This is a genomic window from Xanthobacter cornucopiae (genome assembly GCF_043195065.2).
In the GTDB taxonomy this organism is placed as follows: domain Bacteria; phylum Pseudomonadota; class Alphaproteobacteria; order Rhizobiales; family Xanthobacteraceae; genus Xanthobacter.
Map to the genome: position 1 here is coordinate 3,876,641 of NZ_CM195531.1, position 115,343 is coordinate 3,991,983.

General features: G+C 70.0%; 96 protein-coding genes and 1 tRNA gene (1 of these 97 cut by a window edge). 56 read left to right on the forward strand and 41 right to left on the reverse strand.

What is annotated here, in order from left to right:
• Positions 1-178: 178 nt before the first annotated feature.
• Positions 179-1,945 (reverse strand): methyl-accepting chemotaxis protein, encoded by a 1,767-nt coding sequence (locus tag V5F53_RS17050; RefSeq protein ID WP_393996199.1) that lies wholly within the window; start codon positions 1,943-1,945, stop codon positions 179-181.
• Positions 1,946-2,173: 228 nt separating this feature from the next.
• On the opposite strand from V5F53_RS17050, the gene V5F53_RS17055 reads away from it, so the two are divergent.
• Together V5F53_RS17055 and hemN are read left to right on the forward strand one after the other, a co-directional pair.
• Positions 2,174-5,803: an NfrA family protein gene (locus V5F53_RS17055; RefSeq protein WP_509212513.1), complete on the forward strand. Its 3,630-nt coding sequence runs from the start codon at positions 2,174-2,176 to the stop codon at positions 5,801-5,803.
• A gap of 165 nt (positions 5,804-5,968) precedes the next feature.
• The gene (hemN, locus tag V5F53_RS17060) at positions 5,969-7,411 is read left to right on the forward strand and encodes an oxygen-independent coproporphyrinogen III oxidase (RefSeq protein ID WP_393996197.1); all 1,443 of its coding nucleotides are present in this window, start codon (positions 5,969-5,971) and stop codon (positions 7,409-7,411) included.
• Positions 7,412-7,513: 102 nt separating this feature from the next.
• Here hemN and V5F53_RS17065 read toward each other — a convergent pair whose 3' ends face one another.
• Positions 7,514-8,212, reverse strand: coding sequence for a helix-turn-helix domain-containing protein (locus tag V5F53_RS17065; protein ID WP_393996196.1), 699 nt, complete (start codon positions 8,210-8,212; stop codon positions 7,514-7,516).
• 239 nt (positions 8,213-8,451) lie between these two features.
• Here V5F53_RS17065 and V5F53_RS17070 point away from each other — a divergent pair, with 239 nt between their 5' ends.
• The 5 genes from V5F53_RS17070 (at position 8,452) to V5F53_RS17090 (ending at position 15,646) form a co-directional block, all read left to right on the forward strand.
• Complete coding sequence (locus V5F53_RS17070; protein WP_393996195.1) at positions 8,452-9,957, forward strand: sensor histidine kinase; 1,506 nt, start codon at positions 8,452-8,454, stop codon at positions 9,955-9,957.
• Entirely contained in the window at positions 9,950-10,591 is a 642-nt protein-coding gene (gene fixJ, locus V5F53_RS17075; RefSeq protein WP_393996194.1) for a response regulator FixJ, read from the forward strand. The genes V5F53_RS17070 and fixJ overlap by 8 nt, the downstream gene beginning before the upstream one ends.
• A gap of 88 nt (positions 10,592-10,679) precedes the next feature.
• Positions 10,680-11,252, forward strand: a complete 573-nt coding sequence (locus V5F53_RS17080; protein ID WP_393996193.1) for a response regulator transcription factor — start codon at positions 10,680-10,682, stop codon at positions 11,250-11,252.
• Positions 11,253-11,444: 192 nt separating this feature from the next.
• Positions 11,445-14,111 carry a bifunctional acetate--CoA ligase family protein/GNAT family N-acetyltransferase gene (locus V5F53_RS17085; RefSeq protein ID WP_393996192.1) on the forward strand — a complete coding sequence of 889 codons (2,667 nt, stop codon included), beginning with the start codon at positions 11,445-11,447 and terminating at the stop codon, positions 14,109-14,111.
• Between the two features lie 200 nt (positions 14,112-14,311).
• Positions 14,312-15,646 carry a putative bifunctional diguanylate cyclase/phosphodiesterase gene (locus tag V5F53_RS17090; RefSeq protein ID WP_393996191.1) on the forward strand — a complete coding sequence of 445 codons (1,335 nt, stop codon included), beginning with the start codon at positions 14,312-14,314 and terminating at the stop codon, positions 15,644-15,646.
• A 115-nt stretch (positions 15,647-15,761) separates the two neighbouring features.
• Here V5F53_RS17090 and lysA read toward each other — a convergent pair whose 3' ends face one another.
• Positions 15,762-17,030, reverse strand: a complete 1,269-nt coding sequence (lysA, locus tag V5F53_RS17095; protein ID WP_393996190.1) for a diaminopimelate decarboxylase — start codon at positions 17,028-17,030, stop codon at positions 15,762-15,764.
• A 142-nt stretch (positions 17,031-17,172) separates the two neighbouring features.
• Complete coding sequence (gene lptM / locus V5F53_RS17100; protein WP_509212517.1) at positions 17,173-17,487, reverse strand: LPS translocon maturation chaperone LptM; 315 nt, start codon at positions 17,485-17,487, stop codon at positions 17,173-17,175.
• A gap of 324 nt (positions 17,488-17,811) precedes the next feature.
• Here lptM and V5F53_RS17105 point away from each other — a divergent pair, with 324 nt between their 5' ends.
• A complete protein-coding gene (locus V5F53_RS17105) occupies positions 17,812-19,062 on the forward strand; it encodes an MFS transporter (protein WP_393996188.1) in 1,251 nt (416 codons plus the stop codon).
• 456 nt (positions 19,063-19,518) lie between these two features.
• Here V5F53_RS17105 and V5F53_RS17110 read toward each other — a convergent pair whose 3' ends face one another.
• Both V5F53_RS17110 and ssuD read right to left on the reverse strand, forming a co-directional pair.
• Positions 19,519-20,979 (reverse strand): FAD/NAD(P)-binding protein, encoded by a 1,461-nt coding sequence (locus tag V5F53_RS17110; protein ID WP_393996187.1) that lies wholly within the window; start codon positions 20,977-20,979, stop codon positions 19,519-19,521.
• A gap of 120 nt (positions 20,980-21,099) precedes the next feature.
• Entirely contained in the window at positions 21,100-22,290 is a 1,191-nt protein-coding gene (gene ssuD, locus V5F53_RS17115; protein ID WP_393996186.1) for an FMNH2-dependent alkanesulfonate monooxygenase, read from the reverse strand.
• A 368-nt stretch (positions 22,291-22,658) separates the two neighbouring features.
• Between ssuD and V5F53_RS17120 the strand changes: the two genes are divergently transcribed.
• The 13 genes from V5F53_RS17120 (at position 22,659) to nadC (ending at position 37,090) form a co-directional block, all read left to right on the forward strand.
• Complete coding sequence (locus V5F53_RS17120) at positions 22,659-23,246, forward strand: flavin reductase family protein (protein WP_393996185.1); 588 nt, start codon at positions 22,659-22,661, stop codon at positions 23,244-23,246.
• A gap of 28 nt (positions 23,247-23,274) precedes the next feature.
• On the forward strand, positions 23,275-24,231 hold the full coding sequence (locus V5F53_RS17125) for a sulfonate ABC transporter substrate-binding protein (RefSeq protein WP_393996184.1): 957 nt from the start codon (positions 23,275-23,277) through the stop codon (positions 24,229-24,231).
• On the forward strand, positions 24,228-25,118 hold the full coding sequence (locus V5F53_RS17130) for an ABC transporter permease subunit (RefSeq protein WP_393996183.1): 891 nt from the start codon (positions 24,228-24,230) through the stop codon (positions 25,116-25,118). Before V5F53_RS17125 ends, V5F53_RS17130 begins: the two co-directional genes overlap by 4 nt.
• A complete protein-coding gene (locus V5F53_RS17135) occupies positions 25,118-25,912 on the forward strand; it encodes an ATP-binding cassette domain-containing protein (RefSeq protein WP_393996182.1) in 795 nt (264 codons plus the stop codon). The genes V5F53_RS17130 and V5F53_RS17135 overlap by 1 nt, the downstream gene beginning before the upstream one ends.
• Before the next feature lie 114 nt (positions 25,913-26,026).
• The gene (gene arsC / locus V5F53_RS17140) at positions 26,027-26,389 is read left to right on the forward strand and encodes an arsenate reductase (glutaredoxin) (protein ID WP_393996181.1); all 363 of its coding nucleotides are present in this window, start codon (positions 26,027-26,029) and stop codon (positions 26,387-26,389) included.
• A gap of 173 nt (positions 26,390-26,562) precedes the next feature.
• Positions 26,563-30,090 (forward strand): response regulator, encoded by a 3,528-nt coding sequence (locus V5F53_RS17145; protein ID WP_393996180.1) that lies wholly within the window; start codon positions 26,563-26,565, stop codon positions 30,088-30,090.
• Entirely contained in the window at positions 30,087-30,929 is an 843-nt protein-coding gene (locus tag V5F53_RS17150) for a CheR family methyltransferase (RefSeq protein WP_393996179.1), read from the forward strand. Before V5F53_RS17145 ends, V5F53_RS17150 begins: the two co-directional genes overlap by 4 nt.
• A 4-nt stretch (positions 30,930-30,933) precedes the next feature.
• Positions 30,934-31,497 (forward strand): chemotaxis protein CheB, encoded by a 564-nt coding sequence (locus V5F53_RS17155; RefSeq protein ID WP_393996178.1) that lies wholly within the window; start codon positions 30,934-30,936, stop codon positions 31,495-31,497.
• Positions 31,494-32,525 carry a diguanylate cyclase domain-containing protein gene (locus V5F53_RS17160; protein WP_393996177.1) on the forward strand — a complete coding sequence of 344 codons (1,032 nt, stop codon included), beginning with the start codon at positions 31,494-31,496 and terminating at the stop codon, positions 32,523-32,525. Before V5F53_RS17155 ends, V5F53_RS17160 begins: the two co-directional genes overlap by 4 nt.
• Positions 32,526-32,594: 69 nt before the next feature.
• Positions 32,595-33,539, forward strand: coding sequence for an NUDIX hydrolase (locus tag V5F53_RS17165; protein WP_393996176.1), 945 nt, complete (start codon positions 32,595-32,597; stop codon positions 33,537-33,539).
• 83 nt (positions 33,540-33,622) lie between these two features.
• Positions 33,623-34,609 carry a quinolinate synthase NadA gene (gene nadA, locus V5F53_RS17170; RefSeq protein WP_393996273.1) on the forward strand — a complete coding sequence of 329 codons (987 nt, stop codon included), beginning with the start codon at positions 33,623-33,625 and terminating at the stop codon, positions 34,607-34,609.
• Positions 34,606-36,156: an L-aspartate oxidase gene (locus tag V5F53_RS17175; protein ID WP_393996175.1), complete on the forward strand. Its 1,551-nt coding sequence runs from the start codon at positions 34,606-34,608 to the stop codon at positions 36,154-36,156. Before nadA ends, V5F53_RS17175 begins: the two co-directional genes overlap by 4 nt.
• Positions 36,157-36,238: 82 nt before the next feature.
• Positions 36,239-37,090, forward strand: a complete 852-nt coding sequence (nadC, locus tag V5F53_RS17180; protein ID WP_393996272.1) for a carboxylating nicotinate-nucleotide diphosphorylase — start codon at positions 36,239-36,241, stop codon at positions 37,088-37,090.
• Positions 37,091-37,326: 236 nt separating this feature from the next.
• Here the strand turns inward: nadC and V5F53_RS17185 are convergent, their stop codons facing one another.
• Entirely contained in the window at positions 37,327-37,776 is a 450-nt protein-coding gene (locus V5F53_RS17185) for a MarR family transcriptional regulator (protein WP_509212523.1), read from the reverse strand.
• A gap of 264 nt (positions 37,777-38,040) precedes the next feature.
• Here V5F53_RS17185 and V5F53_RS17190 point away from each other — a divergent pair, with 264 nt between their 5' ends.
• The 3 genes from V5F53_RS17190 (at position 38,041) to V5F53_RS17200 (ending at position 41,932) form a co-directional block, all read left to right on the forward strand.
• Positions 38,041-39,342, forward strand: a complete 1,302-nt coding sequence (locus tag V5F53_RS17190) for a cytochrome c peroxidase (protein WP_509212525.1) — start codon at positions 38,041-38,043, stop codon at positions 39,340-39,342.
• Between the two features lie 179 nt (positions 39,343-39,521).
• Positions 39,522-39,986, forward strand: coding sequence for a MarR family winged helix-turn-helix transcriptional regulator (locus tag V5F53_RS17195; protein ID WP_393996172.1), 465 nt, complete (start codon positions 39,522-39,524; stop codon positions 39,984-39,986).
• Positions 39,986-41,932, forward strand: coding sequence for an FUSC family protein (locus V5F53_RS17200; RefSeq protein WP_393996171.1), 1,947 nt, complete (start codon positions 39,986-39,988; stop codon positions 41,930-41,932). The genes V5F53_RS17195 and V5F53_RS17200 overlap by 1 nt, the downstream gene beginning before the upstream one ends.
• Before the next feature lie 48 nt (positions 41,933-41,980).
• Here the strand turns inward: V5F53_RS17200 and recR are convergent, their stop codons facing one another.
• On the reverse strand, positions 41,981-42,586 hold the full coding sequence (gene recR, locus V5F53_RS17205; RefSeq protein WP_393996170.1) for a recombination mediator RecR: 606 nt from the start codon (positions 42,584-42,586) through the stop codon (positions 41,981-41,983).
• 703 nt (positions 42,587-43,289) lie between these two features.
• Here recR and V5F53_RS17210 point away from each other — a divergent pair.
• A complete protein-coding gene (locus V5F53_RS17210) occupies positions 43,290-43,799 on the forward strand; it encodes a MucR family transcriptional regulator (protein ID WP_509212528.1) in 510 nt (169 codons plus the stop codon).
• 699 nt (positions 43,800-44,498) lie between these two features.
• On the opposite strand, the gene V5F53_RS17215 is transcribed toward V5F53_RS17210, so the two are convergent.
• From V5F53_RS17215 to V5F53_RS17260, 10 genes are all read right to left on the reverse strand, one after another.
• On the reverse strand, positions 44,499-45,401 hold the full coding sequence (locus V5F53_RS17215; RefSeq protein ID WP_393996271.1) for a ParB/RepB/Spo0J family partition protein: 903 nt from the start codon (positions 45,399-45,401) through the stop codon (positions 44,499-44,501).
• Positions 45,402-45,433: 32 nt separating this feature from the next.
• On the reverse strand, positions 45,434-46,273 hold the full coding sequence (locus V5F53_RS17220) for a ParA family protein (RefSeq protein ID WP_393996168.1): 840 nt from the start codon (positions 46,271-46,273) through the stop codon (positions 45,434-45,436).
• A gap of 49 nt (positions 46,274-46,322) precedes the next feature.
• Complete coding sequence (gene rsmG, locus V5F53_RS17225; RefSeq protein WP_393996167.1) at positions 46,323-47,036, reverse strand: 16S rRNA (guanine(527)-N(7))-methyltransferase RsmG; 714 nt, start codon at positions 47,034-47,036, stop codon at positions 46,323-46,325.
• 21 nt (positions 47,037-47,057) lie between these two features.
• Positions 47,058-49,004 (reverse strand): tRNA uridine-5-carboxymethylaminomethyl(34) synthesis enzyme MnmG, encoded by a 1,947-nt coding sequence (gene mnmG / locus V5F53_RS17230; protein ID WP_393996166.1) that lies wholly within the window; start codon positions 49,002-49,004, stop codon positions 47,058-47,060.
• Positions 49,005-49,136: 132 nt separating this feature from the next.
• Positions 49,137-50,435, reverse strand: coding sequence for a tRNA uridine-5-carboxymethylaminomethyl(34) synthesis GTPase MnmE (gene mnmE / locus V5F53_RS17235; protein ID WP_393996165.1), 1,299 nt, complete (start codon positions 50,433-50,435; stop codon positions 49,137-49,139).
• A gap of 596 nt (positions 50,436-51,031) precedes the next feature.
• Positions 51,032-51,772, reverse strand: a complete 741-nt coding sequence (dnaQ, locus tag V5F53_RS17240) for a DNA polymerase III subunit epsilon (RefSeq protein ID WP_393996164.1) — start codon at positions 51,770-51,772, stop codon at positions 51,032-51,034.
• A gap of 13 nt (positions 51,773-51,785) precedes the next feature.
• Complete coding sequence (gene coaE / locus V5F53_RS17245; protein ID WP_393996163.1) at positions 51,786-52,397, reverse strand: dephospho-CoA kinase; 612 nt, start codon at positions 52,395-52,397, stop codon at positions 51,786-51,788.
• A gap of 4 nt (positions 52,398-52,401) precedes the next feature.
• Positions 52,402-53,250 carry a shikimate dehydrogenase gene (locus tag V5F53_RS17250; protein ID WP_393996162.1) on the reverse strand — a complete coding sequence of 283 codons (849 nt, stop codon included), beginning with the start codon at positions 53,248-53,250 and terminating at the stop codon, positions 52,402-52,404.
• Positions 53,247-53,861, reverse strand: a complete 615-nt coding sequence (locus V5F53_RS17255) for a Maf family protein (protein ID WP_393996161.1) — start codon at positions 53,859-53,861, stop codon at positions 53,247-53,249. The genes V5F53_RS17250 and V5F53_RS17255 overlap by 4 nt, the downstream gene beginning before the upstream one ends.
• Positions 53,862-53,865: 4 nt before the next feature.
• Positions 53,866-54,729, reverse strand: a complete 864-nt coding sequence (locus tag V5F53_RS17260; RefSeq protein WP_393996270.1) for a pyruvate, water dikinase regulatory protein — start codon at positions 54,727-54,729, stop codon at positions 53,866-53,868.
• Positions 54,730-55,056: 327 nt separating this feature from the next.
• Between V5F53_RS17260 and hemE the strand changes: the two genes are divergently transcribed.
• From hemE to V5F53_RS17305, 9 genes are all read left to right on the forward strand, one after another.
• Positions 55,057-56,103, forward strand: coding sequence for a uroporphyrinogen decarboxylase (gene hemE, locus V5F53_RS17265; RefSeq protein WP_393996160.1), 1,047 nt, complete (start codon positions 55,057-55,059; stop codon positions 56,101-56,103).
• A 26-nt stretch (positions 56,104-56,129) separates the two neighbouring features.
• The gene (gene hemJ, locus V5F53_RS17270; protein WP_393996159.1) at positions 56,130-56,555 is read left to right on the forward strand and encodes a protoporphyrinogen oxidase HemJ; all 426 of its coding nucleotides are present in this window, start codon (positions 56,130-56,132) and stop codon (positions 56,553-56,555) included.
• A gap of 257 nt (positions 56,556-56,812) precedes the next feature.
• Positions 56,813-58,081 carry a transcription termination factor Rho gene (gene rho, locus V5F53_RS17275; RefSeq protein ID WP_393996158.1) on the forward strand — a complete coding sequence of 423 codons (1,269 nt, stop codon included), beginning with the start codon at positions 56,813-56,815 and terminating at the stop codon, positions 58,079-58,081.
• Positions 58,082-58,243: 162 nt separating this feature from the next.
• Positions 58,244-58,807 (forward strand): NifU family protein, encoded by a 564-nt coding sequence (locus V5F53_RS17280; protein ID WP_393996157.1) that lies wholly within the window; start codon positions 58,244-58,246, stop codon positions 58,805-58,807.
• Positions 58,808-58,947: 140 nt separating this feature from the next.
• Positions 58,948-59,631 carry a tRNA (adenosine(37)-N6)-threonylcarbamoyltransferase complex dimerization subunit type 1 TsaB gene (gene tsaB / locus V5F53_RS17285; protein WP_393996156.1) on the forward strand — a complete coding sequence of 228 codons (684 nt, stop codon included), beginning with the start codon at positions 58,948-58,950 and terminating at the stop codon, positions 59,629-59,631.
• Positions 59,628-60,116, forward strand: a complete 489-nt coding sequence (locus V5F53_RS17290) for a GNAT family N-acetyltransferase (protein ID WP_393996155.1) — start codon at positions 59,628-59,630, stop codon at positions 60,114-60,116. Before tsaB ends, V5F53_RS17290 begins: the two co-directional genes overlap by 4 nt.
• Positions 60,117-60,267: 151 nt before the next feature.
• A complete protein-coding gene (locus tag V5F53_RS17295) occupies positions 60,268-60,648 on the forward strand; it encodes a Fur family transcriptional regulator (RefSeq protein WP_393996269.1) in 381 nt (126 codons plus the stop codon).
• Between the two features lie 20 nt (positions 60,649-60,668).
• A complete protein-coding gene (gene olsA, locus V5F53_RS17300) occupies positions 60,669-61,601 on the forward strand; it encodes a lyso-ornithine lipid O-acyltransferase (RefSeq protein WP_393996154.1) in 933 nt (310 codons plus the stop codon).
• A 35-nt stretch (positions 61,602-61,636) separates the two neighbouring features.
• A complete protein-coding gene (locus tag V5F53_RS17305) occupies positions 61,637-62,503 on the forward strand; it encodes a Rossmann-fold NAD(P)-binding domain-containing protein (protein ID WP_393996153.1) in 867 nt (288 codons plus the stop codon).
• Positions 62,504-62,569: 66 nt separating this feature from the next.
• On the opposite strand, the gene trmB is transcribed toward V5F53_RS17305, so the two are convergent.
• The 11 genes from trmB to V5F53_RS17360 all read right to left on the reverse strand — a co-directional run bounded on the left by trmB (position 62,570) and on the right by V5F53_RS17360 (position 74,411).
• On the reverse strand, positions 62,570-63,280 hold the full coding sequence (gene trmB / locus V5F53_RS17310; protein ID WP_393996152.1) for a tRNA (guanine(46)-N(7))-methyltransferase TrmB: 711 nt from the start codon (positions 63,278-63,280) through the stop codon (positions 62,570-62,572).
• 199 nt (positions 63,281-63,479) lie between these two features.
• The gene (metK, locus tag V5F53_RS17315; RefSeq protein WP_393996151.1) at positions 63,480-64,673 is read right to left on the reverse strand and encodes a methionine adenosyltransferase; all 1,194 of its coding nucleotides are present in this window, start codon (positions 64,671-64,673) and stop codon (positions 63,480-63,482) included.
• Between the two features lie 105 nt (positions 64,674-64,778).
• Positions 64,779-65,186: a helix-turn-helix domain-containing protein gene (locus V5F53_RS17320; protein WP_393996150.1), complete on the reverse strand. Its 408-nt coding sequence runs from the start codon at positions 65,184-65,186 to the stop codon at positions 64,779-64,781.
• Positions 65,187-65,284: 98 nt separating this feature from the next.
• Complete coding sequence (lnt, locus tag V5F53_RS17325; RefSeq protein ID WP_393996149.1) at positions 65,285-66,931, reverse strand: apolipoprotein N-acyltransferase; 1,647 nt, start codon at positions 66,929-66,931, stop codon at positions 65,285-65,287.
• A gap of 132 nt (positions 66,932-67,063) precedes the next feature.
• Positions 67,064-68,038 (reverse strand): hemolysin family protein, encoded by a 975-nt coding sequence (locus tag V5F53_RS17330; protein WP_393996148.1) that lies wholly within the window; start codon positions 68,036-68,038, stop codon positions 67,064-67,066.
• Between the two features lie 15 nt (positions 68,039-68,053).
• Positions 68,054-68,581 (reverse strand): rRNA maturation RNase YbeY, encoded by a 528-nt coding sequence (gene ybeY / locus V5F53_RS17335; protein WP_393996147.1) that lies wholly within the window; start codon positions 68,579-68,581, stop codon positions 68,054-68,056.
• Between the two features lie 2 nt (positions 68,582-68,583).
• A complete protein-coding gene (locus V5F53_RS17340) occupies positions 68,584-69,561 on the reverse strand; it encodes a PhoH family protein (RefSeq protein ID WP_393996268.1) in 978 nt (325 codons plus the stop codon).
• 150 nt (positions 69,562-69,711) lie between these two features.
• Complete coding sequence (gene miaB / locus V5F53_RS17345; RefSeq protein ID WP_393996146.1) at positions 69,712-71,106, reverse strand: tRNA (N6-isopentenyl adenosine(37)-C2)-methylthiotransferase MiaB; 1,395 nt, start codon at positions 71,104-71,106, stop codon at positions 69,712-69,714.
• Between the two features lie 162 nt (positions 71,107-71,268).
• Entirely contained in the window at positions 71,269-72,294 is a 1,026-nt protein-coding gene (gene cobT / locus V5F53_RS17350) for a nicotinate-nucleotide--dimethylbenzimidazole phosphoribosyltransferase (RefSeq protein WP_393996145.1), read from the reverse strand.
• A gap of 116 nt (positions 72,295-72,410) precedes the next feature.
• Positions 72,411-73,040: a PadR family transcriptional regulator gene (locus V5F53_RS17355; protein ID WP_393996144.1), complete on the reverse strand. Its 630-nt coding sequence runs from the start codon at positions 73,038-73,040 to the stop codon at positions 72,411-72,413.
• 243 nt (positions 73,041-73,283) lie between these two features.
• Positions 73,284-74,411 carry a DUF2778 domain-containing protein gene (locus tag V5F53_RS17360; protein ID WP_393996143.1) on the reverse strand — a complete coding sequence of 376 codons (1,128 nt, stop codon included), beginning with the start codon at positions 74,409-74,411 and terminating at the stop codon, positions 73,284-73,286.
• A gap of 963 nt (positions 74,412-75,374) precedes the next feature.
• On the opposite strand from V5F53_RS17360, the gene V5F53_RS17365 reads away from it, so the two are divergent.
• From V5F53_RS17365 to V5F53_RS17395, 7 genes are all read left to right on the forward strand, one after another.
• Positions 75,375-76,295 (forward strand): AAA family ATPase, encoded by a 921-nt coding sequence (locus V5F53_RS17365; RefSeq protein WP_393996267.1) that lies wholly within the window; start codon positions 75,375-75,377, stop codon positions 76,293-76,295.
• A gap of 11 nt (positions 76,296-76,306) precedes the next feature.
• Positions 76,307-77,284 (forward strand): DUF58 domain-containing protein, encoded by a 978-nt coding sequence (locus V5F53_RS17370; protein WP_393996142.1) that lies wholly within the window; start codon positions 76,307-76,309, stop codon positions 77,282-77,284.
• On the forward strand, positions 77,284-77,793 hold the full coding sequence (locus V5F53_RS17375; RefSeq protein ID WP_393996141.1) for a DUF4381 domain-containing protein: 510 nt from the start codon (positions 77,284-77,286) through the stop codon (positions 77,791-77,793). Before V5F53_RS17370 ends, V5F53_RS17375 begins: the two co-directional genes overlap by 1 nt.
• The gene (locus V5F53_RS17380; RefSeq protein WP_393996140.1) at positions 77,790-78,830 is read left to right on the forward strand and encodes a vWA domain-containing protein; all 1,041 of its coding nucleotides are present in this window, start codon (positions 77,790-77,792) and stop codon (positions 78,828-78,830) included. Before V5F53_RS17375 ends, V5F53_RS17380 begins: the two co-directional genes overlap by 4 nt.
• The gene (locus V5F53_RS17385) at positions 78,827-80,935 is read left to right on the forward strand and encodes a VWA domain-containing protein (RefSeq protein WP_393996139.1); all 2,109 of its coding nucleotides are present in this window, start codon (positions 78,827-78,829) and stop codon (positions 80,933-80,935) included. The genes V5F53_RS17380 and V5F53_RS17385 overlap by 4 nt, the downstream gene beginning before the upstream one ends.
• Complete coding sequence (locus V5F53_RS17390; protein WP_393996138.1) at positions 80,922-82,730, forward strand: BatD family protein; 1,809 nt, start codon at positions 80,922-80,924, stop codon at positions 82,728-82,730. Before V5F53_RS17385 ends, V5F53_RS17390 begins: the two co-directional genes overlap by 14 nt.
• Before the next feature lie 319 nt (positions 82,731-83,049).
• Entirely contained in the window at positions 83,050-83,364 is a 315-nt protein-coding gene (locus V5F53_RS17395; protein ID WP_393996137.1) for a hypothetical protein, read from the forward strand.
• A gap of 54 nt (positions 83,365-83,418) precedes the next feature.
• Here V5F53_RS17395 and V5F53_RS17400 read toward each other — a convergent pair whose 3' ends face one another.
• The 5 genes from V5F53_RS17400 to fabI form a co-directional block, all read right to left on the reverse strand.
• The gene (locus V5F53_RS17400) at positions 83,419-84,108 is read right to left on the reverse strand and encodes a 3-oxoacid CoA-transferase subunit B (RefSeq protein ID WP_393996136.1); all 690 of its coding nucleotides are present in this window, start codon (positions 84,106-84,108) and stop codon (positions 83,419-83,421) included.
• Positions 84,108-84,761: a CoA transferase subunit A gene (locus tag V5F53_RS17405; RefSeq protein WP_393996135.1), complete on the reverse strand. Its 654-nt coding sequence runs from the start codon at positions 84,759-84,761 to the stop codon at positions 84,108-84,110. The genes V5F53_RS17400 and V5F53_RS17405 overlap by 1 nt, the downstream gene beginning before the upstream one ends.
• Before the next feature lie 158 nt (positions 84,762-84,919).
• Entirely contained in the window at positions 84,920-86,128 is a 1,209-nt protein-coding gene (locus tag V5F53_RS17410) for an acetate/propionate family kinase (protein WP_393996134.1), read from the reverse strand.
• A gap of 2 nt (positions 86,129-86,130) precedes the next feature.
• Entirely contained in the window at positions 86,131-87,534 is a 1,404-nt protein-coding gene (locus tag V5F53_RS17415) for a bifunctional enoyl-CoA hydratase/phosphate acetyltransferase (protein ID WP_509213015.1), read from the reverse strand.
• Positions 87,535-87,618: 84 nt separating this feature from the next.
• Entirely contained in the window at positions 87,619-88,383 is a 765-nt protein-coding gene (gene fabI, locus V5F53_RS17420; RefSeq protein ID WP_393996132.1) for an enoyl-ACP reductase FabI, read from the reverse strand.
• Between the two features lie 304 nt (positions 88,384-88,687).
• Here fabI and V5F53_RS17425 point away from each other — a divergent pair, with 304 nt between their 5' ends.
• From V5F53_RS17425 to V5F53_RS17480, 12 genes are all read left to right on the forward strand, one after another.
• A complete protein-coding gene (locus tag V5F53_RS17425; protein ID WP_393996131.1) occupies positions 88,688-89,455 on the forward strand; it encodes an SDR family NAD(P)-dependent oxidoreductase in 768 nt (255 codons plus the stop codon).
• Positions 89,456-89,706: 251 nt separating this feature from the next.
• A complete protein-coding gene (locus V5F53_RS17430) occupies positions 89,707-90,696 on the forward strand; it encodes a tripartite tricarboxylate transporter substrate binding protein BugD (RefSeq protein WP_393996130.1) in 990 nt (329 codons plus the stop codon).
• Positions 90,697-90,872: 176 nt separating this feature from the next.
• Positions 90,873-91,334, forward strand: a complete 462-nt coding sequence (locus V5F53_RS17435) for a tripartite tricarboxylate transporter TctB family protein (RefSeq protein WP_393996129.1) — start codon at positions 90,873-90,875, stop codon at positions 91,332-91,334.
• A 12-nt stretch (positions 91,335-91,346) separates the two neighbouring features.
• Entirely contained in the window at positions 91,347-92,846 is a 1,500-nt protein-coding gene (locus tag V5F53_RS17440; RefSeq protein ID WP_393996128.1) for a tripartite tricarboxylate transporter permease, read from the forward strand.
• A 132-nt stretch (positions 92,847-92,978) separates the two neighbouring features.
• A tRNA-Lys gene (locus tag V5F53_RS17445) sits at positions 92,979-93,054 on the forward strand.
• A gap of 585 nt (positions 93,055-93,639) precedes the next feature.
• On the forward strand, positions 93,640-95,610 hold the full coding sequence (locus tag V5F53_RS17450) for a methyl-accepting chemotaxis protein (RefSeq protein ID WP_509212538.1): 1,971 nt from the start codon (positions 93,640-93,642) through the stop codon (positions 95,608-95,610).
• A gap of 224 nt (positions 95,611-95,834) precedes the next feature.
• Positions 95,835-96,740: an AEC family transporter gene (locus tag V5F53_RS17455; protein WP_393996126.1), complete on the forward strand. Its 906-nt coding sequence runs from the start codon at positions 95,835-95,837 to the stop codon at positions 96,738-96,740.
• A 162-nt stretch (positions 96,741-96,902) separates the two neighbouring features.
• Positions 96,903-97,598, forward strand: a complete 696-nt coding sequence (locus tag V5F53_RS17460) for a GntR family transcriptional regulator (RefSeq protein WP_393996125.1) — start codon at positions 96,903-96,905, stop codon at positions 97,596-97,598.
• A 168-nt stretch (positions 97,599-97,766) separates the two neighbouring features.
• Positions 97,767-99,383: an ABC transporter substrate-binding protein gene (locus tag V5F53_RS17465; protein WP_393996124.1), complete on the forward strand. Its 1,617-nt coding sequence runs from the start codon at positions 97,767-97,769 to the stop codon at positions 99,381-99,383.
• A 109-nt stretch (positions 99,384-99,492) separates the two neighbouring features.
• Positions 99,493-100,518: an ABC transporter permease gene (locus V5F53_RS17470; protein WP_393996123.1), complete on the forward strand. Its 1,026-nt coding sequence runs from the start codon at positions 99,493-99,495 to the stop codon at positions 100,516-100,518.
• Positions 100,515-101,426: an ABC transporter permease gene (locus V5F53_RS17475; RefSeq protein ID WP_393996122.1), complete on the forward strand. Its 912-nt coding sequence runs from the start codon at positions 100,515-100,517 to the stop codon at positions 101,424-101,426. Before V5F53_RS17470 ends, V5F53_RS17475 begins: the two co-directional genes overlap by 4 nt.
• A gap of 11 nt (positions 101,427-101,437) precedes the next feature.
• Entirely contained in the window at positions 101,438-103,168 is a 1,731-nt protein-coding gene (locus tag V5F53_RS17480; protein ID WP_393996121.1) for a dipeptide ABC transporter ATP-binding protein, read from the forward strand.
• Positions 103,169-103,190: 22 nt separating this feature from the next.
• On the opposite strand, the gene V5F53_RS17485 is transcribed toward V5F53_RS17480, so the two are convergent.
• The 7 genes from V5F53_RS17485 to V5F53_RS17515 form a co-directional block, all read right to left on the reverse strand.
• The gene (locus V5F53_RS17485; protein WP_393996120.1) at positions 103,191-105,038 is read right to left on the reverse strand and encodes an aminopeptidase P family protein; all 1,848 of its coding nucleotides are present in this window, start codon (positions 105,036-105,038) and stop codon (positions 103,191-103,193) included.
• A gap of 143 nt (positions 105,039-105,181) precedes the next feature.
• On the reverse strand, positions 105,182-106,225 hold the full coding sequence (locus V5F53_RS17490) for a hydantoinase/oxoprolinase family protein (protein WP_393996119.1): 1,044 nt from the start codon (positions 106,223-106,225) through the stop codon (positions 105,182-105,184).
• Positions 106,222-107,187 carry an ATP-grasp domain-containing protein gene (locus V5F53_RS17495; protein ID WP_393996118.1) on the reverse strand — a complete coding sequence of 322 codons (966 nt, stop codon included), beginning with the start codon at positions 107,185-107,187 and terminating at the stop codon, positions 106,222-106,224. Before V5F53_RS17495 ends, V5F53_RS17490 begins: the two co-directional genes overlap by 4 nt.
• 10 nt (positions 107,188-107,197) lie before the next feature.
• Positions 107,198-108,112, reverse strand: a complete 915-nt coding sequence (locus tag V5F53_RS17500; protein ID WP_393996117.1) for a RimK family alpha-L-glutamate ligase — start codon at positions 108,110-108,112, stop codon at positions 107,198-107,200.
• A 9-nt stretch (positions 108,113-108,121) separates the two neighbouring features.
• The gene (gene mch / locus V5F53_RS17505; RefSeq protein ID WP_393996116.1) at positions 108,122-109,111 is read right to left on the reverse strand and encodes a methenyltetrahydromethanopterin cyclohydrolase; all 990 of its coding nucleotides are present in this window, start codon (positions 109,109-109,111) and stop codon (positions 108,122-108,124) included.
• A 163-nt stretch (positions 109,112-109,274) separates the two neighbouring features.
• Positions 109,275-110,168 carry a methylene-tetrahydromethanopterin dehydrogenase N-terminal domain-containing protein gene (locus V5F53_RS17510; RefSeq protein WP_393996115.1) on the reverse strand — a complete coding sequence of 298 codons (894 nt, stop codon included), beginning with the start codon at positions 110,166-110,168 and terminating at the stop codon, positions 109,275-109,277.
• Positions 110,169-110,522: 354 nt separating this feature from the next.
• Entirely contained in the window at positions 110,523-112,964 is a 2,442-nt protein-coding gene (locus tag V5F53_RS17515) for a TonB-dependent receptor (protein ID WP_393996114.1), read from the reverse strand.
• A 432-nt stretch (positions 112,965-113,396) separates the two neighbouring features.
• On the opposite strand from V5F53_RS17515, the gene V5F53_RS17520 reads away from it, so the two are divergent.
• The 3 genes in view from V5F53_RS17520 to V5F53_RS17530 are tightly spaced (each overlapping or abutting the next) and all read left to right on the forward strand, a layout consistent with a single transcriptional unit that may run on beyond the window.
• Positions 113,397-114,404: an ABC transporter substrate-binding protein gene (locus tag V5F53_RS17520; RefSeq protein WP_393996113.1), complete on the forward strand. Its 1,008-nt coding sequence runs from the start codon at positions 113,397-113,399 to the stop codon at positions 114,402-114,404.
• Positions 114,401-115,165: an ABC transporter permease gene (locus V5F53_RS17525; RefSeq protein WP_393996112.1), complete on the forward strand. Its 765-nt coding sequence runs from the start codon at positions 114,401-114,403 to the stop codon at positions 115,163-115,165. Before V5F53_RS17520 ends, V5F53_RS17525 begins: the two co-directional genes overlap by 4 nt.
• Positions 115,134-115,343 carry the 5' portion of an ABC transporter ATP-binding protein gene (locus V5F53_RS17530; protein WP_393996111.1) on the forward strand. 555 nt of this gene lie beyond the right edge of the window, so the window shows 210 of its 765 coding nt (coding positions 1-210); the start codon lies at positions 115,134-115,136; the stop codon falls past the right edge of the window. The genes V5F53_RS17525 and V5F53_RS17530 overlap by 32 nt, the downstream gene beginning before the upstream one ends.

Below are 115,343 nucleotides of genomic sequence, written 5' to 3' on the forward strand. Positions count from 1 at the left end.
AGGCAGAAGGCGAACGATCCGTGGACCCTGCCCGCGCCCCTGACGCCGCCCGCCCGCCCCGGACCGGCCCGCGCCGGCCCGCGCCGGGAGTTGCATGGCCTCCGGCGCGGACAGGGGGGAGCGGGGCCGCCGCTCCCCCCCTGTCCGCACCGGTCCTGAAGGCGGGGCGCCCCCGGCGTCAGGCCGTGCGCACGCAGTCGAGGAACGTGTTCACTGAGCCGCCCAGGCGATGGGCGCGCTCGGCGAGGTCTGCCGCCAGCGCCCGCACTTCATCCACATGGGCGCCGTTGGAGGCCACCGAGGACCGCACCCCGCCCACGGAGCTGGACACGGTCTGCGCGCCGTCCGCCGCCCGGCTCATGCCATGGGCGATGTCGCTGCTGGCCTCGCCCTGGCTCTGGGCGGCTTCCGCCACCTCGCGGGCGAGCGCGTTCATGCGCCGGATCACCGCGCCGATCCCCTCGATGGCCCGGGCCGTGCCGCGGCTGGCGTCCTGGACCGCGCGGATCTGCTCGGTCACCTGGTCGGTGGCACGGGAAGTCTGCTCGGCCAGCGCCTTCACCTCGTTCGCCACCACCGCGAACCCCCGGCCGGTGTCGCCGGCGCGGGCCGCCTCGATGGTGGCGTTGAGCGCCAGCAGGTTGGTCTGCCGGGCGATGGAGGCGATGACGCCGATCACGTCGCCGATGGTGCTGACCGCCTGCACCAGCTGTTCGGCCGCAAGGCCGGTCTGCTCGGTTTCGGTGAGCGCCTCGGCGGCGATGTCGCTGGTGACGCGGCTGCGCTCGCCGATCTCGCGGGCGCCGCCGGAGAGCTTGGCGGCGTTCTCGGCAATGGAGTCCACCGCCTCCGCCGCCGCCGCGGCGGCGCCGGAAGCCACGCCCGCCTCAGCCGTGGTGGCCTGCGACGCCTCGGCCATGGCGCGGGCGGCGGCGGTCATCTTCTCCGCCGCCTCACGCACCGCGCTCATCATCAGCGCGGCATCGCCCTCGAAGCTGCGGGCGGCCGCGGCGAGACGATCGCCGCGCTCACGCTCCGCCTCCGCCCGGAGCTGCAGCTCGGCATCCGCCTCCCGCTTCTGGAGCAGGGCGCCGCGCAACACGGCGATGCTGCCGGCCATCTCGCCGATCTCGTCGCGCTGGGTGGTGAAGGGGATGCCTTCCGCCAGATCGTTTCCGGCCAGCGCGGCCATGGCACGCTTGAGCCGGTGCAACGGCCGCTGGATCTGCGTCGCCGACACCCAGATGGCAGCGGCGAGCACCAGGACCAGACCGGCGGCGGGCACCACGATGAGCGCCACCTGGGCTTGCGCGCTCGATACCCGCTGCTCCGCCCGGCTGCGATCGAGCCCCACCACCACGTCGCGCCCGAGGGCCTCGATGGCGGCGATCATCCGCTCCCGGCTCTGGATGGTGGGCTCCTCGCTGGCCTGCAGCAATGCCGCCTGCGGCGAGATGGTGAGGCCAAGCTGGGCGGTATCGTTCTGATAGGCGATGAATTCATTGATCTGGTTTTGCAGGCGCAGTTTCTGCACCGGGTCCAGCGCATCGCCGATGGCGGCGAAGAACGGTGCCCGGGCGGCCTCGATCGCCTGGAGCGCGGCGTCCAGCCCTTCCAGCTTGGCCCGGGCATTGGCCTTGTCGCTGGCGGTGTAGAGCGCGTTCGCCCGCACCACCGCGTGCTCGATGGCGCGGGCCAGGGTCTCGGCCTGGAGCGCCCCCTTCCACACCGCCTCCACCTTCTCCCCACGCCGCTGCTCGGCGGCGATCTCGAAATAGCCGAACGCGGAAACCGCCACCGTCAGCAGCGCCAGCAGCGCCAGCACGATGCCGAGCTTCAGCCCGAGGGTGCGGCGCGGCAGCAGCCGGCGCAGCGACAGCCCGTCCGGAATCGCAAGAAAGAAGGGCCGCAACACGGGCAGCCCCGGAGCCGAGATGTCGGTCATGGCTTGACGTCCTACAAAGGAGGTATTCCCGCCACCTGCCCCCCATTGTCTTACAGGCGTGTGTCTTGCCGGCTCACCAGCCCGGGAAGGGCCGTGCGCGCTGCGTCCCCCGGCGCCGCGAAACCGTGAAGGATGAGTAAACAGAGACGCCAATTTTTACTTTACATTAACTTTCGAATACTTGTTAAGGTTAACTGCTGTTTAAGTAATGTCCACGATGATGGCGTCATGACCACCGCCATCCATCTCCCCCCTGCCGCCACCTCCGCTCCCTGCCGGGAAGGCTTGAGGCTTCGAAGGCGCGTCGCCTCGGGCATGATGCTGGCCGTGTCGGTCAGCGCCCTGACCCTCGGCGCGGCCGGCGGCGCAGATGCTCAGCCATCGGGCTCCTCGGTTCTGGGCGCGCCGGCTCCGGCGGCGGCGACGCCGGCGCCCAGCACCGCAGCGCCCGGCGCGGTGAACCCGGTGGCCGCGCCGTTCCAGCCGACGCCGCCCCAGGCCGCCACCGGCCCGGGCCAGGAGCCGGTGCCGCCCGCCCTCACCGGCGCCGCCTGGAACACGGCGAATCAAGCTTACCAGGCGTTTCAGCAGAAGAATTTCGCCCGCGCCGCCTATCTCGCCCGCGAGGTGCTGCGGCTGCGCCCGGATTCGCCGCAGATGTGGATCTTGCTGATGGATGCCCTCGAGGCCGAGGGCAAGCTCTCCGAAGCGCTGGCGGCGGGCAATGAGGCGGTGGCGGCGGGCGTCAACGACCAATCGCTGCGCGGCCGGCTGAAGGCCCAGAGCAAGGTGCTGGCGCAGGCCCCCTCGCTGGCCGCGAACAAGGCGCTGGAGGCCAACGACCCGGCCCGCGCCGCCGAAGAAGCGCGCCGCGCCATCATCCTGGTGCCGGACGACCTCAGCTACCGCATGCTGCTGGTGTACGCGCTGATCGCCCAGAAGCAGTACGAGGCGGCGGAGAAGGCGGCCAGCGACGCCATCGCGGTGGACCCCCGCTCGTTCCTGCCGCGCACCCTGCGCGGCTTCCTGCGGGTGCGGCTGGGGCAGGTGGCGGACGCCGAGCGCGACTTCGACGAAGCGCTGAAAGACGACATCCTGACCGGCGACACCGAGCGCGACACCCGCCTGGTGATGGCCGACGCCGCGCTGTCAGTGGGTCACGTCGACCGCGCCCTCAAGCTGCTGGAACCGCTGGCCAACAGCGGCAACACCGCGGTGCTGTCCCGCCTCTCGGTGGCACGGGCGGCGCAGAAGAACCCGCGCATCATTCCCGACAAGGCCAACCAGAGCCTTCCGGTGCCCTACCAGAAGTGCGTGGACACGCCCTATGGGCCCTCCTGCGCGCTGGTGCCCGCCGATGCCCCGCCCGGCAGCGGCGTCACCGACACCCCCGGCTTCTATGCCGCCCAGGATGCGTTCGAGGCCTATCGCAAGGGCGACGACGCCACTGCCGAGAAGCGCATCCGCGAGGCGCTGCAGTTCAATCCGAAAAACGGCGCCTGGCATCGCCTGCTCATCGACACGCTGGAGCGCGCCGGCAAGCTGAAGGAGCTGGAGGCGGCCATCAACGATGCCGTGGCCAAGGCCGGGGACGATCCCGCGCTCCAGGCGCTGCGCGCGGTCACCGACAAGCGCCTCGCCGAGCCCGACGCGGCGCAGGCGATCAAGGAGCTCGCCGGCGGCCGCCCCAAGGGCGCCGTCGCCATCGCCCGCAAGGCGGTGGAGCGGGCGCCCAACGTGATGCCCTTCCGCCTCATCCTCATCAATGCCCTGATGTCCGCCGGCCAGACCCAGGAGGCGCAGGCGGAGGCCGCCGCCGCCGTGAAGGAGGACGAGAACGATCCGCTGCCGCGCATCCTGAATGCGTGGCTGCTGGACAAGCTCGGCCAGCGCGAGGCGGCCACCGCCGAGTTCGACAAGGTGCTGGCCTCCACCATCCTCACCGACGTGGAGGAGGTGAACTTCCGCCTCATCGCCGCCAACGCGGCGCTGGCGGCGGGCCAGGGCGAGGCGGCGGTGGCCATCCTCGCCTCCCTCGACGACGCCAAGAACAAGGACGTGGCCGCCTATCGCCGCTCGGCCGAGGCCTTCGCCAAGACCCCCAGCATGAAGCGGCCGGCGCTGGTGCCGCCGACGGTGCTGTGCCAGCCCACCAAATATGGCGTCATCTGCTCGGTGTTCTTCGGCGCGCCCGGCGGGCCGGGCGGGGCTGGCCTCAACCCGGCGAGCCCGGGCTATGCCGCCGCCAGCGCCGCCTACAGCGCCTTCGGCCGGCGCGACTATGCCACCGCCATCCGCGAGATCCGCAAGGCCATCGACGCCGAGCCCGGCAACGCCAGCTATCGCGTGCTGCTCATGAACGCGCTGATGGCCGCCGGCCGCTATGCGGAGGCCGAGCGGATGCTCGACCAGCTGCTGGCCGCCAGCCCGCGTGACGCGGCGCTGCTGCTGCAGCGGGGCAACCTGCGCATGCAGGCGCACCAATATGCCGCCGCCATCCGCGACTTCCGGGCGGCGCTGGCCTCCGGTCGCCTGTCGGGAGCGCAGGTGCGCGCCGTGCGCTTCGCCCTTGCCGACGCGGCCCTGCAGGTGAAAGACCCCGAACTGGCGCTCCAGGTGCTCCAGCCCCTGGCCGGCGAGCAGAGCTACGAGGTCCAGGCACGCCTGGGCTATGCCTATCTGGCGCTCGGCGACAAAGAGGCGGCGCTCGCCGCGTTCGAGCTGGCGGCGCGCCGGGCCCAGGGCCTGGAGCAGCGCAACGCCATGCTCACCGCCCGCATCAACGTGCTGGTGCAGCTCAACCGCAAGGACGAGGCGAAGGCCCTGTTCCTCGCCGCCTATGAGCGCGGCGACCTGCGCAACATGCGCACGGTGGACCTGGCGGTGATGGCAAGCCAGGCCGGCGAGGACGAGCTCGCCTTCCAATACTTCCAGCAGGCCAACGACAAGTGGCAGCTGCGCGGCACCAACCTCATCAACGCCGCCTACAACGCCCGCCGCACCTACAACAACGCAACCGCGGTGGACTATTTCAAGCGCGCCATCGACGAGCACCGCGAAGGCAAGCTGCCGCTCGATCCGCAATACCTGTTCGGCCTCCGGCGCGAGGTGGCGGAGCTGAGCCGCACCTGGGGCGCCTACGCCTCGGTGAGCTACGGCGCGGTGGGCATCGCCCCCGGCGCCTATCTCGCGCCGCCATCCGGCAGCGCCTATCACACCATCGGCGCCGGCGGCGAGGTCTACTGGCGCCCGCCGAACATCGGCTATCGCGACGGCGCCATCTTCGAGCTGTTCGCCCGCGGCTTCACCACGCTGTATGACGAGAACGACGGCCCCACCGGCTTCAACACCTTCCAGGGCAGCGTCGGCGCCCGCTGGAAGCCGTTCCGGGCGGAAAACCTGGTGCTGGAGGTGTCCTATTTGTTCCCCACCGGCGGCACCTCCCGCGAAGACGTGCTGCTGCGCGCCGCCTACTCGAAGGGCGAGGGCACCGACCTCAGGGTGGACGAGCCCAACTGGCGGGCCTGGCAGGTCTATGCCGACTTCAACTACTACACCATGCTGCCCGAGACCGTGGCCAGCTTCGAGGCCCGCTACGGCCACGCCTTCCGGCTCGACGCCATCAGCGACCGCCTGGTGCTGTGGCCGTTCCTGGCCATCGGCGGCGCCTATGACAACGGCTACCAGACGCCGTTCGCCCTCGGCGTGGGGCCCGGCGTGACCCTGCGCTACTGGTTCAACGAGGACGAATACCAGGCGCCCCACTCCTATCTGGACCTCATGGCCCAGTATCGCTTCAAGCTCGCCGGCGACGATCGCGCCGAGGGCCTGTTCGCGGGCGCCTTCCTGTCCTACTGAGGCCGGCGCGATCCGAACCGAACGGGGACCCGTCCGCGGTCCCCGCTGCGCTTTCGCCGCGTCGCATCGTCCCGCGCCGCCGCTTCTTGCGACACATCAAAGCGGTTCCAACCGGCGCGGCACATGGATGGCATGACACAGCGACGTCAGCCCCGAGACGATGCCATGACCGCCCAAATGACCGCCCAGATGCCCGCGCCGACCACCGCCCCCGCGGCCGTGCCCCCGCCTGCGGACCTTGATACCGCCCGCCTGCTCGCCCGCTACGGGCGCCCTGTGCCGCGCTACACCTCCTACCCCACCGCCCCGCACTTCACCCCGGAGGTGAATGGCGAGACCTATGCCGGCTGGCTCGCGGCGGTGCCGATGGACAGCGCGGTATCGGTCTATGTCCATGTGCCGTTCTGCGCCGAGCTGTGCCTCTATTGCGGCTGCCAGACGGCGGTGGTGCGCAACGCCACCCCCGTCACCGCCTACGCCGAGCGCCTGGTGGAGGAGATCGAGCGGGTGCGTGCGCACCTGCCCGGGCGGCTCACCCTGAAGCACCTGCATTTCGGCGGCGGCACCCCGACCATGCTGGCCGACGCCGACTTCGCGCGCGTGATGGGGGCGCTGCGCCGCGCCTTCCAGTTCGCGCCCGATGCCGAGATCGCCATCGAGATCGACCCGCGCACCATGGACGCCGCAAAGGTCGCGGTACTGGCCCGCGAGGGCTTCAACCGCGCCAGCCTGGGGGTGCAGGATTTCGAGGAGAAGGTCCAGGCCGCCATCGGCCGGCACCAGTCCTGCGCCGAGACCCAGGCCGTGGCCGACGCACTGCGGGCGGCCGGCATCACCGCCCTCAACCTCGACCTGATGTACGGCCTGCCGCACCAGACGATGCAGTCGCTGACGCACACGGTGGAAGCGGCGCTCGGGCTCGACCCCGACCGCATCGCCGTGTTCGGCTATGCTCATGTGCCGTGGATGAAGAAGCATCAGGCGCTCATTCCCGAAGCCGACCTGCCGGGCCTTGAAGCGCGCCTCGACCAGGCGGCGCTGGTGGCCGGCCTGCTGGCCGCGCACGGCTACCGGGCGGTGGGGCTCGACCATTTCGCCCGCCCTTCAGACCCCATGGCCCAGCGCGCCGAAGCCGGCACGCTGAAGCGCAATTTCCAGGGCTACACCACCGACGACGCGCCGGTGCTGCTGGGCTTCGGCGCCTCCTCCATCGGCGCGCTGCCGCAGGGCTATGTGCAGAACGTCGCCGCCACCGCGCACTGGCACCAGGCCATGGAGCGGGGTGGGCTCCCCGTCGCCCGCGGCATCGCCCTCACCGGCGACGACCGGCTGCGGCGCGCGGTGATCGAGCGGCTCATGTGCGACTTGGTGGTGGACCTGGCCGCGCTGGCCGAAGCCCACGGCGCCGCCCCCGACCTGTTCGCGCCGGAACTGGAAGCCCTGGAGCCTCTCATCGCCGACGGCCTGGCGACCCGGCAGGGTCATGTGGTGACGATACCCGAGCCGGCCCGCGCCTTCACCCGCGTGGTGTGCGCGGTATTCGACCCCCGCCTGCACGCGGCCCGCGCCCAGGAGCCGGAAAAGAAAAGGCACGCCGCCGCCGTGTGAGGCGAGGCGTGCCCAGTCACCAGCACGGCGGTTGATTGCGGTCCGCCGCGCCTGCCGGGCGTCACCGCCCGGACCGACAGGACTTCAGGGCCCTACGACATCTCAGGCATTGAGGCCGCGCAGGGCGCCGCTGTCCTTCAGCAGCACCCGGCGCGAGGACGGCAGCGCGATGGCGGCGGTCTCCTCCAGATGCGTCAGGGTGCGCGACACGGTCTCAATGGTCAGGCCAAGATAGTCGGCGATGTCCTGGCGAGACATGGGCAACGTCACTTCCGACCCGCCAGAGGCCGAACGGTCGGCCATGTCCAGCAGGAAGGTGGCCACCCGCTCCTGGGCGGTCTTGCGGCCGAGCACCAGCAGATGGTTCTGGGTCCGGGTCAGCTCGGCGGCGGTCAGCGCCCACAGGGCATGGGCCAGTTCCGGATCGTCGCTGGCCCGCGCGAACAGGATGGAGCGCTTCACCCGCACCACCTTGCACTCGCTCACCGCCTCGGCGGAGAAGCGATGGCGCGCCGCGGTCTCCCAGCCGAACACGTCACCGGCCAGACAGAAGGTCTCGATCTGGCGGCGCCCGTCCCCCAGCAGCTTGCAGATGCGCACGGCGCCCGACAGCACGATGAAGATGTGCTCGGCGGCGGCATCCTCGCCGAAGATCTCGGAATTGCGTTCGAAAGCGGCCACCACGCCGAGGCTCGCCAGCACATCGCGCGGGGTGCGCGGGCTCGGCTCCTCACTCCAATAGCCGTGGGGCAGCGAGGGGACATACGCCTTCTGGGTCATTGCGGCTGCGGGGCTCGGCATCGGAAAAACCCTCCTGAAGTCGTTACCAGCGATAACCCCCTGACACATTGCGAGAAATTCGGAGGGAACACTTAAGTCGTCCCCCTTAGGTATATTTACGGAGGCACGACGATTGCGTAACAAGGTATGGACGCGTCGCGGGGAGGCCGGTGGAAACCGCTCCCGCGCGGCGAACACGCCAGTCAGAACAAGGGGATGGGCGTGCTCATCGCGGAACCGACACGGATGAGGTCAGGACATTGACGGACGGGAAGACGGCGCTTCCGGACCCGGCGCGGCAGCCACGACTGCCCCTGGACCTGTTGCCGGCCCTGGCACGAGGCCTCGGCACCGCCGCGGTGGGGCTGGCCCTGTGCCATGCGCTGCGCCTGCCGCCGCTCGAAGCCCCGGGGGTGCTGCTGCTGCTGCTCGGCACTGTGCTGGTAAGCGGCTTCGGGCTCGTCACGTCGCTGGCGACCCTGGCCGGGGCCTGGGCCGGCGGAGTGACGCTGGCGACCCAGGTGGACGGTTTCGGTCCGCCGGGCTGGCCGAGCGCGATCCTGTTTGCCCTGGTCGGCGCCGGCATCGCCGTCAGCGGCGAGCGGCTGCGCCGCATCCGGCTCGACGCCGCCGCCCGCAACCGCGACCTGGTGGCGCGCGAGGCGCACCTGTCCTCCATCCTGTCCACCGTCCCCGACGCCATGGTGGTGATCGACGAGCGCGGCATCATGCAGTCGTTCTCGGCCACCGCCGAACGCCTGTTCGGCTACACCGCCGCCGAAGCGGTGGGCCGGAACGTCTCCATCCTGATGCCCTCGCCCCATCGCGAGAGCCACGACGGCTATATCGGACGCTACCTTAACACCGGCGAGCAGAGGATCATCGGCATCGGCCGGGTGGTGGTGGGCGAGCGCAAGGACGGCTCCACCTTTCCCATGGAGCTTTCGGTGGGCGAGATGCGCTCCGCCTCCCAGCGCTTCTTCACCGGCTTCATCCGCGACCTGACCGAGCGGCAGGAAACCGAGGCCCGGCTGCAGGAGCTGCAGGCCGAGCTGGTGCACATCTCCCGCCTCACCGCCATGGGCGAGATGGCCTCCACCCTGGCCCACGAGCTGAACCAGCCGCTGTCCGCCATCGCCAACTACATCAAGGGCTCGCGCCGGCTGCTGGACGGCGGCGCGGTGCGCACGGAAATGCTCCAGGGCGCCCTGGAGAAAGCTGGCGAGCAGGCCCTGCGCGCCGGCCAGATCATCCGCCGCCTGCGCGACTTCGTTTCCCGTGGGGAAAGCGAGCGGCGGGTGGAGGTGCTCTCCAAGATGGTGGAGGAGGCCAGCGCCCTCGCCCTGGTCGGCGCCAAGGAACACGGTATCCAGGTGCGGTTTCAGTATGACTTGAAATGCGACGTGGTGCTGGCGGACAAGGTGCAGGTCCAGCAGGTCCTTCTGAACTTGATGCGCAACGCCCTGGAGGCAATGATGGGAGCGCCCCGGCGGCAGCTCCTGGTACAGACCGAGCCGGCGGAGGACGACATGGTGATGGTGAGCGTCATGGACACCGGCTCGGGCATCTCCCCGGAGATCAGCCACCAGCTGTTCACGCCCTTCGTCACCACCAAGCGTCATGGCATGGGGGTTGGCCTGTCGATCTCGCGCACCATCATCGAGGCCCACGGCGGCCGCATCTGGGCCGAGCCCAATCCACAGGGCGGCTCGATTTTCCGCTTCACCCTGCGCGCGGTCAGCGAAGAGGCGTCGGCCGATGTCTGAGATCGCCATCATCCATGTCATCGACGACGACGAGGCGGTGCGGGAATCCCTCGCCTTCCTGCTGGCGACCGCCGGACACAAGGTGCACGAGCACGCCTCGGCCCGCGCCTTCCTGGAAGCCGGCCTGCCCGCCGCAGATCCCGCCACCGCCTGCATCATCACCGACGTGCGGATGCCGGAGATGACCGGCATCGAGCTGCTGCAGCACCTGAAGGACAAGGGCTCGGCCATTCCGGTGATCGTGGTCACCGGCCATGGCGACGTGCCGCTGGCGGTCGAGGCCATGAAGCTCGGCGCCGCCGACTTCCTGGAAAAGCCCTTCGACGACGTGGCCATCCTCGACACCGTGAAGGCGGCCCTCGCCCGCATCCGCAAGATCCACCAGCACGATGCCCTGCGCGACGAGGTCAACGAGCGCATCGCCGGCCTGTCCCAGCGCGAGCGGCAGGTGCTCGAGTGCCTGGTGGCCGGGCAGGCCAACAAGATGATCGCCTACGACCTCGGCATCAGCCCGCGGACGGTGGAAGTCTACCGCGCCAACGTGATGACCAAGATGAAGGCCCAGAGCCTGTCGGAGCTGGTGCGCATGGCGCTGCTCGCCGGCATCGCCCCGAGCGCGGCGCGCTCCGCTTGATCTAACTCAAGGCTGGAGCCGAGACGTCTCGGCTATTTTTGCCGTATCGTCCACGCGGAGCCGCGAGTGGGTCGTCGGAGGCATGCCAATGGACGCAGCGTACAAGGTGGAGGCGGTGGTGAGAGGGCCGGTCGATGTGTTCGCCGGAACCGGCCGCGCCGATTGCCTGCCGAAGCCCGACGGCGCCATGGCCCTGATGCCGTTCGCGACCCAGAGGGCTGCGAGCGGGCGGCCGCAGTCCTTCGCCCCTCCCCTGATCCAGCACGACGCCGACCCGGGCCGGATGGGCAGCGCGCCCTGGGTGGTGCACATCGTCGACGACGACGCGGCGGTCTGCAACTCCTTGAAATTCACCTTCGAGCTCGACGGCTTCGACGTGGTCACCTACGCCGGCTTCCATGAGCTGATGGCGGCCGACCTCCCGCACTGCGGCTGCATGATCGTCGACTACAACCTGCCCGAGATCAACGGCCTCGAACTGCTGAGCGAGCTGGATCGGCGCAATGTGCACCTGCCGTCCTTTCTCATCACCAGCAATCCCAGCCAGAACGTCCGGCGGCGGGCCGACGCCCAGGGCGTGGCCATCATCGAGAAGCCGCTCCTGGGCAACCAGCTCAGCGAGGCGGTGCGGGACAGCTTCACGCGCGCCCGCCCCTGCTGAGGCGCCGGCGCGGATCAGCGGCGGCACCCGTCTCCTCTCCTCCATTTTCTGCCCGATGCGGGGCGCCGGCGGGCCAGGCGGCCGGCCGGCTGCTACAGTCGACGCGCTGTCGCGCAGGTCGGGCATGATCCCTCACGCGGCGGTGGACGCCGGGGCGGTCCCCGCGCGCCGCAGACGACCGGAAGGCCAAGCATGACCACCCGCAATCTCGACGCGTTGTTCCACCCGAGCGCCATCGCCCTCGTGGGCGCCAGCAACAAGCCCGGCACCATCGGCGCCGTCATTGCGCGGAACCTGTTCGAGGCTGGCTTCCCAGGGCCGATCCTCACCGTCAATCCGAACGAACGGGTGCTGCGCTCCTCGCTCAACTACGCCCATGTGGGCGACCTGCCGATCCCGGTGGACCTGGCGGTGGTGACGGCCGAGCCTGACCAGGTGCCGCAGATCATCGCCGACCTCGGCGCCAAGGGCTGCCGCGCCGCGGTGGTCACCGCCTCGGCGTTCGGCGAAGGCGCCAAGCTTGAGGGCACCGAGGTGCTGCAGCGGATGCTGGATGCCGCCAAGCCGCACCTGCTGCGGGTGCTGGGCCCCAACTGCATCGGCTTCATCTCCACCGGCGCTCGCATCAACGCCAGCGTCGCCCATTTGATGCCGGCCAAGGGCGATGTCGCCTTCGTCACCCAGTCGCGCACCATGGCCAATGCGGTGCTCGACTGGGCGAGCACCCGCGGCATCGGCTTCTCCCACGTGATTTCCCTGGGCGACAAGGGCGACATCGACTTCGGCGACCTGCTCGACTATCTCGCCCTGGACAACACCACCCGCGCCATCCTGCTGTATGTCGAGAACATCACCGACGCGCGCAAGTTCATGTCCGCCGGGCGCATCGCCGCCCGCGCCAAGCCGGTGGTGGTGATCAAGGCCGGGCGCAGTGCCGCCGGCGCCGAAGCCGCCCACTCCCACACCGGCGCCCTGGCCGGCGCCGACCTCGTCTACGACGCCGCCTTCCGCCGCGCCGGCATGCTGCGCGTGCCCGAGCTGCGCGAGGTGTTCGAGGCCATCACCACCCTGTCGTCCGGCATCCGCCTGCATGGCGACCGGCTCGCCATCCTCACCAACGGCGGCGGCGCCGGCGTGCTGGCGGTGGACGCGGTGGAGGGCATCGACGGGCGGGTCGGCACCCTGGAGCCGGACACCCTCGACAAGCTCGACAAGGTGCTGCCGGCCTCCTGGTGCCGTGCCAACCCGGTCAACATCCACGCCAACGCCCCGGCCAAGCGCTATGCCGACGCGCTCAAGCTGCTGCTCGCGGACAAGGGCACCGACGGCGTGCTGGTGCTGAACTGCCCCACCGCGGTGGGCGATGCCAAGGCCGCCGCCGACGCGGTGCTGGAGGTTCTGGAGACCCGTCCGCGCGCGCCCGTGCTCACCTGCTGGCTGGGCGAGAGCGCCGCCGGCGAGGTGCGGCGCAAGTTCGCCGCGCGCAAGGTGCCCACCTATGAAACCCCCGACGAGGCGGTGCGGGCGTTCGGCCACCTGGTCGCCTACCAGCGCAACCAGACCCTGCTGATGGAGACGCCGCCCGCCCGCACCTTCGAGGAGCCGGACCGGGACGAGGCGCGCCGGATCGTCGAAGCGGTGCTCAAGTCCGGCCGCCATGCCCTCGGGGAGTTCGAGGCCAAGGCGGTGCTGGCCGCCTACGACATTCCGGTGGTGGAGACCCGCATCGCCGCCACCCCGGAGGACGCCGGCCGCCTCGCCGCCGCCATGACCATGCCGGTGGTGGTGAAGGTGCTGTCCCACGACATCACCCACAAGTCCGACGTGGGCGGCGTGCGGCTGGACCTGCACAGCGCGGCGGCGGTGGAGGCCGCCTGCCGCGACATCATCGCCTCGGTGGCGCAGAAGAAGCCGAGCGCCAAGGTGGAAGGCTTTACCGTCCAGCAGATGATCCGCCGCCCCAACGCCCAGGAATTGATCGCCGGCATCGCCAACGACCCCACCTTCGGCCCGGTGGTGCTGTTCGGCCAGGGCGGCACCGCGGTGGAGGTCATCGGCGACCGCGCCGTGGCGCTGCCGCCGCTGAACGGGGCGCTGGCGCGGGAAATGATCTCGCGCACCCGGGTGGCCAAGCTGCTCGCCGGCTATCGCGACCACCCGCCGGCCAATATCGAGGCCGTCGCCTCCACCCTCATCAAAATCGGCGAGTTGCTCGCCGACCTGCCGCAGATCGCCGAGCTCGACATCAACCCGCTGCTGGCGGACGAGAATGGCGTGATCGCCCTCGACGCCCGCATCGTCGTCAACGAGGCCTCCCAGGACGGTACCGCGCGTTTCGCCATCAAGCCCTACCCGCCGGAGCACGTGAAGCAGATCCCGCTCACCGACGGCCACTTCGTCACCCTGCGGCCGATCCGGCCGGAGGACGAGCCCGGCCTTGTGGACGTGGTGCGCCGCTCCGACCCCCAGGATGTGCGCATGCGCTTCCTCGGCTCGGTGAAGGACTTCCCCCACCTCATGGCGGCGCGCCTGTCGCAGATCGACTACGATCGCGAGATGGCGTTCGTGGCCGAGGAAGCCTCCGGCGACATCTGCGGCGTGGTGCGCATCATCGCCGACCCGGACAATGACGAGGCGGAATACGCCATCATGGTGCGCTCGGACATGAAGGGCAAAGGCCTCGGCTATCGCCTGATGACCGAAATTCTCGACCATGCCCGCAGCCGCGGCCTGAAGCGGGTATTCGGCGACGTGATGCGAGAAAACGGCCCCATGCTGCACATGGCCGAGGACCTCGGCTTCAAGGTCGCCCCCAGCAGCGAGGACCCCTCGGTGATGCGCGTGGTGATCACGCTGTAAGCCGGGGCAAACCGGCGCGCGCTTGACGATTCCCCGCCCGCGCGCAATATCCAGGCTTGCACAACAGGTGGGCTCGGCTCACCATGTCGCCATGGACAACGCCTCGCGTTGTGGTCCTCGTGCGACAGCAACGACTTCAGACATCCGCCGGCGGCGTCCACCACGCATGGGGCCGATGGCTCATGGACCGGCTTCTTGAGATGGCGACTGACAGCATGGACGACGTGGCGGGGCCGTGGCGGTCAGAATTCCTGGCCCTCCACGATCCCCTCACCAATCTGCCGAACCGCCTGTTGATGCTGGAGTTCCTGGCCGGCGCCCTGGGCGCGGCCCAGGAGGACGCCCGCGTCGTCGCCGTGGTCAGCCTCGACATCGACAATTTCAAGCAGATCAACGCCAGCTTCGGCCGCGCGACCGGCGATCTGGTGCTCACGGAGATGGCCCGGCGCCTGCGGCGCTGCGTGCGGGACAACGATCTGGTGGCGCGGGTCGGCGGCGACGAGTTCGTGCTGGTGGCCACCGGCCTCACCGACGCCCGCACCGCCGAGCGCCTGTGCGCCCGTGTTCAAAGCGCGCTCAGCACCCCGGTGGCGCTGGAGAAGGCCACCGTCTATCCCCAGGCAACCCTCGGGATCTCCCTCTCCCCCAGCGACGGCGAGGAGGCGGAAAGCCTGCTGCACCGCGCCGGGCTCGCCCTCGACCGGGCCAAGTCCATTGGTCCCGGCGTGTTCTGCTTCTTCGCCGCGGAAATGAACGAGGAACGCGAAGGCCAGCGCTCGCTGGAGGGCGACCTTCGGCGCGCCATCGTTTCCGATCAGTTCGTGCTGCTGTTCCAGCCGCGCTGGAGCACCGACACCCTGCGCATCATCGGTGTCGAGGCCCTCATCCGCTGGGACCACCCCGAGCGCGGGCGGCTGGTTCCGGATGAATTCGTGCCGCTGGCGGAGAAAAGCGGGCTGGTGGTGCCCCTGGGCGAATGGGTGCTGCGCAAGGCCTGCGACACCATCGCCCGGCTGCCGGACCTCAACGTGTCGGTCAACGTGTCGGTGGTGCAGTTCCGCGGCGGCGAACTGGTGGAGACGGTGGAGTCCATCCTGAAATCCACCGCCCTGCCCGCGCACCGTCTGGAGCTGGAAATCACCGAGAGTGTGCTGATCGAGAACACCGACAAGGCGCTGGAAGTCCTGGTGCAGCTCAAGGATCTGGGCGTGCGCCTGTCCATGGACGATTTCGGCACTGGCTATTCGTCGCTGGGCTACCTGCGCAGCTTTCCGTTCGACGCCCTCAAGATCGACCGCAGCTTCGTGGGCGACCTGGACCAGAGCAAGGGCGCGCTCGCCATCGTGCAGGCCATCCTCGGCCTCGGCCGGGCGCTCGGCATGCAGGTGGTGGCGGAAGGGGTGGAGACCGAGAGCCAGCTCGCCTGCCTGAAGGCCGATCGCTGCGACGAGGTCCAGGGCTTCTACCTGGGCCGGCCCATGAGCGAGGACGCCCTGCGCCACTTCATCGCCGCCCACGACCACGCCACCGCCTGAAGGCGCGCTCACCAGCGGGTCGCCCTCACCGGCAGCGTGCAACCGGGCCGGCGGCACACGCCAGCCCTCTCTCTTTGCGCGCTTCCTTTGCGCGCTCCGGCGCCGGGCCTCCCCCTCAGCCCAGCCAGGGCGCCAGGCGGTCGAGCCCGATCAGCGCGTCGGCATCCACACGCGGCCGCACCACCGCCGCCACCGCGCCGTTCACCAGCACCTCGGGCACCAGGGCGCGGGTGTTGTAGGTGGAGGCCTGCACCGCGCCATAGGCGCCCGCCGTCATCACCGCCAGGAGATCGCCCGCCTGCACCTGCGGCAGCTCCCGGTCGAGGGCCAGGAAATCCCCGGTTTCGCACACCGGTCCGACCACGTCGGCGACCATGGTCGGCGCGTCCGCCGCCGGCGCGGCGACGGGGAAGATGTCGTGGTGGGCCTCATAAAGCGTGGGACGGATCAGGTCGTTCATGGCCGCGTCGACGATGACGAAGGTCTTGCCCTCACCGTGCTTCACATAGATCACGCGGGTGACCAGGATGCCGGCGTTCGCCACCACCATGCGGCCCATCTCGAACACCAGCGGCAGGTCGAGCCCGCCCAGTGCCCGGCGCACCACGGCCGCGTATTCCGAAGGCGGCGGCGGCGCCGCGTCGCTCGCCGCATAAGGCACGCCGAGCCCGCCGCCGAGATCGAGGTGGTGCAGCCGGTGGCCGGCGCCGATCAGGTCGCGCGCCAGCTCCGCCAGCAGGGTGACGGCATTCTCCACCGGCGCCATGTCGGTGATCTGGCTGCCGATGTGCATGTCCACCCCGGTCACGGCGAGGCCGGGTAGCCGCGCCACAGCGTCATACACCTCGCGGGCGCGGGAGATGGGAATGCCGAACTTGGTGGCGGACCGGCCGGTGGAGATCTTCTTGTGGGTCCGGGCGTCCACGTCCGGATTGACCCGGATGGACACCGGAGCGGTGCGCCCCAGCGCGCTGGCGACCTCCGAGAGCACCTGCAATTCCGGCTCGCTCTCCACGTTGAAGCAGAGGATGCCGGCGGCCAGCGCCTCCGCCATCTCCTCCCGGGTCTTGCCGACGCCGGAGAAGACGATGCGCCCGCCCGGCACGCCCGCCGCCAGCGCGCGGCGCAGCTCGCCCACCGAGACGATGTCCGCCCCGGCGCCGAGCCGGGCCAGGGTGGCGATCACCGACTGGTTGGAATTGGCCTTCAGGGCATAGCACAGGAGCGCGTCGCGATCGGCGAAGGCCTCCATGAACACGCTGTAGTGCCGCTCCAGAGTGGCGGAGGAGTAGCAATAGAACGGCGTGCGGACCTCGGACGCCAGGGTCGCGAGGTCCACATCCTCGGCATGAAGGCGCCCGTCGCGATAGTCGAAATGATGCATGGGGAAACACGTCTTCGCAGGGAGGCGGTTTCCGGCGAGCCGGGGCCAACGAAACGACCCCCGGCTCAGCCGGCGAACGCGCGTGAACGAGAGTCCGGCGAACGCGCCGGCGCCGACGGCGGGCGCCGCTTCGCCGCTGGCCTTACAGCAGGCCGTCGAGGATGAAGGGGGTCTTGGGCCGTGCCACCCCCTGCAGCGGATCGCTCTTGGCGCCGCTCGCGCTCTGCTTGCTCTTTTCCCAGTCCGCGTGGGGCGTGGCGGTATTGGCCATGTCGCTGGCCGAGACCGCCGAATGGAAGCCCGTGGTGCTGGTGGATGGGGGCGGCACCACCACCGAGGCCTGCGGCGGCGGCGGCGCGACAGGCGCGCCGGGCGGCGGCTCGAGCGGACCCTTCACGCCACACGCCGCCAGGGCGAAGGCGGCGGCGAGCGCCAAAGGCAAGGTGAGGCGAAACATGGGGCTGCGAACCATCCGGTCAATTCGCGGCCAATATAGCCTGCGCCGCGCCAAACGCGAGCCCCCTTGGTCCCGCGCGGCAGCAGCCGCCCCATTGCCGCATCGCAGCGTGTCGCCACGGTCACGCCCGCCCGCAATCGGCCACCGCCCCGCCCAGGGGCCGCCACCATTCGCGTTGCGCCTTGAAGCTAGTCGGAGATTTCATTTTCGCGGCGCAGCGACGCCGCCTAGAGTGCGGCACGTTTCGCGATGGCGGCCCGACGGCCGCGCGGCCGGGCCCGGCCGGTGCCCGCGCGAAGTCCATCCAAAGTCCTGGTGTCCCTCATGGGTGTTCCTTCTTCTCCCGCCGCCGGCGCCGGGCCGAAAGCCGTGCGCCTTGCCCTGCTGGCGCTTGCCCTCGCCTCCTTCGGCATCGGCACCACCGAATTCGTCATCGTCGGCCTGCTGCCCAACGTGGCCGCCGATCTCGGGGTGAGCATTCCGGAAGCCGGCTTCCTGGTCACCGGCTATGCGCTGAGCGTCACCTTCGGCTCGCCCTTCCTCGCCATCGCCACCGCCCGCATGAACCGCCGCCACGCGCTGATGCTGCTCATGGGCGTGTTCATCGCCGGCAACCTGCTGTGCGCCCTTGCCCCCAGCTTCTGGCTGCTGATGGGCGCGCGCATCGTCACCGCCCTGTGCCACGGCGCCTTCTTCGGCCTCGGCGCGGTGGTGGCGGCGGAGCTGTCTCCGCCCAGCCGCAAGGCCCAGGCCATCGCCATGATGTTCGCCGGCCTCACCATCGCCAATGTGCTGGGGGTGCCGCTCGGCACCGCCATGGGGGAGATGCTGTCCTGGCGCGACACCTTCCTCGCGGTGGTCGTCATCGGCGTCATCGCCGCGCTCGCCCTCGCGGTGTGGCTGCCGCGCCACCTGCCGGCGCCGCGCCTGCAGCTGAAGCGGGAGGCCAAGGCCATCGGCAGCCCGCAGGTGATGCTGGCGATGCTGATCTCGGTGATCGCCTCGTCCAGCCTGTTCACCGTCTTTACCTACATCGCCCCCATCCTCACCAGCCATACCGGCGTCTCGGCCCATGGGGTGACGCTGATGCTGCTGGTGTTCGGCATCGGCCTCACGGTGGGCAATTTCGGCGGCGGCTGGCTCGCCGACCGCAGCCTGATGCCGACGGTCATCGGCATCACCGCGGTGCTGGTGGTTCTGCTCGCGGTGTTCCCGCTCGCCACCGCCCATCCGCTGCCGGCGGCGCTCACCCTGGCCGTGTGGGGGGCGCTCGCGTTCGCGCTGGTGGCGCCGTTGCAGATGCGGGTCGTGAAGGAAGCGGCGGATGCGCCGAACCTCGCCTCAACCCTCAACCAGGGGGCCTTCAACCTGGGCAATGCGATCGGCGCCGGCATCGGCGGCGTGGGCCTCACCCTTGGGCTCGGCTACATGGACCTGCCATGGATCGGCGCCAGCCTGTCCGGCCTCGCCCTGCTGCTCGCCATCATCTCCCACCGGCTCGACCAGGCCGCCCAGCCGGTGATGGCGGCGGCGGTGGCCGGCGAAGAGCCCGGCCCGCTGACACCGGCGGTGTAAACCCTTCGGACGCCCGCGCGACGTCCGGCCAACAGGCAGGAGACACCGAAGAGAGGGTCAGGCGGCTCCCGCCGACCGGCGCGCCGACCCGAAACGGGTCGTACCCGCCCGGCAGCGGCGCCCTGCCCCCCGGGAGCCGTCCGCGCCAGCAGCGCGGGCCCTCTCGCCTGCCACCTGCGGGCAGGGGTGTGGCAACGGCGGGAATCCCCCTTTGTGTCCAAGACCCCCTCGCAGCCACGCGTCCGACCCTGGCGCCAGCCCCAGCCCGGGCGAAGGCCGATGCAGGCGCCGCGAGCGCCCTGCCCGAAGCCAAGCCCCGCCACCGTCAGTGGGGCCGGCGCCAACGGCCCTGGTGGCCTTGGGCCGGGCGTCGGGGAGGTGCTCCCCGACGCCCGGCCGCGCCGCCGGCCTGGATCGCGCCCCCGTTGAGCAGGCTGACACCGGCGCGGGCGCCCCTCAGATGCCCTCGCCGAGATTGACGAAATCGGCCAGCAGGGCGGCGCGGCCATCGGCGCCGGCCGGCTTGTCGCCCGCGGCCAGCTCTTCCACCAGCCGGTGCACCTGGGCGGTGATTTCCGGCACGGCGGTGATCTCCCACCATGCCGGCCGGGTCAGCGGGCCGAGGGCATAGAGCCAGTCGCTGGCGAAGCCGTAGCGATCCACCAGCGCGCAGCCGTGGCTTTCGAGCCCGAGCCCGAGGGCATCGGGCACGATACGCCCGGCCTCGCGCAGGCGCGCGAACAGCGGCAGGCCGATGTCGCCGAAATCGGAGCGCGGGCCGGTGCAGTTGAGCACCGCCGCCACGTCCAGCCGCTCGACGGTGGCGGCACCGCGATGGCGCACGGAAACCGTGACGCCACCCGGCCGACGCTGGTAGCCGGCAATGCGCCCGGCCACGGTGCGGACCTGCCCGGAGGCGGTGAGCGCGGCGAAGCCGGTGGCGATGCGCGGCGCCATGCGGTGGCGATGCACATCCCAATAGGTGCGCGCGTGGCGCAGAAAGCGGGCCTTCTCGGCCAGCGGCCAATGGCTCCACACCGCGGCGATGGCGGGGCGCACCGCGTCCATCACCCGGTGCCAGGGCACACCGGCCGCCGCCGCTTTGCGCACGGCGGCGCGGATGGCGCGCAGGCCGGCGACCGGCGTCGGCGCCGCTTCGGGCGTCAGGAACGGCTCGAAGCTGCCGCCCGCCTGATGCACCGCCGGCACCAGCCCATGGCGCGACACCGCCACCAGCGGCCCGCGATGGCCCGCCAGGGACAGCTTCAGCGCCACGTCCACCATGGTGAGGCCGGTGCCGATCAGCACCAGAGGCGCGTCGGGGTCGAGCTTCCCCAGTTCCCGGGCATCCCAGGGGTCGGGAATGAAATGGGGGGTGTCGTAGAACCAGCCGTCGCGCCCGCGCGGCGGCTTCGGCGGCAGGTTGCCGGTGGCGAGCACCACCTGGGCCGCCTCGATGCGCCGGCCGTCGGCCAGCACCACCCCGGGGCTGGGGCGCTCCACCACCTGCACCACCTCGCCGCGCACCCGCCGCAGCCGGGGCGGCTCGCCCCCCTCCCCGGCGAGCGCCTGCTCCAGCCGCTCCACCATATAAGCGCCGAACAGCCCGCGCGGCACGAACGCCTGCGACAGCTCGCCCCCGGCCTCGGCCAAAGCGGCGCTGAGGTCGGCGCCGGAGGCCTGCAGCCAGGAGGTGAAGCTGGGCACCAGGCCCACTTCCATGCGGGCCACCGGCACGTTCAGCACATGGCAGCCCTCGCAGGCGCCATAGGCGAGGCCGAGGCCGGCCTGGGCCTCCCGCTCCACCAGCACCACGTCGAGACCGGGCCGCAGGCTGGCGGCCAGAGCGAACAAGGTGCCGCTGAACCCACCGCCCACCACGACAATGGTACGCCGGGCACCCCACGCATCAGGCATAAGTCGTCTCCAGAGTTCCGGCGCCGATCCGCGCCGTTGGTGCCGTCCTGGCGGAAAGCGGAAGCCGCCACGGCCGGCGCGCGGTCGTGGCGGCGCAAATGGTCCGGCGGCGCCGGGGGGTCAGGAGGCCGAGGCGCGGCGCTCGTTCGGCGCGTAGGCGTTGCCGATCATCTCCCCGAACGGGCCGCGGTGGTTGGTCACCACGCCCGGCGCGCGGGTGCCGGAGGCCAGAGGCAGCAGCGGCAGCACGCCCTCGGCGAACCGATACGCTTCTTCCAGGTGAGGATAGCCGGACAGCACGAAGGTATCGACGCCGATCGCCAGATATTCCTTGAGGCGGGCAGCCACGGTCTGCGGATCGCCCACCAGGGCGGTGCCGGCGCCGCCGCGCACCAAACCGACGCCGGCCCACAGGTTGGGGCTCACCTCCAGCTTGTCGCGGCGGCCGCCGTGCAGGGCGCTCATCCGCCGCTGCCCCTCGGAATCCATGCGCGCGAACACCTTCTGCGCCTCGGCGATGGTGGCGTCGTCGATGTGGGAGATCAACTTGTCGGCGGCGGCCCAGGCCTCTTCATTGGTGTCGCGCACGATCACGTGCAGACGCACGCCGAAGGTGAGGTCGCGCCCGTTTGCGGCGGCGCGCGCCTTCAGGTCGCGGATCTTCTCCGCCACCTGGGCCGGCGGCTCGCCCCAGCTCAGATACTTCTGCACCTGCCGCGCCGCCACGTCGTGGGCCGGTGCCGAGGAGCCGCCGAAGAACAGCGGCGGGTGGGGCTGCTGCACGGTGGGATAGAGCAGCTTGCCGCCCTCGACCTTCAGATGCTTGCCGGCGTAGGTGACCTCCTCGCCCTTGAGCAGGCGGGTGTAGATGTCCAGGAACTCGGCGGTGATCTCGTAGCGCTCGGCATGCTCGGCGAAGAAGCCGTCGCCCCGGTTCTCCACCGGATCGCCGCCGGTGACCACGTTGATGAGGGCGCGGCCGTTGGAGATGCGGTCGAGGGTGGCGGTCATGCGCGCGGCCACCGCCGGCTCCAGCAGGCCGGGGCGCACCGCCACCAGGAACCGCAGGCGCTCGGTGAAGCCGGCCAGGGCGGAAGCGATGATCCAGGAATCCTCGCATGAGCGGCCAGTGGGAATGAGAACGCCGTAATAGCCGAGCTGGTCGGCGGCCTGGGCGATCTGCTTGAGGTAGCCCAGGCTCACCTCGCGCGCGCCCTGGGAGGTGCCAAGATAGCGCCCGTCACCATGGGTCGGCAGGAACCACAACACATTGGCCTCGGTGGCGGGAGCGAGGGCGGGCGTGTCCGTCATGATCAGAACTCCTTGGCGATCCATCCGCCACCGGGGCGGACGCCACGGCGGGGGGCGCCGCGGCGGAAGAGGCGGGGACAGGGGCAGAACGAGCACGGAGACGCCCGGCGGCGCCGGTCCTCCCGGCGTGGGAGCGGCGGGACGGACGGCGACGCGGCCGGCTCCAGCGGCACGGCCACGGTCATCTCCAATTCAAACGCATAATCTTCATCGACTTTATTGACTAACAACGGGCGGCTGTCTATCCTTTTTCTACACGTCGCCTTCCCGTGGTTTTCGGCGCGTGCAGGCTCCGGCGGCCCAAGCTCCGCCGCGCCAGCCCTGCCGCCCGTGCCGCCGGCGATCGCCCGCGTTGCTCGGAGAGCCGCATGAACGCCTTCACCACCGTCCAGACCCTGGCCCCGCAGACCACTCCTGCTCCTGCCCCTGCTCCTGCTCCTGCCCCCACGCCCGTCACCGCGCCGGAGCCCTCGCCGGCCTCGCTCGCCTACCGCGCGGCCATGCGCAAGCTGGCGGGGGCGGTGAGCATTCTCACCGTCGGCGCCGGAGACGAGCGCACCGGCCTCACCGCCACTTCGGTGTCGTCCCTCTCCATCGATCCGCCGACGCTGCTCATCTGCGTCAACCGCTCGTCGTCGTCGCTGCCGGTGCTGCGCCAGCACCGCAGCTTCGCCATCAACGTGCTGCGCCCGCATCACCAGACCCTGGCCGACCAGTTCGCCGGCAAGGGCGGCCTGAAGGGGCCCGAGCGCTACCAGGGCGCCGACTGGACCCGGCTGGAAACCGGCGCGCCGGTGCTTGCGGACGCGCTGGCCGCCTTCGACTGCGAACTGGAGGAGGCCATCGAGCGGCACTCCCACTTCATCATCCTCGGCCGGGTGGTCGCGGCCCGCATCACCGAGCCCGCCGATCCCCTGCTCTATTGGGCCGGCAGCTACCGCAACCTCGCCCTCTGACCCCCCTCGCCAGACTCGGAGCCGCACCATGACCCGCCTGTTCTCCAGACGCACGTTCTCGCTTCTTGCCGCCGGCGGGCTGCTGTGCGGCCTTGCCGCCGCCCCCGCGCTCGCCCAGGAAAAGGTGGTGCGCATCGGCTACCAGAAGTACGGCACGCTGATCCTGCTGAAGAATCGCGGGCTGCTGGAAGAAAAGCTGAAGCCCCTCGGCTACAGCGTCAAATGGGCGGAGTTCCCGGCCGGCCCGCAGCTTCTGGAAGCGCTCAATGCCGGCGCCATCGACTTCGGCAATACGGGCGAGGCGCCGCCCATCTTCGCCCAGGCCGCCGGCGCGCCGCTGGTCTATGTGGGCTATGAACCGGCCGCGCCGCAGGGCGAGGCCATCCTGGTGCCCAAGGACAGCCCGCTGAAGAGCGTCGCCGACCTGAAGGGCAAGACGGTGGCCCTGAACAAGGGCTCCAACGTCCATTACCTGCTGGTGAAGGCGCTGGAGAAGGCCGGCGTGCCCTATTCCGACATCAAGACCGCCTTCCTGACCCCGGCCGACGCCCGCGCCGCCTTCGAGCGCGGCGCGGTGGACGCCTGGGCCATCTGGGACCCGTTCCAGGCGGCGGCGGAACAGACCTTGGGGGCCCGCTCCCTGGCCGACGGCACCGGCATCGTCTCCAACTACCAGTTCTATTTCTCCACCCAGAAGTTCGTGCAGCAGGCCCCCGAGGTGGTGGATGCCGTGCTGTCGGCGGTGGCCGAGATCGGCGCCTGGACCAAGGCCAATCCGCGGGCGGCGGCGGAACAGTTCTCGCCCCTCATCGGCATTCCGGTTCCGATTCTCGAGGTGGCGCTGGGGCGCCAGCAGTATGACGTGAAGCCCCTCACCCCCGACGTGGTGGCCCAGCAACAGCAGGTGGCCGACACCTTCGCCGCGCTCGGGCTGATTCCCAAGCCGCTGAAGATCTCCGACGCGGTGCGGGCGCCGAAATCATGACCGACGCCGCCACCGGGGCTGCCGTCGCCCCCGACCTCGCCGAGTCCCCGGCCGCGCCGCGCCCGGGGACGGCCCTGCCCGGCGGGGACCGGCTGGCGGGGCTGGGTCGCGGCGTCGCGCGGGCGCTTTTGCCGTGGGCGGTGCCGCTCGCGGTCCTGGTGGTGTGGCAGGCATCCGCCAGCTTCGGGCTGCTGTCGTCGCGGGTGCTGCCGTCGCCCGCTGCGGTCGCGGCCGCCTTCTGGCAGACCTTCCAGAACGGCAGCCTGGTGACGAACGTGCTGGTCAGCACCGAGCGGGCGCTGACCGGCCTGCTCATCGGCGGCGGCCTGGGCTTCGCCCTGGGCGTCCTGAACGGGGTCTGGCGCCCGGCGGAAACCGCGCTCGACTCCACCATGCAGATGCTGCGCAACGTGCCGCACCTGGCCATCATTCCCCTGGTCATCCTGTGGTTCGGCATCGACGAGGAGGCGAAAATCTTCCTGGTCGCCATCGGCGTGGCCTTTCCGCTCTATCTCAACACCTTCCACGGCATCCGCACGGTTGATCGCGGGCTCATCGAGATGGGCCGGGTGTATGGCCTGTCGCCGGCGGCGCTGTTCTGGCGCATCGTGCTGCCGGGGGCGCTGCCCTCCATCCTGGTGGGGCTGCGCTACGCGCTGGGCATCATGTGGCTCACCCTGATCGTGGCGGAAACCATCTCCTCCACCTCCGGCATCGGCTACATGACCATGAACGCGCGTGAATTCCTGCAAACCGACGTGGTGGTGCTGGGCGTCATCGCCTATGCCCTGCTCGGCAAGCTGGCCGACAGCCTCACCCGCGCCATCGAGCACCGCGCCCTGGCCTGGCATCCCGCCTACCAGCCGGGCAGCCGGGGGATCGGCTGATGAGCTGCCCGACCGCCACCACCTTCGCCGCGCAGGCCCCCCAGCAGGCGTCCCACGACACCGCCGTCCCCGCCCGGGCCCGATGGCGCGGCCAGCCGATCCGCCTTCACGGCGTGGAGAAGGCCTTCGGCCCCCGCCCGGTGCTACGCCGGCTCGACCTCGACATTCCCGCCGGCCAGTTCGTGGCGGTGGTGGGCCGCTCGGGCGGCGGCAAGACCACACTGCTGCGCCTCGTGGCCGGCCTCGACGCCCCCACCGCCGGCACCATCCGCATCGGCGAGGACCCGGTCGCCGGCCTCATGCCGCAGGTGCGGCTGATGTTCCAGGACGCCCGACTGGTGCCCTGGCAGCGCATCCTCGGCAATGTGGGCATCGCCCGCGGGCCCGACTGGCGACAGGCGGCGGGCGCCGCCCTGGGCGATGTCGGCCTGGCTGGCCGGGGCCGGGAATGGCCGTTCGTGCTGTCCGGCGGGCAGAAGCAGCGGGTGGCCCTGGCCCGCGCCCTGGTGAGCCATCCGGCGGTGCTGCTGCTGGACGAGCCGTTCGGCGCCCTCGACGCGCTGACCCGCATCGAGATGCACGCCCTGCTCGCCCGCATCTGGCGCGAGCGCGGCTTCACCGTGCTGCTCATCACCCACGACGTGGCCGAGGCGGTGGCACTCGCCGACCGGGTGCTGGTGCTGCGCCAGGGCGAGGTGGCGCTCGACATCGACATCGACCTGCCCCGTCCCCGGCGCGATGTCGGCGATCCGGCCGCGGCCGGCCTGCAGGCGCGGATCCTCGCCGCGGTGTGAGGCCGGCGCCCGCGCCGCCGGCGGGCGGCAATTGACACCGCCGGCCGCACCGCCCTTGATGGGGCGGCGGCGGACCCTCCGGCGCCTCCCCCTCCCTATCCCGGATCATCGGCCATGAGCGGCTCGTCGCGCGTCACCATCTGGCACAACCCGTCCTGCGGCACCTCCCGCAACACCCTCGCCCTGCTGCGCGAGGCGGGCATCGAGCCGGAGATCGTCCAGTACCTGAAGACCCCACCCAGCCGCGCGGACCTGAAGGCCGCGATCACCGCGGCCGGCATCCCGGTGCGCGAGGCGGTCCGCCGCAAGGGCACGCTTTATGGCGAGCTCGGCCTCGACGATCCCGCCCTCTCCGACGACGCGCTCCTCGATGCCCTGGCGGCGAACCCCGCCCTGATCGAGCGCCCGTTCGTGTTCACCGCGCGCGGGGTGCGGCTGTGCCGGCCGGTGGAGCGGGTGCGCGAAATCCTGCCCTAGCGGCACCCGGCGATTCCCCATTTCCCCCTGCGGCTTCAGGACATGTTTCCGATTGCGTGGTTGAATGCCGGCGCAATCGGAGCCGCAGCAGGATGGGGACGCGCATGGCCGGGGCAAGGTCCGGGACGACGCCGGATGGGGAAACCAGATCGCTCACATCCTGGCTCGCCGACATGTCGCTGCAATGGAAGCTGGGCAGCATCATCCTGGTGCTGGTCACGCTCTTCCTGGTGCTGCTGGCCGGCAACAGCCTGACGCTGCAGCGGGCCAATTCCCTCCAGGCGCAGGCCAACGCCTTCGTTCACGACATGAACCTCGCCAACACCGCCGCCCGCGCCATCGGCGAGCGCCGGCTGAGCCTGGTCCAGGATGCGCTGGTCCAGCCGGCGGTGGCGCGCCAGCGGCTGGAGAGCAATGACGAGCGGGTCAGCTCCGCCCTCGACGCGCTTGAGGAATCCACCGCCGGATCGCCGGCCCTGCGCACCCTGACCGCGCGCGCCGCCAAGCTCAACGACCAGTGGTCGCAGATCACGGCGGCGCCGCTGCTGACCCTCGTCGACCGGGCGCTGCGCGGCGACGTCACGCCGGAGGCCAGCGGCGCCGCGCTGCGCGAGTTCGCCACCGGCGATACCGGCGAGAGCGGCAGCCGCGCCATCGGCGACCTGCTGGGACAGGTCGCCGACCGCGCCGACGCCGAGCTCCAGCTCGCCCGGGCCGAGCAGCAGCAGACGGAAAACCTGCTGCGCGCCGTCAACCTCGCCGCGCTCATCGCCTGCCTGCTGTCCAGCATCGGCGCACTGGTGCTGTGCGCCCGCCTCATCAGCCGGCCGCTGCGGCTGCTGGCCAGCCGCATGGAGCTGCTGGCGGACCACGACCATTCCATCGTGGTGCCCTACACCCACCGCCGCGACGAGGTCGGCACCATCGCCCGCGCCCTCGAGGTGTTCAAGGGGATGGCGATCGAGACCTACGACAGCAACTGGGTGAAGACCGGCGTCGGCGCGATCTCGGAGAAGCTGCAGCGGGCGGAGGACCTGACCAGCTTCGCCAACGAGCTGCTCGCCGACCTCGCGCCGCGCATCAATGCCGGCGTCGGCGTGTTCTACGCGTTCCAGGAGAACAGCCAGGACCTCGTTCTTTCCGGCACCTACGCCTTCACCGAGCGGCGCCATCTGTCCACCCGCTACGCCCTGGGCGAGGGCCTGGTGGGGCAGGCCGCCCGCGAGCGCAAGCCGATCGTGCTGTCGCCGGTGCCCGAGGACTATATCCGCATCCATTCCGGCACCGGGGAGGCGCGGCCGTTCGCGGTGACGGCGGTGCCGCTCGTCAGCAAGAACCGCCTGCTGGGGGTGCTGGAGCTGGCGAGCTTCGTGCCGTTCTCCGGCGCGCCCGAGCGGCTGCTGATGGATCTGGCGCCCGTCGCCGCCATCTCCCTCGACAACCTCGCCCGCGCCCTGCGCACGCTGGAGCTGCTGGAGCAGACCCAGCGCCAGACCACCGAGCTGCGCGTGGCCGAGGAGGAATTGCGCACCCAGCAGGAGGAATTGCGCACCACCAACGAGCAGCTTCAGCTGCAGTCGCAGAAGCTGGCCGCCTCCGAGGAGGAATTGCGGGTGCAGGCGGACGAGCTGCAGCGCTCCAACGACGTGCTGCGCCGCTCCTCCGACGAGCTCACCGCCCAGAAAGCGGAGCTGGAGCAGATCAACCGGCAGGCGGAAGCCCGCGCCGACGAGCTGGCCCGCGCCAACCAGTACAAGTCGCAGTTCCTCGCCAACATGTCCCATGAACTGCGCACGCCGCTCAACAGCCTGCTCATCCTCGCCCACGACCTCGCCGAGAACCACCAGGGCCATCTCGACACCGACGAGGTGGAGGCGGCGGTCATCATCCAGTCCTCGGGCACCAACCTGCTGCGGTTGATCAACGACATCCTGGACCTCTCGAAGGTCGAGGCCGGCAAGATGGACGTGGTGCAGGAGCCGGTCTCCATCCCCGCCGTCGCCACCCGCATGGAGCGCAACTTCCGTCACGTGGCCCAGGAAAAGGGCATCGACTTCACCGTGGTGGTCCAGCCCGACGCCCCGGCCCATATCCTGTCCGACGACGGCAAGCTGGAGCAGATCACCAACAACCTGCTCGGCAACGCCTTCAAGTTCACCGCCGCCGGCGGCGTCACCGTCACCTTCGCCCGCGGCGGCGGGGACACCCTGGTGGTGAGCGTCGCCGACACCGGCATCGGCATTCCCGAGAACAAGAAAAGCACCATCTTCGAGGCGTTCGAGCAGGTGGATTCGTCCACCCGGCGCCAGTTCGGCGGCACCGGGCTCGGCCTCGCCATCACCCAGCGCCTCGCCCGCCTGCTGGGCGGCGAGGTGACGCTGGAAAGCCGGCTGGGCTCCGGCTCCACCTTTTTCCTGACGCTGCCGGTGGGCAAGGTGGACGAGGTGGAATCGCCCGCTCCGGTCGCCCCCAGCCCGCAAGTGGTCCCGCCCCCCGCCCCGCCGCGTCGGGCCGCCGCGATCGAGGACGACCGCGACGCCCTGCGCGGCGGCGTCACCACCATCCTGGTGGTGGAGGACGATCCGGCGTTCGCCCGCACCCTCCTCAGCCTGGTGCGGCGCAAGGGCTACAACGTGCTGGCGGCGATGGACGGGGAGAGCGCGCTGGAGCTCGCCCGCCGCTATCGGCCGACCGGCATCCTGCTGGACGTGATGCTGCCCGGCATGGACGGCTGGACCGTCATCACCCACCTGAAGGCCGATCCCTCCACCCGCCACATCCCGGTGCATTTCGTCTCCGCCCTGGACGACGCCAAGCGCGGGCGCGACCTCGGGGCGGTGGGCTTCCTGACCAAGCCGGTCAGCGCCGACGACCTCAACGGCGCGCTCGCCACCCTCACTCACTTCTCGCTCGGCCAGCCGCGCCGCGTGCTGGTGGTGGACGACGACCCGGCCGCCCGGCTCGCCGTGCGCAAGCTCATCGGCGGCCAGCTGGTGGAGATCCTGGAGGCCGGCAGCGGCGAGGAGGCGCTGGAGTGCCTCGGCCATCAGCAGGTCGACTGCGTGGTACTCGACCTCGGCCTGCCGGGCATGTCCGGCTTCGAGCTGCTGGAACGGCTCGCCGCCGACGAACGGCAGGTGCCGGTGGTGGTCTATTCCGGCCGCGACCTGACCCAGGAGGAGAGCCTGAAGCTGCGGGCCTTCACCGACTCCATCGTCATCAAGGGGGCGCGCTCGCCGGAGCGGCTGATGGACGAGGTGAGTCTGTTCCTGCACTCGGTGCGGCAGGACTCCGCGACGCTGGCGGTGGACCCGGACGGCGACCTGAAGGGCCGCAAGCTGCTGCTGGTCGACGACGACATGCGCAACATCTATGCTCTGGCCAAGGTGCTGCGCGGCAAGGGCATCGACGTCACCCTGGCGCAGGACGGCGCCAAGGCCCTGGCCCAGCTCGACGCCCATCCGGAGCTGGAGATCGTGCTCATGGACATCATGATGCCGGTCATGGACGGCTACGAGGCCATGACCGAGATCCGCAAGCAGCCCCGCTTCGCCCGGCTGCCCGTCATCGCCCTGACCGCCAAGGCCATGAAGGACGACCGCGAGAAATGCCTCGCCGCCGGGGCCAGCGACTATCTCTCCAAGCCCATCGACGTGCCCAAGCTGCTGTCCATGATCCGCGCCTGGCTGCCGCCGCGATGACAGGTCCCGACGGCCAGCAGGCGCTGGAAGAGCTGGAGCTCGACCTGTTCGTGACCGCCCTCGACCGGCGCTACGGCTACGACTTCTCCGGCTATAGCCGCGCCTCGCTCACGCGCCGCGTGCGCGGCCTCGTCACCCGGTTCGGCGCCTCCTCCATCACCGCCCTCACCGACCTGCTGCTGCGCGATCCCGGCCGCATACCCGAGGCCATCTCCAACCTTTCGGTGCCGGTCTCGGAATTCTTCCGCGACCCGCACACCTTCCGGGCGCTGAAGGAGAAGGTGTTCCCCCTGCTCTCCTCCTATGCGGCCATCAACATCTGGCAGGCCGGCTGCGCCCATGGACAGGAGGTCTATTCGCTCGCCATCCTGCTCACCGAGGCCGGGCTTTATGAGCGCGCGCGCATCTATGCCACCGACATCTCCGCCGATGCGCTGGCGCGGGCGCGGGAAGGCATCTTTCCGCTGCAGGATGCCCGCGACGCGGCGCGGCGCTATCTCGACAGCGGCGGGGCGGGAAGCTTTTCCGATTATTATCACGCCCGCTACGACTTCCTGAAGCTCGACGAGCGCCTGATCTCGCGCGTCACCTTCGCCGAGCACAACCTCGTCACCGACACGGTGTTCTGCGAGGCGCACCTGATCTTGTGCCGCAACGTGCTGATCTACTTTTCCAACCCGCTGCAGGACCGGGTCCTGGGCACCTTCGCCGACAGCCTGGTGCGCGGCGGCTTCCTGTGCATCGGCACCCGCGAGAACCTGCAGTTCTCCGCCGCCCGCGCGCGGTTCCAGACCATCGACGGCGATGCCCAGCTCTATCGGCTGAAAAGCAGGGGCTGACGGCATGACACGGGTGGTGGTCATCGGCGCCTCGGCCGGCGGACCCGGCGCCCTGCAGAGGCTCCTTGCCGCCCTCGACCGCGACCTGCCCGCCGCCGTGGTGGTGGTGAACCACGTGGGCCAGGACGGCCCCGACCTTCTCCCCGACGTGCTCGCCGCCCGCTCGGCCCTGCCCGTGGCCCTGGCCCGGGAGCGCATGCCCGTGACCGCCGGGCGCGTCCATGTGGCACCCGCCGGGTACCACCTGATGATTGAGCCGGATTACCACTTTTCCCTTTCGGTAGACCCCAAAGTGTGCTTCTCCCGGCCGGCAATCGACGTCCTGTTCGAGACTGCGGCGCGAGCATGCCAGTCAAGCCTTATTGCAGTTGTTCTCACGGGTGCGAGCTGCGACGGTGCGGAAGGTCTCGTTCAGGTCCGTCTGTCGGGAGGTCTGGCCTTGGTTCAAGCGCCTGAGGATTCGGAGGTTCCAACCATGCCCCAGGCCGCCCTCGACCGCGCCGGCGCCGACCTGTGCGCGCCGCTGGCCGATCTGGCCGCGCGCATCAACAGGGAAAGCCGGGCATGAACAGCGTGACCAGCGGCGAGCCGCGCCCAAAGATCCTCGTCGTCGACGATGTGTCCGCCAACCTCGCCGGCATGCGCCGCCTGCTGGCGCCGGTGGACGCGGACATCCACGAGGCCCGGTCCGGCAACGAAGCCCTGGCGCTGTGCCTCGACCACCGCTTCGCACTGATCCTGCTCGACGTCCAGATGCCGGACATGGACGGCTTCGAGGTCGCGGCCCTGCTCAACAACGATCCGAGCACCTGCGACATCCCCATCGTGTTCGTGACCGCCGCCTATCTCGACGACATCAATCGGCTCAAGGGTTATACTTTCGGCGCGGTGGACTATATCGCCAAACCCATCAACGACGCCGTATTGCTGTCCAAGGTAACGGTCTTCCTGGAGCTTCACATCTCGAAGATGCGGCTCAAGGCTGCCATGGAGGAGCTGGAGAAGCGCAACCGGCAGCTGGAAGTGGAAATCGAGGAACGGCGGCGGGTGGAGAAGCAGATCCGCCACATGGCCACCCACGATTCCCTGACCGGCCTCGGCAATCGCCTGCTGTTCATGGAGCATCTGTCCCGCTCCCTGTCCCAGTCGGGACAGGGCGGCGGCTTCGCCCTGCTGTACATCGACATCGACGGCTTCAAGCAGGTCAACGACCGCCATGGCCACGCCGTGGGCGACGAATTGCTGTGCGCCATCGCCCACCGGCTGCGCGCCAACCTGCGCCACGAGGATTTCGCCATGCGCCTCTCCGGCGATGAATTCGCCGTCCTCATGGTCGATCTGTCCGACGGCAACCTCGCGGTGGCCCAGGCCCAGCGCCTGTGCGACGTCCTGAAGCAGCCCTACGGCCTGCGGCAGACCTCGCCGGTGATCACGGTCGCGGTCGGCGCCAGCATCGGCATTGCCCTCTGCCCGCAGCACTCCAGCAACGATTCCGAGCTCATGCGCCTCGCCGACGCGGCCATGTATCAAGTGAAGAAGCAGGGCAAGGGCGATGTCCGCCTGGCCTCCCGCGCGGATCTCTGCATCGATGCGTGACGCCGGAGCATCCCTCGCCCGGCTCCCCCCGTGTGTGCGACCGGCCGCCGCCGTTCCGGAGCTTCGCCGGTGACCGAGGCCGACGAGCGGGCGGAGGGGCCTGCGGTCCACGCCATCCAGGTCGATCTCATCGCCGTGCTGGTGGCCGTCTCCTCCGGCGCCCCCCGGGTGATGACGCTGAACGACGGGCGGGCGCTGCCCTCCGGTCCGTTCGAGCTTGGCCATCGTTCGCTGCAGTCGGGCCTTCGCGCCTGGGTGGAGCGGCAGACCCACCATCCGCTGGGTTATGTGGAGCAGCTCTACACCTTCGCCGACAAGGATCGCGGCGGGGAGGGCGGCGCGCGCACGATCTCCATCAGCTATCTCGGCCTCACCCGCGAGCTGTCCGATGGGGAAGGCGGCTGGCGCAGCTGGTACGATCACTTTCCCTGGGAGGACCACCGCGCCGGCCGGCCGGCGGTGATCGACCGTCTCATCGCCCCGGCCCTCGCCGCCTGGAGCGCGGCCGGGCCCGGCGCATCCGGCCGCGCCGCCCGCCGGCAGCGCGCCGCCACCGCCTTCGGCCTCGACGAGCATCCCTGGAACGACGAAATGACGCTCCAGCGCTACGAGCTGCTGTATGAGGCCGGGCTGGTGCCGGAAGCCCGCCGGGCGCCTCCCGCCGGGGCGACGCCCGAGGTGCCCGGCAACGCCATGATCGGCGACCACCGGCGCATCCTTGCCACCGGCATCGCCCGCCTGCGAGCCAAGATCAAGTACCGCCCGGTGGTGTTCGAATTGATGCCGGACACCTTCACCCTGCTGCAGCTGCAACGCTGCGTTGAAGCCCTGGCCGGACGCAGCGTCCATAAGCAGAATTTTCGCCGCCTCATGGAGCAGCAGGAGCTGGTGGAGGAAACCGGCGAAAGCACCTCCGAAGGTATTGGCCGGCCTGCGAAACTCTTCCGCTTCCGCCACGCGGTGCTGGCCGAGCGCGCGTTTTCGGGAACAAAGCTGCCGCTCGCGCGCTCTTGACAGTGCTTATGCTCAGTATAAGCATATGACAGAAATATGCTCAAACTGAGTATAGCGCCATGCCCACCGTCACGCCCGTCGAAATGCCAGCCGTCGGCTCGGCCACCGCCCGCGCCTCCTCCCCCCTGTACGACCGCGTGAAGCGGATCGTTCCCCCCGCCGATTGGGGGCTGATGGAGGACGACATCGATGCCATCCAGCACCTCAAGCGCGAGCGCAACGCGGTCATCCTGGCCCACAACTACCAGACCCCGGAAATCTACCACTGCGTCGCCGACATCGTCGGCGACAGCCTCACCCTGGCCCGGGAGGCGGTGACCACCGACGCCGACCTGATCGTGCTGGCCGGCGTCTATTTCATGGCCGAGACGGCGAAGCTCCTGAACCCCGAGAAGACGGTGCTGATCCCGGACCTCGGCGCCGGCTGCTCGCTGGCCGAATCCATCACCCCGGAAGACGTGCGGGCCATGCGCGCCGCCCATCCGGGCCTGCCGGTGATCGCCTATGTGAACACCTCGGCGGCGGTGAAGGCGGAGGTGGACATCTGCTGCACCTCCGGCAATGCCCGCAAGGTGGTGGAATCCTTCGGCGGCTCCAAGGTCATCATGCTGCCCGACCAGTATCTGGCGCGGAACGTGGCGGCGGAAACCGGGGTGGAGATCATCTCCTGGGCCGGCGCCTGCGAGGTGCATGAGCGCTTCACCGCCGCCGACGTGGCGGAACTAAGAGAGGCCAATCCCGGCGTCACCGTGCTGGCCCATCCCGAATGCCCGCCGGAAGTGGTGCAGGCCTCCGACTTCGCCGGCTCGACCGCCGCCATCGCCGATTACGTAGGGCTGCGGCGCCCCGCCCGCGTGGTGCTGCTCACGGAGTGCTCCATGAGCGACAACATCGCCCTCCAGTATCCCGACCTCGAGTTCGTGCGCCCCTGCAACTTGTGCCCGCACATGAAGAAGATCACCGTGGGCAACATCCGCAAGGCTCTGGAGGAGGTCCAGCACGTGGTCGAGATCGACCCACGGGTGGCCGCCCGCGCCCGCGCCTCGGTCGAGCGGATGCTGGCGCTATGACCGTGCGCCTCGACGGCCTCGACGATCGCCCGGTGGTGGTGGGCGGCGGCGTCGCCGGGCTCTCGGCCGCCCTGTTCCTGGCGCCCCGGCCGGTGGTGCTGCTCACCCGCGCCCGGCTCGGCGACGACGGCTCCAGCCCGCTCGCCCAGGGCGGCATGGCCGCCAGCATCGGCGACGACGACAGCGCCGACCTGCACCTCGCCGACACCCTGGCCGCCGGCGACGGCCTGTGCGATCCCGTCCTGGCCGCCCGCATCCTGGCAGCGGCGCCGGAGGCCATCGCCGCCCTGGGCCGCATCGGCACCCGCTTCGACCGCGATCGCGCCGGGGGCCTCGCCCTCGGCCTGGAGGCGGCCCACAGCCGCCGGCGGATCGTCCACGCCGACGGTGACGCCACCGGGCGCGAGCTGGTGCGGGCGCTGGCCGCCGCGGTGCGCGCCTGCCCCTCAGTCACCGTGGTGGAAGGCGTGGAGGCGCGCCGCCTGGTGCTGGCCGACGGCTCCATCGCCGGGGTGGTGGTGGCTGGCCGCGACGGCGGCGGCACGGTGCTGCGCACCCGCCAGGTGGTGCTGGCCACGGGCGGGGTCGGCGCCCTGTTCGCCCACACCACCAATCCGGATTCCGCATTCGGCCAGGGCCTGGCCCTGGCAGCGCGGGCAGGGGCGGTGCTCGCCGACCTCGAGTTTGTTCAATTCCACCCCACCGCCCTGGCGGGCACCGCTCGCCCCCTCGCCCTGGTGAGCGAGGCGGTGCGCGGAGAGGGCGCCAGCCTCGTGACCGCCGACGGCACGCGCTTCCTGGCCCATGTGCCCGGCGCCGAGCTGGCGCCGCGCGACGTGGTGGCCCGCGCCGTGTGGGCGCAGCTCGCCGCCGGGCGCGAAGTTTATCTCGATGCCCGCGCGGCGCTGGGGTCGGGCTTCGCCCGCCGCTTCCCGGCCATCGCCGGCCTGTGCGCCGCCGCCGGCATCGACCCGGCGCGCCAGCCCATCCCCATCCGCCCGGCGGCCCATTACCACATGGGCGGCATTGCGGTGGACGGCGAGGGACGCGCCAGCGTGCCCGGCCTGTGGGCCTGCGGCGAGGTGGCCTCCACCGGCCTGCACGGCGCCAACCGGCTCGCCAGCAACTCCCTGGTGGAAGGCGTGGTCTGCGGCCGTTGGGTGGCGCAGAGCCTCGCCGGCGCGGAGCCGGCGGCGCCGGCGCGACGCGGCCCGGTGGAGATGCCGGCGGCGCCCGACGCCGCCCCCGCGCGGGCTATCGTCTCGCGCCATCTCGGGGTGCTGCGCGAGGCAACCGGGCTGGCCGCGGCCGTCGCCGCCCTGGCTCCCCTGGCCGCCGGCCCCGGCGGCGCCAGCGATCCGGCCCTGGTGGGGCTGATGATGGCGGTGTCGGCCCTGAACCGCCGCGAGAGCCGGGGCGCCCATTCACGCACGGACTTCCCCGCGGCCCTGCCCCAGGCGACCCGCTCCCGGCTCACCCTGGATGCGGCTTGGGCGGCGGCGGACGGCCTTACCGATACCCCGGCCGCCCGCCTGCGCACCCGCTGACGGCCCGCTCCCGGAGCAGGCCCAAAGACCTTCGGCCGATAAACCTCCAACCGATGGACGCTGCTTGATGGACGCCTTGCCGATGGACCTGCCCGCGCTCCCCACCCTGCTGGTGGAACCCATCGTCCGCGCGGCCCTGGTCGAGGATCTCGGCCGCGCCGGCGATATCACCACCGACGCCATCGTGCCCGCCGGCCACCACACCCGCATGGACCTGGTGGCGCGCCAGGCCGGCGTGGTGGCCGGGCTCGACTGCGCCCGCCTCGCCTTCGCCCTCATGGACCCCGCCATCGCCTTCGACGCCCGGCTGCGGGACGGGGCAGCGGTGGAGCCGGGCACCCTCATCGCCCGGGTGTCGGGCCCGGGGCGCGGCATCCTCACCGGCGAGCGGGTGGCGCTCAATTTGCTGTGCCGCCTGTCCGGCATCGCCAGCGCCACGGCGGGGCTGGTGGCCGCGGTGCGCGGGCACAAGGCGCACATCGTCTGCACCCGCAAGACCACGCCGGGCCTGCGCACCCTGGAGAAATACGCCGTGCGCGCCGGGGGCGGCTCCAACCATCGGTTCGGGCTCGACGACGCGGTGCTGGTGAAGGACAACCATATCGCCGTCGCCGGCTCCCTCACCGAAGCGGTACGGCGGGTGCGCGCCCATGCCGGCCACATGGTGAAGATCGAGGTGGAGGTGGACACCCTCGACCAGCTCGCCGAGCTGCTGCCGCTCGGCGCCGACGCGGTGCTGCTCGACAACATGTCGCCCGGCACGCTGAAGGAGGCGGTGGCGCGCGTGGATGGCCGCATGATCACCGAGGCCTCCGGCCGCGTTTCACGTGAAACCGCCCCCGCCCTCGCCGCCGCCGGCGTGGACCTGATCTCCGTGGGCTGGCTGACCCACAGCGCGCCCATCCTGGACATCGGCCTCGACGCGGTGGGGTAGGCCCGACCCACGCAGGCACCGCCATTCACAGGACCGACGACAGCGCGCCGCGGCATTGCCCGCGCGCAGGGGATCGCGTCACGCGCCCGCCGATGCGGCGTCCGGAGCCTGTTCAAGCGGATGGGTATCGACCCGCATGACGACGATGCGCTACGCCACCACGCCAGAGCACCGGCCGGGAGCGGACAGGAGCGGACGAGGCGCCCGGCCGAAAGGGCCGTTCGGGACGGATGCGCTCAGAGCCGCGCCAGTTCGCCCAGGGCGGTGCGCAGGGTGATGGGGTCCACCTCGCCCAGGCGCGCCTCCACCTGTGCGTTCACCTCGCGCCACAACGCGCTGGCCTCCACCAGCAACGCCTCGCCCGCCACCGTCAGCGTCACCCGCCGCACCCGCCGGTCGCCCGGATCGGCCACCACCGCCAGCAACCCCCGTCGCGCCAGGGGCTTCAGGTTCGAGGTGATGGTGGTGCGGTCCATGCCCATGGCCTCGGCGAGGCGGGTCACCGTGAACGAGTCCGGCCGGCTCAGCATGGCGAGCAGGGAGAACTGCCAGTTGGTGAGGCCGAGCGGGCGGAAGGCCTCGTCGAATGAACGGCCAACGGCCCGGCTGGCCCGTTGCACGGCGAGGCACAGACAGGTGTGACCGACCATCTGCGCGAGATCTGAAGACGAAGCGGCGGCGGGCATGGGCGATGGAAGCTCGGTGTCGCTCTTTGCTGCGAGACTAGAGCCTGACGGCACGGAAGCGAAGCAAAACCCTTGCTGCACCGCAATTCCCGCAGCGCAGCGGAAAATTCTTTAGAATGACTCTAATACATTGATCCCGCTACGCTTTCGTAAACTACCGGATTGTCGCGGAAAGCTGAAGCGCGCTTGATGGCTCCACAGGTTCCGGTTGCGCCCGCGCGCCGGACCGCGTCGCCGGCCGGCACGTGGCCGGCAAGGAGCAAGATGGTGACTGTCCTTCCTGCCGCCCCCTCCGGCGGCCATGTCCCGGCGATGCGCATCGGTCTCGACACTGGGGAGCCGGGCACCGGCACGGCGGCGCCCCGGCAAGTTCGGCCCTCCGGCCGGGGCGAGGGCGGGGCGGCGCTGCTCGCCGCCATCCTCGCCAGCGCGTTGCTGGTCGCGGCGCCGCCCGGCGTGCGCGCCCAGGGCGGCGGCGATCTCTCGACGCCGGAGAAGCTGGGCGAGGCGCTGTTCTTCGACACCAACCTGTCGAAGAACCGGACCCAGTCCTGTGCTTCCTGCCATTCGCCCGACCACGCCTTCACCGATCCGCGCCAGACCCCGGCGGCGGGCGGCGCGGTGTCGCTCGGCGATGACGGCACCTCCCTCGGCGATCGCAACGCGCCGACGGCCGCCTATGCGAAATTCAGCCCGCCGTTCGGCCGCTCCAGCAAGCCCGGCCTCTTCCAGGGTGGCCAGTTTCATGACGGCCGCGCCGCCGATCTCGCCGCGCAGGCCGGCGGCCCGCCGCTGAACCCGCTGGAGATGGGCATGCCGGACAAGGCGAGCGTGGTCGCGCGCCTGAAGGAGAACCCGGCCTATGTCAGCGCCTTCGACACGCTCTATGGCGCTGGCGTGCTGAACAGTCCGGACGCCGGGTACGGGGCGATGACCAGAGCCATCGCCGCCTTCGAGACCACGCCGGTGTTCGCCCCCTTCGATTCCAAGTACGACCGCTCCCTGCGGGGCGAGGCGAAGCTGACCGAGCAGGAGGAACTGGGGCGGGTGCTGTTCTTCTCCCAGCAATTCACCAATTGCAGCCTCTGCCACCGCCTGGACCAGCAGGGCGGCGCCGCCGGCGAGACCTTCACCTCCTATGAGTTCCACAACATCGGCGTGCCGCAGAACGCGGCGGCCCGCGCCGCCGCCGGCCTGAAGCCGGGCAGCCGCGACCTGGGGCTCGCCCAGAACCCGGCCCTGAAGGGCAAGGCCAAGACCGCTCAGGCCGGCCGCTTCAAGACGCCCACGCTGCGCAACGTGGGCGTCACCGGCCCCTACATGCACAATGGGGTGTTCAAGGACCTGCGGACCGTCATCCTCTTCTACAACACCTACAACACCAAGAATCCCGCCCGGCACATCAATCCCGAGACCGGCAAGCCGTTTGATCCGCCGGAGGTTGAGCAGAACATCTCCCTGACCGAGCTGGAGACCGGCCCGGCCCTGGATGACAAGCGCATCGACGCTTTGGTGGCCTTCCTGAAGACCCTCACCGACCGCCGGTACGAGCACCTGCAGAACTGACCACACGCACCGCGCTGCCGGCGGACGGACGCCGGCCGGCGACGCGGACGGGAACGGAGCGGGGACGCCCGCCTCCCGGGTTCGGGCCCGCGCGGTGGCACGCGAGCAGATGGGCGGCCATGCGGCCACCGCATGGCCGTCCGCTTGAAACTCAATTAATTTTAATTCAAACTAATTGAATGCAAACTGATCCGCCGAACCGCCGCCGCTTCGGCATCCAGCTGGTGGGCGTGGCCCGCCGCTGGCGGCGGGCGCTCGACCACCGCCTTGCGGCCATCGGCCTCAGCGATGCCAGCTGGGCGCCCCTGGTCCACCTCGCCGAACGCGGCGACGGCCTGTGCCAGAAGGACCTCGCCCTGGCCGTCGGCATCGACGATTCCACCCTGGTGCGCCTCATCGATCTGCTGGCCGAACGCGCCCTGGTCGAGCGCCGCCCCGGCGCGCACGACCGCCGCCAGAAGCGCCTTCACCTGACACCGGCGGGGCGTGCCGCCGTCGCCGACATCCGCGCCAAGCTCGCCCGTGTCGAGGACCAGCTGCTCGAAGACCTCTCGGATGCCGAGATCGACCTGCTGATGTCCGCCTTCACCCGCATCGACGGCCGCATCCAGGCGGCGGACGCGCTCGCGGCCCCGTTGCGCTGATGCCCGCCCCTTCCGCCCTCGGCCGCCTGGGCTTCGACGGCCCCCGGCTCGCCTTCACCCTGCGCACCGCGTTCGCGGCGGTGCTCGCCCTCGTCCTGGCCGCCGCACTCGGCATCGACAATCCGCAATGGGCGGCCATGACGGTGTGGGTGGTGGCCCAGCCCACACGCGGCCAGCTCCTGGAGAAGGGGGTCTTCCGCATCCTCGGCACTTTCGCCGGCGCCCTGGTCGGCGTCGCCCTGATGCTCGGCTGCGCCGACACGCCGGCCCTGATGGTGCTCGGGCTTGCCATCTGGATCGGCCTGTGCGCGGGGGCGGGCACCCTCATCGGCGGCTTCACCGGCTACGGCACCATCCTCGCCGGCTATTCAGCCGCCATGGTGGCGCTGGTGGACTTCAGCCACCCCACGCACATCTACGGGCTCGCCCTCGACCGGGTGCTCACCATCTGCATCGGCGTGGCGGTGTCGTTCGCGGTGGGCTGGCTGTTCACGCCCCCCAGCGCCGAATCCGAGCTCATGGGCCGGGCGCGGCGGCTGGCCGCGCGGGTGCTGCGCCATCTCGCCGGGGCGCTGGACACCGCCGACACCGCCGGCGTGTTCGCGGAAGAGCAGGCCATCATGTCGGAGATGGCGGCCGTCGATGAAGCCCTCGACCTCCACGCCGCCGGATCGCGCCGCAGCCGCCGGGCCGCCAGGCGGCTGCGCACGCTGATGGCGGCCCTGCTGGGCGCGCTCATCCTCGCGCGCGGCCGCGCCGGCGCCGCGCCCACCGCCCGGCAGCGGCAAACCGGCCTTTCCGCCCTGTGCGCCGCCGCCACGGCCCTCGACACCGCCGGGCCGGACACCATGCCCCTCGCGCACCTGCCCGAGCGCCTCGCCGGCGACCCCGATGACGGCGACCTCGCCGGCACGGTCGCGCGCGTCGTCCACGCCTATCAAAGCCTTCAGGCCCCTGACGCCACGGACATGGAGCAAGCCCGGGACGAAGCTCCCGCATTCCTGCTGCATCGCGATGTGGCGGGCGCGCGCATCGCCACCCTGCGCGCCGGCGGCGCGGTGCTGGTGGTGGGCGCGGCGTGGCTCGTCACCGGCTGGAGCCACGGCCCCTTCATGCTGATGGGCGCGGCGATCATGACATCGCTGTTTTCCACCTTCGACAATCCCGCCCTCGCCATGCGCTTCGTGCTCGGCGGCTCGGCGGCCGGAGCGCTGGCGGCCCTGGCGGCCCGGTGGCTGGCCCTGCCGCTGGCCGCCGACATGGGCCAGGTGATCGCGCTCACCGCCCCGTTCATCCTGCTCGGCGCCTTCGTCATGGCCCATCGCACCACCTTGCTGGCGGGAATGGACTACAACATGTCGCTGCTGCTGCTGCTGCAGCCGGCGTTTCCCCTGCATGGCACGCCGGCGGGGATGGCGCAGATGGTCGCCGCGATGCTGCTCGGGCCGCTGATCGCGCTCGTCGCGTTCCGCCTCGCCTTTCCGATGGACGCGCGGCGGCGCCGGGCGATGCTGGTCGGGATGATGCTTCACGAATTGAAGGCCATGGCCCGCGCACCCGTCGACGCCCGTGCCACCGCCCGCTGGCGGGCCCGGCTCTATCATCGGTTGCTGCGCCTGGTGCGCTGGAGCGAGAAATCCGGCGCCCCGTCCCGCGCCGCCGTGGATGGCGGCCTGGCCGCCCTCGCCCTCGGCGGGGCCATCGGCACCCTGCACGCCCGCCGCGCCGAGGGCGCGCTGACCGACAGCCTGTCCCGCAGCCTCACCGCCGCCCTCGCCAGCGTCGGCCGGGTCCGCGAACAGCCGGAGCGGGTCGCCGCCACCCTCGATCGCGCGGCGAGCCGCCTTGCCCGCGAGGGCCGGGACGGGGCCGACAGCCTGCGCCGGGCCGCGGCGGCGCTACGGGCCTCTCACGCCTTCTTCCGCCCGGACACCGGCACGCCCTGACCTCGTCGACCGCCCGGCCCCCGTGGCGCCGACAGGCGGTGCGGCGGCTCACATCTGGGTGCGGGCGCGGATGGCCGCCGACAAGGTGCCCTCATCGAGATAATCGAGTTCGCCGCCCACCGGCACGCCCTGGGCGAGCCGAGTCACCCGCACCGGCAGGTCGCGGAGCAGATCGGTGATGTAATGGGCGGTGGTCTGACCATCGACCGTGGCGCCGAGCGCCAGGATCACCTCGGCGAAGGTCTCGTCATGCACCCGCGCCACCAGCTTCGACAGGTTGAGGTCGTCCGGCCCGATCCCGTCGAGGGGAGACAGCACCCCGCCCAGGACGTGGTAACGGGCATTCAGGACGCTGGCGCGTTCGAGCGCCCACAGGTCCCCCACGTCCGACACCACCACCAGAAGCCGGCGGTCGCGCACCGGATCGGTGCACACGGTGCAGGGGTCGCAGACATCCACATTGCCGCACACGCTGCACTCCACCACCTTGTCCAGAACCTCGGTCAGAGCCCGGGCGAGCGGCGCCATCAGCCCCTCCCGCTTCTTGATGAGCTGCAGCACCGCGCGCCGCGCCGAGCGCGGCCCCAGACCGGGCAACCGCGCCAGCAGCTGGATCAGGCGTTCGATTTCGGGGCCGGCGACAGCGCGGGGCATGGTCTTCTTTTCCTCCGGCATCGGAATGACGGCCGACGCCGCATGTAAACCTTCGCCGGCGCGACGCCAATGGGCCGCCGGCTGAACTCAGGCCCTCCGGCCACCAGCCCTGCGCCACCAGCGCGCGGGAACGAAGGACCACCAGCCGCCGTCACACCCTCCTGCCCTGCCCCCCCGGGGCGCGAGAAGCGCAAACGCGCGCCTTCGCCACCTTTGTTCTAGGCGGTCGCAATTCAATTCCTGGGCACTTCGCGGACCTGCCAGGCCATTTCTGATCTACGCCAGCAGAGGAGCATCGCCCGCTCGTGTTCAACGCTCACGCCGCCCCGCGGCATCGGTTTATGCCCGGCGAGGACTTGGCTGGCACGCCACCACCGGTCATCCCCAAGCACTCCTGGAGCCGTGGTGAAGCGACACCGGCCGCCACGACCAATTCATGCAGCCATCGGTTGCCACCTCGACTTCACCATGGTCCCCAGCCCTGACTTTCACAGCCCCGGATGCGCGAATCATGAGGCTCCATGCCCGCGTTCTCTGCATTTCATTTTCCTCCCGGAAGGACCCTATAGTCCCTGGTGAAAGCGGCCATGACGCTTGATTTTCAGGTTTTTTGAAGCACCTCATTGTAACTGGACTGACCTCTGCTATAAAATATTTGCGAAGCATCGGCTTTGCGGATATTTCTATAAAATCAGTGCTGCCCATGCGACAGCCGCAGCGCGCAAGCAGAAAGGGATGCCCTGTGAGCGACTCCTCCTCCAATCCGCAGTCGCCGAGTCACATCGACTTCACCGCGGACATCGTGGCCGCCTATGTGAGCAACAATAGCGTGGCCGCGGCCGATCTTCCGGCCCTGATCGAATCCGTGTTTCGCGCCCTCGGCCAGCTTGGCGCCCCGGCCGCTCCGCCTGTTGAAGAGCAGAAGCCGGCTGTTCCCGTGAAGAAGTCGGTAACGCCGGAATACATCATCTGTCTTGAAGACGGAAAGAAGTTCAAGTCTCTGAAGCGCCACCTGCGCACCAGCTACGGCATGACTCCGGACGTCTATCGCGAAAAGTGGGGCCTGCCGAAGGATTATCCCATGGTCGCGCCCGCCTATGCCGCCGCCCGCTCGGAACTGGCGAAGAACATGGGCCTGGGCCAGAGCCGCAAGAAAGTTCCTGTCGCCCCGCCCAAGAAGCCCAGCCGCCGCAAGGCCGCGCCCGCCGTTTGAGCGGCGCTGGATGGCACAGTGATCGATCACCGATGAAAACCTCTGCGGCGCGACATAGGATCGTGCCGTGGAGGTGATCGAAAACCCGATATGCCGACATCATGTGGCGACATGGGTTTTCAGCGAGGTCCGGCGTATCGCGGGCCGTGGGACCGATCGCCCCTCCTTTCGCCCGTCATGCTGCGCACTATTGCCTTGTGGTGGCCCCGCAGCTCGATGCACGCATCCTCATCGGGACACCGACCAGTTGTCGTGCCGAGGATCTCGCCGGATCATCTTCATGCAGCAGAGGCGCAGCTCCGCGTCTGCACCAGGCATCGGCACTGGCGCGCTCTGCCACGAAAATCCGTTCACCGGAATTCCACGTCGCACCAGCGCCGCCGACAGCCAGCCTCATGCCATCGGACCCGGTCTTCGACCGGCGCCAAGTGGGTCCGCTCAAGCGCCGCGCGGGCTTGACCAAAGGCCCGGGAGTCAAGCTTACGGGGCTTTGGCAGCAGCGAGCTGTTCACAGGGACGCACCTCCCAGGGCAGGGGGCTATGTCCCGGTAGGCCCCGTCCACCGACCCTGCGATACGCCTGCTCTCGCCTCCCTTGCCCGACCTCAGCGGTGAGAGCAGCCCTTCGACGCCGACAGGCAACCCTCTGCCGGCACGGGGAAAGCAAGCGGCCACCACGCCACCGGAAGCCTCACGCCGGTCAGTCGACCCCGAGACGGCGGCATAGATCGTCAAGCTGGTCCAGGTTGCCGAACCGGATCTTCAGCTCACCGGTCTCCCCCCGGCTTTCCAGGGTCACGCTGAGGCCCAGAGCTTCTCCCAGCCGCCGTTCCAGCGCCCGCGTATCGGCGGATTTCTCATCCTCCCGCACCCGGCGGACCGAAGGCAACGGCGCGGTGCCGGCGCTGGCACGGGCCTTCACCAATGCCTCCACATCGCGCACATTGAGGCCCTTCGCCACCACCTGCCGGGCGATCTCCTCCGAGTTCTCCTGCCCCACCAACGCCCGTGCATGTCCTGCCGTCAGCCGTCCATCGGCGAGATAGATCTTCACTTCATCAGGGAGCTTGAGAAGCCGGAGGGTGTTGGCGATATGGCTGCGGCTCTTGCCTATTACCTTTGCAAGATCGTTTTGTGTGTAAGCAAACTCGGCCATCAGGGATTCATAGCCCTGGGCCTCCTCGACTGCGTTGAGATCCGCCCGCTGCACGTTCTCGATGATCGCGATTTCCAATGCCTCGCGATCGGTCAGCTCCAGCACGATCACCGGCACCTCGTGCAGCGCCGCACGCTGCGCCGCGCGCCAGCGCCGCTCACCTGCCACGATCTCGAACGCATCGGGAATCGGCAGCGGCCGCACCACGATGGGCTGGATGATGCCCTTTTCCCGCACCGAGGCGGTCAGATCCTCCAGCCCCTCCTCAAGAAAGGCCCGCCTGGGATTGCGCGGGTTGGCGCGGACGTGCTCGATGGGCAAACGCCGCGGCGCTCCAGTCCGCGCTGGCGCGGCGGCTTCCGCCTGGGGCGCCTGCGGCGGATCGTTCATCTCGCCGATCAGCGCGGCGAGCCCCCGGCCCAGCCGAGAGCGCGGTTCTTCCGCCATGGACTGGCTTTCCTTCATTCCAGACTTCGACCTCACGCCGCGGCCTTGGCCGCCCGCTCGCGTTGAATCACCTCGGATGCCAACTTCAGATAAGCCTGTGAGCCGGCGCACTTCAGGTCATAGAGCAGAGCCGGCTTACCATAGGATGGCGCCTCGGAAATACGCACATTGCGCGGGATGATGGTCTCGTAGACCTTTTCCCCCATGAACGCGCGGACATCCTGCACCACCTGTTCCGACAGGTTGTTGCGCCCGTCATACATGGTGAGGACGATGCCGTGGATGACCAGCGCGGGGTTCAAACCCGCCCGCACCTGATCCACCGTCTTCATGAGCTGGGAGAGGCCTTCCAACGCGAAGAACTCGCACTGCAACGGCACGACGATGGCATCGGATGCCGCCATGGCGTTCACCGTCAGCAGAGAGAGCGAGGGCGGGCAATCCACCAGCACATAGGTGTAGCGCTGCGCGGTCGCATCTTCAGCGAGGGCCTGAAGCGCGTTGCGCAGCCGGAACGCGCGATCACGTGCCGAGGCGATCTCCAGTTCCAGGCCGGACAGATCCAGCGTCGAGGGCGCCACATGCAGGGCCGGAACGCTTGTTTCCAGGATGGTTTCACGGAACGTGGCCTCGCCCACCAGGACATCATAGGTGGAGCGCTGCCGTGCCCGCCGGTCGATGCCGAGCCCGGTGGACGCATTGCCTTGCGGGTCGAGATCCACCACCAGCACCTTCTCGCCAATGGCGGCCAGCGCGGTGCCGAGATTGATGGCGGTGGTGGTCTTGCCCACGCCGCCTTTCTGATTTGCCAACGCGAGAACCCGCGCGCGAGGCGCGGGGGAGGGGGGAGAAGCAGGGTTAAGATCGCTCATGGGTCGACGATCCTCGATCTCATCAGATCAGACAGGGTGGCGAGGCGGATCAATGTCCCCCCGGGTCGGATCGACCAGGGGCGGAGGATCCCGCATCGTCCAGGTGTTTCAGCACGGTCGCGCTCCTCACCACAATGATCCGCCCGGCAGGGTCGGTCCGGCTTGGAGTGAGCTCGGCGTCGAGTGTCCAGCCTTTACGCGCGTCGGTCAATTCACGCGTGGCATCCTTCCCCTTCAGAAACACCCCCAGCGCCCCGGAAGCGAGAAACGGCGCCGCCAGCGCCAGCAATTTTGGCAGCGGCGCAAGGGCGCGAGCAGAAACCACCTGTGTTCCTTCAGCAAGGGCGGGGGCAATCGTCTCGATTCGCTCCGCATGGACCTGCGCCGGCAACCGGGCAAGGCGAATCGCTTCGCGCAGAAACGCGGCCTTGCGCGTGTCGCTTTCCACCAGATGCACGCTGGCGCCCGACCGCTGCGACAGCACCGCCGCCACAACCAGCCCCGGAAATCCACCCCCGGAACCGAGGTCCACCCAACGGGTGACCGCAGGCGAGACAAGATCCATCAATTGAAGAGAATCCAGCACATGACGCCGCCAGATATCCGGCACCGTCGCCGGAGCAACCAAATTGATGGTTCCTTGCCACTTGCGCAGCAGCTCCACGAGAAGCGTCAGGCGCTGAAATGTTTCACGTGAAACAGCACGCTCCACCGCCTGCCGCTGGCTCGCCTCGTCTTCACCTGCATCCGCCTTGCCCGTCATTTTCGCGCCTCTCCTGCCGGCTCACACCGCCGACGGCGCCATCGCCGGCGCATCCGTGTCGTGGTGACGAACGACGCCTCCGGAGCGCCTGGCATAGGTCGCCAGCAAGGTGAGCGCGGCCGGAGTCATGCCCTCCATCCGTCCGGCCTGACCCACCGTACGCGGGCGCACCCGCGTCAACTTTTGCTTCAGCTCGTTCGATAGGCCCGGGAGGGACTCATATGCAAGATCATCCGGCAGGCTCAGCCCCTCGTCCCGCCGCAGCACAGCGATATCCGTGGCCTGCCGCTCCAGATAGACCGCATATCTCGCATCGACCTCGACCTGCTCGGCAATGCCCGGTTCCAACCCTCCCAGTTCCGGCCAGATCCGGCTCAGCCGCGCCATGTCCACAGCCGGATAGGCCAGAAGGTCGAAGGCCGAGCGACGCAGCCCGTCCTTGTTGAGGTTGAGGCCATGGCGCTGCGCTTCGCTGGGGGTGAGGCTCAGCGAGTGGACCATCGCCCGCGCGCGATCCAGCACCTCCATGCGGCCCTCGAACGCCTCCAGCCTCCCCCGCCCAACAACACCCAATTCCGCGCCGAGCCGGGTCAGCCGCTGGTCGGCATTGTCGGTGCGCAGGGTGAGCCGATACTCGGCCCGCGACGTGAACATGCGATAGGGCTCGCTCACGCCCCGCGTCACCAGATCGTCCACCATCACGCCCAGATAGGCCGTGGCCCGGTCGATCTCGACGCCATCGCTCCCGGACGCTCGCCGCGCCGCATTGAGCCCCGCCAGCAGACCCTGGGCCGCGGCCTCCTCATAACCGGTGGTCCCGTTGATCTGTCCCGCCAGGAACAGCCCCTTCACCCGTCGCGCCTCCAGCGTCGCCGCCAGCTCGCGGGGGTCCACATGGTCGTACTCGATGGCATAGCCAGGCCGCAGGATCGCCACCCGCTCCAGGCCCGGAATGGTCCGCAGAAAAGCCGCCTGCACCTCCTCCGGCAACGAGGTGGACAGGCCATTGGGATACACGGTGTGATCGTCCAGGCCCTCCGGCTCCAGGAAGATCTGGTGGCCATCGCGATCGCCGAAACGCACGATCTTGTCCTCGATGGACGGACAATAGCGCGGCCCACGGCTTTCGATGCGGCCGGAATACATGGCCGACCGCCCCAGATTGGCACGGATCACGTCATGGGTGGCCGTGGTGGTCCGGGTGATGCCGCACTCCACCTGAGGATTCGGCAATTTGGTGGTGAGGGCGGAGAACGGCTCCGGCGGATCATCCCCGGCCTGCATCTCCAGTCCGGACCAATCGATGCTGCGTCCGTCCAGGCGCGCGGGCGTTCCGGTCTTCAGCCGGCCCAACGCGAAGCCCAACCGGGAGAGGGCAGGGGACAACCCCAGGGCTGGCGGCTCCCCGATCCGCCCCGCGGGAAAGCTCACGTCACCCATGTGCACCAATCCGTTCAGGAAGGTACCAGTGGTGAGCACCACGGCGCCGGCCCTCAGCCGGCGCCCGTCGCCGAGCCGCACCGCCTCAACTCTGCCGGCCACCACCTCAAGGTCCGCGGCCTCGCCTTCGATGACGGTGAGGTCGGCAACGGCGGCAAGAGCCTCGCGCATGGCCCGGGCATAGAGCTTGCGATCCGCCTGGGCGCGCGGACCTCGCACGGCCGGCCCCTTGCGACGATTGAGCACCCGGAACTGAATGCCTCCGGCATCGGCAACCCGGCCCATCAAGCCGTCGAGAGCATCGATCTCCCGCACCAGATGGCCCTTGCCGAGACCCCCGATGGCCGGATTGCACGACATGGCGCCGATGGTGGCCGCCGCGTGGGTCAGGAGAGCCGTGCGGGCCCCGGCGCGCGCGGCGGCCGTCGCCGCCTCGCAGCCGGCATGGCCGCCACCCACCACCACCACATCAAAGCCCAGCTCCACGTCGCGCGCCGGGGCGAGAGGAAGATCCAAAACGTCAGTCATAATGTGTCGAAACGCCGTTGCGGGCCGGACGTCAAGCGCGCTGCGAACAAATTCCCGTTTTCAAGGGGAAAGAGTGTTTCACGTGAAACACTGCCATCGTCGGCCACGGCGAGGGCTGTCTCAAATCGGCGCTCACTTGCCGATGCAAAACGTCGAGAACACCGCGTCCAGAACATCCTCCACATCGATCCGACCAATGGTGCGATCCAGAGCCCGCGTCGCCAGACGCAATTCTTCCGCCTGAAGCTCATCGCTCACCCAGTAATTTTCCACCACCGCCCGCAGGTATCCCAGCGCCAGATCGAGAGATCGCCGCTGGCGCTCGCGAGTGATCAGTGCCGGCTCTCCGCCCACCAGCCCCTCGAACAGCCGGGCCACCACGTCCAGCAGAGGCTCGATTCCGTCCGGCTCCAGCACCGAAAGCCCGATCCAGCCGGCCGGGCACACCCCACCCAGATCCATCTTGGTGCGCACCCGCAGCGCACCGGACAATGCCCGTGGCGGCTCATCCCCGGTGTCGGACAGCCACAGCACGAGATGGGCCTCCTCCGCCCGCGCCAACGCCCGGCGCACACCTTCCGCCTCCACTGCATCCACAGTCTCGCGCAGACCTGCCGTGTCCAGCACGGTCACCGCCTGTCCCGCCAGCTCCAGGTGTATTTCCAGCACATCGCGCGTGGTGCCGGGCGTGGACGAAACGATGGCTGCCTCCCGCCCGGCAAGGCGGTTGAGCAGGCTCGATTTCCCCGCATTCGGCGGACCGGCAATAGCGATGACAAGCCCGTCTCGCACCCGTTCCCCGCGCAGGGAATCACGCAAGGCCGCGTCAATCTCCGCCACAACCGGCGCAAGCGCCTGACGAACGTCGTCCTGGAGCCGCTCGTTCACATCGCCTTCATCGGAAAAGTCGAGGCTGGCCTCGGTGAGGGCAAGGGCCCACAGCAGGGCGCCACGCCACCGCTCCACATGGCGCGAAAGCCCGCCCGCCGCCTGGGCCAGGGCTTGCCGGCGCTGCGCCTCGCTTTCAGCGGCGATCAGATCCGCCAGGCCCTCCACCTCAGCCAGATCCAGCTTGCCGTGGGCATGGGCGCGACGCGTGAATTCACCCGCGTCGGCTGGCCGCAGGCCTGGCTGGCGGGAGAGGACTCCCAGCACCGACGCCACCACCGCCCGCCCACCATGCAGGTGAAGTTCCACCACGTCCTCGCCGGTGGCGCTGGCCGGCGCTGGAAAGAACAATTGAACCGCAAGATCGAGCTGCACGCCGTCATCCGGCCGATGCAGCGGGCCAAAGCGCGCCCGTCGCGGCTCCGGCAGCGCGCCCGCCAGCGCGACCAAAGCCGCTGGTGCGTGAGGTCCCGATACGCGCACCACCGCCACGCCGGAGGGCAGACGACCGGACGAGACGGCAAAAATGGTATCGGCGCTCATCACCCGTCTTCCTTCCGGCAGAGGGACAGCACCGCCCGGACAATCGACCCAGGCTTCAGATCGCATCCCTCGCCAGCGCAGGACATACCACAACCCGCTTGCGCCTCACCCCAGCCGCTATGCATCCCGTCGCGCGAAATGGAGAACGCGGCATCGCCACCGGCACCACCGCCCAGCTTCCCCATCGAACCGCGCAATGCCCAGGTAACAGGGCCGACGACTTGAAACGGTGACAACATGAAAAGGTCATGAGCCCCCGCCCCCATCGCTTACGGAGCCAAGCCTCTCCCCCGGCGGGGCAGGGGGGTCGCTCAGGCGTGCTCTGGGCGAGGAACATTCACGTGTGTTGCGTCATGGGCTGGCTTTCGCCCGGCGTCCGCTCCACCGGCGCAAATGCGCAAAATCGGCCGGTCCAGACCCGTCATCCAGGGCAATTTTTCGGATAGGTCGAAAGATCGTCTGGCGAGGCCGCTAGCGGCCATTTGAGCCGCAATGACGCGTGACATCAAATAGGCCGTCTTCTGCCGCCAGAACCGCTCCCATTCGATCAACTTTTTCGATATTTACAGCAAGAATACAATTAGAGATATACATCTCTACCGCGACGGTTGCGGCTGAGCCTCCCCGGCTTCGCCCTCCGCCGCCGGCGCATATTTCAACCACAGCGCCTTCTCGCCGAGACTGGCCACGAAGCCGGCATGGGCTTCCGCCTCCGCTCGGCTAAGTCGCGCGGCGAGCGGCACCGGACGAGGACGAACGGCGGTGCTCTCAACCACCAGACGCGGCGCTTCGCTTTTCTCCTCCACCAGTCCGATCAGCGTCGCCTGCCGCCCGCCGAGCAGCTCGCTATAGACCTCGGCCAGCAGTTCGGCATCGAGCAGGGCGCCGTGCTTCACCCGGCGTGAGCTGTCGATGCCATAGCGGTTCATCAGGTCGTCAAGGCGATTGCCGCCGCCGGGGTGCTTGCGCCGCGCCAGCGCCAGCGTGTCCACCACCCGGTCACGGGCGATGGGCGGCCGACCGAGCCGCTCCAGCTCCGCGTTCAGGAAGCCCACGTCGAACGCGGCATTGTGGATGACGAGGGTATCGTCGGCGATGAACTCCAGGAACGCGTCGGCGACGGCCGCGAACACCGGCTTGTCCGCCAGGAACTCCGCCGAAAGGCCGTGCACGTTGAAGGCCTCGATGGGCATGTCCCGTTCGGGATTGATATAAACGTGGAAGACCGTACCGGTAAGAATACGGTTGACCATCTCCACGCAGCCGATTTCCACCAGCCGGTCGCCACCCCTGGCCTCCAGGCCCGTGGTTTCGGTATCGAGCACGATCTCGCGCATGACGTGGCGTTCCTCAGTTCATCCGGTCCGAAACGCGGCGGCCGGGCCCGGACAGGGCCCGCAACACGCCCACCACCTGATGGCGGGCCGCCTCGAAGCCCCGGCCGGTATCGATGATGAAATGGGCACGCCGGCGCTTCTGCACATCCGGCATCTGCTTGGCCAGGATCGCGGCGAGCTTGTCCTCGGTCATCCCCGGCCGGTCGAGCACCCGGCCGCGCTGCACCTCCGCCGGCGCACTGACCACCACCGCCGCGTGGACGCGGCGGTCCCCGCCGGTCTCGAACAAAAGCGGGATGTCGAGCACGCAGACCCGGGCTCCGCCGGCGCGGGCCCGCTCCAGAAAGCGCGCCTCCTCGCTCCGCACCAGGGGATGGACGATGGCTTCCAGCCGCGCCAGCGCCCCCGGATCGCTCAGGACCCGAGTGGCGAGCGCCGGACGGTCGATCACGCCGTCGCGCGCCACGCCGGGAAACGCCGCCTCGACCGGCGCCACCGCGTCCCCGCGATACAGCGCATGCACCGCCGCGTCGGCATCGTGCACCGGCACACCGCAGGCCCGAAACATGGAGGCGGTGGCGGATTTTCCCATGCCGATGGAGCCGGTCAACCCGAGAATCCACATGGCGTCACGCCTCCAGCTGGCCCTTGGCCTTCAGGTCGGCGACCACGAGGTCGCGCAACGCCGCCGTCACCTGCGGCCGCACCCCGAACCAACGGGCAAAGCCGGGCACGCCCTGGTGCAGCAGCATGCCCAGGCCGTCCACGCTCCTCAACCCCCGCGCCTCGGCCGCCTTCAGGATCGGCGTCTTCAACGGCACATAGACAATGTCTGTCACCACCGCATCCGGCCGCGCGGGCGAAAGGTCGAGGTCGAGCGGGTCGGTTCCCTTCATGCCCAGCGAGGTGCAATTCACCACCAGGTCCGCCTCGCCCAGCACCGTGCCGACATCGCGCAGCGGCAAAGGGTGCACCCGCCCGCCATAGGGCGCGGCCACCGCCTCCGCCCGCGACAAGGTGCGATTGGCCAGCCACACCCGGCCGAACCCGCGTCCCACCAAGGCATGGACGACCGCCCGGGACGCGCCGCCGGCACCGATCACCACCACGGTGTCCCGGCGCCCATCCCAACCGGGCGCGGAGGCATCGAGATTGGCCAGGAAGCCGTAGCCGTCGGTATTGGCTCCGCACAGCCGCCCGTCCTCCAGCCACAGGGTGTTGGCGGCGCCGAGGGCCGCCGCGCTCTCGTCCGCCTCGTCGAGGACGGAAAAGGCGATCTCCTTGTTCGGCAGGGTGACGTTGCAGCCCGCATAGCCCCGCGCCGCGAGGCTGCGATAGAAGGCCGCGGCCTCCGCGGGCGGTACGTCCTCGCGCCCATAGGCGCCGTCGACGCCGTACTGGGCCAGCCAGTGGCCGTGCAGCAGCGGCGAGCGGGAATGGGCGACCGGCGACCCGGTGACGCAGGCGGACACGGTCACGGCAGCACGCCCCGGGCCCGGAAGAACGGCAGCAGCTGCAGCAGGGGCAGGCCGAGAATGGTGAAATGGTCGCCTTCGACCTTGGTGAACAGGTGCACCCCGACGGATTCGAGCTGGTAGGCGCCGACCGAGGTCAACACCCGCGCACCCGCCGCCGAAAGATAGGTATCGAGCATGTCCTGGGACAGCGGCCGCATGGTGAGATAGGCGCTGGCCACGGTCTCGAACACCAGCTCGCCGTCGATCACCACGGCGGCGGCGGAATGCAACGCGTGGGTCTGGCCGCACAGGGTCTCAAGCTGGGCGCGGGCGGCCTCCACCGTCTGCGGCTTGTGGAAGATGGCGCTGCCGAGCGCCAGGGTCTGGTCGGCGCCGAGCACGATGCGCCCCGGCGCCGCCATGGCGCCGGCCACCGCCTTCGCGCGCGCCAGCAGGGAGGCGATGCGGCTCGGGTCGAGGTCCCTGGCCTCGGCCTGCAGGGCCCGTTCGTTCACGTCGGTGGAGACGGTCTCCACCGGCACGCCGGCATGCACCAGCAGGCTCAGGCGGGTGGCGCTCTTGGAGGCCAGGACCAGCGGCTGTTCGCCGCGCCACAGGGTCTTGCTGTCCATTGTCTCAGGTCTCGGCGATGGCGCGGCGGCGGCGTTCGTTGAACAGCGCCAGGATGGTGGCCGCCGTCTCCTCGATGGAGCGGCGGGTGACGTCGATGAGGGGCCAGCCGTTGCGCGCGCACAGCCGGCGGCAGAAAGCGATCTCCTCCGACACCGCCTGTCGGTCGGTGTAGGCGGCGCCGGTATCGGCGGCGTTGAGCCCCAACAGCCGGTTCTGGCGGATTTCCACGATGCGCTCCGCGCTCGCCACCAGCCCCACCACCAGCGGCTTTTTCAACGTCTCGATGTTGGGCGGCAGCGGAACGTTCGGCACCAGGGGAATGTTCGCGGTCTTGATGCCCCGGTTGGCGAGATAGATGGAGGTCGGCGTCTTGGAGGTGCGCGAGACGCCGAGCAGCACCACGTCGGCGCTCTCCAGATCGTCGGTCATCTGCCCGTCGTCATGCACCACGGTAAAGTTCAAGGCGTCGATGCGCTTGAAATAGCTGGCGTCGAGCGAGTGCTGGCCGCCGATCCGCGGGGTCGGCTCGCCGCCGAGGTAGGATTGGAACAGCCGCACGATGGGCGCCATCACCGACAGATAGGGCAGGCCCAGGTCCTGGCAGCGCGCCTTCAGGCTGCCCCGGATCTCGTTGTCCACCAGGGTGTAGAGCACGATGCCGGGGTTCGCCTCGATCTCGCTCAGCACCCGATCGAGCTGCTTCATGCTGCGCACCAGCGGATACACATGCTCGATGGCCAGCACGTTGGCATATTGCGCGCACGCGGCACGGCCCACGGTGATGAGCGTCTCGCCCGTCGCGTCGGACACCAGATGCAGGTGAAAATAGCTTTCTCGGGGAGCTCTCGTCGCCGTCACTTTATCCACCGCCACTGTGGAAGGCTGTTGAAGAATGCATGCCCGCCGCGACGACACAAGGTCGGCCTGGGGAAAGGGGGGATCGTCATCCACATTTCGACTCGAAGGAACTGAATCGCGACCCTCCTGTGTGGGGATGTGCATATCCCATGGCGCCCCCCGCGTTAATCCTTTGTTAACCGGCCTCCGCCGGGCCTCGGCAGGGTGGCGAAAATGGTATCTGAATCGGGATGACGTGTGGATTGGTTGTCGATCGCGCTGCGACTGGTTAATCAACCGTAAAGACTCTGAAGACTCTCTCTTTAAAAATAGACTCTCATTTATTGAAGGCATGGGATGAGCCTCACTCCGGCAACGCGATCGCCCTTCCTCGCCGTCCTGGACGGAGCGCCCCTCGATCCTCCGCCGCTCTGGATGATGCGGCAGGCTGGCCGCTATCTTCCCGAGTACCTCGCGGTACGGGCCACCGCCGGCGATTTCCTGACCCTGTGCTACAGCCCCCGGCTCGCGGCCGAGGTGACGCTTCAGCCCATCCGCCGCTTCGGCTTTGATGCCGCCATCATCTTTTCAGACATCCTGGTGGTGCCCCATGCGCTTGGGGTGGGCCTTACCTTCGCCGCCGGCGAAGGGCCGCGCCTGGAGCCGGTCGATACCGCGGCCCGCATGGCCAGCCTCGCCGAGCAGCTCGATCCGGCCCGCACCGAGCCCGTGTACGAGGCGATCGCCTCGGTTCGCGCCGCATTGCCGGCGGAAGTCGCCTTGATCGGCTTCTGCGGCGCGCCCTGGACGGTGGCCACCTACATGGTGGCAGGGCATGGCACCGACGACCAGGCGCCAGCGCGCTTGCTGGCGTTGCGCGAACCGGCGTTGTTCCAGGCCCTCATCGACCGGCTGGTGGAGGCGTCCATCGCCCATCTGTCGGCGCAGGTCCGGGCCGGGGCAGACGCGGTGCAGATCTTCGACACCTGGGCCGGCGTGCTGGACCCGCTGTCGTTCGAGGCCTGGTGTGTCGAGCCGCTGAGGCGCATCGTCGCCGGGTTGAGGGCGGAGCATCCGCAGGTGCGGGTCATCGCCTTTCCCAAGGGGGCGAGCCTGGAGGCGCTGGAGCGCCTGTCCGCCATCGGCGTCACCGCCATCGGTCTCGACTGGACCGCCGACCGCGCCGCGGCGCGCACCCGGCTTGGTGGTGCGGTTGCGATTCAGGGCAATCTCGATCCGCTGCGCCTGATCGCTGGCGGAGCGGCGCTGGACGACGAAATCCGCCGCATCCGCGCCGATTTCGCGGGGACGCGGCACATTTTCAACCTCGGCCACGGCATCCGCCCGGAAACGCCCATCGCCCATGTGGAAGCGCTGGTCGCCGGGGTAAGGTCGGCGCCATGAGCCGGCCCGGCGGGTGAGGAACACGCATGCTCTATCTGTGGATCAAGGCCCTGCACATCGTCGCCGTGATCGCCTGGATGGCGGCGCTGCTCTACCTGCCGCGGCTTCTGGTGTATCACGCCGGCGCCGCGCGCGGGTCGGCGCAGTCGGAGACCTTCAAGGTCATGGAACGGCGGCTTCTGAAGGCCATCGCCAACCCGGCCATGATCGTGGCCTGGCTCGCCGGCCTGTTCCTGGCGTATGAGGGAAACTGGTACGGGGATGGCTGGTTCCACGCCAAGCTGGCGCTGGTTCTGGCCCTATCCGCCGTGCACGGGTTCCAGGCGCGCTGGGTGCGATTGTTCGCCGCCGACGCCAATACCCATTCGGCAAGATATTACCGGATCGCCAATGAGGTGCCGACCCTGCTGATGATCGGCATCGTCATCCTGGTGGTGGTCAAGCCGTTTTGATGACGGATGTGTGTGAAGGAAAGGCTTGCGCCGCGCCCGCGTCATGCTTATCCTCCGCATGCTTTCCTCAACGCAGGCGAACGCGCTGGCTGAGGTCTGGGCCCTGGTGTCATTCAGGCGGCTCAGGCGCGCGCGTCAGGCGGAAGCTCTCGCCCCGGCTACCCCTGAAGACCTGCGATCCCCCGCCCTTCCTCACAAGTCCGTTTCGCGTGTCCCTGCGGAACGACTCATCAAGACCTTAATCGAGGCTTTCCCATATGCGGGAAGTAAAACTTCAAGACCTGAAATCCAAGACGCCCGTCGAGCTCCTGGCCTTCGCCGAGGAGAACGAGGTGGAGAATGCGAGCACCCTGCGCAAGCAGGAGCTGCTGTTCGCCATCCTCAAGCAGCTCGCATTGAGCGAGACCGAGATCATCGGCGAGGGCGTGGTGGAGGTGCTGCAGGACGGCTTCGGCTTCCTGCGCTCTCCGGAAGCCAATTATCTGCCCGGCCCGGACGACATCTATGTCTCCCCGTCCCAGATCCGCCGGTTCGGCCTTCGGACCGGCGACACGGTGGAGGGGCAGATCCGCTCGCCGAAGGAGGGGGAGCGCTATTTCGCCCTTCTCAAGGTCAACACCATCAATTTCGAAGACCCCGAGAAGACCCGGCACAAGATCAATTTCGACAACCTGACCCCGCTCTATCCCGACGAGCGCCTCAAGCTCGAGCATGAAGAGCCGCAGGGCAAGAAGGACTTCTCGGCCCGCGTCATCGACATCGTGGCGCCCATCGGCAAGGGCCAGCGCGGCCTCATCGTGGCGCCGCCGCGCACCGGCAAGACGGTGCTGCTGCAGAACATCGCCAAATCCATCACCGCCAATCACCCCGAGTGCTACCTCATCGTGCTGCTCATTGACGAGCGGCCGGAGGAAGTCACCGACATGCAGCGCTCGGTGAAGGGCGAGGTCATCTCCTCCACCTTCGACGAGCCTGCCGCCCGCCACGTGCAGGTGGCCGAAATGGTGATCGAGAAGGCGAAACGGCTGGTGGAGCATGGCCGCGACGTGGTCATCCTGCTGGATTCCATCACCCGCCTCGGACGTGCGTACAACACGGTGGTGCCGTCCTCCGGCAAGGTGCTTACCGGCGGCGTGGACGCCAATGCACTGCAGCGGCCCAAGCGCTTTTTCGGCGCCGCGCGTAACATCGAGGAAGGCGGCTCGCTGACCATCATCGCCACCGCGCTCATCGAGACCGGCTCGCGTATGGACGAGGTGATCTTCGAGGAGTTCAAGGGCACCGGCAATTCGGAAGTCATCCTTGACCGCAAGGTCTCCGACAAGCGCGTGTTCCCGGCCATCGACATCACCCGGTCGGGCACCCGCAAGGAAGAACTGCTGGTCCCCTCCGACACGCTCAAGAAGATGTACGTCCTGCGCCGCATCCTCAACCCCATGGGGACGGTGGATGCCATCGAGTTCCTGCATGACAAGCTCAGGCAGACCAAGACCAATCAGGACTTCTTCGATTCCATGAACACCTGACCACCGGAGCGGGATGGAACGTCCCGTGTGAGATCGAAGGCCAGCCGTGGGACTGTCAATTCCGGACATTCCCTGAGGCTGGCCTTTCGCATTTGCGGCCGAGGACCTATCTTCGGAACCAGACGCCGGCGCGCCGGCGACCCATATTTCGAGGATTAGGCCATGTTCATTCAGACCGAAGCCACGCCCAATCCGGCGACCTTGAAGTTCCTGCCGGGCTGCCCGGTTCTTCCCGAGGGCGTGCTTGATGTGCGCACCGGCGACGAGGCCCGCCGCTCGCCCCTGGCGCAGCGCCTGTTCGAGGTGCGTGGCGTGGAGGGGGTGATGCTGGGTCCGGACTTCGTCACCGTGACCAAGACCGAGGGAGACTGGCGGCAGATGAAGCCCGCTATCCTCGGCGCCATCATGGAGCATTTCATGTCTGGCGCGCCGGTGGTGGCCGAAGGCGTGGTGCTGGAGGACGCGACCGATGGCGACGAGTTCTTCGATCACGCTGATGCCGAGATTGTCTCCACCATCAAGGAACTGCTCGACACGCGGGTGCGTCCGGCGGTGGCCAATGACGGCGGCGACATCACCTTCCGCGGCTTCAAGGATGGCGTGGTCTATCTCAACATGAAGGGGTCGTGTTCAGGCTGTCCCTCGTCCACGGCGACGCTGAAGAACGGGGTGGAAAACCTGCTGAAGCACTTCGTTCCGGAGATCCGCGAGGTGCAGGCCGCCTGAGCGGTATGAGCGGGCTTTCGGGAGGCGCCGGATCGACCATCCGGTGCCTTTGTTAACCTTCTGGCAAGGTGAGCGGCGAGGGTCCCCTTCCGTTTACGTCCGTTTCGGGCAATCGTGGCGGCAAAGGGGCTTTAGCGTTCATGTTCGTTCTGGCCATAGATACCGCGCTTTCGGCGTGTTCCGCGGCGGTGCTCGACGCGGAGAATGACAGCGTCGTGGCCGGCGATTCGCTGCTCATGGAGCGCGGCCACGCCGAACGCCTCATTCCCCTGGTGGAACAGGTGATGAGCGACGCCGGGCTCGATTTTGAGCATCTGAGCCGCATCGCGGTCACTGTGGGGCCCGGCAGCTTCACCGGGCTCAGGGTGGGGCTTTCGGCGGCGCGGGGCTTCGGGCTCACCGCCAACCGTCCTGTGGTCGGCGTCACCACCCTGGCCGCCCTCGCGGCGCCATTCCTGGCGCTGGACGACGCGGTGCCGGTGGTGAGCGTGATAGACGCCCGGCACGGCCATGTTTTCCTGCAGATGTTTGGTGTCGGCGGACGCACCCTGATCGCTCCGAAGGTGACGTCGGTGCGCGAGGCGGCGCGCGCCGTGGCCATCGGACCGGCGCGCCTGGTGGGTTCGGGCGCGGCGCTTCTGGGCGAGGCGTGGCCCAATGGCGAGCAGCCGCCGCTGTCGCTGGACGTGGTCGCGGCGCCGGACGTCGCCTGGGTCGCCCGGCTTGGGGTGGCGGCGGACCCGGAGGCGGCGGAGCCCAAGCCCTTGTATCTGCGGGCGCCGGATGCCAAGCCGCAGGACAAGGCCCGCATCGCCCGGCGATGATTGCGTTGATCGACTATCTGTTTCCGGCTCCGCCACCGGTCCTGCGGGCGGCGGCCGTGACCGATGCCGCCGAGCTGGCGCAGCTTCATGGCGCCTCCTTCGCCCATGGCTGGGCGACGGAAGAGTTCGAGCGGATGCTCGCGGAACCGGCGGTGCGCGGCCACGTTGCCGTCGTCGGTGGGCGCGGCGCGTTCCTGCCGGGGGGCGTGGCGGGATTTGTCCTGTCCCACGTGGTGGTTCCGGAGGCGGAAATTCTCTCCATCGCCGTCACCGCCGGCGCGCGCGGTCGCGGCCTGGGACGGGAACTGCTGGCGTATCACCTCGCGCGCCTCGCGGCGGAGGGGGTGACCACCTCCTTCCTCGAGGTTGAGGAAGGCAATGCCGCGGCGTTGAAACTGTATGCACGGATCGGCTATCAGCAGGTGGGCCGTCGCAAGGGCTATTACGGGGGCGCGGACGCATTGCTGCTGCGACGGGACTTCTAAGCACGCGGCCGGCGCCGTCCGGGGCGAGATGAGAAGTCCTTGCCGCCGGCCGGTGGCGGGGCGATAAGGCGGGCATGTCGCGCCGTTACTGCGGAGGTGCCGCGTGAGCGGAAAGATCAGTGTCATCGAGCAGGCGTGCCTGACCAAGGGCATGCGGATGACCGAACAGCGGCGGGTGATCGCGCGCGTCCTGTCCGGTGCGCAGGACCATCCGGACGTGGAGGAACTGCACCGCCGCGCCGCCGCCATCGACGACAACATTTCCATTTCCACCGTCTACCGTACGGTGAAGATGCTTGAGGACGCGGGCATCATCGAGCGGCATGATTTCGGCGACGGCCGCGCCCGCTATGAGCAGATGCCGGACGAGCATCATGACCACCTCATCGACCTGCGCTCGGGGCAGGTGATCGAGTTCCGCTCCGAGGAGATCGAGGAACTGCAGGAGGTGATTGCGCGCCGGCTCGGGTTCAAGCTGCGCGGACATCGGCTGGAGCTGTACGCGGTTCCCCTCGACGACGACGAGAAATAAGCGCCAGCGGCGGAGACCGGATGATGTTGCACCGCCGGAGAGATTCCGCCCGCTCGGGCCCGGCGCCCGACCCCAAGGGGGACGCCGACGCGGTGCTCTATTACGGGCCCGGGCCCATTGCCGATCTCGGTCCCGAATGCCCGCTGGTGACCCGCGGGCTGGATGGGCTGCGGATGGGGCTGGTGTTGGCCGGCGTCGGGTTCGCCACCCTTATCGGCATTCCGGCGCAATGGGTGTCGCTAAAGCTCGGCTTGTCCAGCCGGCGGCACATTCCCCGCCTGTATCATCGCATTCTTCTGTGGGCGCTCGGGGTCCGCGTGACCGTGCGGGGTGCGCCGGATCCGCATCGGCCGCTGCTGATCCTCGCCAATCACGTATCCTGGCTCGATATTCCGGTGATCGGCTCGCTGACGCCGCTGTTCTTCGTCGCCAAGAGCGAGGTCTCGGGCTGGCCGCTGATCGGCCTGCTCGCGAAGTTCCAGCGCACGGTGTTCGTTGACCGGCAGAGGCGGCACGCGACCGGGGAGGTCAACCGCGAGATCGCCGAACGCCTGGTGGATGGTGATCCGGTGGTGCTGTTCCCCGAGGGCACGTCCGGCGATGGCAATCGGGTGCTGCCGTTCCGCACCGCGCTGGTCGGCGCGGTGCGCGATGTGTTCGTCACCCATGACGCCGTGGTGGTGCAGCCGCTGATCATCGCCTACACGCGGCTGCAGGGCCTGCCCATGGGGCGGGGCCATCGCCACCTGGCCGCGTGGTACGGCGACATGGAACTGGCCGACCATCTGTTTTCGGTCTTGCGGCAAGGCGCCATCGACGTGGAGGTGACCTATGCGCCACCGCTGCGTCTCGATGCCAGCCACGATCGCAAGAGCGTTACCCGTGCCGCCGAAGAGGCGGTTCGCCACCACTTGGCCCGAAGTCTTGCCGGACGTAGTGAAGAAGTCGGCTAATAAAAAACTTTCCTATGTGAAATAAGGAAGCGGCCATGACCATTCTCGCGGCTATCGGCCTTGGCTATTGCGCCCGGCATCTGGTGGCCGGGCCGGTGCCGGCGTTCAGTTCGATCATCGCCACCGCCCGTTCGCCGGAGGCTGTCGCCGCCATGCCGAACGGGCTGGACGGTCATGTGTTCGATGGGGCGCGGCTGTCCGCCGCCTTGGCGGCGGCGCTGGCGCGGGCCGAGGTGCTGGTGGTATCGGCGCCGCCGGATGCCGCCGGAGACCCGCTGCTGCAGCTCGGCGCCGGCGCCTTGGAGCGGGTTCGGCAGGTGATCTATCTCACCACGCTCGGCGTCTACGGTGATTATCAAGGGGGGTGGGTGGACGAGACCAGCCCGGCGCGGGGGGGCACGGCGCGGCTTGAGCGGCGTCTTCAGGCTGAGGCCGACTGGCTGGCCTTCGGCCGGCGTCAGGGCGCGGCGGTGGCGATCCTGCGCCTCGCCGGCATCTATGGTCCCGGCCGCAATGCGCTGGAGCAGCTGAAGCGCGGCGAGGCGCGCATCATCGACAAGCCCGGGCAGGTGTTCAACCGCATCCATGTGGCGGACATCACCCAGGCCATCCAGGCGGTTATGGCGCGGAATTTCTCCGGGATATTGAACGTTGCCGACGATCTGCCCACCGCGCCGGGGGTGCCGGTGGCCTATGCGGCCGAGCTGCTGGGCCGACCCGCTCCAGCGCCCGTCGCGTTCGAGGTGGCGGCGCGGGACATGACCCCCATGGCGCGCAGCTTCTGGGGCGCCAGCAAGCGGGTGTCCAATCGCCGGCTGAAGGAGGAGCTGGGCGTTCGCCTCGCCTTCCCCACCTACAAGGAGGGGCTGGCCGCCTTGGCGGCGGTCGGCGAGGGGCGCTGAACCGTCACCGCGAGCAGGGCCACCGCTCAGGGGGCATCCGCCCCGCGCGGCCCGCCGGCCGCGCCCTCACGTTCGGGCGAAGGTGAGATAGGTTGGAATGCGCCCATCCTGGAGCGCCTTGGCTTCGTAGCGGGTGCCGGGCCAGTCGGGATAGGGCGTGGTCCAGTCGCCGGCGGTGCCGGCGGTCCAGCGGAAGCCGCCGTGGGCGCGGATGGCGGCGAGGGTCCAGCCCACATAGTCCGGCACGTCGGACGCGACCCGGAAGGTGGCGCCGGGCGCCAGCACCCGCATCAGCCGGTCGAGATTGTCGGGCCGCACGAACCGGCGCTTCCAGTGGCGCGTCTTGGGCCAGGGATCGGGATAGAACAGGTCGGCCCCGGCAAGGCTGGCTTCGGGCAGGCGATCCAGCAGCAGCGCGGCGTCTGCGTCGAACAGGCGGATGTTGTCCCGTCCGCTCTTCTCCAGGTCCACCAGCATCCGCGCCATGCCGTTGATGAACGGCTCGACCCCGAGAAAGCCGGTGCCGGGCCGGCGGGTCGCATGGTCGATGAGATGCTCGCCGCCGCCGAAGCCGATCTCCAGCCACAGCGCCTCCGGCGGGGTGGCGAACAGGTTGGCGGGAGCTGCAGCTTCGTCGAGCGTGAAGCGATACCGCGGCAGCAGGCGCGTCATGGCGTCCTGCTGGGTGGAGCGCAGGGCCTTGCCGATGCGGCGGCCATAGAAGGCGCCAGGGCGCAGCGGCTCTAGGGGAGATGAAGGGGTGTTCGGATTTGCCACGCTGGAATTCTCATCGGGCCGCCGCGCCGGCGCCTGCCCGTCACGTGCGCCGGTGACGCCTGGTGCATGACGACATGTCAAACGAGGCGGCCGCGAAACGGCCATGGCCGGGACGAGCCCGGCCATGGAACAGAAACGGGACGGGCATGGGCTGCGAGGCCGCCGCCCATGCCCGCCGCCGACGGGGGTTCTCGGCGCCTCAGGCGAGGGCCGACTTCAGCGTGTCCACGAGATCGGTCTTCTCCCACGAGAAGCCGCCGTCCGCTTCCGGCGCGCGGCCGAAGTGGCCGTAGGCGGCGGTGCGGGCATAGATGGGCTTGCTGAGGCCGAAATACTCGCGGATGCCGCGCGGACGCAGGTCGATGACCTCGCGCAGCACCTGTTCCAGCTTGGCCTCGTCCACCTGGCCGGTGCCGTGCAGGTCCACATAGACCGCGAGCGGGTCGGAGACGCCGATGGCGTAGGCGAGCTGGATGGTGGCGCGATCCGCCAGCCCGGCCGCCACCACGTTCTTGGCGAGATAGCGCGCGGCATAGGCCGCCGAGCGATCCACCTTGGTGGGGTCCTTGCCGGAGAAGGCGCCACCGCCGTGCGGCGCGGCGCCGCCGTAGGTGTCCACGATGATCTTGCGGCCGGTGAGGCCGGTGTCGCCGTCCGGCCCGCCGATCACGAACTTGCCGGTGGGGTTGACGTGCCAGACGGTCTCGCCGGAGATCCAGCCGTCCGGCAGCGCCGAGCGGATGTAGGGCTCGACGATCGCCTTCACGTCCTGGGACGACAGGTGCTCGTCCAGGTGCTGGGTGGAGAGCACCAGCTGGGTCACGCCCACCGGCTTGCCGTTCTCGTAGCGCACGGTGACCTGGCTCTTGGCGTCGGGGCCGAGCGCCTTGGTGGCGCCGGAATGACGCGCGTCCGCCAGCGTCTTCAGAATCTTGTGGGCATAATAGAGCGGTGCGGGCAGGAGTTCGGGCGTCTCGCGGACGGCGTAGCCGAACATGATGCCCTGGTCGCCGGCGCCTTCGTCCTTATTGCCGGCGATATCCACGCCCTGGGCGATGTCCGCCGACTGGGAGTGCAGAACCACGTCGATCTTGGCCTTTTCCCAATGGAAGCCGGCCTGCTCGTAGCCGATGTCCTTGATGGCCAGGCGCGCGACGTGGGACACGAGGTCACGGGTGATGGAGGAGGGGCCGCGGGTTTCGCCGGCGATCACCACCTTGTTGGTGGTCGCGAGCGTCTCGCAGGCGACGCGGATCTGGGTGGGGTCCCAGCCCTCGGCCGCGGCGGTTCGGAAAAACGTATCCACGACCTCGTCGGAGATGCGGTCGCAAACCTTATCCGGATGGCCCTCGGAAACGGATTCACTCGTGAACAGGTAGGATTGACGCGCCATGTTTCGGCCCTTCTTGCGCCCGCACCGCGTTACGGATGTTGCTTTTCGCAACGCGGCGGGGTGCGGTCAAGATCACCGAGGCGAGAGCGTTCGTCAAATCGAACGTCAGGTCTCCGTTTCGCCGGCGATGGCGATCACGAGATCGACGATGCGGCGGCGGACGCGGGCGTCCGTGATGCGCATGAAGTTGCGGGTGAGGGTCAGCCCGTCGGAGGTGGCAAGAAAGTCGGAGACGTACGCGGGGGATTGCGCCTCCGCGAGGCCGTCGCTTTCAGGCCCCACGCTGGGGGCTCCCTCGAAGAAGAACGCCACAGGCACGCCCAGCACGATGGAGATCTGCTGCAATCGGCTCGCCCCGATGCGGTTGGTCCCCTTTTCATACTTCTGGATCTGCTGAAACGTAATCCCGAGGTGCTCGCCCAGTTTCTCTTGGCTCATGCTGATCATCATGCGTCGCATTCGCACGCGGGAACCAACATGCTTATCAATAGGGTTCGGCGCCTTCTTGACCATGGTCTCTCCGGCTATGTCGGAAAAGAGTATTGTGACTTCGCGATGCGAAGGCTGCCCTGATTGACGGCGAACATAGGCACACATGGGGTGAGCGTCGATCAACTTCTGCGTGTAATACGCCGCGAAAGAGGTAATAGCGCAAGGACAAGGGCGCAGAATTGCACCCAGATCAGCACTGCCCGCGCGTGCATCGAAGCCAGTGGAACCGGTTCCAGGGGTTGAGGTAGCGGCCCCTCGACCAGTGCCCGTTCCCCGAGTGCTCCGTATGCGACGATTTGTCCCATGGGGTCCACGATGGCGGAGATGCCGGTGTTCGCGGCGCGCACCAGGGGCAAGCCCTCCTCCACCGCCCGCAACCGTGCCTGGACAAAGTGCTGGTAGGGTCCCGGCGTGTGTCCGAACCAGGCGTCATTGGTCAGATTGAGCAGCAGGCGGGGCCGCTCTCCATCGGGAATCACGTTTCCGGGAAAGATAATTTCATAACATACCAGGGGTGCGACCAGGGGTAACCCCGGGATCACCAGCGCCCGCGGGGCGGGCGCGGCGGAAAAGCCGCCTCGCACACGCGTGAGTTGTTCAAGGCCCCAGTGTTCCAACGTGCTCTGCAACGGCAAGTATTCCCCGAACGGGACGAGATGAAACTTGTCGGTGCTGCGGAGCACCTGGCCGTGATGATCGATCACCCGAATGGAGTTGTAGAACGGCGAGATCTGGCCCCGGGGCGGCGCGCCATAGCGCACTGCGCCCGTGACCAGGGTGACATTAGCCGGCAATGTATCGGCGATGGCGGCGGCGGCCCAGGGCTCGCGCTCATAGATGAAGGGCAGGGCGCTTTCCGGCCAGATCAGGACATCGACGTCGGCGAGCCCGCGTGGGGAAACGGGGCTCGTCTCCGCGCTCTGGGCGAGGTAGTCGGCGAAGATCTCCGCGCGGCGGCCATAGTTGAACTTCTGGTCCTGCGGCAGATTGGGTTGCATGATGCGCAGCCGCACGTCGGGTACGAAGGTGGTGGCGGTGCCGGACAGGCGGGCGGCGCCCCAGCCGGCGGCGGCGGCGATCACGAGGGCGGCGGCGGCCACCCCCAGCAGGTCGCGCCGCCGTCCCGACAGGGCCAGCACCGGCGTCGACAGCAGCAGCAGGGCGAAGAAGGTGAGGCCGTAGACGCCGACCAGTGCCGCCCCCTGCATCAGCGGCAGGGACTGGGCGAACGCATAGCCGAAGGTGTTCCAGGGGAAGCCGGTGAGCACATGGCCGCGCAGCCATTCGGCGGTGGTGAAGGCGAAGGTGAAGGCGAACAGGCGGAAGGGACCCGGCGACCACAACAGCCGCGCCAGGACGGCGCCGCCGGCGGTGAAGATCGCGAGCCCGGCCGGCATGGCGAGGACGGCGAACGGGAGCAGCCAGCCAAATACCTCCGCCTCCACCAGGAAGGCGGCGCCGATCCACCAGAGCGAGGCCAGGAAGTAGCCGAAGCCGAACGCCCAGCCGATGGCGGCGGCGGCGCGCAGCGCGGGCCACGAGCGGCCCGGTGTGCCGTCGAGCAGCAGCACCAGCACTGGAAAGGCGAGCGCCAACGCCGGCCACAGGCCAAATGGCGGCATGGCCAGGGCGCCAGTGGCGCCGGCCGCCACAGCGGCGAGCATGCGTCGCCAGCCCCGCAGGTCGCTCACGCCACGGACGCGCGCGAGAAGGGCGCCGATCCGTCCCCGCGCCGGCGGCGCGGGGGTGTACTCAAGGGTGGTCATGGTCTGCGCACCGGCCTTTGCTGCCGCAAGGAAGGCAGCGCCACCCGCAGGGCTGGCGGCGCTGATTCGCAGGGCGCAGGATCGCCGGCACCGGGCGGCGGGTCGAGCCCCCGCGCGGCCCGGGCGACGGCATCAGGCGCCGTCGGCGGCCACGGCATCCTCGGGGGCACCGGCGCGGGGCGGGGGGATGATGCGCAGCTTCTTCACCCGCCGCGGATCGGCCTCCAGCACCTCGACCTGGTAGTGGCCGGGCAGGGTGATGATCTCGCCGGCATGCGGCACCCGCGCGGCCACCCGAACCACCAGCCCGCCGAGGCTGTCCACCTCCTCCTGTTCCTCCTCGGAGGCAAAGCCGGGGCCGAGCACCTCCACCACCGCCTCCAGCGGCGCGCGGGCGTCCACCAGGTGGCTGCCGTCGGGCTGGGCCTCCAGCAGGCTCTCGGCGGCCTCGTCGTGCTCGTCCTCGATCTCGCCGACGATCTCCTCCACCACATCCTCGATGGAGACGAGGCCGTCGGTGCCGCCATACTCGTCGATCACCAGGGCGAGATGGGTGCGGGCGGCCTGCATGGACACCAGCAGGTCCACCGCCGGCATGGAGGGGGGCACGTAGAGCAGGCGGCGGGTCAGGCCGGCGTCTTCCAGGGTGCGGTCGAGATCCACCGCCGAGAGGTCGAGCTTGCTGCCGGGCGGGCTGGAGGTGATGCCGCTGGCCAGGAAGGCGATGAGATCGCGCAGGTGCACCATGCCCACCGGGTCGTCCAGGGTCTCGTCATAGACCACCAGCCGGGAGTGGGCGTCGGATACGAACACCTTGAGCAGCTCGCCCAAAGAAATGTCCTTGCGCACGGCGACGATCTCGGCGCGGGGCACCATGATGTCGCCGATGCCCACCTCCTTGAGGTGGAGAATGTTGCGCAGCATCTTGCGTTCAGCGGGCGTGAACTCGCTTTCCTCCCCGGTCGCGCTCGACGCGTCCAGCACCTCCGTCAGATCTGTCCGGAGCGAGCCGTGCGGGCGGAACGTGCCGAGGAGGGCACGCAATCGATCGAGAAAACTTTGCGGCTCCGCTGAGCTGGTCTCGGTCGGTTGGTCGATGTTGGCCATGGCCTCTCTTCAGCTTCAGCCACCGTCCTGCGGCAGGCGGTAGGGATCATCGATCCCGAGCCCGTCGAGGATCTGGCGCTCCAAGCCCTCCATTTCTTCTGCTTCGTGGTCCTCAAGGTGATCGTACCCTATCAGGTGCAGGGTGCCATGCACCACAAGATGGGTGAGATGGTGCGCCACCGGCTTGCCGTCCAGCGCCGCTTCCCGCGCCAGCGTCTCATAGGCGACGATCACGTCGCCGAGCGGCTGGGGCGCGTCGTCCACGTCCTCCGGCAGGTCCGGGGCCGGAAACGAGAGCACATTGGTCGGCTTGTCGATGTCGCGCCATTCGCGGTTGAGCACGCGGATGCGGGCGTCGTCGGTGAGGGTGATGCTCATTTCCGCCGGCGCCGGCACTTCCTCGCTCACGGCGGCCAGGGCCGCCAGGGCCGCCTCGATGGCGATGCGTTCGGCATCCGGCAGTTCGGACCAGAGCGGGGCGTCCACCAGCACGTCGATCTCGACGGCGTCGGGCGGCAGCGGGGCGGCGTCGGGGCGCGGCATGGTCAACCCTCGCTCCGGGAGGAGCGGGCACCGGCGGCGGCCTGCTCGTAGGCGGCGACAATTCGCCCCACCAGCTCATGGCGGACCACGTCCTCGGCCTTGAAGGTGCACACGCTCACGCCCTCCACCTGACCCAGCAGACCCACGGCCTCGGCGAGGCCGGAGGTCTGGGCGCCGGGCAGGTCGGTCTGGCTCGGGTCGCCGGTGACGATCATGTGCGAATTCTCGCCGAGCCGGGTGAGGAACATCTTCATCTGCATGGAGGTGGCGTTCTGCGCTTCGTCCAGGATCACGGCGGCGTTGGAGAGGGTGCGCCCGCGCATGAAGGCGAGCGGCGCGATCTCGATCTCGCCCGATTGCAGGGCCCGCTCGACGAAGGCGCGGTCCATCAAATCGTGCAGGGCATCGTAGATGGGGCGAAGGTAGGGGTCCACCTTGTCCTTCATGTCGCCGGGCAGGAAGCCCAGCCGCTCGCCGGCCTCCACCGCCGGGCGCGACAGGATGATGCGGTCCACCATGCGCCGTTCCAGCAGGTGCACCGCATAGGCCACCGCGAGCCAGGTCTTGCCGGTGCCCGCCGGGCCGACCCCGAACACCAGCGTATGCCGCTTCAGGGCGCGGATGTAGGCATCCTGCGCCGGGGTGCGGGCCCGGACCGGGCGGCGGCGCAGCTGGATTTCATCGAAGGCCTGGCGCTGGCTGGCCGGATCGAAATCGAACAGGGAGCCTTGGGACGTCACCTCGCGGATGGCGCCGTCCACATCGCCCGGGGTGAGCTCAAGGCCCTTCCGGAGGCTCTCGTAGAGGTGCTCCAGAACCGCCCTTGCCTGCTCGCAGCCGTCCCGGCTTCCCTCCAGGGTGACGTGGTTGCCGCGGGAATCGGCTTTCACACCCAGCTTGCGCTCGATCAGGGCCAGGTTGCGCCCATAATGGCCGAACAATTGGGTGGCGAGGCGGTTGTCGTCGAACGCCAGCACCACGTGGGTGGGCGCCTGGTCCGCCGCTCCGGCCCAGGGGGCGGTGACCGCCGCGCGGGCGGGGCCGGCCGACGGGCCGGACGGTGAACGATCCAGGGGCCGGTCCAGGGGCCGGTCGGGGCGGTCGCGGTCGCTGCCGGGTCTGCGCAAGCTTCAGGCCTCCAAGGGCTCCAGGCGGGTGGCGGACGCGCGGGACGGCCCGGACGCGGGGCCGTCGCAGCGCCCGGCGAGGCTGTTGGGGCCCACGTCGGTGATGGTGACGGTGACCAGGGCGCCGATGCCGGCGGGTGGGTCGGTGACCACCACGCTCTGGAGATAGGGCGAGCGGCCGATGACCTGGCCCGGCTGGCGGCCCGGCTTTTCCAGCAGGATGTCGAAGGTGCGGCCGCGGCAGGCGGCGTCGAAGGCGGCCTTGGAGGCCTCCAGCTCCTTTTGCAGGATGGCGAGGCGCTCGGTCTTCACCGCTTCGGGCACCTGCTGCGCGTGGTCGGCGGCAGGGGTGCCGGGGCGGGGGCTGTATTTGAACGAATAGGCGCTGGCGAAGCCCACCTGGCGCACCAAATCCAGGGTTTCGGCAAAATCGGCCTCGGTCTCGCCGGGGAAGCCGACGATGAAGTCCGAGGACAAGGCGATGTCCGGCCGCGCCGCGCGCATCTTGTCGATGATGGCGAAGAAGTCGTCGCGCCCGTGCTTGCGGTTCATGGCCGCCAGGATGCGGTCGGAGCCGGACTGCACCGGCAGGTGCAGGTAGGGCATGAGCTGCGGCAGGTCGCGATGGGCTGAAATCAACGCATCGTCCATGTCGCGGGGGTGGGAGGTGGTGTAGCGCAGGCGGGCGAGGCCCTCCAGGCGCGCCAGCCGTTCCAGCAGGCGGGCGAGGCCGTGGGGCGCGCCGTCCTCGCTCAGGCCATGGTAGCCGTTGACGTTCTGGCCGATGAGGGTGATCTCGCGCACGCCCTGGTCGACCAGACGCTCGGCCTCGGCCAGGATCTTGGCCACCGGGCGCGACATCTCGGCGCCGCGCGTGTAGGGCACCACGCAGAAGGTGCAGAATTTGTCGCAGCCCTCCTGCACCGTCACGAACGCGGCCGGCCCGCGGGCCCGGGTGGCGGCGCGGGTGGGGGCGGGCAGGTGGTCGAACTTGTCTTCCACCGGAAAGTCGGTATCGACCGCGCGCCGGCCGGCCTTGGCCTCGGCCAGCAGCTCGGGCAGGCGGTGGTAGCTCTGGGGCCCGACCACGAGGTCGACCACCGGCGCCCGCTGCATGATCTCGGCGCCCTCGGCCTGGGCGACGCAGCCGGCCACGGCGATGAGGGTGTCGGCGCCGGTTTCCTGCTTCTGCTTGCGCAGCCGTCCGAGCTCCGAATAGACCTTGTCGGCGGCCTTCTCGCGGATGTGGCAGGTGTTGAGAATGACCAGGTCGGCGTCGGCCGGGTCCTGGGTCTCCACATAGCCCTCCTGAGCCAGGGTGTCCGCCATACGCTGCGCGTCGTAGACGTTCATCTGGCACCCGAAGGATTTCACGTAAAGCTTGCGGGGCTGCTGCATTGTCGCGTGTTCTGCCGGCTCACATCATCGCGCAGGGGCGCGACGTGATCGTGACGCCGGATCTGTCCGCCCCTCGCTCGCCTTGAATTGTCCGATCCTACCGGCAAACCGGGGGTTTGGGAACCGGGGACTGGCGCCAGCCCCCGGCAGCGGGAACGGCGCCTATCCCTCCTGCGCGACGCCGGCTTCGGCGAAGGTGGCCATGCCGCGGTGGCAGGCCACGGCCGCCTTCACCACGCCCACCGCCAGCGCCGCGCCGGAACCTTCGCCCAGGCGCATGCCGAGGTCGAGGACCGGCTTGAGCCCCAGCCGGTCGAGCAGCGCCCGATGCGCCTTTTCCGCCGAGACGTGGCCGGCCAGGCAGTGGTCGAGGGCGGAGGAGTCGAGGGCGTGCAGCACCGCCGCGGCGGCGGTCACCACATAGCCGTCGAGGATCACCGGCACCTTCTCGTGGCGGGCGGCGAGGATGGCGCCGGCCATGGCGGCGAGTTCCCGCCCGCCCAGGCGCCGCAGCACTTCCAGCGGGTCGGAGAGGTGGTCCTTGTGCAGGGCCACCGCCTCTCGCACCACCTCGATCTTGCGCGCCAGCACCGGGCCGGTGGAGCCGGTGCCGGCGCCCACCCAGTCCTCGGCCGTGCCGCCATAGAGGCCGTGGCAGAGGGCGGCGGCGATGGTGGTGTTGCCGATGCCCATCTCGCCCAGGCACAAAAGGTCCGATCCGCCGGCGATGGCCTCCATGCCGAACGCCATGGTGGCGGCGCAGGCCTTCTCGTCCAGGGCCGCCTCGCGGCTGATGTCGGGGGTGGGATAGTCGAGGGCAAGGTCGAACACCCTGAGACCGGCGTCGAAGGTGGCGCAGATCTGGTTCACCGCGGCCTTGCCGGCGGTGAACGCATCGAGCATCTGCCGCGTGACCGTGCCGGGATAGGGTGAAACCCCCCGGTCCGCGACGCCGTGGGTGGCGGCGAACACCGCCACCATGGGCCGGTTGACCACCGGCAGGGAATTGCCCTGCCAGGCGGCGATGTGAACGGCGATGTCCTCCAGCCGTCCCAGCGCCCCCGGCGGCTTCACCAGTTCGCCCTGGCGCTTCAGCGCCGCGCCGCGCGCGCCGTCGTCGGGGCCGGGCATGGTGGCGACCAGGGCGCGGATGTCGTCGAAGGGATGGCCGTTCTCGGGGGGATACATGCGCAGATCCAGGGCAGCGAAGATGGGCGCTGCATAATGCCCCCGGCGCCACATCGCAAATGCCGGGCGCCGGATGCGCCCGGCCCGGGGCGGGCGGGCGCATCCGGGAGGACCGCTCAGGCCTCGCGGATGTCGCCGGCGGCGCGGGCGAGGATCTCCACGATGCGGGTCTCGGCGGCGCGGCTCTGGTCCAGCTTCTGCCGCGACACGTCGCGCAGGTTCTCGATGGCGGCCTCCACCAGGCGGGGCAGCTGTGCGCCGGCATTGGGGCCGCCCTCGCTCCAGCCCATCCACTTGCGCACCCGGCCCATCTTGTCGCCGATCTGCGAGATGCGCTCGAGGATGGCATCGGCGAAGTCGCGGTTCTGCTCCAGGTAGGCGCGGCCCTCTTCGGTGATGGAATAGAGCTTCTTGGCGCCGTCCGGCTCCGCCGTCACATAGCCGGCCTCCTCCAGGAAGGTGAGGGTGGGATAGACCACGCCCGGGCTCGGCGCATACCAGCCGGCGGTCTTCTCCTCGATCAGCTTGATGATCTCGTAGCCGTGGCGCGGCCGCTCGGCGATCAGGGCGAGGGCGAGAAGCTTCAGGTCGCCGTGGGCCAGCATGCGGCCGATGCGGAACATCTCGCCGCCGCCGCCGCCTCCCCGTCCGCGACCGCCCCGTCCGCCGCGCGAACCGCGCATCTCGCCATCATCGCCCGCGCCGCCGAAATGGGCCTCGTGCCCGTGGTGTCGGTGTCCAAACATGTTTAGTTCTCTCAGATATGTCTTTCGATACATGATGATGCGTTTGTATCTTTCGATATATCTCGTGTCAATGCGCCGGGCGGCGGTGGGGTGCTGATGAGATCACGACTGTGTGATTGGGTGCCGGCCCGCCAAAGGCCGGTGCGCGCACCGGTGCGGGCGCAGGGCTACGGCCTCGCGCCGATGGGTGCGGCGCGGGGGACGGTCGCGGCCGGAAGCCGGTTCAGATGGCGGTGCGGCCGCTCACTGCGCGGGGGTGTCGGCCTGGGGCTGCTTCGGCAGCAGCCAGGACAGGAGCGAGGGTGCCGGCTTCTGGCTGTTGGGCAAGCGCGCCACCACGACGATCTTCTTGATCTCGCCGCGCCGGTAGGCGCTGAGGATCTTGCCGTGATCCTTCACCGAGACGCAGCCATTGGAATCGCCGCGCGGTCCCATCATGAAGGGATGGATGAGGAAGCCGTCGCGGCCATACATCTTGCCGCTGCCCACCGGCGTCATGCGCAGCGTCTCCACCCCGTGGAACAGGGCTTCGCGCGGGCGCAGCGTGTAGATGTTGGGCGGGGTGGGGCCGCGCATTTTCAGCGCCACCTGGCGGATGTCGTCCATGGCCTCGCCGTAGCCGGAGTGGGCCTCCAGCTTCTCGCCGTTGGGCATGTACACCATCTGGCCTTCGATATCGTACAGCGCATAGCCGCTGCCCGGTGTCGGCAGGGGCACCCCCTGGTCAACGGAGCTCGGGGCGGCCGGCGCCCGGGGGGCGGGGGGCGGGGCGGCCTCGGGCTCGACCGGCCGGTTGGCGGCGGGCGGCGCCACCTCCGGCACGTCGGTGGGAGTGAGGGAGGCAAGCTGGCGCCGGCCGCGCAGCAGCGGATTGCCCTGCGGCAGCGGCACTGCCGGCAGTTGCGGCTCGGCTTCCGGCAGGCGCCCGGCGAACAGCGGGTTGCGCGAGGGCACCGGAACGCTCTCGATGATGAGGGCGGCGATGCGGGCATCCCGCTCCGGGTCGGCGCCATCGGAACGGCGCGGCAGCGCAAAGGTGCTGGGCGGGGCGGTCAGGCTCGGCCCGAGAATCCAATAAGAATCGATGGCCAGCGCGCCGGAGCCGGGCAGGCCGTCGGCGCGGCTCACCGGATCGAAGGTGCTGGCCAGACTGTAGACGCGGGGACCGGGCGTGACGGCGGCCCGCAGCTCGAAGCCATCGGCCTGGGGCGCGCTGCCGATCCGGGCGAACCCGGACGTGGCGGCGAAGGCGGCGACCGCGACCACCGAAACGCCCAGCACGCCCGCCGCCACCATATGGGGGGCGCGCCACCGCCGGCGCGGGGTCGTGTCGTCCGTCTCGAAGTCCGTTGTCCAGTTCGGTTCCGCCATGACCCTCGTCGCTCGAAACGATGCCTCATCACGATTCTGGTCCCGCAGCGGCGGAACCGTCTCGTCACTGCCGGGGCGGCCGGAGGCCGGTTCCGGCGTGCGGGGCCCGTCCGATGCTTCCGGCCGGCGACACCCGCTGTCCTGACGCAAGTCCACGATCGTCACACTCGTGCCCGACCCGATGTCCACGGCGTGCCTGCTCTCCCCACGCTGGGGAGGGGCGATGCCCCAAGGCTCCGCACCGCGATGCGGCAGCCCCCTCGGGCCTGTCGCCTGAAACCTATCGAGGTTCCGTAACCAATCTCTTTACGGGGACCGGAACAGATTGAAAAGGCGAGAATAAGGAGCGCCGTGCACGCAATGCTCCACACCCCGCCGCTGGTGCGACAGCGGGCAATCGGTGCGCACGGCATGCTGGTGCGGCATGTCCATTCGCGCCGCCTCTCCCCCGGTCTCAGGCCAAAGCCCCGTTGCGGCTCCTCCCGTGTCTGCGCGCGCGGCCGGATGAGCCGCAGCATGCTTGAAGTCTGGCACATGCGGGCACTGCGGCAACCGGCCGGTTCCTTCACAACTGGGTGTGCGCTGGCGCTACGACAAGCGTGCGGTGCCTCCGGGAAAATACGATCGGCGCACGCACCCCGGCCAGGACCCCAGAGGCGGCGGGGCCGCCGCGCCTGTTCCACACCCGTTCCACACCCGTTCCGCGCGCGCTCCTGCGTGGTCTTGCCGCAGACCCCGGGCCGCATGGCGTGGCCCGCCGCCGCGGCGGGCGGGGCGCTGGCAGAGGTGAAGAATGATCGGCGCGACGATGCGTATTGCGCCGCACTCGCGCTATAAGGGTCCCATTCGACGGCCCGAACCGGAACCGACCTTGCGATGCCCGCCAAACCCGAAGCCGCCCTTGACGCCAGCGCCCTTTCCGCGGCCGATCTCGCCGGTGCGTTCGCCCGCCTCGCCGACTACATGAACGACGCGATCCTCGGCCAGCCGGCGTTTGTCGATCTGCTGCTGGTGGCGGTGCTGGCGGACGGGCACCTGCTGGTGGAGGGCGCGCCCGGCCTCGCCAAGACCAAGGCCATCAAGGCGCTGGCCCGGGCCATCGATTGCGATGACCAGCGTATCCAGTTCACGCCGGACCTGCTGCCGTCCGACCTCACCGGCACCGACATCTTCCGCCCCGAGGACGGCAGCTTCCGGTTCCAGCCCGGCCCGGTGTTCCACAATTTCATCCTGGCGGACGAGATCAACCGCGCCCCCGCCAAGGTGCAGGCGGCGCTGCTGGAGGCCATGGCCGAGCGGCAGGTGACGGTGGGCGGCGTCACCTATGCCCTGCCGCACTTGTTCCTGGTGATGGCCACCCAGAATCCGATCGAGCAGGAAGGCACCTATCCACTGCCGGAAGCCCAGCTCGACCGCTTCCTGCTGCATGTGAAGATCGACTATCCCGACATCGCCGCCGAGCGGCGCATCCTGCGGCTGGTGCGCGGCGAGGCCAATGGCGAGGTGGTGGAGTTCGGCGCGCCGTTGGCCCAGTCGGTCATCTTCGCCGCCCGCAAGGCGGCGCTCGCCACCTATATGTCGGCGGCGGTGGAGGAGTATCTGCTGCAGCTCGTGTTCGCCACCCGCACCCCCACCCTCTATGGCGACGACCTGGACGGGTTGGTGTCGTTCGGGGCGAGCCCGCGTGGCTCCATCGCCCTCGACCGCTGCGCCCGCGCCCATGCCTGGCTGCGCGGCCGCGACTTCGTCACCCCCGAGGATGTGCAGGCGGTGGCGAAGCCGGTGCTGCGGCACCGCATCCTGCTCACCTTCGAGGCCGAGGCCGATGGCATGGGGGCCGACGACTTTCTCGACGCCCTCGTCGCGCGCGTGCCGGTGAGCTGACCAGCGCGCCGATGCCGCAGACTCTGCCCCCGCCCGTCCCCGATCCGCTCTACGGTCTCGTCGCCAGCCTCGAGGAGCTGGTGGCGGAACGACCCGGCGAGAACGTGGGCGGCTTCGCTCCCGGCGGCAAGGTGCGCACCCACCAGTTCGGCGGCCACCGCTCCTCGTTCCGCGGGCGCGGCATGGAGTTCGACGAGGTGCGCGCCTACCAGCACGGCGACGACATCCGCACCATCGACTGGCGGGTGACCGCCCGCACCGGCAAGGCCCACACCAAGCTGTTCCAGGAGGAGCGTGAGCGGCCGGTGCTGCTGCTGGTGGACGCGCGCCGCGCCATGCGCTTCGGCACCCGCGACTGCTTCAAGTCGGTGCTGGCGGCGCGGGCGGCGGCGGTGCTCACCTGGGTCGCCATCGCCGGCGGCGACCGGGTGGGCGGAGTGGTGCTGACGCCCCTGCAACTGGCCGCCTTCCGGCCCGAGCGCAGCCGCCGGCGCATCCTGCACTTCGTCAAGGCGGTGGCGGCGGCCACGGCCGACGGCTTCGGCGACGAGGCGGAGGCGGTCGCCGCCGAGCCCGCGCTGGCGGAAGCCATCGCCCGTCTGCGCGCCGCCGCCCGGCCCGGCACCCTGGTGTTCCTGGCCAGCGACTTCGCGGATTTCGACGCCGCCGCCGCCCGCGAGCTCAACCGACTGGCACAGGCGAGCCAGGTTACCGCGGTGTTCGTGCACGATCCGCTTGAGGCGCGCTTGCCGCCGCCCGGTAGCTATCGGGTGAGCGACGGCGCGGCGGTGGCGCGGCTGGAGACCGGCCGGAGCGACCTCGCCGCCGCCTATGCGGCGCGGTTCGCGGCGCGGCGGGCGCGGATCGAGCTGTTCTGCCGCCAGCATGGCATGGCATTCGTGCCGCTCGAGACCGGGCAGGACGCCGCCGACCTGCTGCATCCCGAGCGGCTGGGAGCGGGCCGCCCTGCCCGGCGCGGGGGGCGGTAATGGCGCAGGACCTTATTCTGCCGCAGCGCCCGCCGGTGTCGCTCGATCCCGCCCGCGATCCGCTCACCGACCTGCGCGACATCCACATCCCCGATGCGGTGCCGTTCTGGCCCCCGGCGCCGGGCTGGCTCGCCGTGGCGGGGCTGGTGCTGGCGCTGGTGCTGCTCGTTGCCTTTCTCGAATGGCGGCGCCGGCAGACCCTGGCCTATCGGGCGCTGCAGGCGTTCGCGGCGGTGGCGCGCGCGGGCGACACCCGTGCCACGGGGGCCGCCGGGGCGGTGGTGATCCGCCGCATCCTGCTGAGCCGCGATCCCCATTCACCGGCGGCGGCGTTCACCGGCGAGGCCTTTGCCCGCTTCCTCGGCGCCGGGGCCAAGGGCATGCCGGAGGAGCTGGGCCGCTTCCTGGCCGTCGCGCCCTATCTGCCGCCCGGCGCGCCGGAGGCCGAGGCCATCGACTGCAAGGCGCTGGCGGCGGCGGTGCGGCGCTGGATCCGGAGCCACGCATGATCGCCTTCCAATGGCTCTGGGCCTTCCTGTTCCTGCCCCTGCCGCTGCTGGCGCGGCTGCTGCTGCCGCCGGCGCCGACCCCCCGGGCGGGGGCGCTGCGGGTGCCCTTCTTCCGGGAGCTCGCCGCCTCGGGCCTGGCCGGCGCCGGCGCCGGCGGGCGGCGGTGGTGGATGCTCGGCCTGGGCCTCGTCTGGCTGCTGCTGGTGAGCGCGGCGGCGCGGCCCACCTATGTGGGGCCGCCAGTGGCGGTGCCGGTGGAGGGGCGCGACCTGATGCTGGCGGTGGACCTCTCCGGCTCCATGTCGCGGGAGGATTTCGCCGTCCGTGGCGTGCCGGTGGACCGGCTGTCGGTGGTGAAGGCGGTGGCCGACGACTTCATCGCCCGCCGCGCCGGCGACCGGGTGGGGCTGATCCTGTTCGGCTCCCGCGCCTATGTGCAGGCGCCCCTCACCTTCGACCGCACCGTGGTGCGCGAACTGCTGGCCGCCGCCTCCATCGGCATGACCGGGCAGGAGACCGCCATCGGCGACGCCATCGGCCTCGCCATCAAGACCCTGCGCAACCGGCCCGCCGACCAGCGGGTGCTGATCCTGCTCACCGACGGCGCCAACACATCCGGCGTGCTCAACCCGCTCCAGGCGGCGGAGCTGGCGCGGCGGGAGCAGGTGAAGATCTACACCATCGGCGTCGGCGCCGACCCCCGGGCCATGGCCCCCGGCCTGGGCCTGAACCCCTTCATGGCCAACGGCCCCAGCGACCTCGACGAGGACACCCTGCGCAAGATCGCCGCGCTCACCGGCGGGCGCTACTTCCGGGCCCGTGACCTGCAGGGCCTCGCCGGCATCTATGCCGACATCGACCGGCTGGAGCCGGTGGCCGGCGACCCGCTCTATCTCAATGCCACCCAGGCTCTGTTCCAATGGCCGCTCGGCGTGGCGCTGGCGCTCAGCCTGGCGCTGGGCGTGGCCCGGCTGGTGCCCGCCGGGGCCGGGCGGGGCCGGAGGGGCGAGGCGCCGGCGGAGGAGGCTCGGCCATGATCCCCGCCGATTTCCATTTCCTGCGGCCGGCATGGCTGCTGGCGCTGGTGCCGGCGCTGCTGATCGCGCTGGCCGGCTGGCGGTCGCTGCGGGCCGGACGGGAGGACTGGCGCGGGCTGGTGGATGCCCACCTGCTGCGGCACCTCGCGGTGCGGGGCGAGGCCGGCGCCGGCCGCTGGCCGGTGGCGCTGCTGCTGGCCGGCTGGGTGCTGGCCAGCCTCGCCATGGCTGGTCCCACCTGGCGCAAGCTGCCGGCCCCGGCGCTCGACCGGCTGGACCCCACGGTGATGGTGCTCAGCCTGGGCCGCACCATGGATGCCACCGACCAGGCACCGAGCCGCCTCACCGCCGCCCGTCACAAGCTGGACGACGTGGTCGCCCGCATGCGCGGCGGCCAGGTGGGGCTGATCGTGTTCGCCGACGTGCCGTTCGTGGCGGCCCCCCTCACCGAGGATGGGCGCATCATTGCCCAGATGCTGCCGGAGCTGGCCACCGACCTGATGCCGGTGGACGCCAGCCGGCCGGACCTCGCCATCGCCAAGGCGGTGGAATTGCTGAAGGGCGCCAATGCCCGCGAGGGCCGCATCGTGCTGGTGACCGACGGCGTGGGCGACGACCCGGCCCGGACTCGCGCCGCCGCCGCGGCCGCCGCCACTGCGGGCTATCGGGTGAGCGTCATCGGCGTCGGCTCGGTCATGGGTGGAACCCGGGCGGCGCCGGACGGCGGCCTGCTGCGCGGGGCCGACGGCGCTCCGGCCCTGGCGCGCATGGACAAGGCGCGCCTGACCCAGGTGGCGGAGCAGGGCGGCGGCACGTTCGTGCCCCTGAGCGTGGACGACCGCGACCTTGACGCCATCTTCGCCGCCCCGCTGGCGGCCGGCGGCGGCAATCCGTTGCAGGACAGCGGCATGACCGCCGACCAATGGGCCGACATGGGTCCGTATCTGGCGCTGGTGCTGCTGCTGCTGGCGCCGCTGGCGTTTCGGCGCGGCCTGCTGTTCGCGCTGCCGCTGGCCCTGCTCGTGCTGCCGCCGGGCGGCGCGCGGGCGCAGGACGGCGCCGCGCCACCCGCGCCCGCCGCCATGGACACGCGCTGGAGCGATCTGTGGCGGCGGCCCGACCAGCAGGGCGCCGACGCCTATGCCGGAGGCGATTATGCCGGCGCCGCCCGCCGCTTCGAGAATCCGGAGTGGCAGGCCAGCGCCCTCTACAAGGCGGGCCGTTTCGAGGAGGCCGCCGCCGCCTTCGGCCGGGTGCCGGGCGGCGACTACAATCGCGGCAATGCGCTGGCCCGGGCCGGCCAGCTGGAACAGGCGCTGTCGGCCTATGACGCGGCGCTCAAAGCCGATCCGGCCCATGCCGACGCCCTCTTCAACCGCGACCTGGTGCAGCAATTGCTGAAGCGCCAGAAGGACGAGGAACAGAAGAAGCAGTCCGGCGGCGGGGGTCAGCAGCAGAACGACCCGAAGACGGGCGACAAGGGCCAGTCCGGCGCCGACAAGGGCGGTGAGAAGAAGACACCGTCCAAGCCGGACGCCGCGCAATCGGGCGACGCCAAAGGCCGGGACTCGAAGGGGGGCGACGCCCAATCCGGTGATCCCAAGTCCGGTGATCCCAAACCCCCTGCGCCTGCCAACCCGCCCAAGCCGAACGAGGCCAAGGCGAACGAGGCCAAGCCGACCGAGGCGAAGCCGGACCCCAAGTCGCAAGCGAAGCCGGAATCCAAGCCGGAGCCGAAGCCCGATCCCGGTCCGCCTCCGGGCGCGCCGCCGCCGCGGCCTGATCCGGCGGCGGCGCGGCCTGCCCCATCTCCGCCCGCAGCTCCGGAGCCCGGGAGGACGGCCGCGCCGCCGCCCGGAGAGGGGGCGCAGGACCAGGGGCCGCCGCCCCGGCCCGTGGCGGCTTCGCCGTCCGGGCAAAAGGACGACACGGGCGAGCCCGGCGCGGTGGCGCTGCCGTCTTCGGGGGCGCCTCTGAGCGAGCAGGACCAGAACAGCGAACAGGCGCTGCGCACGGTGCCGGACGATCCGGCCGGGCTGCTGCGCGCCCGGATTCGCGCCTATTACGGCGGCAGCGGCATGGCGGTGCAAGATGAAAACAACTAGCCGCCGGTCCGGTTCGCGTCCCGTGCTACCGGCGCTGCTGCTGGCGGCGGTGCTGGGAGGGGCCCTCGCCGGCGCCGGCCTTGCCCCCGCGCAGGCGGCCAGCCTGTCGGCGGCACCGGATCGCTTCGTGGTGACAGCGGGCGAAACCTTCGATCTGGTGCTGTCGCTCACCGATGGCGACAGCCGCGATCCACCGGACGTGAGCCCGCTGGCCCGGGATTTCGACATTGTCGACCGCCGCCGCGCCAGCCGCGCCGAGATGATCGGCGGCAAGCCCGCCCATGTCGACCAGTGGGTGATGACCTTGCTGCCCAAGCGCGTCGGCACCCTCGCGGTGCCGCCCCTGAGCGTCGGCGGGCTCACTTCGGCTCCGGTGCAGGTGCAGGTGGTGCCGGCCTCCGGACAGGCGGGGCTGGACGACGAGCCCCTGTTCGTGCGGGTCGAGGCGGCGGCGACGCCGGCCTTCGTGCAGAGCGACGTGCCGGTCACCATCCGCATCTACGACAGCATCGGCATGCGGTCGGGCTCCATGGAGCAGCCGGTCGCCGATGGTGCCACCTTCACCCCGGACGGCGGTCAGCGCTCTTATGTGAAGACCATCGGCCGGCGCCGGTACCGGGTGATCGAGCAAAGCTACCTGATGCGGCCGCAGCGGAGCGGGGTCATCACCATTCCGCCCATCACCCTCACCGCCAGCCTGCCCGGCTTCAAGGGCAGCTCCGCCGGTTCCGACATGTCGAACATGCTCGGCCGTGGCATGTTCGGCGATCTGGCGAGCCGCACCGAGACCCTGCGCTCCCGGCCGGTCTCGGTCACCGTGCAGCCGCGCCCGGCCGGCGTCAGCGGCTGGTTCCTGCCGGCGCGCGGCGTCACCCTGACCCAGGAGTGGTCGGCGCCGCCCGCCGACGCGAAGGTGGGCGATACCCTCACCCGCACGCTCACCCTGGCGGCGCGGGGTGCCGGGCCGAACCAGCTGCCGCCGCTGGAGGCGGCGCCGGTGGAAGGCCTGCGCCAATATGCCGAGGACAGCCGCTCGGATGCGACCCTGATCGACGGCGAGGGCGGGGCGGCGCTGGTCAAGAGCTTCGCGGTGGTGCCCACCCGGCCCGGCCCGGTGACGCTGCCGGCCATCGAGGTGCCATGGTGGAACCTGTCCACCAACCGCCAGGAAATGGCGGTGCTGCCGGCGGTCACGCTGAACGTGCGGCCGGGCGCCGAGACCCTGGCGCCGGCCGTCCCCATATCCGCTCCCGCCGTCGCGGCCGGCGCGCCCGCGCGGGGGCCGGACGGGGCGCCGGCCGGCGGCGGGTGGAGCCTTGCCGGCATGGTCGACCTGCTGCGCGAGCACCGGCTTGCCGCCAGCCTGCTCGCGGGGGGCGGCGCGGCCGCGCTGGCGCTGCTGGTGTGGCTGCGCCGCCGCCCCGGCGTGGCGAAACCGACAGCGGCGAATCCGACACGGCCGGCGGGCGGGCGCCGGCGGCGCGGGCCGCTTCGCCCCGTGGCGCCGGATCGCGACCGCCTGATGGCTGGGCTCAAGGCCGCCTGCCGCGCCGGCGATGCCGCGACCGCCCACGCGACCCTCGGCGGATTGTCCCGTCTTGGCGCCTTCAATCCGCCCGAGCCGGACCTGACGGCCGCGGGAGAGGCCCTGGCGCGGCATCTTTATGGCGCCGACAGCCGGCGCTGGAGCGGCGCGGCGCTGCTGGCGGCGGTGCGCCGGGCGGAGCGGCGGCAGGCGCGGGCGGCGCGCCGCGCGGCCGGGGCACGGCTGGCGCCGCTTTATCCCGAGGCCTGACGCGCGGCGGCGATGGCCTGCGTGCCCGTGCGCGCGGCTGGCGCCGTGGCGCGCGGGACGGGGAGGGTGGCGGCGGGGCTTGGCTCTCTTCGGGCATCGGGCGGCTTCCGCCTTCCCTAATACCATCGGCCCCGATCTTCGACCGGTGCCAAGTGGGTTCGCTCAAGCGCCGCGCGGGCTCGACCAAAGGCCCATGAGTCAAGCTCATGGGCCTTTGGTATAGGGCATGGCCGGATCCCGATGGACCGGATCTTGCTTGGCGCAGGGCATTGCCAAACCGCGCGCTCGCTCATTTTGCGCGCCTGCCGTGGAGCCCGCCATGCCGCTCGATCTCAATGCCGAATGGACCGACGCCGATCTCGCCAAGCTCATCGCCTCGGTGGTGGATGATCGCGACTGGCGGCTGGAGGTGAGCGCGGCCGGCGTCGTCGCGCTGTCGGACAAGACCGCCAATCCCACCGGGGCGGACTATGACCAGACCCTGCACTGCTATTTCGAGACCTGGATGGCTGGCACCGACTTCGTCGGCCCTTCGGCGGCCGGCGACAAGACGCTGGTCGGCAAGCTCGCCACCGCGCTGCGCGCCAATTATCCGACCCTGAAGGCCGATCGCTTCGTCTATGTGGATCTGTGAGCGGACGCGCTGCTCGGGCAAGGGCGCCCGCCGGGGCGGGCGCCCTTGCCGGCGTCAGCCGAGAACCATTTCGGGAACGTGGTCCGGAATGATCAGCTTGGCGGAGGTGGCGGCGAGGATATCCTCGATCGACACGCCGGGGCCGCGCTCCTGCAGCACCAGGCCGTCGTCGGTGGGCCGGATCACCGCCAATTCGGTGACGATGAGCGTCACCCGCCGGGCGGCGGTGAGCGGCAGGGTGCATTCGGGCACGATCTTGGGCTCGCCCTTGGCGGCGTGCACCATGGCGACGATCACCGCCTTGGCGCCGGCCACCAGGTCCATGGCGCCGCCCATGCCCGGCACCTTCTGGCCGGGCACCATCCAGTTGGCGAGATAGCCGCGCTCGTCCACCTGCAGGCCGCCCAGCACGGTCAGGTCGAGATGGCCGCCGCGGATGAGGCCGAAGCTCACGGAGCTGTCGATGGAGGCGGCGCCCGGCACCGCCGAGACGAAGCCGCCGCCGGCGTCGGTGAGGTAGGGGTCTTCCATGCCTTCCGGCGGGTGCGCGCCGAGGCCGATCACGCCGTTCTCGGCCTGGAAGAACACATCGGCGCCGGGAGCCAGGAAGTTGGCCACCAGACTCGGCAGGCCGATGCCCAGGTTCACCAGCATGCCGGGCCGGAGTTCCTGAGCCACGCGGGCGGCGATGATGGTCTTCGGGTTCCAGGCGGGCGCGGCCGCGGAGGTGGTCTTGTCGGTCATCACGCGGCCCTCGCCAGAAGATGGTCCACCAGCACACCGGGGGTGCGCACCTCGTCGGGCGGGATCACGCCCACCGGAACGATCACGTCCGGCTCGGCGATCACCACCTTGCCGGCGAGCGCCATGATGGGATTGAAGTTCTGCGCCGTCAGCGAATACTCGAGGTTGCCCACGTAGTCCGCCTGGCGCGCGCCGATGAGGGCGAAATCGGCGTGGATGGGGGTTTCCAGCAGGTAGCGCTTGCCCTCCACCTCGATCACCGGCTTGCCCTCTTCCACCGGGGTGCCGAGGCCGGTCGCGGTGAGGATGCCGCCGAGGCCCATGCCGGCGGCGCGGATGCGCTCCACCAGCGTGCCCTGGGGCACCAGTTCCACCGTCACCTCGCCGGAGATCATCTTCTGCTGGATCTCGGGGTTGAGGCCGATGTGGGACATGATGGCATGCTTCACCGCCCCGGCGTGCACCAGCCGGCCGATGCCCTTGTGCGGCAGGCCGGCGTCGTTGGCGATGACCGTCAGGTTCCGCGCGCCGCGTTCCACCAGGGCGTCGATGAGGCGCAGCGGGCTGCCGACGGCCATGAAGCCGCCGATCAGCACACGCGCTCCGTCCGGAATGAGGGCGGCGGCGTCCTCGGGTTTGATGGCCTTCTTCATGGAGTTTCCTCTCGTCTCGGGCGGCATGGGGAACATGCCGCCGCTCCGGTCGATCTCAGGCCGGCGCGCCGGCCGCCCGGCACCGGCTGGCGCGGGCGCTTCCGGCGGAAGCGTGACGCAGCTTCGCGCGGCCGCCGCGGTGTGGCGATGCGCCGGTCTCAGGCCGCCTGCGCCTGCTCCCGGGCCAGCAGGCGCTTGCAGGCGCGGGCGATCACCAATTCCTCATTGGTGGGGATCACCATGATCCGCGCCCGGCTGAACTCGGTGGAAATGACGCGGGCGTTGACGTCGTTCTGGTCGTGGTCGAGCTCGAGGCCGATCCAGCTCATGCCCTCGCAGATGCGGCGGCGGATCTTGCGCGAGTTCTCGCCGATGCCGCCGCAGAAGATGAGCGCGTCAAGGCCGCCGAGCGCCGCCGCCAGGCCGCCCAGCTCGCGGCGGATGCGGAACACGAAGTAGTCGATGGCCTCGTGGGCTTCCGGGGTGTCGGCCGCCTCCAGGGTCCGCATGTCGTTGGACAGGCCGGACATGCCGAGCAGGCCGCTCTTGGTGTAGAAGAGGTCGCGGACCTCGTCGATGGTCTTGCCCTCCTGCTGCACCATGTAGAAGATGACGCCCGGGTCGATCTGGCCGCAGCGGGTGCCCATGGGCAGGCCGTCGAGCGCCGTGAAGCCCATGGTGGAGGCGATGGAGCGCCCGCCCAGGATGGCGCACATGGAGGCGCCGTTGCCCAGGTGCGCCACCACCACGCGGCCGTCGTGCAGCAGCGGCGCGATCTGCTTCAGCTCGCCGGTGATGTAGTCATAGCTGAGGCCGTGGAAGCCGTAGCGGCGCACGCCCTTGTCGTAATATTCGCGCGGCAGGGCGAAGGTGTCGTTGACCTTTGGATGGGCGCGATGGAAGGCGGTGTCGAAGCAGGCCACCTGCAGCGCCTGCGGGAACGCCGCCCTGGCCGCCTCGATGCCGGCCAGATTGTGCGGCTGGTGCAGCGGCGCGAACGGAGAGAGCTCCCGCAGTTCCTGCATCACCGTCTCGGTCACCACCACCGGCTCGGAGAAGCGCGGGCCGCCGTGCACCACCCGGTGCCCCACCACCGAGGCCCTGGCCTCCGGATACTGGGCGCGCAGCACCTGCAGGGCGGTCGCCAGGGCGCCGTGGTGGTCGCGGGCGTCGGCGGCGGCCAGCTCACGGGTGACCGGCGGCGTGGCCGGCGACAGCGTGGCCTTCAGCTTCGGCTTGCCGCCGATGCTGTCGACCTGGCCCACCGCCATCAGGGTCGGCTCGGCCGGCCCCTCGGAAATGTCGTAGAGCGAGAATTTGAGCGACGACGAGCCGGCGTTCAGGGTGAGGGTGACGGGGCGTGCCATGGTCAGAGCACCTCCGCCTTGGCCGCCTCGGCCGCCACCCGGGCCTGATGCACCACGGCCACCGCGCAGGAGGCGAGGCGGGCCTTCTCGCCATCGGCGCGCGAGGTGAGGATGATCGGCACCTTGGCGCCCATCACCAGGCCGGCGGCCTCGGCGTGGGAGATGAAGGTGAGCTGCTTGGCCAGCATGTTGCCGGCGTCGAGGTCCGGCACCACCAGCACCTCGGCCCGCCCGGCCACCGGCGAGCGGATGCCCTTGATGCGGGCGGCGGCGATGTCCACCGCATTGTCCATGGCCAGCGGCCCGTCCACCAGGCCGCCGGTGATCTGGCCGCGCTCGGCCATCTTGGACAGCAGCGCCGCGTCCACGGACGAGGCGATGGCCGGGTTCACCGTCTCCACCGCCGACAGCACGCCCACCTTGGGCACATCGATGCCCAGCGACAGCGCCAGGTCGATGGCGTTCTGGACGATGTCCACCTTGGTGAGCAGGTCGGGGGCGATGTTGATCGCCGCGTCGGTCACCAGCAGGGGATGGGCGAGCCCCGGCACGTCCATGACGAAGATATGGGTGAAGCGCCGGCCGATGCGGAGGCCGCGCTCCTTGCGCAAAGCCGCCTTCAGCAGCTCGTCGGTGTGCAGGTGGCCCTTCATGAGGGCCTGGGCGCGACCGTCGGCCACCACGTCCACCGCGGTGTTGGCGGCGGCGGGGTGTTCCGGCCGGTCGATGATCTCGATGCCTTCGAGGCTGAGGCCCAGGGTCTTGGCCGCGGCCTCGATCTTGCGGGCGCTGCCCACCAGGATCGGGGTGATGAGCTTCTCCCGCGCCGCCAGCAGGGCGCCGCCCAGCGAGGCGGGCTCTTCCGGCGCCACCACCGCCACCGAGAGCGGGGGCAGCGCCTCCGCCCGCGCCAGCAGCGCGTCGAAATGGCGGTGGCTCTGCACGATCAGGCCGGGGAGTTCCTGCTCCTCATAGGTGAACTTCTGCCGCGGGGCCTCCACCACCGCCTCGCCCTCCAGCAGCAGCTGGCCGTCCGACACCCGTCGCACCTCGGTGGCGAGACGGACCGAGCCGTCCTCGGCTTTTTCGAGCACGCTCACCTTGGCGTTCAGCTCGTCGCCGGCCGAGGCCCGGGCGTGGAAGCGGAACAGCTGGGTGCGATAGAGGGTGCCGGGCCCTGGCAGCACGTTGCCAAGCACCGCCGAGATCAGCGAGCCGACCCACATGGAGGGGGCCACCACCACGTCTTCCTTGCCGTCGCCGTCCAGGTCCTGGTTCGGCAGGTGCATGGGGTTGTGGTTGCCGGAGACGTTGGCGAAGACGATCAGGTCGTCGGTGGTGCAGACGCGCCGCAGCTCGGCGGCATCGCCCGGCTTGAGCTCGTCGAAGGTCTTGTTTTCGCGCATCATGCGGTGGGACCTTACCTCTGGAAAATCACGAAAGGAAGGGCGGCTCACGTCCCGCCGCTGCGGCGGGAGGGTGGGGCGCGCTCAGCCGATGATGGAGTAGCCGCCGTCGATGAGGTGCACGCCGCCGGTCACGTTGGCGGCCTCGCGGCTGGCGAGGAAGGCGGCGTAGGCGCCCACGTCCTCGATGGTGGCGAGCAGGTGGGTGGGCGCGCGTTCGGCGGCGAGCTCCAGCAGTTCGTCGAACTCGGCGATGCCGGAGGCGGCGCGGGTCTTGAGCGGTCCGGGCGAAAGGGCGTGGACGGAAATGCGCTTCTCGCCCAGTTCCGCCGCCACGTAGCGCACCGAGGCCTCCAGCGCCGCTTTCACCGGGCCCATGATGTTGTAATTTTCAACGACCTTCTCGGAGCCGTAGAAGGACACGGTCATGCAGGTGCCGCCGGCGCGCATCAGTGGCTCGGCGCGGCGCACCATGCGCAGGAAGGAATGGACCGACACGTCCATGGCCATGGCGAAGCCCTCGCGCGAGGAGTCCACCACCCGCCCGTGCAGGTCGTCCCGCGGGCAGTAGGCGATGGAATGCAGCACCGTGTCGAGCCGGCCCCACTTCTCGGCGATGGCGGCGTAGACGGCGTCGAGCTGGGTGTCGTCGGTCACGTCGAGGGGCAGGATCAGCTCCGCCCCCAGCGCCTCCGCCAGCGGCCGCACATGCGGTTCGGCCCGGGCGTTGAGGTAGGTGATGGCAAGATCGGCGCCCTGCTCGCGGAATGCCCTCGCGCACCCCCAGGCGATGGACTGATCGTTCGCCACGCCCACCACCAGTGCCTTCTGACCCGCCAGTGAAAACATGTAGAACCCCCTCTTCGTCGCTGCGCGCCGCCTGAACGCCTAGACGAAATCGGCTGCAAATGGATGACGGCGGTGCAGCAAGCGCAAGTGCGGAATTGTGCTTAGCACAATGGTGGTGAAAACCTTCACGTTCCGCAACCGCGAACCCGCGGGCCGGGAAAAATCCGGCGGAAAACCGGGGCCGGGGCGGCGTCACCGGCGCGGGTGTCCGGCGGGCCTTGCCGCATGATCGTCCTTCCCTTAAAAAAGCGAGCGCTCGCTCAGAAAAATAAGTGGCGAGCGCGACAATGCGCGGGAGGTGACCATGGGGTTTCAGGTATCGCTGGACGGGCGCGCGGTGCTTGTCACCGGCGCGTCGCAGGGGCTCGGCGCCTTCTTCGCCGGACAATTGGCGGCGGCGGGGGCGAAGGTGGCGCTCGGCGCGCGCAAGGTGGAGGCCTGCGCCGGCCTCGCCGACGGCATCGTCGCTGCCGGCGGCGTCGCCCTGCCGCTGGCCATCGACGTGACCGATGCGCGTTCGGTGGCGGCGGCCGTCGCCGCGGTGGGCGAGGCCTGGGGCCGGCTCGACGTGCTGGTCAACAATGCCGGCGTCACCGCCACCGTGCCCCTCCTCGACACGCGCGAGGAGGATTGGGACCGCGTCGTCGACACCAATCTCAAGGGCGCCTTCCTCACCGCCCAGGCGGCGGCGCGGCGGATGGCGCAGGACAAGGGCGGCGGGGTGATCGTCAACGTGGCCTCGATCCTCGGCCACCGGGTGGCGGGGCAGGTGGCGGCCTATGCCGCCTCGAAAGCCGGCCTGGTGCAGCTGACCCGCTCCATGGCGCTGGAATGGGCGCGCCACGGCATCCGCGCCAATGCCCTGTGCCCCGGCTATGTGGAAACCGACATCAATCGCGATTTCTTCGCCACCGAGGCCGGCCAGGCCCTGGTGCGGCGCATTCCGAACCGCCGCCTGGGCCGGCTGGAGGACCTTGCCGGGCCGCTGCTGTTCCTGTGTTCGGAGGCCTCGGGCTATATGAACGGCGCCTCCCTGGTGGTGGATGGCGGACACCTCGTGTCCTCGCTCTGAACCGGACCGGCCGCCCCGCGCGCGTCCGGCGCGCGGGGGCACGCGAGCACCGGCATGTGAGCACAGGGGTGGCGGATCGCTGCACCGGCTCCAGTTTTATTTCGCGGTGCAAGATCATTTCGCGCCGCAATAAGATCTTCCGCGACGCGCTCGGGCTTGACGTTGCGTCTGTGTCGCCCTTGATACTTTAGTTGCGCGATTCCGCGCGCAACGACGATCCGCCGCAGAGTGGACGTCCCGGAGGAAATCTGATGCGCATCGCCGCCACTGCCCTGGCGCTCGCCGCCGTCCTCGGCCTGTCCGCTTCCGCCTCTGCCCAGGGCCAGCCCGGCCAGGGTTATCCCACGCGTCCCATCACGGTCATCGTGCCGTTCTCGGCCGGCGGTCCCACCGACACGGTGGCGCGGCTGGTGGCCGAATCCATGACCAAGACCCTCGGCCAGCAGGTGCTGGTGGAGAATGTGGGCGGCGCCGGCGGCACCCGCGGCGCGGGGCAGGTGGCGAAGGCATCCCCCGACGGCTACACCGTGCTGCTGCACCACATCGGCCAGGCCACCTCCGCCAGCCTCTACCGCAAGCTGCCCTACAATCCCGCCACCGACTTCGAGGCCGCGGGCCTCATCACCGCCGTGCCCATGACCGTGATCGCGCGCAAGGACCTGCCGCCCAAGTCCATGGCGGAGGTGGTGGACTATGTGAAAGCCAACAAGGAGAAGGTCACCTACGGCAACGCCGGGGTGGGCTCGGCCTCGCACCTGTGCGGCATGCTGTTCATGTCGGCGCTGGACACGCCCATGACGACGGTGCCCTACCAGGGCACGGGCCCGGCCATGAACGACCTGGTGGGCGGGCAGATCGACCTGCTGTGCGACCAGACCACCAACACCACCGGCCAGATCAGGGGCGGCAAGGTGAAGGCCTATGGCGTCACCACCTCGGAGCGGGTGAAGTCGCTGCCCGACCTGCCGACCCTCCAGGAAAGCGGCCTCAAGGGCTTCGAGGTCGCTGTGTGGCACGGCCTGTACGCGCCGAAGGGCACGCCGAAGGCGGTGGTGGACCGGCTCAACGCCGCCCTCGACGCCGCCCTGGAGGACCCGAAGGTGGTGGCCCGCTTCGCCGACCTCGGCACCGAGCCGGAGCCCCGGGACCGGCGCAGCCCCGCCTTCCACCAGCAGTTCCTGCAAGGCGAGATCGCCAAATGGAAGCCGGTGATCGAGAGGGCCGGGGTGTTCGCCGACTGAGCCGCCGCCCGCGACCCGCGGCGGGGCGCAGGTGCCGGCGCTCCGCCTCCTGGAAGGCTTCTATGGTGCCGGGGGCATCCGCAGGGTCTTGATCCGCAAGTCTTCAATCGCGCCGGTGGGGTCAGGCCAGGTCAGGTCAGGCCGGGGCCAGGGCCGCCGGCCCCAAGGGGGGAGCCATGGGCTTCATCCGCAATCCCAAGGACGTGTTCGCCGGGCTGCTGTTCATCGCCCTGGCGCTGCTGTTCGCGGCGCAGACGCGCGACCTCGCCATGGGCACGGCGGTGCGCATGGGGCCGGGCTATTTCCCGCTGCTGCTGTCGGGCCTGCTGGGCGGGCTGGGGCTGGCGGTGCTGGTGAATGGCCTGCGGTTCCCCGGCGAGATGCCGGGCGCCGTCGCCTGGCGGGCGCTGGCGGTGCTCACGGTGGCGGTGGTGTTCTTCGGCGCCGCCGTGCGGCCGCTCGGCTTCGTGCCCACGCTGGCGGTCTCGGTGTTCCTCTCGGCCATCGCCAGCCGCCTGTTCCGGCCGGGCGCGGCGGCGCTCATCACCGGCGCCATGGTGGTGTTCGCCTGGATCGTGTTCATCAAGGGCCTCGGCCTGCCGCTGGCCCTCGTCGGCCCGTGGCTCGGCGGCTATTGAGGAGGCGGGTCCATGGAGCTCCTCGACAATCTGGCGCTCGGCTTCTCCGTCGCTCTGTCGGTCCAGAATCTGGTGTATTGCTTCATCGGCGTGCTGCTGGGCACCCTCATCGGCGTGCTGCCGGGGCTCGGGCCCATCGCCACCATCGCCATGCTGCTGCCCATCACCTTCGGCCTGCCGCCGGTCAGCGCCCTCATCATGCTGGCGGGTATCTATTACGGCGCGCAGTACGGCGGTTCCACCACCGCCATCCTCATCAACCTGCCGGGCGAATCGTCGTCCGTGGTCACCGCCATCGACGGCCACCAGATGGCCCGCAAGGGGCGGGCGGGGGCGGCGCTGGCCACCGCCGCGCTCGGCTCCTTCTTCGCCGGCACGGTGGCCACCTTCCTGCTCGCGGTGTTCGCGCCGCCGCTGGCCGACCTGGCGCTGAGCTTCGGGCCGGCGGAATACTTCTCGCTGATGGTGCTGGGTCTGGTGGCTTCGGTGACGCTGGCGTCGGGCTCGGTGGTCAAGGCGCTGGCGATGATCGTGCTCGGCCTGCTGCTGGGCCTGTCCGGGCAGGACATCTACACCGGCGTGCCGCGCTTCACCTTCGACCTGCCGGACCTCGCCGACGGCTTCGACTTCGTGGCCCTGGCCATGGGGATGTTCGGGCTCGGCGAGATCATCCGCAACCTGGAGGACGAGCACTCCCGGTCCCGGGTGGCGGCCAAGGTGAAGGGGCTGATGCTGACCCGGGAGGATTTCAGGCGCATTGTCGGACCGGTGCTGCGGGGCACGGCGCTGGGCTCGTTCCTGGGCATCCTGCCGGGCGGCGGGGCGATGCTGTCCTCGTTCGCCGCTTATTCCATCGAGAAGAAGATCTCCCGGACGCCGCAGGAGTTCGGCCGTGGCGCCATCGCCGGCGTCGCCGGGCCGGAAAGCGCCAACAACGCCGGCGCCCAGACCTCCTTCATCCCCATGCTGACCCTCGGCATTCCCTCCAATCCGGTGATGGCGCTGATGATCGGCGCGCTCATCATCCAGGGCATCACGCCGGGGCCGAACGTGGTCACCGAGAAGCCGGACCTGTTCTGGGGCGTCATCGCCTCCATGTGGATCGGCAACTTCATGCTGGTGCTCTTGAACCTGCCGCTGATCGGCATCTGGGTGCGGCTGCTGACGGTGCCGTACCACCTGATGTTTCCGGTCATCGTCGCCTTCTGCTGCATCGGCGTCTTCAGCGTGAACAACAATCCGGTGGACGTCTACACCATGGCGTTGTTCGGCGTGCTCGGCTACGCGCTGGTGAAGCTCGACTGCGAGCCGGCGCCACTGCTGCTGGGCTTCGTCATCGGCCCCATGCTGGAGGAATACCTGCGCCGGGCGATGCTGATCTCCCGGGGCGACCCCAGCGTGTTCGTGACCCGGCCGATCTCGGCGGCGCTGCTGCTCCTGGCGCTGGCGGCGCTGGTGGTGGTGCTTCTGCCCAGCGTGCGGAAAACCCGCGAGGAGGCGTTCAAGGAATAGGGGCACCCGCCCCCCGCGCCGGCGCGGGGCGGGACTTATCCCCAGGCCGGGGCGTTTTTCTGCGGCAGGGGGGTTGCCAGCCTCCGGGGCGTTTGTTACATCGGCCTCCTCTTCCGGGGGACACCTTGGAACGGGCGCATAGCTCAGTTGGTAGAGCAGCTGACTCTTAATCAGCGGGTCCTAGGTTCGAGCCCTAGTGCGCCCACCACTTCAAGTCCTGTTAAGACGAGCGCTTGAAGCGCGGATGTCAGGACCTGACACGTTACACCAGATATTGGCCGTATCGACGCCGGAGTCTCCGGTGGCTGGGCACGTCAGGCGCCTTCGTTTGGTGTGTCCATGATGAGCGCCATCTGATTGCTTCGGGTGCGCAGAGATGCCCGCCTGGCGATGGCCTCGGCGCCGCCGCATCATGCCTGCCCCAAGCCGAAGGCCCATGCGGTGGCCGCAATTCCGATCCCCCAAGGTCGCGCGGGACCTTCGGTCAATCCGCGGGACCGGACGGTGGATGGTGAGGACGGGCAAGACCCGCCCACGGACGCTGCTGTGCCGGCAAAGAATAGAGCGTTTTATACTTCCATCTGCTGTTCTACCGCAGCGGAAACATTGCCCAACGCAAGCCCCAGGACAGCTCCGCGCCCTACCTGAATAGCAGGCTGGGGTGGCAATTATGAATTTTTCGATCAAGACGACGTTAATCGCGCTCTTCTCCGTGAGTGCTGCAATCCTGGCAGCGATCAGCATTACATCCCTTATCTCCGCCTATGATCGAAATCAGAGCGCCGACGATGCCGTGAACTACGTGCTCGCGGACCAAGCCTTGTTCGGCGCCTCTTCCGCCTATCGGATCGAACGGGCGGACGCAGGCTCGGTGTTGTTGCTGGCCGGGGACAAGGCCCAGCCGGTGGTCGCCAAGATGATGGAACGTCGTGCCATCGTGGACAAGGGCCTCGCCGATGCCATCGTCGAGCTCAACGACCTGGGCCAGCCGGCTGCCAATGCGGTTGCGGCGAGCCTGCGTACCGTCGCTTCCGCCATCCAGCGCCAGCGCTCCGACGTGGACGCCGCCCTTCAGCTGCCGGTGGGCGCCCGCGACGCCAAGCTCGGCGACCGGGTCATTGCGGAGTCCGTGTCCATCCTGAGCCAGTTCGATCAGGCCACCACCGAAGTCGAGCGCGAGATCCGCAGCCTTGCTCCCAGCCTGCTGCGCTTCATCGTGTTGCGCGCCGCCTCCGGCAACGCACGGGTCGCGGCCGGCGAAGGGTCCCGCATCATCAGTGCGGCTCTGCGCACCAAGACGCCGTTCTCTCCTGCCAACAGTCTGGCCGTCGCCGTCCAGAACGCGAAGACTCAGGCCGCGTGGAGCGAAGTGCAGTCCTTGGCCGACGGAGGCGACATCCCGGCCACTCTGAAGGCCGCCATCGCCAGCGCCGAGCAGATCTATTTCGCAGGCGAAGCCGCGGCGCTGCGGCAGAGGCTGACCGATGAGCTCTCCGCCGGCACCGTGCCCGATATCGACACCGAGCTCTGGCGCGCCAAGTCCATCGCCGCCTTGGAGAAGCTTGCCGGCGTGAGTCTCGCGGTCATGGACAGCCTCGCCGCCGAGGCCGACAGCATCTCTTCCCATGCGTGGTACCTGCTGCTGTCCTACGCGGCCCTGCTGGCGCTGACGCTGGCGGTCGGCCTGGTGGGCCTGCTCGTCGTCATCTACCGGGTGGCCCGGCCCATCTCCCATCTCACGCTGGCCATGGAGGACCTGGCCGGCGGTCGCCTCTCCATCGAGATCCCCAACACCCACCGGCGCGACGAGATCGGCGGCATGGCCAAGGCGCTGCTCGTGTTCAAGGACGAGATGGCCCGCAACGCCGCGCTGGAGGCAGAGGCCGGCGTCGCCCGCCAGAGGGCCGAGGCCGAGCGCCGCGAGAGCATGACGGCCCTGGCCGGCGCGTTCGAGAACGTGGTCGGCGGCATCATCGGCGGCGTCGCCGCCGCCGCTGGCCAGCTGCACGGCACCGCCCGCGCCATGACGCAGGCGGCGCGGCGCACCTCGGAGCAATCCACCGCCGTCGCCGCCGCCGCCGAGCAGGCCTCCGCCAACGTGGTGATGGTCGCCTCCTCGGCGGAGGAGCTGGGGTCGTCGGTGGATGAGATCGGCCGGCAGGTCCAGCAGTCCGCCCAGATGTCCCACGTGGCGGTCGCGGAGGCGGAGAAGACCGGTAAGGTGATGCAGGATCTGGCCCAGGCTGCCGCCCGCATCGGCGATGTCGTGGGGCTCATTTCCAGCATTGCCGGGCAGACCAACCTGCTCGCCCTTAACGCCACTATCGAGGCCGCCCGCGCCGGCGATGCCGGCAAGGGCTTCGCGGTGGTCGCCTCCGAAGTCAAGGCGCTCGCTACCCAGACGGCCAAGGCGACCGAGGAGATCGAGAGCCAGATCAGCGCCATCCAGTCCAGCACCCGGCATGCGGTTCAGGTCATCGAGACCGTGGGCACCCAGATCCGCAACATGAGCGACGTCGCCTCCAGCATCTCCGCCGCGGTGGAGGAGCAGGGGGTGGCGACCCGCGAGATCGCCCGCAACGTCGATCAGGCCGCCACCGGAACCCATACGGTGAGCGCGCACATCGCCAAGGTGGCCCAGACCGCCGACGAGACCGGCGATTCCGCCGGCCATGTGCTCTCCGCCGCCGCCGCCCTGTCCGACCAGGCGGCGCGGCTCGAAGCCGAGATGCAGCGCTTCCTGCAGACTATCCGCAGCGCGTGAGGGCCGGGGGCTGGCGTTCCGGTGGGGGCGCCGGCCGGGGCCCTCGCCGAACCGGCTGGCCGCGTCTGCCCTGCCTTCCACGCCTGCAGGCGCTGGCCGCCAGTCTCCTAGCCGCCGTTCTTCCCGCTCAAGCGCGTGCGCCGCTGCTATGATGAAATGGGGACGGGAGCGAGGGGCGGTGGGGCCAAGCCCGGCGCGCGTCCCGGCGCGCGAGGGGGGAGCGGGTGCAGCAGATCATCCTGATTCTGGCGTGTCTCGTCATCGGCATCCTGTTGCGGGCGTCGGGCCGGCTGCCGGATGGCGCCCACAAGGTGCTGGGCGGCTGGGTCATCAACGTCGCCCTGCCGGCGACGGCGCTGCATACCCTCCACGGGCTTTCCCCGTCGCCGGGCTGGTGGCTCGCCGCCGCCACCCCCTGGCTGGGGGTTCTGCTGGCGGTGCTGGTGCTGGTGCCGACGGGCCGGACGCTCGGATGGGGCCGGCAGCGCATCGGCGCCCTGCTGCTGGTGGCGGGCTGGGGCAACACGTCGTTCGTCGGCCTGCCGATGATCGTCGCATTCGCCGGCGAGCAGTGGCTGGGCCTGGGGCTGGTGATCGACCTGTTCGGCTCGTACCTTGCCCTGTCGATCCTCGGCATCGCCATCGCCACGGTGGCCAGCGCCGGCCGGTTCGATGCGCGCGCGGTGGCCTGGCGCATCGCCACCTTCCCGCCCTTCATCGCCATCCTCATCGCCTTCGCCACCAGCGACCTGCCGCGCCCGGAGTGGCTCGACCGGCTGCTGGCCACCCTGGCCGACACCCTGACCCCGCTGGCGCTGGCGGCGGTGGGGTATGCGCTGCGATTCGAGCGCCTCGGCGGGCACCTCCTGCCGCTGGCGGTCGGCCTCGGTCACCGCCTGGTTCTGGCGCCGCTGGCGCTGATGGCGCTGTACCTCGCCCTCGGGCAGGCCGGGACCGAGGTGGCCAAGGTGGCGATGCTGGAAATGGCCATGCCGCCCATGCTGGGGGCTTCCATCATCGCCCTCGAGCACGATCTCGAAACGGATCTGGTGGCGCAGATGATCGGCATCGGCGTGCCGCTTTCGCTGCTCACCGCCTGGGGCTGGTGGCAGGTGATCGGCGCCCTGTGAACGGAAGCGCGGGGGTGGAGGGCAGTGCGCCGCCTATTGCGCTGGCGCGCCCGGCGCCCCCATCATGGTGCGTCGGCGCGGCGGTTCGCGGCCGGCGGGTGGTCGCACCGCGTCCATCTCTGGCGGGGCCCACGGGGCCGGGTGTCTATCAGGGTACGGGCCATGTCGCAGGCGCCCCGGGCGGCGAAGAGGGATGAGAAGCGCGAGCTGATCGTGGACCAGCTCCGGCGGGTGCTCTCCGAGGAGATCGTCACCGGCGTGCTCGGCCCCGGCGTGAAGCTGGACGAGCAGGCCCTGGCGGATCGCTTCCAGGTGTCGCGCACGCCGGTGCGCGAGGTGCTGAGCCAGCTCTCGGTGCTGGGGCTGGTGGAGCGCCGGCCCCATCGCGGCGTGGTGGTGCTGCAGCAGTCCCAGGAGCGGCTGTTGCAGCTGTTCGAGGTGATGGCGGAACTTGAAGGCGCCTGCGCCCGTTTCGCCGCCGAACGCATGTCCGATGCCGAACGCGACCTGCTGCGGTCCCTCCACGCCCGGGCGGCGACGCTGGTGGCGGCCGAGGATGCGACCGCCTATGACGAGCTGAACAGCCAGTTCCACCAGGTGATCTACGACGGAACCCACAACCCGGCGCTGGTGGATATGGCGCTGGATGCGCGGCGGCGGGTGTTCCACTTCCGGCATGCCCAGTTCCGGATCGCCAATCGCATCCGCAACTCGCACCAGGAGCATTGCCGGGTGGTGGCCGCCATCGAGCAGGCCGATGGCCCGGCTGCCTACGAGGCGATGAAGGCGCATATCCTCACGGTGAAGGATGTCTCGGCGCAGATGGTGGCGCGGCGCCCTCTGCGCACGGTATCCTGAGCGGCGTGCCGCCCAATCCGCATGCAGATGGCGTGATCTTGGGCGGTGGCGCGCGGGTACGGGGCGCCGGGGGCGGCGGTTCCTGGGTTTTTCGTGGCATGAACTTTGCGTTCAGGATTGCATGTAATTTTGCATCCAATCTTGACTGATCGCGAAGGGAGAGGCCCCATGCAGCGCCGGGAGTTCCTGAAGTCCACGGCCATCGTTGCCCTCGGGGGCGGTCTGCTGCCGCTGACGCGGGTGCTGCCGGCGGTGGCGGCGCCGGCCGACACCATCGTCGTGGCCATGGGGGCCACCATCAATTCCCTGGACCTGCACCGCCAGGGCACCAATCGCGCCAGCTATCAGGTGGCCATCAACGCCTATGACCGGCTGGTGAAGTTCGGCACCAAGACCCTGCCGGACGGTAGCGTGAGCTATGATTCCAGCGTCATCGAGCCGGACCTGGCCGAGAGCTGGGCCGAGGCCGACGACGGCAAGTCGCTGGTGTTCAAGCTGCGGCCGAATGCGGTGTTCTCCGACGGCACGCCGGTGACCGCGCAAGACGTGAAGTGGTCGCTCGACCGCGCGGTGAGCCTTGGTGGCTTCCCCACCACGCAGATGAAGGCCGGCCTTCTGGAAAAGCCCGAGCAGTTCGAGGTGGTGGACGACCGCACCTTCAAGATCCACCTGCTGCGCCCTTCCAAGCTGACGCTTCCCGATCTTGCGGTGCCGATCCCCTTCATCATCAATTCCAAGGTGGCCAAGGCCCACGCCACCGCTGAAGACCCCTGGGCGACCGAGTACCTGCACCGCAACGTCGCCGGTTCAGGTGCCTTCACGGTGGAACGGTGGGAGCCCGGCCAGCAGCTGGTCTATGCCCGCAACGATAAATGGACCTCCGGCACGCTGCCCCAGGCGCGGCGCGTCATCATGCGGGAAATCCCCTCCGCCGCCACCCGGCGGGCGCTGATCGAGCGCGGGGATGTGGACCTCGTCTACAATATCCCCGAAAAGGACGCCAAAGAGCTCAAGGCATCCGGCAAGGCCAAGGTGGTCTCCACCCCCATCGAGAACTGCATCTATGTGCTGGGATTGAACGACAAGTTCGAGCCCTTCAAGAACAAGAAAGTGCGCCAGGCCATCGCCTATGCGGTGCCCTACGAGGCGATTTTCAAGGCCGCTGCCTATGACACGGGCGTGCCCATGTGGGGCGGCGCCGAGGGGCCGGTGGCGAGCATCGCCTGGCCGCAGCCCTCGCCCTACCGGCTGGACCTCGACAAGGCCAAGGCGTTGATGGCGGAGGCCGGTTATGCCGACGGCTTCACCGCGCCGCTCTATATCAATCTCGACCTCGCCTCGTGGATGGAGCCCACCGCCCTGCTGATCCAGGAGAGCCTGGCCAAGATCGGTATCAAGGCGCCCATCGAGAAGATTCCCGGCGCCAACTGGCGCACCGCCGTTTCGGTGGAACGGCGTCTGGAAATGCACCTGGAGGATTTCGGCGGCTGGCTGAACTATCCGGATTATTATTTTTTCTGGGCCTACATGCCGGGCACCATTTTCAATACCTCGAACTACAACAATCCAGAGGTGGTTAAGCTGGTGAACGCCACCTTGGACATGCCGGTGAGCGACCCGGCCTATGCTCCCAATATCAAGCGGTTGATCGACATCGCCTTCGACGACATGCCGCGGGTGCCGCTGTGGCAGCCGGCCTTGTCCTCGGCCATGACGCCCAAGATCGGCGGCTATGAATACTGGTTCCACCGCCAGCCCGACGCGCGGCCGCTGACCAAGTCCTGATCCGGTCCTGATCTGGTCCCTTAGGCCCGCGCACCGTGTCTGCGGCGCGCGGGCGGAACCCGTGCGGTCCCGCTTCCAGGGTGGCGCCGCGGACACATGGAGCGTGGCGATGACGTCATCCCGGGGCACGATCGTCCTCAAGCGCCTGGCGCAGGCGATTCCGACGCTGTTCGGCGTCGTTGTGGTCACCTTCATCCTCACCCGGGCGCTGCCGGGCGATCCGGCCGCCTATTTCGCGGGGCCGGCCGCAACCCCCGAATCCATCGCCCAGGTGCGCGCGGCGCTGGGGCTGGACCAGCCGTTGCCGACCCAGTTCGTGCGCTATCTCCAGGATCTCGCCGGCGGCAACCTCGGGGCCTCCATCTCCACTGGCCAGACCGTGCTGTCGGATGTGCTCACCCGCCTGCCGGCGTCGCTGGAGCTGACCCTGTCGGCGCTGGCGCTGTCGCTGCTCATCGCGGTGCCGCTCGGCGTGCTGGCGGCGACGCGACGGGACACCGCCATCGATCACCTGTGCCGGGTGGTGGTGACGGCGGGGGTGTCGCTGCCGGTGTTCTTCACCGGCCTGGCCTTGGTCTATGTGTTCTATTACCAGCTCGGCGTGGCGCCGGCTCCGGTCGGGCGGCTCGATTTCGCCTATCTGTCGCCGCCCCCGGTCACCGGCTTCTTCGTGCTCGACGCGCTGCTGGCGGGCGATCCGGAAACCGCCGGCGCCGCCCTCGGCCAGCTGCTGTTGCCGGCGGTGACGCTGGCCATCTTCACCTTGGCGCCGCTGGCGCGCATGACGCGGGCGGCGATGCTCCAGGTGCTCGCCAGCGACTTCATCCGCACCGCGCGGGCGGCCGGCCTGTCGCGGCGGCAGATCCTGGTCAGCTATGCGTTCCGCAATGCCCTGCTGCCGGTGATCACCACCCTCGGCATGGTGTTCTCGTTCGCGCTCGGCGCCAATGTGCTGGTGGAGAAGGTGTTCGCCTGGCCCGGCATCGGCTCCTACGCGGTCGAGGCGCTGGTGGTTTCCGACTATGCCGCCGTGCAAGGCTTCGTCCTGGTGATGGCGATCCTGTTCGTCGTGATCAACCTGCTGATCGACCTGTCCTACACGCTGATCGACCCGCGGGTCGGCTTCGACGGATGAGCGCCATGACCGCACCACGCCCCCTGATGCCCGCCGCCGCCCCGCCCGCCGTCTTGCCCGCTGGCGGGGGCTTCGTCCGCCATATGCTGTATGTCTTGCGGGCCAATCCCATGACCCTCGTCGGCTTCGTGCTGCTGGCGCTGCTGCTGGTGGCGGCGGTGCTGGGGCCATCCATCGTGCCGCATGATCCGCTGGCCACCAATGCCGCCAACGCCCTGCAGCCGCCCGGCTGGCGCCACTGGTTCGGCACCGACGACCTGGGCCGCGACGTGTTCTCCCGGGTGGTGGTGGCAACCCGGCTCGATCTCGTCATCTCGGTGGCGGCGGTGGCGCTGTCGTTCGCCGCCGGCTCGGTGCTGGGCTCCCTCGCCGGCTTCCACGGGGGCTGGACCGACCGCATCGTCTCGCGCGCGCTCGACACGGTGATGGCGTTTCCGCTGTTCGTGCTGGCCATGGGCATCGTGGCGGCGCTGGGCAATTCGGTGGGCAACATCGTGCTCGCCACCGCCATCGTGAACCTGCCCTTTTATGCCCGCCTCAGCCGCACCGAGGTGAACATCCGCCGCGATGCCGGCTTCGTGCAGGCGGCGCGATTGTCCGGCAATTCCGACCTGCGCATCCTCGCCACCCAGATCTTCCCCAACGCCCTGCCGCCCATGATGGTTCAGATCTCGCTCAACCTCGGCTGGGCGATCCTGAACGCGGCGGGGCTGTCGTTCATCGGTCTCGGGGTGCGTCCGCCGACCCCGGAGTGGGGCATCATGGTGGCCGAGGGCGCGCGCTTCATCGTCTCGGGCGAGTGGTGGCTGGCGCTGTTCCCGGGGGCGGCCCTGATGCTGGCGGTGTTCACCTTCAACATGCTCGGCGACGGCCTGCGGGACATCGTCGATCCGCGCCAGCGCAGCTGAGGAGAGACCCCATGACCGCTTTCGTGGACGTGCGCGACCTCAGCGTCGATTTCCACACCCGCAACGGGGTGGTGCACGCGGTGCGGAACGTCAGCTTCACGCTGGAAAAAGGGCGAACGCTGGGCATCGTCGGCGAATCCGGCTCCGGCAAGTCCGTCACCTCCTATGCGCTCATGCGGATCCTGGATGCCGCGGGGGTGATCGCCGGCGGCGACATCGGCTTCGATGGGCTGGACATCGCCAGCGCCTCCGAGCGGACCATGCGCGACCTGCGCGGGCGGGAGATCTCCATGATTTTCCAGAACCCGCGCGCCGCCCTCAATCCCATCCGCAAGGTGGGCCACCAGATCGAGGACGTGTTGCGCCAGCATGTGCAGGCGGACCGCTCAAACGCGCGCCAGAAGGCCATCGAGGCGCTGGCGGACGTGCGCATCAACACGCCGGCGGAACGCTATCATTCCTATCCGTTCGAGCTCTCCGGCGGCATGTGCCAGCGTGTGGTCATCGCCCTGGCGCTGGCCTGCCGGCCACAGCTGCTGATCGCCGACGAGCCCACCACCGGGCTCGACGTGACCACCCAGAAGGCGGTGATGGACCTGGTGGCGGAGCTGACGCGGGAACGCGGCATGGCCATGATCCTCATCACCCACGATCTCGGCCTGGCCGCCGCCTATTGCGACGATCTGATCGTGATGAAGGACGGGGAAGTGGTGGAATCCGCCCCCGCCGCAGAGCTGTTCCGCAATCCCCGCCACGCTTATACGCGCAAGCTGCTCAAGGCGACGCCGCGCGCCTCCGCCAGCGTGCGCGACCTGCTGCCGGAGGATGCCGCTCCTTCGCCTGCCCTTGCGCCTGACTTTGCGCCTGCCCTTGCGCCTGCCCTTGCGCCTGCCCCGGCGCCTGCCCCCGCGTCGTCGGCGTCTCCTGCGCCCGCCGCCGCTCCCGCGCCGTTGCTGGAGGTGACGGGGCTGGTGAAGGAATATCCGCTGAAATCGGCGCGCGGTGGCGTGTTTCGCGCCGTGGGCGGCATCTCCTTCACCGTCGGGCGGGGCGAGAGCGTGGGGCTGGTGGGGGAGTCGGGCTGCGGCAAGTCCACCACCTCGGCCATGGTGATGCGCCTGACGGACCCCTCATCCGGAACCATCCGCTTCGACGGCGTCGATGTCGGCGCCATTCCCGCCGCGAAGTTCGCGCGCTCGCCCTATCGCGGCCGCCTGCAGATGGTGTTCCAGGACGCCACCGACAGCCTCAATCCGCGTTTCACCGCCCGCCGCTCCATTGCCGATCCGCTGTTGCGCCTCGGCGCCCGCGACGGCGGGGTGCGCCGCGGGGTGGCGCTCCACGCGCGGGTGGAGGAGCTGGCGGCCCTGTGCGGGCTGCCGCCGCACCTGTTGGACCGCTTTCCGCACCAATTGTCCGGCGGCCAGAAGGCGCGCGTCGGCATCGCCCGGGCCATCGCCGTGTCGCCCGACCTTCTGGTGCTGGACGAGCCGACGGCGGCGCTCGATGTCTCGGTTCAGGCGGTGGTGCTCAACCTCCTGGTGGACCTCAAGGAAAAGCTTGGCATGAGCTATCTGTTCGTGTCCCACGACCTGGCGGTGGTGAAGCTGCTGTGCGACCGCGTCATCGTCATGAAGGCCGGCGAGATCGTGGAGCAGGGGCCGTGCGCGCAGGTGCTCGGGGCGCCGGCCCATGCCTATACGCGGGCGCTGCTCGCCGCCATTCCCCACCCGCCGCTTTGAGGGTGGGGGGCGGCGCGGCCGCTCAGAGCGGCGCGGTGGCGCGCACCAGCCAAGCGAGCTCGTCGCCGCTGAGATGCGGCGACAGCGCCTGCCGCACCAGGCGGTGATAGGCGTCGATGGCGCCCCGCTCGGCCACCGTGACGAGGCTGAGGTCGATCAGCTTGCGGTCGTAGGGCACCAGGGTGAGCGTGGTGAAGCCGAGGCAGGGCTTCTCCGCGCCCGGCACCGAGCGCGGCTCCACCAGCACCAGGTTCTCGATGCGGATGCCGTAGGCGCCGGTCTTGTAGTAACCCGGCTCGTTGGAGAGAATCATGCCCTCGGCCAGCGGCACGTGGCCGAGCTGCGAGATGCGCGCCGGCCCCTCGTGCACCGACAGCCCGGCGCCCACGCCATGCCCGGTGCCATGGTCGAAATCGAGCCCGGCCGCCCACAGGAACTGGCGCGCCAGCGGGTCGAGCTGGGCGCCGGTGATGCCCTTGGGGAATACCGCGAGGGTGAGGGCCAGGTGGCCCTTGAGCACCAGCGTATAGCGCGCCCGCATGTCCTCGCTGGGCATGCCCACCGCCAGGGTGCGGGTGATGTCGGTGGTGCCGTCCGGATACTGGGCGCCCGAATCGAGCAGGAACAGCTCGTGCGGGTGAAGGGTGCGGTTGGTGGCGCGGGTCACCCGGTAATGCACGATGGCACCGTTCTCCCCGGCCCCGGCGATGGTGGGGAAAGAGATGTCCGACAGCTCGCCGGTGTCGCGCCGGAACGTCTCCAGCGCCTCCACGGCATCGATCTCGGTGAGCTTGCCGGTGGCGGACTCAAACTCGAACCAGGCGAGGAAGCGCGCCAGCGCCACCGCGTCGCGCACATGGGCGGCGCGCATGCCGGCGATCTCCGCCGGGTTCTTGCAGGCCTTGAGCAGGGCGATCGGGTCCGCGCCCTTGCTGGCGACGCCACCAGCGGCCTCGATGACCTGGACGAGACGCACCGGCGCGGTCGCCTGATCCACGCGGAAGGTCTGGCCGGCGGCGAGGGTGGCGAGGGTGGCTTCGAGGTCCGCCGCGCCGTGGATGTGGGCATGGGGCCCGAGCGCCTCGCGCACCGCCCGGGAGAGCTTGGCATGCTCGACGAACAGATGCGGCAGACCGGTGGCGGGCACCACGCACCAGGCCAGGGGCAGCGGCGTATGGGCCACGTCGGCGCCACGGATGTTGAACAGCCAAGCGGTGCCGTGGGGGTCGGAAATGAGCGCGCCGTCGAGCCGCTGCTCGGTCAACGCCGCCTGCACCCGGCGCAGCTTGGAGCCGGTGTCCTCGCCGGCGATGGCGAGGTCCAGCAGGCGCACGGGGGCGCGGGGCGGCGCCGGCCGGTCGCGCCAGATGGCGTCGAAGGGGTCGTCCGCGAGGCCCGCCAGGATGCCGCCCGCCGCCGCCACCGCCTTGGCGAGGCGGTCGCGCCCGTCGAGCGTGGTGCGCCAGGGATCGAAGCCCAGGCTCGCCCCCTTGGGCAGGTGGGTCTCGATCCAGGCTTCGGGCTTCAACTGCGACAGCGGCACCACCGTGTAGGCGTCGGTGTCCACCTGCGCGGGCGCCTGCAGCGTGTAGCGGCCGTCCACGAACAGGGCGGCCTTGTCGGCGAGCACGACCAGCAGGCCGGCCGAGCCGGTGAAGCCGGTGAGCCAGGCGAGCCGCTCCTCGCAGGCGGGCACATATTCGTTCTGATGGGCGTCGGCGCGGGGCACCACATAGCCGTCGAGACCGCGCCGGGCGAGCTCGGCGCGCAGATCCGCCAGCCGGCCGGGGCCGGCGGCGCCATCGGCGAGATCCTCGAAGCTTTGGAAGACGGCTTTGAAAACGCGGGGAGTCTGATGATGAACGGTCATGGCAAGAGCGCGCAGCACTGAGGATCGAGGATCGATGCCCTAGCCTAGGAGCCCGGCGGCCGGTCCGCAACGCGGGCGTTGCGGCGCGGGGGCATGGTCCGCTCCGACGCTCGCCGATCGCGGGAGCGCCGGCCCGTGGCGGCTCAGGGAGCGCCGTGCCGCCCATGGGCGAGGATCGCCACGGCCACCGCCGGGGCGCAGTCGGCGGCACCGGCGGCCAGCGTGTCGTTCCCGGCGAGGAGCCGCCCGGCGTCGAGATAGGGCCGCCCGGCGCGGGCGGCGAGCGCTGCGGCCAGGAAGCGGCCCACGCCCGCGCCGACCAGCGGCACCGCCGGTGGCACGCCGTGGGCGCTCAGCACCAGGGCCAGGGCGCCGTGCAGGCGCTGCAGCTGCAGCTCGGCGGCATAGGCGGCCAGGGCTTCCGCCTCGGCCAGCGCGCAGGGACCGAGGTCGCGGCCCACCATGCGCAGCAGCCGCCGGGCGCTGGCTTCCCGGGTCTTGGCCCCGCCATCGGCGGTGGGGTGCAGGTCGGCGTGGTCGGGCAGCTCGCCGGTCAGCCGGTGCACGTCGGCGGTGGTGGCGAAATATTCCATCATGAGAGGCACATGGGCGCCTCGGAACGGCAGTGTGGGGCCGAGCGCCATCACCGGCGTGCGCGCCGCGCCGCAATAGAGAAGCTCCCCGGAAACCATCCGCTCTGCATCTGTGTAGCCGCGACACTTTATTTGTTGGCCGGCAAAATATAGCAGGTCGGAGGTCGTTGAGCCGATGTCCACCAGCACGCCGGCCGGCTGGCGCAGGGCCAAAGCGGCGGCGGTGGCATGCCAGTTGGCGGAGGCGATGGTGTCGGCGTGGGCGCGGGCGGCAGCCTGCGGCACGAAGCCGTCCGGTCCGGCATAGAAGCGCGTTTCCGGTCCCAGGCGCTGGGCCAGCGCGGCGGCGAGGCCGACAACGCCGGTGGCGCGATCCGGCCACAGGTCCGTCAGCTCGCCGGTCATGGTGACCACACAGGGGGCGGCGGGCGCCGGCGGCAGGCTGGCGATGGCGGCATCGAGCCGGTCAAGGCCCTGCCACAGGGCGCAGGGCGCCAGGTCGACGGCGACGAGCCGGCCGGTGGCGTCCAGCACCGCCCGCTTCAGGTGGGCGCCGCCCACGTCCCAGCCGAGCAGCAGGTGGCTGGTGGTCATCGCAGGTCCAATTCGACCGGGGTCGCGGGCGGCAGGTGGGGCATGGCGGGCAGCCGCCCGTCGCGGATGAACTCGGGCAGGAAGGCGGCCGGATTCACCGCCAGCGCCGGATGCAGCCCGGCATAGGAGGTGGTGATGCGCGGGTTCACTTCCACCACCACCGGCCCGGCCTCGGTCAGGAGGATGTCGATGCCGATGATGCCGGACAGGCCGGGAATGGCCGCCACCACTGCCTGGGCGAGGCGCGACAGGCGGTCGTCCCCGGGCAGGGCGCCCACCGTGAGGCCGGACAGGGCGAGCGCGCCGTCGGTGGTGGTGAGGTGCTGGCGGTTGACGGTGAGCACCGTCGCCCCCTCCGGCCGCACCAGCACCGAGAGGCTGGCGGGGAGGCCGGCGACAAACGGCTGAATGACGAGGCCGCGCGCGCGGGGGGCCAGGGCGGGGCTGGCCCAGTGGCGGGTGTCGTCGCAGCCGGCGCCGTCGTCCGGCTTGGTGACCACCGGCCCGGTGAGCTCCGGCGGCGGTGCGTCGGCGGGAAAGGTGGGGATGTGCGGCAGCGCCAGGGCGCCGAGGCGGCGGGCGGTGGCGAGCTTGCTGGCGCACAGCTCCACCGCCGCGACCTCGCAGGCGACCACGTGCGCGCAGCGCTCGCGCGTCAGGCGCACCAGCCGCGCCAGCAGGCCATCGGTTTCCGGCGCCACCGGCCAGACCACGTCGGCCGTGGCGGCCAGCTCCGCCCAGACGGTCCAGGGGTCGTCGCTGGGCCCCACCGGGACCGAGGACTCGCGGGGCGCCGGCAGGCGGTCGTCATGGGCCAGCAGCAGGGCGCCGACGCCGGGCAGGGCCTCGACATCGGCGATCAGCGCGTCCCGCATGCGCGTGCCCTCGGGCACCAGGGTTGCCGGCAGGTCCCGCCCGCGCAGCCCCCCGGCGGTGACGAACTCGCAGACGAACACGCGCATGGGAACTCCTTCAGGCCGGCACCGTCCGTGCGGCGCACAGATGGGCCGCCAGGGGTTCCGCCATATTCCGGCCGGTGGCGTCGTACAAGCCGCGCCAGGCGGGCATGGAATTCACCTCCAGCACCAGGAGGCGTCCGTCGTTGCCGGAAATGATGTCGACGCCGGCATAATCGGCGCCCACCGCTGCCGCCGCGCGCACCGCGAGGTCGGCCAGCACCCCTTCGGCCGCCACCGGCACGCCGACCGCGCCCTGGTGGATGTTGGTGATCCAGGACGTGCCGCGCCGGGCCATGGCCGCCACCGCCGCGCCGCCCACCACGAACACGCGGAAATCCTCGTGCAGGGTGCCATCCGGGTCGTCGGGGCCGGTGGCGGCATGGGGCGTGGAGACGAAGTCCTGGAGGTAGTAGACGCTGCCCACATCGGCTTCCGCCGGCAGGGCGCCGCCGCGCGGCACGCGGGCAAGGCCCCGCCCCTGGGCACCGAACATGGGCTTCAGCACGCTGTCGCCGGGGGCCGCGTCCACCAGCATCTGGGCATCGGCGCGTGTCTCCAGCACCACGGTGCGGGGGGTGGGCAGGCCGGCGCGGGCCATGAGGAAGGTGGTGGCGCTCTTGTCCACGCAGCGCTCGATGGCGCGGGCGCTGTTCATCACCGGCACGCCGAGCGCGTGCAGCGCGTGCAGCACGCCAAGGCGCAGCGTCACCTGCTCCAGCGTGCCGTTGGGCACGGATCGCACGAAGCAGGCGGCCGGCAGCTCGTCGCCGAAGCCGGGCAGCAGCAGCCCGTGGGCGGTGCCGCCGACGGCAAAGCCGCAGCTGCGCAGGGACACCACCTGCGCCCGGCGGCCCTGGGCGGCGACGGCGGCGAGCAGCGAGCGGGTGTGCCAGTCCACCCGCTCGGCGAAGATGACGAGATCCGACACGGGGCGGCCTCAGGCTCCGAACGAGCGGGCGATGAGCACCGGGTCGAAGCCGCCGGCGGTGAAGCTCACGCCGTGGTCGAGGGCCGTCACCGTCACCCGCGCCGGGGAGAACAGCAGCGGGTCCACTTTGTAGAAGTCGCAGTCGTAGCCGGCGAACACCTCGCCGAACGGCCGCCCGTAGTCGCGCGAGGCGGAGGAGGGCAGGCGCCGGGCCAGGTCCTGGGCCGCCTCGGCATCGCCACGCACATAGAGCTGGACATCGCCGCCATAGAGGACGGCGTCGTTGGTGCGGCCCATGGCGGTGAGGAAGTCGGGGGAGGGCGGTGCCACCGGCGCGCTGCCGACGCCGTCGACGATGTGCTCCAGCGGGAAGTGGATAGCATGCGCCTTGTGCAGCGCCACTTCCAGCACCCGGGCGACGATCTGCACCGTGCCGGCCAGCGACGAGGTGGGGGTGAGGATGAGGGTGACGCGTTCCGGCGCCACGTTGGAGCGGGCGGCGATCTCCGCCACCACGGCTTCTGGCGGCACCACGCCGGTTTCCAGCACCAGGGCGGTGTCGACGCTGTCCTCGCGGAAGCCGAGCTCGCCATAGAGCTCCTCCACCGCCGCCACGGCGCGGCCGGGACCGGAGCCGAGGGCGAAGAAGTCGCCGGATGCCAGACTCCAGCCGGCATACTGGCTGCCGAGGCAGGCCAGCACCGGATTGGAGGTGGACACCGACACCAGCGTGCCCCAGGGCGAGAAGCGGGTGGAGGGCACCAGCGCCACCGCGCCGAGGCCGCCAAGGCAGATTTCGGCGATGCGCCGCCCGGCTTCCAGCCCGCCGGGGACGGCGATGCCGGCATCGACGATGCGCGCGCCGAGCGGCCCCTCGGACACGGCGATGCGCAGGGCGTCGGCGTCGGCGATCAGCGCCTCCACCAGGGGGCGCACGCTGGCGGCGAGGCTGGGCCGGCGCGGCGCGGCCGCAGGGGCGGGGGGGGTGTGCAGGGTCATGGCCGTTCCCATTCGAGACTTGCGCGCTGGACGTGCGCTGTGGCGCCGGCGAAACGGGCATCCGCGCCATCCGCGCGAATGCGCGCCACCCACCGGGGCGGAGAAAAGGGGCGCCGCCGACCCGCCGCCGGGGCAGCGCGCATGCGGAGCGGACGCCCGGGCCTCAGGCCTTGAGGGTGCGGGCGAGGGCGAACACGGTCTTGAGATCGATGAAGAGCGGCGTGGTGGTGTCGCGCATCTGCTTCAGAATCTCGTGCTGCACCGCGTACTTCAGATTGCCGATGGCCAGCGCGCCGATGCCCACCCCGTGCGGCAGCACGGCGGCGGCGTCGTGGGCGCCGATGCCGGCGATGCCGGCGGGGGGCACCGCGTTCACGTCGGCCGCGACCACGAGCTGCTCGGCGGCCTGCAGATGGGCGGGGGTGAGGATCTCCACCCCGGCCTTGCCGGTGGCGAGAATGACTTCCGCGTCGGGCACGAGCTTGGCTTTCTCGGCATCGGTGGCGGCCGCCGCGCATTTCAGCGTCACGCCGAAGCGGGCCTTGAAGTCCGCCGCCTTCACCTCCACCAGCTCGATCTCGCGATGGCTGACCAGAGTCACGTCGGCGCCGGCCTCCGCCGCGATGACGGCGGCGATGGAGCCGACCACGCCGGTGGCGCCGTAGATTTGCACCCGGGCGCCGGCAAGGCCGGCCGGGCGCGCGGCCAGCAGCGCCCGTTCCACCTTGGCGATCATCGCGGCGGCGGTGGTGAAGGAGCCGGCCGGGTCCGGAAAGATGGAAATCTCGAACGGCGGGAAGATGGCGGCGCGGGCTTCCGCCGCCATGTCGAGGGCGAGGGCGGCATCCTTGCCGCCGATGAACAGCCCGGTGCGCGGCGCCGCCACCGGCGGGCGCGAGAACATCATGTCCTGGGTCAGGTCCCGCACCTCGGCCAGGCCGACCCGGGAATAGGGGGCGATGACGCCATAGCCGGCGTCCACCGCCATGTTGACGTCGAACGGGCTCACGTGCGCGAGCGGGGTGATGATGTGCAGGATGGGGGCGGATTCCGCCATGGGCGCAGCTCCGTGCAGAAGGGAAACATTAGCGGGTGGCTGCGCTGGAAACCGGCGGGACGCGGCGACCGGCGGGCACCTCGCCCACCTGGGCGGCTCCCGCTTGACCCTGCTCGTCCCTCGGACCCGGCGCCGCGGTTGTTTCCCCGCACGCAATCGAGACGGCTAGACTTTTGACTGAACCTTGCCGGTTGCGCAAGGGTCTTCCTCGGGCATGCGCTCTACCTTCGCAGCGCATTCTTTTGCTGCCTTGCGAAAAGCAAGACGGGCGCACACATCATCGGCCTGCCGGTTGGCCACGGCCGGTCCCGCGCCGCGCCGCAGCATGGGCGCGGCCGGCCGGGCCACCGGCCGTCAGAACGTGGCCTTGACGCCGGCATAGGCGGCGAGCGGCATGCCGGGGGTCTGCATCTGGGCGTTGCTGAGGCCGAGATAGCCGGTGTCGAAGAAGGTGCCGTAGGTGGCGTAGGACTGGTTGAACAGGTTGTTGATGAGGCCGAACACCTGGACATTCGGCGTCACCTGGTAGGTGGTGCGGATGTTGGCGACCCAGTAGCCCGGCAGCATCGGATTCTGATTCGCCTCGTCGCCCACATAATATTGGCTGGACGCGGCGATGATGTCGCCGCCCACCATCCATTTCGGGGTGACCATGTAGTCGAGGCCGAGCTTCAGCGTCTGGGCCGGGATGCCCGGGATGGTGTCGCCGGGGGTCACATAGACCTCGCCGTCGACGGCGAGCGGATTGTTGGGCGAGGCGAGGAAGCCGGAGAACTGGAAGGTGGCGTCCAGATAGGCATAATTGGCGTAGAGCTTCCACGGCCCGTTGACATATTGCAGCCCGGCTTCGAACCCCTGGCGGCGGGTGGCGGGCACGTTGGTGTAATAGCCGTAGCCGGTCTGCTCGCTGGCCAGGGCGATGATGTCGTCGTCGCTGTCCACCCGGTAGACGCCCAGCTTCCATTGCAGGTCGCCGCCGAGCAGCTTGCCGGTGCCGCGCAGGCCCGCTTCATAGGTGTGCGACACCACCTGCTCCAGCGGCGGGTCGGCCACCAGGGAGTTTTCCAGCAGGCACGGCCGGTTGGGGTCGGCGCAATTGAGCTCGAGCGGGGTCGGGGCGCGGTTGGATTCCGAATAGCCGGCGTAGGCGGTGGCCTCCGAGGTGATCTTGTAGGTGATGCCGATGAGCGGGTTGATGCGCGAGAAGGTATAGTCGCCATTGAGCTGCGGGGCGACGCCCGACGCATCGGTCATGCTGATCGCCGCCACGTTCAGCCGGGCGCCCACGGTCAGGGTGGCGCGGTCGGTCATGTCGAAGGCGTTGGTGGCGTAGAGGCCGTAATAGGTGGTGGTCGCGTCGAGGTTCACCGGTGTGTAGAATACTTGGTACCCGTCCGGCAGGCTGTAGTTCGGCAGGTTGCTGAGATAGGTGCCGGTGCCGATGACCTGGAGCGAGGGCAGGCTGGTGATGCCAAGCTCGGTGTTCGACTGGAAATTGACGGTGCTGTGGTCGACGCTGCCGCCGATCACGAAATAATTGTCGTGGCCGATGAGCTTGTCGGTGCTCACCGCCTGCACCGAGCCACCATAGGTGGTGGTGTCGGTCCAGGTGCGGTTGATGACGCCATACAGGTAGCCGTCGGCCAGATCGCCGAACGGCACGGTGTTGCCGTTCTGGTCGTAGAGCACCATCTGGCCGCGGAACTTGGCGTAGAGCGGGTTGCTGGCGGGGGTGCCGCCGCCGGGCGGGCCGTTGAAGTCGTCGGCGTCGAGGCACATCTTGGTGTCGCCCACGCCCGGGTTCCAGCGGTTGGAGCACTCGTCCAGCTCGGCGTCGTTGCCATCCACATGCGCCTGCTTGAAGCGGCGCACATAGACGTTGCCCTGCAGCTGCCAGGTGTCGGTGAGGTCGTAGCGGCCGTTGAGCGCCAGCATCCCCATGTCGTTGCTGGTGGTCTGCGGCCATGTGTAGATCGAGGAATTGTCCACCGCCAGCATCTGCACCGGGGTGGGGCCGATCACGCCGAGGGAGTTGCTGGCGCCGCTGGCGACCAGGTGGACCTCGGCCTTGTCGCCCTTCCAGCCGAGGTCGGCATAGATGCGCGCCAGCTCCGAGGCCGATTGCTTGCGCCAGCCGTCGTCGCGCACCGCGTCGGCGGCGATGTAGAAGCCGAAGCCGTCCTTCTCGCCACCATATTGCAGCGATCCGCCGATCTGGCCGAACGATCCGCCCTGAAGCGAGCCTTCGAAGCCATGGTAGGTGAAGCCGTTCTTCATCTGCAGCGAGACCGCGCCGCCGAGAGCGTTGAGGCCGAACACCGGGTTGTTGGAGAACACGTCGGCCTGGCTGATGGCGACCTCGGGAATAAGGTCCCAGTTCACCGTGTCGCCGAACGCCTCGTTCACGCGGATGCCGTTCTGGTACACGGCGATGCCCTGCGGCGTGCCCTGCAGGGGCGAGGCGGCGAAGCCCCGGAAGCGGAAATCCTGGAAGAAGGCGTTGCCCTGCACGTCGGTGGTGTTGGCGCTCGGCGTGTACTGGAACAGCGCGTCGGTGGTGGAGAAGGAGAACAGCCGGTTGAACTGATCGGAGGAGATCACCGTGACCGCGCCGGGGATCTTGTCGGCGTCGATGCCGGTGCCCGCCAGCGGCGTGTTGTCCACCACGTTCACCGTCGGCAGCGCCACGGTGCCATCGGCTGCCGCCGGCTGCGCGGCGGCGGAGCCGGCCGCCAGCAGGGTGCCGGAAAAGCCCAATGCCACGGCGATGGCGTGCCAGGACGTGTGTCCCCTCATCTTCGATGCTCCCCCCAGTCGCTTCCCGATGCCGCCCGCCTCGCCGCCGTGGCGGGCTGGGTTGTGTTGTTGAAAGGCCCACAGGCGCGCGCCGCGTGGCTGCGCGGTGTCGTGGAACCTCTGATCTGGGACCATAGGGAAACACAGGTCGTAGTCAATCTTTGGAGTTTCTAAGAGGACGCCTCCAGCTGAAAGAAAATCACCCTGCATTGATCGCGCTGGAGGTCCTGGCATCCGCTTCAGTCCTGATCTCCAGTCGCCACAGGGCGGGGTTGCAGAAGGCCGGCGCGCCGGTGCGGGGCCATCCGGCCATGTTGCGCTGCGTAAGTCATCGCAAGTCCGTAGACAGTGGCTTAAGATGACTTCAAGCTGCGTCATGAAAACAATCCGCACGCCAATGGCGGGCGAAACAAGAAGCAAGGGGGAGGGGCGATGCTCACACGCCGCGCGCTGCTGGCGGTGATGGCGGGCGCCGCGTGTGCGGCGCAGGCTCCGGCGGGCGCGGGTGCCCAGGCGCCGCGCGCGCTTCGTCTCGGCATCCTGCAGTTCGGCACGGCGGCCTGGGCGCTCGCCGCCATGGGCGCGCTCGGCCTCGACGCCGCCCAGGGCCTGGTCCTCGACCCGCGCCGTGCCGCCAACACCGACGCCGGCCGCCTCGCCTTTCTCGCCGGGGCGGTGGACGCGGTGGTGAGCGACCTGCTGTGGGCGGCGCGGCTGAAGGCGGAGGGACGGGACCTGGTCTATCTCCCGTTCTCCACCGCCGAGGGCGCGGTGATGGTGCCGGCGGGCGGGCGGGTGAGGAGCCTGGCCGATCTGGCCGGCGCGCGCCTCGGCGTCGCCGGCGGCCCGCTCGACAAGAGCTGGCTGCTGCTGCAGGCCCAGGCGCGCACGGAGGGTCTCGACCTCGCGCGCGCGGCGCAGCTCGCCTTTGGCGCGCCGCCGCTGCTGGCGGCGAAGCTGGAGCAGGGGGAGCTGGACGCGGCGCTGCTCTACTGGACCTTCGCGGCGCGGCTGGAGGCCAAGGGCTTCGTGCGCCTCGTGGGCATCGCCGATGTCCTGGCGGCGCTCGGCATCGCCCCGCCGCCGGCCCTGGTGGGCTATGTGTTCGACGGCACCTTCGCCCGCGCCCAGCCGGCCGTGCTCGCCGCGTTCGCGGCGGCCTCGGCGGCGACCCTGGCGGCGCTCGGTGGCACCGGGGCGGCGCACGAGACGGCGTGGGCGGCGGCACGGACGGTGATGCAGGCCGGCGACGATGCCACCTTCGCCGCCCTGCGGCGCGGCTTCATCGCCGGCATCCCGCACCTGCCGGCCGCCGCCGATCGCGCGGCGGCGGCGCGCCTCGTCGCCGTGCTGGCGGCCCAGGGCGGGGGCGATCTGCTGGGGCCGGTGCGCGGCCTGCCGGAGGATTTTTACTGGAGCGCCGGAGCGCGCACGCCGTGAGCGCGGGGCGGTGGGCGGGCCTCGGCGTCAAGGTGGCGTCGCTGGCGGTGCTGGTGCTGGCGTGGCAGGCGGTGGCGTCACTGGCGGGCAGCATGGCGCTGCCGGCGCCGGGCGCGGTGTTCGCCTTCGTGGTTCATGAGGCGGTCGCCGGTGACCTCCTGGCGAATCTCGGGGCGACGCTCGGTCGGGTGGCGGCGGCGTTCGTGCTGGCCATGGCGGTGGGCGGGGCGCTTGGCATCGCCTTCGGCCGCAGCGCCGGCCTCGACCGGGCGCTCGATCCGTGGCTGGTGCTGCTGCTGAACACGCCCGCCCTGGTCATCACGGTGCTGTGCTACATCTGGCTGGGCCTGACGGAGACGGCGGCGGTGCTCGCGGTGGCGCTCAACAAGATCCCGAATGTCACGGTGCTGCTGCGCGAGGGCACGCGCGCCCTGTCCCCCGATCTCGACGAGATGGCGGAGGCGTACCGGCTGTCGTTCCTCGATCGCCTGCGCCATGTGGTGCTGCCGCAGCTGGAGCCGCACATCGCCGGCGCCGCCCGCTCAGGCCTGTCGCTGGTGTGGAAGATCGTGCTGGTGGTGGAGCTGCTGGGGCGGCCCAATGGGGTCGGCTATGCCATCTCGGTCTATTTCCAGCTGTTCGATGTGCGCGCCGTGCTCGGCTATTCCCTCGCTTTCATGTCGGTGATGCTGGCCGTGGAATATTTCGTTCTGCAACCGTTCGAAGCCCATGCCCGCCGCTGGCGTCCCGGTGCGCGCTGAGGCGGCCGCGCCGCTGCTGGAGGCGCATATCGCCGCCAAGCGTCACCGCGGGCCGGATGGCGGCGCGGTGGAGGTGGTGCGCGACCTGCGCCTCAGCCTGGCGCGGGGCGAGTTCGTCTGCCTCATCGGGCCGTCCGGCTGCGGCAAGACCACCACCCTGCGCGTTCTCACCGGCCTC

Coding starts and splice junctions, on each gene's coding strand:
- V5F53_RS17105 (WP_393996188.1), top strand. CDS start 17,812: ATGGGTGTTCCTTCTTCTCCCGCCGCCGGCGCCGGGCCGAAAGCCGTG.
- ybeY (WP_393996147.1), bottom strand. CDS start 68,581: ATGCCGCGCCCCGACGCCGCCCCGCTGCCGCCCGACGCCGTCGAGATC.
- V5F53_RS17120 (WP_393996185.1), top strand. CDS start 22,659: ATGAACGCCTTCACCACCGTCCAGACCCTGGCCCCGCAGACCACTCCT.
- V5F53_RS17195 (WP_393996172.1), top strand. CDS start 39,522: ATGCAAACTGATCCGCCGAACCGCCGCCGCTTCGGCATCCAGCTGGTG.
- V5F53_RS17405 (WP_393996135.1), bottom strand. CDS start 84,761: ATGAAGAAGGCCATCAAACCCGAGGACGCCGCCGCCCTCATTCCGGAC.
- V5F53_RS17415 (WP_509213015.1), bottom strand. CDS start 87,534: ATGCGCGAAAACAAGACCTTCGACGAGCTCAAGCCGGGCGATGCCGCC.
- V5F53_RS17305 (WP_393996153.1), top strand. CDS start 61,637: ATGACCATTCTCGCGGCTATCGGCCTTGGCTATTGCGCCCGGCATCTG.
- V5F53_RS17130 (WP_393996183.1), top strand. CDS start 24,228: ATGACCGACGCCGCCACCGGGGCTGCCGTCGCCCCCGACCTCGCCGAG.
- V5F53_RS17435 (WP_393996129.1), top strand. CDS start 90,873: ATGGGCTTCATCCGCAATCCCAAGGACGTGTTCGCCGGGCTGCTGTTC.
- V5F53_RS17440 (WP_393996128.1), top strand. CDS start 91,347: ATGGAGCTCCTCGACAATCTGGCGCTCGGCTTCTCCGTCGCTCTGTCG.
- V5F53_RS17050 (WP_393996199.1), bottom strand. CDS start 1,945: ATGACCGACATCTCGGCTCCGGGGCTGCCCGTGTTGCGGCCCTTCTTT.
- nadA (WP_393996273.1), top strand. CDS start 33,623: ATGCCAGCCGTCGGCTCGGCCACCGCCCGCGCCTCCTCCCCCCTGTAC.
- metK (WP_393996151.1), bottom strand. CDS start 64,673: ATGGCGCGTCAATCCTACCTGTTCACGAGTGAATCCGTTTCCGAGGGC.
- V5F53_RS17330 (WP_393996148.1), bottom strand. CDS start 68,038: ATGGCCAACATCGACCAACCGACCGAGACCAGCTCAGCGGAGCCGCAA.
- hemJ (WP_393996159.1), top strand. CDS start 56,130: ATGCTCTATCTGTGGATCAAGGCCCTGCACATCGTCGCCGTGATCGCC.
- V5F53_RS17280 (WP_393996157.1), top strand. CDS start 58,244: ATGTTCATTCAGACCGAAGCCACGCCCAATCCGGCGACCTTGAAGTTC.
- V5F53_RS17145 (WP_393996180.1), top strand. CDS start 26,563: ATGTCGCTGCAATGGAAGCTGGGCAGCATCATCCTGGTGCTGGTCACG.
- rho (WP_393996158.1), top strand. CDS start 56,813: ATGCGGGAAGTAAAACTTCAAGACCTGAAATCCAAGACGCCCGTCGAG.
- mnmE (WP_393996165.1), bottom strand. CDS start 50,435: ATGAGCGCCGATACCATTTTTGCCGTCTCGTCCGGTCGTCTGCCCTCC.
- V5F53_RS17080 (WP_393996193.1), top strand. CDS start 10,680: ATGGACGCAGCGTACAAGGTGGAGGCGGTGGTGAGAGGGCCGGTCGAT.
- V5F53_RS17150 (WP_393996179.1), top strand. CDS start 30,087: ATGACAGGTCCCGACGGCCAGCAGGCGCTGGAAGAGCTGGAGCTCGAC.
- V5F53_RS17385 (WP_393996139.1), top strand. CDS start 78,827: ATGATCCCCGCCGATTTCCATTTCCTGCGGCCGGCATGGCTGCTGGCG.
- V5F53_RS17495 (WP_393996118.1), bottom strand. CDS start 107,187: ATGCGCGTGTTCGTCTGCGAGTTCGTCACCGCCGGGGGGCTGCGCGGG.
- V5F53_RS17320 (WP_393996150.1), bottom strand. CDS start 65,186: ATGGTCAAGAAGGCGCCGAACCCTATTGATAAGCATGTTGGTTCCCGC.
- V5F53_RS17490 (WP_393996119.1), bottom strand. CDS start 106,225: ATGACCACCAGCCACCTGCTGCTCGGCTGGGACGTGGGCGGCGCCCAC.
- V5F53_RS17515 (WP_393996114.1), bottom strand. CDS start 112,964: ATGAGGGGACACACGTCCTGGCACGCCATCGCCGTGGCATTGGGCTTT.
- V5F53_RS17465 (WP_393996124.1), top strand. CDS start 97,767: ATGCAGCGCCGGGAGTTCCTGAAGTCCACGGCCATCGTTGCCCTCGGG.
- V5F53_RS17370 (WP_393996142.1), top strand. CDS start 76,307: ATGCCGCAGACTCTGCCCCCGCCCGTCCCCGATCCGCTCTACGGTCTC.
- V5F53_RS17410 (WP_393996134.1), bottom strand. CDS start 86,128: ATGGCACGCCCCGTCACCCTCACCCTGAACGCCGGCTCGTCGTCGCTC.
- V5F53_RS17380 (WP_393996140.1), top strand. CDS start 77,790: ATGATCGCCTTCCAATGGCTCTGGGCCTTCCTGTTCCTGCCCCTGCCG.
- mnmG (WP_393996166.1), bottom strand. CDS start 49,004: ATGACTGACGTTTTGGATCTTCCTCTCGCCCCGGCGCGCGACGTGGAG.
- ssuD (WP_393996186.1), bottom strand. CDS start 22,290: ATGACGGACACGCCCGCCCTCGCTCCCGCCACCGAGGCCAATGTGTTG.
- dnaQ (WP_393996164.1), bottom strand. CDS start 51,772: ATGCGCGAGATCGTGCTCGATACCGAAACCACGGGCCTGGAGGCCAGG.
- lptM (WP_509212517.1), bottom strand. CDS start 17,487: ATGTTTCGCCTCACCTTGCCTTTGGCGCTCGCCGCCGCCTTCGCCCTG.
- arsC (WP_393996181.1), top strand. CDS start 26,027: ATGAGCGGCTCGTCGCGCGTCACCATCTGGCACAACCCGTCCTGCGGC.
- recR (WP_393996170.1), bottom strand. CDS start 42,586: ATGCCCCGCGCTGTCGCCGGCCCCGAAATCGAACGCCTGATCCAGCTG.
- coaE (WP_393996163.1), bottom strand. CDS start 52,397: ATGTGGATTCTCGGGTTGACCGGCTCCATCGGCATGGGAAAATCCGCC.
- V5F53_RS17085 (WP_393996192.1), top strand. CDS start 11,445: ATGACCACCCGCAATCTCGACGCGTTGTTCCACCCGAGCGCCATCGCC.
- V5F53_RS17160 (WP_393996177.1), top strand. CDS start 31,494: ATGAACAGCGTGACCAGCGGCGAGCCGCGCCCAAAGATCCTCGTCGTC.
- V5F53_RS17125 (WP_393996184.1), top strand. CDS start 23,275: ATGACCCGCCTGTTCTCCAGACGCACGTTCTCGCTTCTTGCCGCCGGC.
- V5F53_RS17295 (WP_393996269.1), top strand. CDS start 60,268: ATGCGGATGACCGAACAGCGGCGGGTGATCGCGCGCGTCCTGTCCGGT.
- tsaB (WP_393996156.1), top strand. CDS start 58,948: ATGTTCGTTCTGGCCATAGATACCGCGCTTTCGGCGTGTTCCGCGGCG.
- V5F53_RS17110 (WP_393996187.1), bottom strand. CDS start 20,979: ATGCCTGATGCGTGGGGTGCCCGGCGTACCATTGTCGTGGTGGGCGGT.
- V5F53_RS17390 (WP_393996138.1), top strand. CDS start 80,922: ATGAAAACAACTAGCCGCCGGTCCGGTTCGCGTCCCGTGCTACCGGCG.
- V5F53_RS17430 (WP_393996130.1), top strand. CDS start 89,707: ATGCGCATCGCCGCCACTGCCCTGGCGCTCGCCGCCGTCCTCGGCCTG.
- V5F53_RS17510 (WP_393996115.1), bottom strand. CDS start 110,168: ATGGCGGAATCCGCCCCCATCCTGCACATCATCACCCCGCTCGCGCAC.
- V5F53_RS17190 (WP_509212525.1), top strand. CDS start 38,041: ATGGTGACTGTCCTTCCTGCCGCCCCCTCCGGCGGCCATGTCCCGGCG.
- V5F53_RS17400 (WP_393996136.1), bottom strand. CDS start 84,108: ATGACCGACAAGACCACCTCCGCGGCCGCGCCCGCCTGGAACCCGAAG.
- hemE (WP_393996160.1), top strand. CDS start 55,057: ATGAGCCTCACTCCGGCAACGCGATCGCCCTTCCTCGCCGTCCTGGAC.
- V5F53_RS17360 (WP_393996143.1), bottom strand. CDS start 74,411: ATGGCGGAACCGAACTGGACAACGGACTTCGAGACGGACGACACGACC.
- V5F53_RS17355 (WP_393996144.1), bottom strand. CDS start 73,040: ATGTTTGGACACCGACACCACGGGCACGAGGCCCATTTCGGCGGCGCG.
- lnt (WP_393996149.1), bottom strand. CDS start 66,931: ATGACCACCCTTGAGTACACCCCCGCGCCGCCGGCGCGGGGACGGATC.
- V5F53_RS17255 (WP_393996161.1), bottom strand. CDS start 53,861: ATGGACAGCAAGACCCTGTGGCGCGGCGAACAGCCGCTGGTCCTGGCC.
- rsmG (WP_393996167.1), bottom strand. CDS start 47,036: ATGACGGGCAAGGCGGATGCAGGTGAAGACGAGGCGAGCCAGCGGCAG.
- V5F53_RS17185 (WP_509212523.1), bottom strand. CDS start 37,776: ATGCCCGCCGCCGCTTCGTCTTCAGATCTCGCGCAGATGGTCGGTCAC.
- lysA (WP_393996190.1), bottom strand. CDS start 17,030: ATGCATCATTTCGACTATCGCGACGGGCGCCTTCATGCCGAGGATGTG.
- V5F53_RS17065 (WP_393996196.1), bottom strand. CDS start 8,212: ATGCCGAGCCCCGCAGCCGCAATGACCCAGAAGGCGTATGTCCCCTCG.
- V5F53_RS17375 (WP_393996141.1), top strand. CDS start 77,284: ATGGCGCAGGACCTTATTCTGCCGCAGCGCCCGCCGGTGTCGCTCGAT.
- V5F53_RS17485 (WP_393996120.1), bottom strand. CDS start 105,038: ATGACCGTTCATCATCAGACTCCCCGCGTTTTCAAAGCCGTCTTCCAA.
- V5F53_RS17460 (WP_393996125.1), top strand. CDS start 96,903: ATGTCGCAGGCGCCCCGGGCGGCGAAGAGGGATGAGAAGCGCGAGCTG.
- V5F53_RS17290 (WP_393996155.1), top strand. CDS start 59,628: ATGATTGCGTTGATCGACTATCTGTTTCCGGCTCCGCCACCGGTCCTG.
- V5F53_RS17520 (WP_393996113.1), top strand. CDS start 113,397: ATGCTCACACGCCGCGCGCTGCTGGCGGTGATGGCGGGCGCCGCGTGT.
- V5F53_RS17155 (WP_393996178.1), top strand. CDS start 30,934: ATGACACGGGTGGTGGTCATCGGCGCCTCGGCCGGCGGACCCGGCGCC.
- fabI (WP_393996132.1), bottom strand. CDS start 88,383: ATGTTTTCACTGGCGGGTCAGAAGGCACTGGTGGTGGGCGTGGCGAAC.
- V5F53_RS17175 (WP_393996175.1), top strand. CDS start 34,606: ATGACCGTGCGCCTCGACGGCCTCGACGATCGCCCGGTGGTGGTGGGC.
- hemN (WP_393996197.1), top strand. CDS start 5,969: ATGACCGCCCAAATGACCGCCCAGATGCCCGCGCCGACCACCGCCCCC.
- mch (WP_393996116.1), bottom strand. CDS start 109,111: ATGACCCTGCACACCCCCCCCGCCCCTGCGGCCGCGCCGCGCCGGCCC.
- V5F53_RS17220 (WP_393996168.1), bottom strand. CDS start 46,273: ATGAGCGATCTTAACCCTGCTTCTCCCCCCTCCCCCGCGCCTCGCGCG.
- V5F53_RS17395 (WP_393996137.1), top strand. CDS start 83,050: ATGCCGCTCGATCTCAATGCCGAATGGACCGACGCCGATCTCGCCAAG.
- V5F53_RS17210 (WP_509212528.1), top strand. CDS start 43,290: ATGCGACAGCCGCAGCGCGCAAGCAGAAAGGGATGCCCTGTGAGCGAC.
- V5F53_RS17480 (WP_393996121.1), top strand. CDS start 101,438: ATGACCGCTTTCGTGGACGTGCGCGACCTCAGCGTCGATTTCCACACC.
- V5F53_RS17090 (WP_393996191.1), top strand. CDS start 14,312: ATGGCGACTGACAGCATGGACGACGTGGCGGGGCCGTGGCGGTCAGAA.
- V5F53_RS17200 (WP_393996171.1), top strand. CDS start 39,986: ATGCCCGCCCCTTCCGCCCTCGGCCGCCTGGGCTTCGACGGCCCCCGG.
- nadC (WP_393996272.1), top strand. CDS start 36,239: ATGGACCTGCCCGCGCTCCCCACCCTGCTGGTGGAACCCATCGTCCGC.
- fixJ (WP_393996194.1), top strand. CDS start 9,950: ATGTCTGAGATCGCCATCATCCATGTCATCGACGACGACGAGGCGGTG.
- V5F53_RS17470 (WP_393996123.1), top strand. CDS start 99,493: ATGACGTCATCCCGGGGCACGATCGTCCTCAAGCGCCTGGCGCAGGCG.
- V5F53_RS17475 (WP_393996122.1), top strand. CDS start 100,515: ATGAGCGCCATGACCGCACCACGCCCCCTGATGCCCGCCGCCGCCCCG.
- cobT (WP_393996145.1), bottom strand. CDS start 72,294: ATGTATCCCCCCGAGAACGGCCATCCCTTCGACGACATCCGCGCCCTG.
- V5F53_RS17425 (WP_393996131.1), top strand. CDS start 88,688: ATGGGGTTTCAGGTATCGCTGGACGGGCGCGCGGTGCTTGTCACCGGC.
- V5F53_RS17055 (WP_509212513.1), top strand. CDS start 2,174: ATGACCACCGCCATCCATCTCCCCCCTGCCGCCACCTCCGCTCCCTGC.
- V5F53_RS17135 (WP_393996182.1), top strand. CDS start 25,118: ATGAGCTGCCCGACCGCCACCACCTTCGCCGCGCAGGCCCCCCAGCAG.
- V5F53_RS17215 (WP_393996271.1), bottom strand. CDS start 45,401: ATGGCGGAAGAACCGCGCTCTCGGCTGGGCCGGGGGCTCGCCGCGCTG.
- V5F53_RS17365 (WP_393996267.1), top strand. CDS start 75,375: ATGAACGACGCGATCCTCGGCCAGCCGGCGTTTGTCGATCTGCTGCTG.
- olsA (WP_393996154.1), top strand. CDS start 60,669: ATGATGTTGCACCGCCGGAGAGATTCCGCCCGCTCGGGCCCGGCGCCC.
- miaB (WP_393996146.1), bottom strand. CDS start 71,106: ATGCAGCAGCCCCGCAAGCTTTACGTGAAATCCTTCGGGTGCCAGATG.